At 66.5% G+C, this 113,680-nt stretch carries 106 protein-coding genes, 2 tRNA genes and 1 riboswitch (1 of these 109 cut by a window edge); of the genes, 75 read left to right on the top strand and 33 right to left on the bottom strand.

The genetic code is table 11. The annotated features are described in order from the left end of the window. The 3 genes in view from ASE75_RS12640 to ASE75_RS12630 are tightly spaced (each overlapping or abutting the next) and all read left to right on the top strand, a layout consistent with a single transcriptional unit that may run on beyond the window. Window positions 1-983, top strand: the 3' portion of a protein-coding gene (locus ASE75_RS12640; RefSeq protein WP_082463965.1) for a tryptophan halogenase family protein. Its footprint begins 535 nt before the window's first position; 983 of the gene's 1,518 nt are visible here — the last part of the coding sequence; its start codon lies beyond the left edge, outside the window; it ends in the stop codon at window positions 981-983. Next, complete coding sequence (locus ASE75_RS12635; protein ID WP_055934110.1) at window positions 980-1,864, top strand: hypothetical protein; 885 nt, start codon at window positions 980-982, stop codon at window positions 1,862-1,864. The genes ASE75_RS12640 and ASE75_RS12635 overlap by 4 nt, the downstream gene beginning before the upstream one ends. Then, window positions 1,852-3,393, top strand: a complete 1,542-nt coding sequence (locus ASE75_RS12630; RefSeq protein WP_055934108.1) for a tetratricopeptide repeat-containing sulfotransferase family protein — start codon at window positions 1,852-1,854, stop codon at window positions 3,391-3,393. The genes ASE75_RS12635 and ASE75_RS12630 overlap by 13 nt, the downstream gene beginning before the upstream one ends. Window positions 3,394-3,659: 266 nt before the next feature. Here the strand turns inward: ASE75_RS12630 and ASE75_RS12625 are convergent. Together ASE75_RS12625 and ASE75_RS12620 are read right to left on the bottom strand one after the other, a co-directional pair. Continuing rightward, window positions 3,660-3,733, bottom strand: a tRNA-Gly gene (locus ASE75_RS12625). A gap of 60 nt (window positions 3,734-3,793) precedes the next feature. Next, window positions 3,794-4,450, bottom strand: a complete 657-nt coding sequence (locus ASE75_RS12620; protein ID WP_055934519.1) for a FadR/GntR family transcriptional regulator — start codon at window positions 4,448-4,450, stop codon at window positions 3,794-3,796. A gap of 220 nt (window positions 4,451-4,670) precedes the next feature. Here ASE75_RS12620 and ASE75_RS12615 point away from each other — a divergent pair, with 220 nt between their 5' ends. Genes ASE75_RS12615 through ASE75_RS12605 form a run of 3 tightly spaced genes read left to right on the top strand, consistent with a single transcriptional unit; the run spans window position 4,671 to window position 7,758 of the window. Next, window positions 4,671-6,266 carry a sodium/sugar symporter gene (locus ASE75_RS12615; RefSeq protein ID WP_055934106.1) on the top strand — a complete coding sequence of 532 codons (1,596 nt, stop codon included), beginning with the start codon at window positions 4,671-4,673 and terminating at the stop codon, window positions 6,264-6,266. Beyond that, window positions 6,257-7,129 carry a 2-dehydro-3-deoxygalactonokinase gene (locus ASE75_RS12610; protein WP_055934104.1) on the top strand — a complete coding sequence of 291 codons (873 nt, stop codon included), beginning with the start codon at window positions 6,257-6,259 and terminating at the stop codon, window positions 7,127-7,129. Before ASE75_RS12615 ends, ASE75_RS12610 begins: the two co-directional genes overlap by 10 nt. After that, complete coding sequence (locus ASE75_RS12605) at window positions 7,126-7,758, top strand: 2-dehydro-3-deoxy-6-phosphogalactonate aldolase (protein ID WP_055934102.1); 633 nt, start codon at window positions 7,126-7,128, stop codon at window positions 7,756-7,758. The genes ASE75_RS12610 and ASE75_RS12605 overlap by 4 nt, the downstream gene beginning before the upstream one ends. A 118-nt stretch (window positions 7,759-7,876) precedes the next feature. Here ASE75_RS12605 and ASE75_RS12600 read toward each other — a convergent pair whose 3' ends face one another. Continuing rightward, window positions 7,877-8,938 carry an SDR family oxidoreductase gene (locus tag ASE75_RS12600; protein ID WP_055934100.1) on the bottom strand — a complete coding sequence of 354 codons (1,062 nt, stop codon included), beginning with the start codon at window positions 8,936-8,938 and terminating at the stop codon, window positions 7,877-7,879. Window positions 8,939-9,270: 332 nt separating this feature from the next. Here ASE75_RS12600 and ASE75_RS12595 point away from each other — a divergent pair, with 332 nt between their 5' ends. Beyond that, window positions 9,271-12,072, top strand: coding sequence for a TonB-dependent receptor (locus ASE75_RS12595; protein ID WP_055934098.1), 2,802 nt, complete (start codon window positions 9,271-9,273; stop codon window positions 12,070-12,072). Between the two features lie 39 nt (window positions 12,073-12,111). Then, a complete protein-coding gene (locus tag ASE75_RS12590; protein ID WP_055934095.1) occupies window positions 12,112-13,602 on the top strand; it encodes a CehA/McbA family metallohydrolase in 1,491 nt (496 codons plus the stop codon). 9 nt (window positions 13,603-13,611) lie between these two features. Here the strand turns inward: ASE75_RS12590 and ASE75_RS12585 are convergent, their stop codons facing one another. From ASE75_RS12585 to ASE75_RS12570, 4 genes are all read right to left on the bottom strand, one after another. Further along, the gene (locus ASE75_RS12585; protein ID WP_055934517.1) at window positions 13,612-14,754 is read right to left on the bottom strand and encodes a glycoside hydrolase family 53 protein; all 1,143 of its coding nucleotides are present in this window, start codon (window positions 14,752-14,754) and stop codon (window positions 13,612-13,614) included. Between the two features lie 14 nt (window positions 14,755-14,768). Beyond that, entirely contained in the window at window positions 14,769-17,228 is a 2,460-nt protein-coding gene (gene galA, locus ASE75_RS12580) for a beta-galactosidase GalA (RefSeq protein WP_055934094.1), read from the bottom strand. An 89-nt stretch (window positions 17,229-17,317) separates the two neighbouring features. Next, window positions 17,318-18,994 carry an MFS transporter gene (locus ASE75_RS12575; protein WP_055934093.1) on the bottom strand — a complete coding sequence of 559 codons (1,677 nt, stop codon included), beginning with the start codon at window positions 18,992-18,994 and terminating at the stop codon, window positions 17,318-17,320. A gap of 131 nt (window positions 18,995-19,125) precedes the next feature. Further along, complete coding sequence (locus ASE75_RS12570) at window positions 19,126-19,527, bottom strand: DUF2147 domain-containing protein (protein WP_055934091.1); 402 nt, start codon at window positions 19,525-19,527, stop codon at window positions 19,126-19,128. A 129-nt stretch (window positions 19,528-19,656) separates the two neighbouring features. On the opposite strand from ASE75_RS12570, the gene mtnP reads away from it, so the two are divergent. Together mtnP and ASE75_RS12560 are read left to right on the top strand one after the other, a co-directional pair. Beyond that, the gene (gene mtnP / locus ASE75_RS12565; protein ID WP_055934089.1) at window positions 19,657-20,538 is read left to right on the top strand and encodes an S-methyl-5'-thioadenosine phosphorylase; all 882 of its coding nucleotides are present in this window, start codon (window positions 19,657-19,659) and stop codon (window positions 20,536-20,538) included. A gap of 61 nt (window positions 20,539-20,599) precedes the next feature. After that, on the top strand, window positions 20,600-21,373 hold the full coding sequence (locus tag ASE75_RS12560; protein WP_055934087.1) for a metallophosphoesterase family protein: 774 nt from the start codon (window positions 20,600-20,602) through the stop codon (window positions 21,371-21,373). Window positions 21,374-21,709: 336 nt separating this feature from the next. Here the strand turns inward: ASE75_RS12560 and rpoC are convergent, their stop codons facing one another. Beyond that, entirely contained in the window at window positions 21,710-25,990 is a 4,281-nt protein-coding gene (gene rpoC, locus ASE75_RS12555) for a DNA-directed RNA polymerase subunit beta' (protein WP_055934085.1), read from the bottom strand. A 74-nt stretch (window positions 25,991-26,064) separates the two neighbouring features. After that, window positions 26,065-30,213 (bottom strand): DNA-directed RNA polymerase subunit beta, encoded by a 4,149-nt coding sequence (gene rpoB, locus ASE75_RS12550; RefSeq protein ID WP_055934083.1) that lies wholly within the window; start codon window positions 30,211-30,213, stop codon window positions 26,065-26,067. Window positions 30,214-30,522: 309 nt separating this feature from the next. Here rpoB and ASE75_RS15555 point away from each other — a divergent pair, with 309 nt between their 5' ends. Next, window positions 30,523-31,743 carry a hypothetical protein gene (locus ASE75_RS15555; protein ID WP_156340445.1) on the top strand — a complete coding sequence of 407 codons (1,221 nt, stop codon included), beginning with the start codon at window positions 30,523-30,525 and terminating at the stop codon, window positions 31,741-31,743. A 4-nt stretch (window positions 31,744-31,747) separates the two neighbouring features. Here the strand turns inward: ASE75_RS15555 and ASE75_RS12540 are convergent, their stop codons facing one another. Beyond that, on the bottom strand, window positions 31,748-32,581 hold the full coding sequence (locus ASE75_RS12540; protein WP_055934081.1) for an alpha/beta hydrolase: 834 nt from the start codon (window positions 32,579-32,581) through the stop codon (window positions 31,748-31,750). Between the two features lie 127 nt (window positions 32,582-32,708). Between ASE75_RS12540 and ASE75_RS12535 the strand changes: the two genes are divergently transcribed. The 3 genes from ASE75_RS12535 to ASE75_RS12525 are packed head-to-tail and all read left to right on the top strand — an operon-like array spanning window position 32,709 to window position 34,206. Further along, window positions 32,709-33,230, top strand: a complete 522-nt coding sequence (locus ASE75_RS12535) for a DUF2975 domain-containing protein (protein WP_055934079.1) — start codon at window positions 32,709-32,711, stop codon at window positions 33,228-33,230. Continuing rightward, the gene (locus ASE75_RS12530; RefSeq protein ID WP_055934077.1) at window positions 33,230-33,448 is read left to right on the top strand and encodes a helix-turn-helix domain-containing protein; all 219 of its coding nucleotides are present in this window, start codon (window positions 33,230-33,232) and stop codon (window positions 33,446-33,448) included. The genes ASE75_RS12535 and ASE75_RS12530 overlap by 1 nt, the downstream gene beginning before the upstream one ends. After that, window positions 33,445-34,206, top strand: a complete 762-nt coding sequence (locus tag ASE75_RS12525; protein ID WP_055934076.1) for a hypothetical protein — start codon at window positions 33,445-33,447, stop codon at window positions 34,204-34,206. The genes ASE75_RS12530 and ASE75_RS12525 overlap by 4 nt, the downstream gene beginning before the upstream one ends. Window positions 34,207-34,373: 167 nt before the next feature. On the opposite strand, the gene rplL is transcribed toward ASE75_RS12525, so the two are convergent. Both rplL and rplJ read right to left on the bottom strand, forming a co-directional pair. Then, on the bottom strand, window positions 34,374-34,748 hold the full coding sequence (rplL, locus tag ASE75_RS12520; protein ID WP_055934074.1) for a 50S ribosomal protein L7/L12: 375 nt from the start codon (window positions 34,746-34,748) through the stop codon (window positions 34,374-34,376). Window positions 34,749-34,808: 60 nt separating this feature from the next. Beyond that, on the bottom strand, window positions 34,809-35,330 hold the full coding sequence (rplJ, locus tag ASE75_RS12515; protein WP_055934072.1) for a 50S ribosomal protein L10: 522 nt from the start codon (window positions 35,328-35,330) through the stop codon (window positions 34,809-34,811). A gap of 448 nt (window positions 35,331-35,778) precedes the next feature. On the opposite strand from rplJ, the gene ASE75_RS12510 reads away from it, so the two are divergent. Beyond that, window positions 35,779-38,241: a PhoX family protein gene (locus tag ASE75_RS12510; RefSeq protein WP_055934070.1), complete on the top strand. Its 2,463-nt coding sequence runs from the start codon at window positions 35,779-35,781 to the stop codon at window positions 38,239-38,241. Between the two features lie 136 nt (window positions 38,242-38,377). On the opposite strand, the gene rplA is transcribed toward ASE75_RS12510, so the two are convergent. From rplA to ASE75_RS12485, 5 genes are all read right to left on the bottom strand, one after another. Then, the gene (gene rplA / locus ASE75_RS12505; RefSeq protein ID WP_055934067.1) at window positions 38,378-39,070 is read right to left on the bottom strand and encodes a 50S ribosomal protein L1; all 693 of its coding nucleotides are present in this window, start codon (window positions 39,068-39,070) and stop codon (window positions 38,378-38,380) included. A 4-nt stretch (window positions 39,071-39,074) separates the two neighbouring features. After that, window positions 39,075-39,506: a 50S ribosomal protein L11 gene (rplK, locus tag ASE75_RS12500; protein WP_055934065.1), complete on the bottom strand. Its 432-nt coding sequence runs from the start codon at window positions 39,504-39,506 to the stop codon at window positions 39,075-39,077. 199 nt (window positions 39,507-39,705) lie between these two features. Beyond that, the gene (gene nusG, locus ASE75_RS12495) at window positions 39,706-40,242 is read right to left on the bottom strand and encodes a transcription termination/antitermination protein NusG (RefSeq protein ID WP_055934063.1); all 537 of its coding nucleotides are present in this window, start codon (window positions 40,240-40,242) and stop codon (window positions 39,706-39,708) included. A 12-nt stretch (window positions 40,243-40,254) separates the two neighbouring features. Continuing rightward, the gene (secE, locus tag ASE75_RS12490; protein ID WP_055934061.1) at window positions 40,255-40,452 is read right to left on the bottom strand and encodes a preprotein translocase subunit SecE; all 198 of its coding nucleotides are present in this window, start codon (window positions 40,450-40,452) and stop codon (window positions 40,255-40,257) included. A 165-nt stretch (window positions 40,453-40,617) separates the two neighbouring features. Then, window positions 40,618-40,694: transfer RNA gene (locus ASE75_RS12485), tRNA-Trp, on the bottom strand. A gap of 150 nt (window positions 40,695-40,844) precedes the next feature. On the opposite strand from ASE75_RS12485, the gene ASE75_RS12480 reads away from it, so the two are divergent. The 32 genes from ASE75_RS12480 to rpsM all read left to right on the top strand — a co-directional run bounded on the left by ASE75_RS12480 (window position 40,845) and on the right by rpsM (window position 62,702). Next, window positions 40,845-41,870, top strand: a complete 1,026-nt coding sequence (locus ASE75_RS12480) for an alpha/beta fold hydrolase (protein ID WP_055934059.1) — start codon at window positions 40,845-40,847, stop codon at window positions 41,868-41,870. Between the two features lie 211 nt (window positions 41,871-42,081). After that, window positions 42,082-42,453, top strand: a complete 372-nt coding sequence (rpsL, locus tag ASE75_RS12475) for a 30S ribosomal protein S12 (protein ID WP_010164594.1) — start codon at window positions 42,082-42,084, stop codon at window positions 42,451-42,453. Between the two features lie 81 nt (window positions 42,454-42,534). After that, on the top strand, window positions 42,535-43,005 hold the full coding sequence (gene rpsG, locus ASE75_RS12470) for a 30S ribosomal protein S7 (RefSeq protein WP_055934057.1): 471 nt from the start codon (window positions 42,535-42,537) through the stop codon (window positions 43,003-43,005). Between the two features lie 98 nt (window positions 43,006-43,103). Then, window positions 43,104-45,200, top strand: a complete 2,097-nt coding sequence (gene fusA, locus ASE75_RS12465; RefSeq protein WP_055934055.1) for an elongation factor G — start codon at window positions 43,104-43,106, stop codon at window positions 45,198-45,200. 214 nt (window positions 45,201-45,414) lie between these two features. Continuing rightward, the gene (gene tuf / locus ASE75_RS12460) at window positions 45,415-46,608 is read left to right on the top strand and encodes an elongation factor Tu (RefSeq protein ID WP_055934053.1); all 1,194 of its coding nucleotides are present in this window, start codon (window positions 45,415-45,417) and stop codon (window positions 46,606-46,608) included. Between the two features lie 154 nt (window positions 46,609-46,762). Beyond that, on the top strand, window positions 46,763-47,071 hold the full coding sequence (gene rpsJ, locus ASE75_RS12455) for a 30S ribosomal protein S10 (protein WP_007406109.1): 309 nt from the start codon (window positions 46,763-46,765) through the stop codon (window positions 47,069-47,071). Window positions 47,072-47,341: 270 nt separating this feature from the next. Next, window positions 47,342-48,091, top strand: coding sequence for a 50S ribosomal protein L3 (gene rplC, locus ASE75_RS12450; protein WP_055934051.1), 750 nt, complete (start codon window positions 47,342-47,344; stop codon window positions 48,089-48,091). A 2-nt stretch (window positions 48,092-48,093) separates the two neighbouring features. Then, window positions 48,094-48,720, top strand: a complete 627-nt coding sequence (gene rplD / locus ASE75_RS12445) for a 50S ribosomal protein L4 (protein WP_055934049.1) — start codon at window positions 48,094-48,096, stop codon at window positions 48,718-48,720. Beyond that, window positions 48,713-49,027, top strand: a complete 315-nt coding sequence (locus ASE75_RS12440) for a 50S ribosomal protein L23 (RefSeq protein WP_055934048.1) — start codon at window positions 48,713-48,715, stop codon at window positions 49,025-49,027. The genes rplD and ASE75_RS12440 overlap by 8 nt, the downstream gene beginning before the upstream one ends. 4 nt (window positions 49,028-49,031) lie before the next feature. Continuing rightward, entirely contained in the window at window positions 49,032-49,871 is an 840-nt protein-coding gene (gene rplB / locus ASE75_RS12435) for a 50S ribosomal protein L2 (protein WP_055934045.1), read from the top strand. Window position 49,872: 1 nt separating this feature from the next. Next, complete coding sequence (rpsS, locus tag ASE75_RS12430) at window positions 49,873-50,148, top strand: 30S ribosomal protein S19 (RefSeq protein WP_055934042.1); 276 nt, start codon at window positions 49,873-49,875, stop codon at window positions 50,146-50,148. Then, a complete protein-coding gene (gene rplV / locus ASE75_RS12425) occupies window positions 50,148-50,525 on the top strand; it encodes a 50S ribosomal protein L22 (RefSeq protein ID WP_055934040.1) in 378 nt (125 codons plus the stop codon). Before rpsS ends, rplV begins: the two co-directional genes overlap by 1 nt. Further along, window positions 50,525-51,235 carry a 30S ribosomal protein S3 gene (rpsC, locus tag ASE75_RS12420; protein ID WP_055934038.1) on the top strand — a complete coding sequence of 237 codons (711 nt, stop codon included), beginning with the start codon at window positions 50,525-50,527 and terminating at the stop codon, window positions 51,233-51,235. The genes rplV and rpsC overlap by 1 nt, the downstream gene beginning before the upstream one ends. Before the next feature lie 5 nt (window positions 51,236-51,240). Next, window positions 51,241-51,675: a 50S ribosomal protein L16 gene (gene rplP, locus ASE75_RS12415; protein WP_055934036.1), complete on the top strand. Its 435-nt coding sequence runs from the start codon at window positions 51,241-51,243 to the stop codon at window positions 51,673-51,675. A 4-nt stretch (window positions 51,676-51,679) separates the two neighbouring features. Beyond that, entirely contained in the window at window positions 51,680-51,886 is a 207-nt protein-coding gene (rpmC, locus tag ASE75_RS12410) for a 50S ribosomal protein L29 (protein ID WP_055934033.1), read from the top strand. Window positions 51,887-51,897: 11 nt separating this feature from the next. Then, window positions 51,898-52,170, top strand: coding sequence for a 30S ribosomal protein S17 (gene rpsQ / locus ASE75_RS12405; RefSeq protein WP_055934031.1), 273 nt, complete (start codon window positions 51,898-51,900; stop codon window positions 52,168-52,170). Window positions 52,171-52,316: 146 nt separating this feature from the next. Next, window positions 52,317-52,685, top strand: a complete 369-nt coding sequence (gene rplN / locus ASE75_RS12400; RefSeq protein ID WP_055934030.1) for a 50S ribosomal protein L14 — start codon at window positions 52,317-52,319, stop codon at window positions 52,683-52,685. Beyond that, window positions 52,685-53,002 (top strand): 50S ribosomal protein L24, encoded by a 318-nt coding sequence (gene rplX / locus ASE75_RS12395; RefSeq protein ID WP_055934028.1) that lies wholly within the window; start codon window positions 52,685-52,687, stop codon window positions 53,000-53,002. The genes rplN and rplX overlap by 1 nt, the downstream gene beginning before the upstream one ends. Beyond that, on the top strand, window positions 52,995-53,597 hold the full coding sequence (gene rplE, locus ASE75_RS12390) for a 50S ribosomal protein L5 (protein WP_055934026.1): 603 nt from the start codon (window positions 52,995-52,997) through the stop codon (window positions 53,595-53,597). Before rplX ends, rplE begins: the two co-directional genes overlap by 8 nt. A gap of 65 nt (window positions 53,598-53,662) precedes the next feature. After that, entirely contained in the window at window positions 53,663-53,968 is a 306-nt protein-coding gene (gene rpsN / locus ASE75_RS12385) for a 30S ribosomal protein S14 (RefSeq protein WP_055934024.1), read from the top strand. Window positions 53,969-53,977: 9 nt separating this feature from the next. Then, window positions 53,978-54,373 (top strand): 30S ribosomal protein S8, encoded by a 396-nt coding sequence (gene rpsH, locus ASE75_RS12380; protein WP_055934022.1) that lies wholly within the window; start codon window positions 53,978-53,980, stop codon window positions 54,371-54,373. Further along, window positions 54,373-54,906, top strand: a complete 534-nt coding sequence (gene rplF, locus ASE75_RS12375; RefSeq protein WP_055934020.1) for a 50S ribosomal protein L6 — start codon at window positions 54,373-54,375, stop codon at window positions 54,904-54,906. Before rpsH ends, rplF begins: the two co-directional genes overlap by 1 nt. Continuing rightward, window positions 54,906-55,262 carry a 50S ribosomal protein L18 gene (rplR, locus tag ASE75_RS12370; RefSeq protein ID WP_055934018.1) on the top strand — a complete coding sequence of 119 codons (357 nt, stop codon included), beginning with the start codon at window positions 54,906-54,908 and terminating at the stop codon, window positions 55,260-55,262. Before rplF ends, rplR begins: the two co-directional genes overlap by 1 nt. Window positions 55,263-55,265: 3 nt before the next feature. After that, window positions 55,266-56,057, top strand: a complete 792-nt coding sequence (gene rpsE / locus ASE75_RS12365; RefSeq protein ID WP_082463961.1) for a 30S ribosomal protein S5 — start codon at window positions 55,266-55,268, stop codon at window positions 56,055-56,057. 6 nt (window positions 56,058-56,063) lie between these two features. Further along, complete coding sequence (gene rpmD, locus ASE75_RS12360; RefSeq protein WP_055934016.1) at window positions 56,064-56,240, top strand: 50S ribosomal protein L30; 177 nt, start codon at window positions 56,064-56,066, stop codon at window positions 56,238-56,240. Between the two features lie 199 nt (window positions 56,241-56,439). Continuing rightward, window positions 56,440-56,982: a 50S ribosomal protein L15 gene (gene rplO / locus ASE75_RS12355; RefSeq protein ID WP_055934015.1), complete on the top strand. Its 543-nt coding sequence runs from the start codon at window positions 56,440-56,442 to the stop codon at window positions 56,980-56,982. Between the two features lie 171 nt (window positions 56,983-57,153). Beyond that, on the top strand, window positions 57,154-58,518 hold the full coding sequence (secY, locus tag ASE75_RS12350) for a preprotein translocase subunit SecY (RefSeq protein ID WP_055934013.1): 1,365 nt from the start codon (window positions 57,154-57,156) through the stop codon (window positions 58,516-58,518). Between the two features lie 33 nt (window positions 58,519-58,551). After that, complete coding sequence (locus tag ASE75_RS12345) at window positions 58,552-59,199, top strand: adenylate kinase (RefSeq protein ID WP_055934011.1); 648 nt, start codon at window positions 58,552-58,554, stop codon at window positions 59,197-59,199. Window positions 59,200-59,476: 277 nt separating this feature from the next. Next, window positions 59,477-60,169, top strand: coding sequence for a winged helix-turn-helix domain-containing protein (locus tag ASE75_RS12340; protein ID WP_055934010.1), 693 nt, complete (start codon window positions 59,477-59,479; stop codon window positions 60,167-60,169). After that, complete coding sequence (locus ASE75_RS12335) at window positions 60,169-61,512, top strand: sensor histidine kinase (protein WP_055934008.1); 1,344 nt, start codon at window positions 60,169-60,171, stop codon at window positions 61,510-61,512. The genes ASE75_RS12340 and ASE75_RS12335 overlap by 1 nt, the downstream gene beginning before the upstream one ends. A 424-nt stretch (window positions 61,513-61,936) precedes the next feature. Beyond that, window positions 61,937-62,179, top strand: coding sequence for a hypothetical protein (locus tag ASE75_RS12330; protein ID WP_055934007.1), 243 nt, complete (start codon window positions 61,937-61,939; stop codon window positions 62,177-62,179). Window positions 62,180-62,333: 154 nt separating this feature from the next. Then, window positions 62,334-62,702, top strand: coding sequence for a 30S ribosomal protein S13 (gene rpsM / locus ASE75_RS12325; RefSeq protein ID WP_055934511.1), 369 nt, complete (start codon window positions 62,334-62,336; stop codon window positions 62,700-62,702). Between the two features lie 19 nt (window positions 62,703-62,721). Here the strand turns inward: rpsM and ASE75_RS16060 are convergent, their stop codons facing one another. Further along, window positions 62,722-62,850, bottom strand: a complete 129-nt coding sequence (locus ASE75_RS16060) for a hypothetical protein (RefSeq protein ID WP_268796051.1) — start codon at window positions 62,848-62,850, stop codon at window positions 62,722-62,724. Between ASE75_RS16060 and rpsK the strand changes: the two genes are divergently transcribed. The 15 genes from rpsK to ASE75_RS12245 all read left to right on the top strand — a co-directional run bounded on the left by rpsK (window position 62,806) and on the right by ASE75_RS12245 (window position 80,994). Next, window positions 62,806-63,174 carry a 30S ribosomal protein S11 gene (rpsK, locus tag ASE75_RS12320; RefSeq protein WP_235512772.1) on the top strand — a complete coding sequence of 123 codons (369 nt, stop codon included), beginning with the start codon at window positions 62,806-62,808 and terminating at the stop codon, window positions 63,172-63,174. The two genes, ASE75_RS16060 and rpsK, sit on opposite strands and share 45 nt — an antisense overlap. 85 nt (window positions 63,175-63,259) lie before the next feature. Continuing rightward, the gene (locus ASE75_RS12315; RefSeq protein WP_055934001.1) at window positions 63,260-64,327 is read left to right on the top strand and encodes a DNA-directed RNA polymerase subunit alpha; all 1,068 of its coding nucleotides are present in this window, start codon (window positions 63,260-63,262) and stop codon (window positions 64,325-64,327) included. A 241-nt stretch (window positions 64,328-64,568) separates the two neighbouring features. Beyond that, window positions 64,569-64,991: a 50S ribosomal protein L17 gene (gene rplQ, locus ASE75_RS12310; protein WP_055933999.1), complete on the top strand. Its 423-nt coding sequence runs from the start codon at window positions 64,569-64,571 to the stop codon at window positions 64,989-64,991. A 101-nt stretch (window positions 64,992-65,092) separates the two neighbouring features. Next, window positions 65,093-66,652: a glutamine-hydrolyzing GMP synthase gene (gene guaA, locus ASE75_RS12305; protein ID WP_055933997.1), complete on the top strand. Its 1,560-nt coding sequence runs from the start codon at window positions 65,093-65,095 to the stop codon at window positions 66,650-66,652. A 58-nt stretch (window positions 66,653-66,710) separates the two neighbouring features. Beyond that, window positions 66,711-68,756, top strand: coding sequence for a TonB-dependent receptor (locus ASE75_RS12300; RefSeq protein WP_055933995.1), 2,046 nt, complete (start codon window positions 66,711-66,713; stop codon window positions 68,754-68,756). A gap of 45 nt (window positions 68,757-68,801) precedes the next feature. Beyond that, a riboswitch (cobalamin riboswitch) is annotated at window positions 68,802-69,008 on the top strand. Window positions 69,009-69,150: 142 nt separating this feature from the next. Continuing rightward, a complete protein-coding gene (locus tag ASE75_RS12295; protein WP_327196317.1) occupies window positions 69,151-71,052 on the top strand; it encodes a TonB-dependent receptor plug domain-containing protein in 1,902 nt (633 codons plus the stop codon). After that, window positions 71,052-71,843 carry an ABC transporter substrate-binding protein gene (locus ASE75_RS12290; protein ID WP_055933993.1) on the top strand — a complete coding sequence of 264 codons (792 nt, stop codon included), beginning with the start codon at window positions 71,052-71,054 and terminating at the stop codon, window positions 71,841-71,843. Before ASE75_RS12295 ends, ASE75_RS12290 begins: the two co-directional genes overlap by 1 nt. Before the next feature lie 235 nt (window positions 71,844-72,078). Then, complete coding sequence (locus ASE75_RS12280; RefSeq protein ID WP_082463959.1) at window positions 72,079-73,164, top strand: FecCD family ABC transporter permease; 1,086 nt, start codon at window positions 72,079-72,081, stop codon at window positions 73,162-73,164. Beyond that, entirely contained in the window at window positions 73,155-73,931 is a 777-nt protein-coding gene (locus ASE75_RS12275) for an ABC transporter ATP-binding protein (RefSeq protein WP_055933990.1), read from the top strand. The genes ASE75_RS12280 and ASE75_RS12275 overlap by 10 nt, the downstream gene beginning before the upstream one ends. A 78-nt stretch (window positions 73,932-74,009) precedes the next feature. Then, window positions 74,010-75,509: a CoA-acylating methylmalonate-semialdehyde dehydrogenase gene (locus ASE75_RS12270; protein WP_055933988.1), complete on the top strand. Its 1,500-nt coding sequence runs from the start codon at window positions 74,010-74,012 to the stop codon at window positions 75,507-75,509. 5 nt (window positions 75,510-75,514) lie between these two features. Then, on the top strand, window positions 75,515-76,660 hold the full coding sequence (locus ASE75_RS12265; protein ID WP_055933986.1) for an acyl-CoA dehydrogenase family protein: 1,146 nt from the start codon (window positions 75,515-75,517) through the stop codon (window positions 76,658-76,660). 162 nt (window positions 76,661-76,822) lie between these two features. Continuing rightward, window positions 76,823-77,872 carry an enoyl-CoA hydratase/isomerase family protein gene (locus ASE75_RS12260; RefSeq protein WP_055933983.1) on the top strand — a complete coding sequence of 350 codons (1,050 nt, stop codon included), beginning with the start codon at window positions 76,823-76,825 and terminating at the stop codon, window positions 77,870-77,872. A 14-nt stretch (window positions 77,873-77,886) separates the two neighbouring features. Then, window positions 77,887-78,663, top strand: a complete 777-nt coding sequence (locus ASE75_RS12255; protein ID WP_055934505.1) for an enoyl-CoA hydratase — start codon at window positions 77,887-77,889, stop codon at window positions 78,661-78,663. A 215-nt stretch (window positions 78,664-78,878) separates the two neighbouring features. Next, the gene (mmsB, locus tag ASE75_RS12250; protein ID WP_055933981.1) at window positions 78,879-79,775 is read left to right on the top strand and encodes a 3-hydroxyisobutyrate dehydrogenase; all 897 of its coding nucleotides are present in this window, start codon (window positions 78,879-78,881) and stop codon (window positions 79,773-79,775) included. 178 nt (window positions 79,776-79,953) lie between these two features. Further along, on the top strand, window positions 79,954-80,994 hold the full coding sequence (locus tag ASE75_RS12245) for an alanine racemase (protein WP_055933979.1): 1,041 nt from the start codon (window positions 79,954-79,956) through the stop codon (window positions 80,992-80,994). A gap of 322 nt (window positions 80,995-81,316) precedes the next feature. Here the strand turns inward: ASE75_RS12245 and ASE75_RS12240 are convergent, their stop codons facing one another. The 3 genes from ASE75_RS12240 to ASE75_RS12230 all read right to left on the bottom strand — a co-directional run bounded on the left by ASE75_RS12240 (window position 81,317) and on the right by ASE75_RS12230 (window position 86,994). Then, complete coding sequence (locus ASE75_RS12240) at window positions 81,317-84,556, bottom strand: TonB-dependent receptor domain-containing protein (RefSeq protein ID WP_055933977.1); 3,240 nt, start codon at window positions 84,554-84,556, stop codon at window positions 81,317-81,319. Between the two features lie 160 nt (window positions 84,557-84,716). Continuing rightward, window positions 84,717-85,889: an acetyl-CoA C-acetyltransferase gene (locus tag ASE75_RS12235; protein ID WP_055933975.1), complete on the bottom strand. Its 1,173-nt coding sequence runs from the start codon at window positions 85,887-85,889 to the stop codon at window positions 84,717-84,719. Between the two features lie 25 nt (window positions 85,890-85,914). After that, a complete protein-coding gene (locus ASE75_RS12230) occupies window positions 85,915-86,994 on the bottom strand; it encodes an alpha/beta hydrolase (protein WP_055933973.1) in 1,080 nt (359 codons plus the stop codon). Window positions 86,995-87,008: 14 nt separating this feature from the next. Between ASE75_RS12230 and phaR the strand changes: the two genes are divergently transcribed. Together phaR and ASE75_RS12220 are read left to right on the top strand one after the other, a co-directional pair. Further along, window positions 87,009-87,605: a polyhydroxyalkanoate synthesis repressor PhaR gene (gene phaR / locus ASE75_RS12225; protein WP_055933972.1), complete on the top strand. Its 597-nt coding sequence runs from the start codon at window positions 87,009-87,011 to the stop codon at window positions 87,603-87,605. A gap of 12 nt (window positions 87,606-87,617) precedes the next feature. Further along, on the top strand, window positions 87,618-87,809 hold the full coding sequence (locus tag ASE75_RS12220; RefSeq protein WP_055933969.1) for a hypothetical protein: 192 nt from the start codon (window positions 87,618-87,620) through the stop codon (window positions 87,807-87,809). Here the strand turns inward: ASE75_RS12220 and ASE75_RS12215 are convergent. The 3 genes from ASE75_RS12215 to ASE75_RS12205 all read right to left on the bottom strand — a co-directional run bounded on the left by ASE75_RS12215 (window position 87,781) and on the right by ASE75_RS12205 (window position 92,175). Continuing rightward, window positions 87,781-89,256 (bottom strand): hypothetical protein, encoded by a 1,476-nt coding sequence (locus ASE75_RS12215; RefSeq protein ID WP_055933968.1) that lies wholly within the window; start codon window positions 89,254-89,256, stop codon window positions 87,781-87,783. The two genes, ASE75_RS12220 and ASE75_RS12215, sit on opposite strands and share 29 nt — an antisense overlap. After that, entirely contained in the window at window positions 89,256-90,458 is a 1,203-nt protein-coding gene (locus tag ASE75_RS12210) for an aspartyl protease family protein (RefSeq protein WP_055933966.1), read from the bottom strand. Before ASE75_RS12210 ends, ASE75_RS12215 begins: the two co-directional genes overlap by 1 nt. Window positions 90,459-90,612: 154 nt before the next feature. Beyond that, on the bottom strand, window positions 90,613-92,175 hold the full coding sequence (locus tag ASE75_RS12205; RefSeq protein ID WP_082463958.1) for a CpaF family protein: 1,563 nt from the start codon (window positions 92,173-92,175) through the stop codon (window positions 90,613-90,615). A gap of 102 nt (window positions 92,176-92,277) precedes the next feature. On the opposite strand from ASE75_RS12205, the gene ASE75_RS12200 reads away from it, so the two are divergent. The 7 genes from ASE75_RS12200 to ASE75_RS12165 all read left to right on the top strand — a co-directional run bounded on the left by ASE75_RS12200 (window position 92,278) and on the right by ASE75_RS12165 (window position 99,747). Further along, window positions 92,278-93,810, top strand: a complete 1,533-nt coding sequence (locus ASE75_RS12200) for a S1C family serine protease (protein ID WP_055934503.1) — start codon at window positions 92,278-92,280, stop codon at window positions 93,808-93,810. Window positions 93,811-94,135: 325 nt separating this feature from the next. Continuing rightward, on the top strand, window positions 94,136-94,690 hold the full coding sequence (locus ASE75_RS12195; protein WP_055933962.1) for a F0F1 ATP synthase subunit delta: 555 nt from the start codon (window positions 94,136-94,138) through the stop codon (window positions 94,688-94,690). Between the two features lie 34 nt (window positions 94,691-94,724). Next, window positions 94,725-96,254, top strand: a complete 1,530-nt coding sequence (gene atpA / locus ASE75_RS12190) for a F0F1 ATP synthase subunit alpha (protein ID WP_055933960.1) — start codon at window positions 94,725-94,727, stop codon at window positions 96,252-96,254. A gap of 125 nt (window positions 96,255-96,379) precedes the next feature. After that, window positions 96,380-97,258 (top strand): F0F1 ATP synthase subunit gamma, encoded by an 879-nt coding sequence (locus ASE75_RS12185; protein ID WP_055933958.1) that lies wholly within the window; start codon window positions 96,380-96,382, stop codon window positions 97,256-97,258. Continuing rightward, the gene (locus tag ASE75_RS12180) at window positions 97,255-97,836 is read left to right on the top strand and encodes a hypothetical protein (RefSeq protein ID WP_055933956.1); all 582 of its coding nucleotides are present in this window, start codon (window positions 97,255-97,257) and stop codon (window positions 97,834-97,836) included. The genes ASE75_RS12185 and ASE75_RS12180 overlap by 4 nt, the downstream gene beginning before the upstream one ends. A gap of 2 nt (window positions 97,837-97,838) precedes the next feature. Then, window positions 97,839-99,311: a F0F1 ATP synthase subunit beta gene (gene atpD, locus ASE75_RS12175; RefSeq protein ID WP_055933954.1), complete on the top strand. Its 1,473-nt coding sequence runs from the start codon at window positions 97,839-97,841 to the stop codon at window positions 99,309-99,311. A gap of 184 nt (window positions 99,312-99,495) precedes the next feature. Next, complete coding sequence (locus ASE75_RS12165) at window positions 99,496-99,747, top strand: ATP synthase F1 subunit epsilon (RefSeq protein ID WP_055933950.1); 252 nt, start codon at window positions 99,496-99,498, stop codon at window positions 99,745-99,747. Window positions 99,748-99,793: 46 nt separating this feature from the next. Here the strand turns inward: ASE75_RS12165 and ASE75_RS12160 are convergent, their stop codons facing one another. The 3 genes from ASE75_RS12160 to ASE75_RS12150 all read right to left on the bottom strand — a co-directional run bounded on the left by ASE75_RS12160 (window position 99,794) and on the right by ASE75_RS12150 (window position 105,092). After that, window positions 99,794-101,326: a hypothetical protein gene (locus ASE75_RS12160; RefSeq protein WP_055933948.1), complete on the bottom strand. Its 1,533-nt coding sequence runs from the start codon at window positions 101,324-101,326 to the stop codon at window positions 99,794-99,796. A gap of 69 nt (window positions 101,327-101,395) precedes the next feature. Further along, entirely contained in the window at window positions 101,396-103,564 is a 2,169-nt protein-coding gene (locus ASE75_RS12155) for a primosomal protein N' (protein WP_055933946.1), read from the bottom strand. 73 nt (window positions 103,565-103,637) lie between these two features. After that, window positions 103,638-105,092: a sensor domain-containing diguanylate cyclase gene (locus tag ASE75_RS12150; RefSeq protein WP_162233735.1), complete on the bottom strand. Its 1,455-nt coding sequence runs from the start codon at window positions 105,090-105,092 to the stop codon at window positions 103,638-103,640. Window positions 105,093-105,189: 97 nt separating this feature from the next. On the opposite strand from ASE75_RS12150, the gene ASE75_RS12145 reads away from it, so the two are divergent. Then, window positions 105,190-106,086: a tyrosine recombinase XerC gene (locus ASE75_RS12145; protein ID WP_055933942.1), complete on the top strand. Its 897-nt coding sequence runs from the start codon at window positions 105,190-105,192 to the stop codon at window positions 106,084-106,086. On the opposite strand, the gene ASE75_RS12140 is transcribed toward ASE75_RS12145, so the two are convergent. The 5 genes from ASE75_RS12140 to rsmI form a co-directional block, all read right to left on the bottom strand. Continuing rightward, entirely contained in the window at window positions 106,083-106,688 is a 606-nt protein-coding gene (locus tag ASE75_RS12140) for a DedA family protein (protein WP_055933940.1), read from the bottom strand. The two genes, ASE75_RS12145 and ASE75_RS12140, sit on opposite strands and share 4 nt — an antisense overlap. 247 nt (window positions 106,689-106,935) lie before the next feature. Further along, entirely contained in the window at window positions 106,936-107,886 is a 951-nt protein-coding gene (gene gshB, locus ASE75_RS12135) for a glutathione synthase (protein ID WP_055933938.1), read from the bottom strand. Window positions 107,887-107,940: 54 nt separating this feature from the next. Then, window positions 107,941-108,330 carry a YraN family protein gene (locus ASE75_RS12130; protein ID WP_055934501.1) on the bottom strand — a complete coding sequence of 130 codons (390 nt, stop codon included), beginning with the start codon at window positions 108,328-108,330 and terminating at the stop codon, window positions 107,941-107,943. A 32-nt stretch (window positions 108,331-108,362) separates the two neighbouring features. After that, entirely contained in the window at window positions 108,363-108,767 is a 405-nt protein-coding gene (locus ASE75_RS12125; protein ID WP_055933937.1) for a hypothetical protein, read from the bottom strand. Window positions 108,768-108,854: 87 nt separating this feature from the next. Continuing rightward, a complete protein-coding gene (rsmI, locus tag ASE75_RS12120; RefSeq protein WP_055933934.1) occupies window positions 108,855-109,691 on the bottom strand; it encodes a 16S rRNA (cytidine(1402)-2'-O)-methyltransferase in 837 nt (278 codons plus the stop codon). 13 nt (window positions 109,692-109,704) lie between these two features. On the opposite strand from rsmI, the gene ASE75_RS12115 reads away from it, so the two are divergent. Continuing rightward, window positions 109,705-110,895 (top strand): penicillin-binding protein activator, encoded by a 1,191-nt coding sequence (locus ASE75_RS12115; protein WP_055933932.1) that lies wholly within the window; start codon window positions 109,705-109,707, stop codon window positions 110,893-110,895. A gap of 53 nt (window positions 110,896-110,948) precedes the next feature. Here ASE75_RS12115 and hemW read toward each other — a convergent pair whose 3' ends face one another. Next, entirely contained in the window at window positions 110,949-112,100 is a 1,152-nt protein-coding gene (gene hemW / locus ASE75_RS12110; protein ID WP_055933930.1) for a radical SAM family heme chaperone HemW, read from the bottom strand. A 20-nt stretch (window positions 112,101-112,120) separates the two neighbouring features. Between hemW and ASE75_RS12105 the strand changes: the two genes are divergently transcribed. After that, entirely contained in the window at window positions 112,121-112,675 is a 555-nt protein-coding gene (locus ASE75_RS12105) for a CAP domain-containing protein (protein ID WP_235512719.1), read from the top strand. A gap of 294 nt (window positions 112,676-112,969) precedes the next feature. Next, window positions 112,970-113,455: a hypothetical protein gene (locus tag ASE75_RS15550; RefSeq protein ID WP_156340443.1), complete on the top strand. Its 486-nt coding sequence runs from the start codon at window positions 112,970-112,972 to the stop codon at window positions 113,453-113,455. Window positions 113,456-113,680: the final 225 nt, after the last annotated feature.

Below are 113,680 nucleotides of genomic sequence, written 5' to 3'. Positions count from 1 at the left end.
CCGTCGCACGCGGCGTGGTGCGGGTGACGGGGCGGGTCGCGGGCATCCGCCGCGCACCGGCGGACGGCATGGTCGAGGCGGTGCTGTGCGACGACGGGCGGGCGATCGCGGGCGACCTGTTCCTCGACTGTTCGGGGTTTCGTGGCCTGCTGATCGGCGATGCGCCGGACAATCGCTTCGTGGACTGGAGCCACTGGCTGCCGTGCGACCGCGCAGTCGCAGCACCGTGCGCGCGGCTGGGCGAGCTGGTCCCGTTTACCCGATCGACCGCCGATGTGGCGGGCTGGCGCTGGCGCATCCCGCTTCAGCATCGCACCGGCAACGGCCATGTCTATTGCTCGGCGTTTCTCGACGACACCGCGGCGGCGGACGCGCTGCTCGCTGCGATGGACGGGCCGCCGCTCGCCGATCCGCGCGTTATCCCGTTCCGCACCGGGCATCGTGACCGGGTGTGGGACGGCAATGTCGTGGCGCTGGGGCTGGCGGCCGGGTTTCTCGAACCGCTGGAATCGACCAGCATCTATCTGGCGCAAAAGGGCGCGCTGCTGCTGCTCGACCTGTTTCCCGGCCGGCAGGGGGCTGGGCCGCTGCGCGACGAATATAACCGGGTGATGCTGGACGAGTTTGCGCAGATCCGCGACTTCCTCGTGCTGCATTATTCGGCGACGACGCGCGATGACAGCGCCTTCTGGCGCGCGCGCCGGGGGATGCCGCCTCCCGACAGCCTGTCCGCGCGACTGGCGCTGTTCGAGAACCACGGCGTCCTGTGGCAGCATCAGCGTTTCTTCAACGAGGTGAGCTGGCGCGCGGTGCTGATCGGACAGGGAATCGTGCCGCGCGGCCACGACCCGCGGCTCGACGCAGTGCCCGAAGACTGGGCGCGGTCGGCGATCGCGGCGGCGCGCGCGGCGACGCGGGACTGGGTGGCGCGCTATGCCGGCCATGCCGAGACGGTGGCGGCGATCGTGGGCGCGGCGCGATGATCGGGCGGATCGCGATCGTCGGCGACGGGGTGGGCGGATGGCTGGCCGCCGCCGCGATCCTGCGCGCGTTCCAGTCGACGCGGCGGGTGAGCGTGATCGCGCACGACCGGCCGGAAACCGGCGGCATCGTGACCGATGCGGGCTTCGTGCGCTTTCTGGGGCTGCTCGGCATCGCCGATCCGCCGGGGACGCCGTACTGGGGAAACCGGGTGGCGGGGCCGGATGGCAGCACGATCGCCTTTGTCCCGGCCGGCGGCGCGCCGGGCGGTGCCTTTGCGACCCCGCCGGGAGCTGGGCCGACGCTGGCCGCCGATCATGCCGCCGCGCTGGAAGCGGCGTGGCGGCGCGACGGCCAGCCCGGCCTGCGCTGTTCGCGCGCCGTGCTGGCCGGGGTGTTGCGCGGCCATGCGCTGGCGATGGGCGCGGTGGAAGCGCGGTCTTCGGGGGACGAGATTGCCGCCGCCGACCTGATCGTCGATACGGCGGGCGCCGGCGCGGCGGCATGGGACGGGCGGCGCGTGCGCATCGGCGGGGCGGACGACACGCTCGATGCAGCGGCGCTGGCGCAAAAGGGTGTAAGCCAGTTGCTTCAGTTATTCCCGTCGGCCTGGCCCGCGCCCGCACTGGCCGGGGAATATGTCCGGCGACTGACCTCGCTGCGAGGCTGGTATGACGATGCTGCCGTGTTGCGCGCGCGGGCGGCCGGGGAAGCACCGCCCGCCGGATCGGCACGTCTGACGCGGCGGATCGCGCTGTTCGCCGCGAACGGGCGGCTGACCCATGCCGAGGACGATCCGCTGCCCGGCGCGGCGTGGCATTCGCTGCTGCTCGCCTGCGGCATCGTGCCGCCCGCCCGCCACTGGCGGACATGCGGCGCATGACCGAGGCCGAACGCTGCTGGATCGCGGGCGATATGGACGGAGCGCTGCATCATGCCACCGCGATGCTGCGCCATGCCCCTTCGGCCGATGCCTTGCTGATCCTGTCGCGCATCGCCGACGAACGGCATGGATTTGCCGATGCGCTGGCGCTGGCGCAGCGCGCGGCGGCGCTGGCCCCCGGCGACCTGCGCTGCGCGGCACAGCACGCCTATGCCGCGTTGCGCGCGGGAAACGTCGATCTGGCGCGTGACGCGGCGCGGCACGCCGGCGCGCTGCCGGGCGACGATGCCGAGGCGCTCGACCTGATCGGCGTCGTCTATCACGGCCTGAACGACTATGCCGCCAGCGCCGCGATGCTGCGCCGGGCCAGCGCCGCGCGGCCCGATGATCCCCGGCTGCTGGCCAATCTGGCGGCGGTGCTGACGTTGTGCGGCGCGATCGACGATGCACGGGCGGCGTGCCGCGCCGCGTTGCGCATTGATCCGCAATCCACCCGCGCGCTGGCGATGCTGAGCGAGATCAGCCCCGCCGCGCCGCACGACAACCTTGTCGCGCCGATCGAGGCCGCGATCGCCCGGTCGCCGTCCCCCGCCGAACATTTGGTGCTGCACCACGCGCTGGCACGCGAGCGCGAGGGGCTGGGCGATCTTGCCGGGGCGTTCGCCGCACTGCACCGGGGCAAGGACCGGTTGCTGGCGCGGCTGCCACGCCCGCTGCACGACGATCGGGCGATGTTCGACGCCCTTGCCCGTCTGCCCGCGCCGACGCAGCGCGGGGCGGGGGGCGACCGGGCGATCTTCATCGTCGGCATGCCGCGATCGGGGACCACGGTGGTCGAACGCATCCTGTCGAACTGCGCGGGCGTGTTCGGCATGGGCGAGAGCCAGGCGATGCCCGCGCTGCTGCGCCGCGTGACGGGCAGCGGCGCGTCGCAACTGGTCGACGCCGCCGCGCTGGAACATCACTGGGCACGATTGCCGATGGCGGCGATCGGTACGGAATATCTGCGGCAGGCCGCCGCGCTGGCCCCCGCTGCGGTGCGCCATGTCGACAAGCTGCCGCTCAATTTCCTGCTGGTCGATGCCATCCTCGCCGCGCTGCCCGCCGCGCGCATCCTGTGGGTCCACCGCGACCCGATCGACACGGTAGCGGGCAATTACCGGCAGATGTTCGAATATCAGTCGGGCAGCTACGACTATACGCTGACGCTGGCCGATACCGCGCGTTTCGTGGCGGCGGCGGAGCGGATGCGCGCGCGGTCGATCGCGCGCCATCCCGCGTCGATCCATGCCGTCGATCTGGACGCGATCGTCGATCATCCGGAAGCGACGGCACGCGCGCTGCTCGACTTCTGCGGACTGCCGTGGCGTGACGGGGTAACCGCGATCGACCGTAACCCCACTCCGGCGGGATCGGCCAGCGCGGCACAGGTGCGCGTGCCGATCCACGGCGGGCACCGCGCGCGCGCGGCGCGCTACCGCCCGTTCCTCGCGGACGCCATCGCGATCCTCGACCGCGCACGCGATTAGGTGGTTGGTCCCGGCCTCGGCCCGGATCTGCGGTAGCCAGACGGACCGTTGTGGAAGAATTTGCCAATCCGCGCAGGAACGACCCGCGACGGTAATGCCAGCCCGCGCCGCATCGCCACAGATAGGACATCGACGCCACATCCACGTACCGTCCGATCGCCGGCGCGGACCTTATGCGGGCGGATGATACTGTCGTTTGGCCAGCTTGGTGCGCAAGGTTTGACCGGACGCCGGAATGGCGGATTTGTGTGGGTTCAGCGCAAATGTGGAGCGGGTGAAGGGAATCGAACCCTCGTCGTAAGCTTGGGAAGCTTCTGCTCTACCATTGAGCTACACCCGCGTTCGGCATGCCCACTGCCACGTTCCGGGCGGGGTCGTCAACGTCGATCGTGCGGGCGTGTCAGGTGCCCGGTGGCATCAGCGTCAGGACGTCGCCGATGATGCGGCGCATCGCGGCATGGGCGGCGACGGGGTTGCCGTCGCGGATGGCGTCGGCGACGGCGGCGTGGGCGTCGACATTGGCCGAGCGTCCCTCGATCCGGTTGGTGAACAGGATCGAGGTGCGCAGCGCCGTTTCGACCACGCTGCGCAACTGCGCGTAGAACGGGTTGCGCGAGGCGAGCAGGATCGCGACGTGGAAGGCGATGTCGGCGTCGAGCACGTCGTCGTCGCCCCGGTCGGCCGCGCGCATCGCCGCGAGGCCGGCGTCGATGCCGACCAGATCGGCGGGGTCGTGATAGCGCGCGGCGAGCGCCGCCGCCTCCGGCTCGATCGCGACGCGCAGTTCGTTGAAATGGCGCAGGAGATCGACCGAGAACTTGCGTTCGAGCAGCCAGCGCAGCACGTCGGGGTCGATCAGGTTCCAGTCGCGCGCCGGCCGGACGATGGTGCCCTGACGCGGCCGGGCGCTGACCAGCCCCTTGGCGGTCAGCATCTTCACCGCTTCGCGCGTCACCGACCGGCTGACGCCATAGGTGAGGGCCAGGTCCGCCTCCGTCGGGAAGGGATGCGTGTCGTACCGGCCGATGACGATCGCCCGGCCCAGCGATTCGAGCATGCCCTGTGTCAGGTTGCGCCCGGTTTCGGAGCGGCGGAGCACGATGTCGGCGGTGTTGCCGGGCGCGTCGGCGTCGCTCTCGTTTTCGGCCATGGTCGTGTCGATCATGCATCGCTTGTGACGTACTGACTAGCCGCTGTCATCAGGCTATGGCATCAGGCGGAAATTATCGGATAATAACGTGGCGCGACACCGATGGTGCGCGGAGGGGAAACCAGGTATGACCTTGTCGACGATCGATATCGTGGTGGTGGTGGCGTACGCCATCGGCATCTTTGCGCTGGCGCAATGGGTCAGTCGCGACAAGGGCGGCGAGAGCAAGGACAGCTCGGATTACTTCCTCGCGTCCAAATCGCTGCCGTGGTGGGCGATTGGCGCGTCGCTGATCGCGGCCAACATATCGGCCGAACAGATCGTCGGCATGGCGGGGTCGGGGTATCAGATCGGTCTGGCGATCGCGTCATATGAGTGGATGGCGGCGCTGACGCTGCTGATCGTCGGCAAATATTTCCTGCCGATCTTCCTGCGCAACGAGATCTACACGATGCCGCAGTTCCTCCAGGAGCGCTACGGCCCGTCGATCCGCACGCTGATGGCAGTGTTCTGGCTCGCGCTCTACGTCTTCGTGAACCTGACCTCGATCATCTGGCTGGGGTCGATCGCGGTCGCCAAGGTGGCGGGCGTCAACCAGGACGTGGCGCTGGTCGCGCTTGGCCTGTTCGCGCTGCTGTACCAGATCAAGGGCGGGCTGAAGGCCGTCGCGCTGACCGACATCGTTCAGGTCACGTTGCTGGTGCTGGGCGGCCTGACGATTTCGTACCTGACGCTGAGCGAGATCGGCGGCGATGGCGGCGTGCTGGGCGGCTTTGCCGAGCTGACGCGGCGCGCGCCCGAAAAGTTTGACATGATCCTGACCCGTGACAATCCGTTCTACAAGGATCTGCCGGGCCTGTCGGTGCTGATCGGTGGCATGTGGATCGCGAACCTCAGCTATTGGGGGTTCAACCAGTATATCATCCAGCGCGCGCTGGCGGCCAAGTCGCTGCCGGAGGCGCAGAAGGGCATCGTGTTCGCGGCGTTCCTGAAGCTGCTGATGCCGCTGGTGATCGTCGTGCCCGGCATCGCCGCGGTGGTGCTCGCACCCGATCTGGCCAAGCCGGACGAGGCGTATCCGACGATGATGCGCCTGCTGCCGCCGGGTCTGCTGGGGCTGGTGTTCGCGGCGCTGATCGCGGCGATCGTCGCGTCGACCGCGTCCAAGATCAATTCGATCGCGACGATCTTCACGCTGGATCTGTATGCGAAGCGCAAAGGCATCCGCACCGCCGCCGAGGACCGTGACGGCGACCGCCTGCACGAGCGCAAGCTGGTGAGCGTCGGGCGGATCGCGGCCAGCGTCGCGATTGTGATCGCTATCCTTGCCGCCCGGCCGCTGCTGGGCGGGGCGGACCAGGCGTTCCAGTTCATCCAGGAGTTTTCCGGCTTCTTCACGCCGGGCATCACGGTCATCTTCCTGCTGGGCCTGTTCTGGAAGCGGGCGACGGAAGCCGGCGCGATCGGGGCGGCGGTGGCGTCGGTCGTGCTGTCCTACCTGTTCCGGGTCGTGGCGCCGGAAATCCCGTTCATGGACCGGATGGGGATCGTGTTCCTGCTCAGCCTTGGGCTGGCGATCGTGCTGTCGCTGCTGGTCAAGGGCCGCGGGGACGCCAACCGCATCAAGATGGACGGGGTGCGGTTCGAGACGTCGAACGGCTTCAACATCGCCGGTATCGGCGTGATCCTGATCCTGATCGCGCTGTACGCCACATGGTGGTGAGTCCGTTCATTGCAGTCGACTGGGGCACGACCAACCGGCGGGCTTACCGGATCGAGGACGGGCGGATCGCGGCGGTCGAGCGCAGTCCGCTGGGCGTGTCGGCGATGGCGGCGGGGGACTATCCAGCCGAGATTGCGGGCCTGCGCGATCGGCTGGGCGACCTGCCGGTGCTGATGGCCGGCATGGTCGGATCGACGATCGGCTGGACGGTCGCGCCCTATGTCGTGGTGCCGGCCGGGATCGCCGATATCGCCGCCGGGCTGACGTGGATCGACGACCGGACCGCGATCGTGCCAGGCCTGTCGTTCGTTGACGGGTCGCGCGGTGACGTCATGCGCGGCGAAGAGGTGCAGTTGCTGGGGGCAGCGCTGGCGGGACGGGTGCCGGCCGACGCGCTGCTGTGTCAGCCGGGCACGCATTGCAAATGGGTGGAGCTGGCTGGCGGGCGGATCGCACGGTTTACGACGGCGATGACGGGCGAGTTGTTCGCGCTGGTCCGCGCGCACGGCGTGCTGGCACCGCAGCTTGGTGCAGCCGTCGCGGCTGGCGATGCGTTCGTGGAGGGGGTGCGCGAGGGTGCGCGGCGCGACCTGACCGCCAGCCTGTTCGGGATCCGCGCGTCGAGCGTGCTGGGCCTGCGCGACGATGCCGATGCCGCCTCCTACGCCAGCGGGGTCGTGATCGGCAGCGACTTTGCCGCGCGGCTTGAGGGCGGTGCCCGCGATGTCCATCTGGTCGCCGATGGCGATCTCGCCACGCTCTATGCCACCGCGATCGAAACGCTGGGTGGCCGGGCGATCGTCACCGCCAGCGAGGACGCGTTCGTCGCCGGCATCACGCATATCCGGGAGTTGTCCGCATGACCCACCGCGAAACCTTCGACGCGGCGTTCGCCCGCTGCCCGCTTGTCGCCATCCTGCGCGGCGTGAAGCCGGACGAGGTCGTGGCGATCGGCGAGGCGCTGGTCGACGCCGGCTTCACGATCATCGAAGTGCCGATGAACTCGCCGCAGCCGCTCGACAGTATCGCCCGGCTCGCCAAGGCGCTGGCCGGCCGCGCGGTCATCGGGGCCGGCACGGTGCTGCGTGTCGAGGACGTCGACGCGGTCGGCGCGGCGGGCGGCACGCTCATCATTTCGCCCAATGCGAACACGGCGGTGATCGCGGCGGCGGCGGCACGGGGCTATGTCGCGATGCCGGGTATCGCCACCCCGACCGAGGCGTTCGCCGCGCTGGAGGCCGGGGCGGCGGCGCTGAAGCTGTTCCCCGCCGAGGCCGCCAGCCCGGTCGTCTTGAAGGCGATGCGCGCGGTGTTGCCGAAGGATACGCGCGTGTTGCCGGTCGGTGGCGTGAACGTCGACGGCATGGGGCCGTGGCTGGCGGTCGGCGCGGCCGGGTTCGGACTTGGCTCCGCGCTGTATGCGCCGGGGATGACAGCGGCGGACGTGGGCGCGCGGGCGAAGGCGTTCGTGGCGGCGCTGGCGGCCGGGTGAGGGTGGTGCTTGTCCGTTCCCCGGCGAAGGCCGGGATCCAGCTGGGGTGGCCGAAGTGATTATCCGCCAGCGTTAACCCAACTGGACCCCGGCCTTCGCCGGGGAACGCAGAGGCCGCTTACGGAATCAGCCGGTCCGCCCGCAATTGCGCGAACAGGTCGAAGAACGCGTCGTCGGTCGGCTGATAGGCGGTGAAGCCCATCCGGCGGCTTTTCGACATGTCGGTCACGACCTCGATCGGCCGACCCAGGTCGGCATCGGTGTGCCAGGGCGAGGCAAGGCGCGACAGGTCCGGTTCGACCAGATCATGCTTCTCCGCAAGCTCTCGCCAGACATCGGCGTCGTCCGCCATCTGCTCCTCCAGCGGCCGGACCACGCCGTCGAACGGTTCGGCCTCGATCCCGAACCATTCGGCAATCCGCCCCCACATCCAGCTCCAGCGGAAGACGTCGCCGTTCACCACGTTGAACGCCTCGTCGCGTGCCGCCGGTGTGGTCGCCGCCCACAGCAGGTGCCGGGCCAGTTGCCGCGCGTCGGTCATGTCGGTCAGCCCGTTCCACTGCGCCGCCGATCCGGGGAAGCGGAAAGGCCGTTCGGTCTCGCGGCACAGCGTGGCATAGGCGGCCAGCGTGGTGCCCATGTTCATCGCGTTGCCGACCGCCTTGCCGATGACGGTGTGCGGCCGGTGGACGCTCCAGCCGAAGCCGTCGCGCGCGGCGGCGGCAAACACTTCGTCCTCCTGCGCGTAATAGAAGTTCTCGACGTCGAGGCGGGGCTGCTCCTCGCGGAACGGCGTCTGGGGCAGGGTGCCTTTGCCATACGCCTCGAACGGCCCGAGATAATGCTTCAGGCCGGTCACCAGCGCGACATGGGTCGTGCTGCCCCCGGGGCGCAGGCCATCGAGCAGATTGCGGACCATGGCCGCATTGACGCGGATATTCTCGGCCTCGGTATCCTGTCGCAGCCATGTGGTGATGAAGACGGCGTCGGGGCGCAGCCCCGAAAGGGCGGCGGCGGTGCCGGCGACATCCTGCAGATCGGCGACGACCGGCGTGACGCCCGCCTGATCGACCGGCCTGCGCGCCAGACCATGGACGGTCCAGCCCTGCTCGACGAGCAACCCCGCTGTCGCGCTGCCGACGATGCCGCTTGCGCCCACTACCAATGCCGTTGCGGCCATGCCTGATCCTTTGTCGTCGTTCCCGGCCCTTAGCTAGGTACCGACAGGCGGCTGCACCAGTGGCGGGGCCGCTGGCGACGTCGATGGGCCGATCCTGCTCGGCGCTGTGATTCCGTCGGCATTGGATCGGTATTGGTCTTGAAAACGGTGGATGGCGGTCGGACTCGCATTCGCCGGACATGAACTTACGGAAAAATATCAATCACGATCAGCATGTTGACGGTATAACATATTAATGAAGCCAAATTGACTTAAAACTGACCAAGACCACTCCTACCCGGCGGGCTTCGATGCATCGATCAGACGCACGGGACGATCCAAAGGGGGCAAATATGGCATATCAATCGGACAGGCGTATCCTGTTGTCGGGCGCGATCGCGGTCGCGGTGACGGTAACCGCAACGTCGGCAGCGGCGCAGAGCGTCGGGTCGCAGACGAATGGCGCGACGCAGGCGCAGGCCGAACCAATCACCGATCCCGCGCAGACCGCCAGCGAATCGCTGACCGAGGATATCGTCGTCAACGGCCGGCGTCAGCGCACCGCGCTGAACGAGGAGCGCGACGCAATCGCCACCATCGACATCGTCACCACCGGCGACGTCGCGATCAATTCGCAGACCGGTGTCGCCGATCTGGCCAAGGCGTTGCCGGGCATCTCGGTCAGCCGCGACCAGGGCCGCAACCAGAGCGCGACCGGCGAGGCGCAGTTCGTCTCGATCCGCGGCTTCGACACCAGCTACAACGCCTACACGCTGGACGGCCTGCGCCTGCCGCAGGTGGCGGGCAGTTCGCGGGCGATTTCGCTGAACCTGTTCTCGCCCTTCGCGATCGGCGGGATCGCGGCGGACAAGACGCCGGGTGCCGCTAAGGATTCGGATTCGATCGCGGGCATCGTCGACCTGCGCACCCCGACCGCGTTCGATTTCAGCGCCGACTTCACGCGGGGGCGTGTGCTCGGTCAGCTGGCCGGGCTGGCGCTCGACCGTGACCAGAAGGCGTTTGGCGGTGCGATCGGCATCGACATGGCACGGCGGTTCGGGTCGGATCGCCAGTTCGGCGTGTACGTTGGCGCCTATTACGAGGAGCGTGCCAACGCCGCTGAATCAACCGCGGTCCAGAATGATTACCGGACGACCAACTTCAACGTCGGCACCGCACGCGCCAACGGCAACGCGCTGTCGGCGGACGGCGTCCAGTGGAACTTCTACAACAACGAGATCAAGCGGTACGGCGTGACCGGCTCGCTCGATTTCCGCAGCGATCCCGTGGAAGTGTTCGCACGCGTCAATTACGCGACGTATCTGAACACCAACACGATGAACCAGACGGCGCTTCGCAACGAGCTGACGCGCGGTCAGGTCAACACGAACCCGGTTCGTACGCTCAGCACCGGCGGCACGACCCAGGCCTATAACGCAGCCGGCGTGTTCACGCCGCTTGGCATCAACCCGGCCAGCTATTTCCGGACCGAGGATGTCGAGCAGGAGCTGTTCTCGGCGCAGGTCGGCGGCAAGGCGCACTGGAACGATTTCACCGCCTCGCTGGAGGGGGCCTATGCCGATGGCCGGTTCGACCAGCCACGCCGGATCGAGGCGGCGTTCCGCGGCGTCGCCTATAATGGCGGCACCAACAACACCGGCGCATCCAGCGAAGGGGTGATCGTCGACCTGTCGAACCCCAAGTCGCCGCGTCCCGTGCTGTCGACGGGCGCGACCGCCTATGTCTCGTCGCTCGACCGGCCGACGCAGCTCTATGTCCAGCAGGGATACGACTATCTGTCGGAAACTAAGAAGACCGTCCGGGGCAGTGTCGGCTGGAAAGGCGAGGGCGTTCTGGCCGATGCGACGGTCGGGGGGCTGTACGAGGATTCGGACCGCAAGGGCCGGACGCTGGCACCCGACGTCACGCGCTATCGCTTCCTGACGCCGTTGCAGGCGGGCAGCGTGCAGGGACCGACGATCAACCAGTATCTCGGCTACGTCCTGAAGGACTTCCTCGACTATTATCCGGCGCGCGGGATCAAGGTGCTGGAGCGCAGCCAGCTGAACGCACAGGTCAGCCAGTATGTGAACGTGGGCGCGGTGTCGCCGACGGTCATCAATCAGGGGCTGCTGCAGGGGACCGAGAAGCGCAAGGCGGCGTATGCCACCGCGACGCTGCGGTTCGGCGCGCTGGAGGTGATGCCGGGCATCCGGTATGAGGACAACAGTTTCCGCGCGCAGTATTTCGTCGCCAACGCAACCGGCACCGGTGGCAATTTCGTGACCGCCGGACGCGACTACGACCATGTCGATCCCAGCCTGCTGGCGGCGTGGAAGCCGGACGACCGGTTCGTCGTGCGTGGCGCGGTACGGTCTAGCTATGCGCGTCCGGCGTTCGACCAGATCGCCGGTCCGACCCGCATCAGCGAGCCGGCCAGCGACGGGTCGGTCATCATCACCCAGCCCAATCCGAACCTGAAGCCGGTCGAGGCCTGGAGCTATGACGCCGGCCTCGAATATTATGCCGGCGTCGGTCGGTATCTGCAGGTCGCGCTGTACTACAAGGATCTGAAGAACATCGTCGTGCCGACCGGCACCCGCAGCGTCAGCACCACCACCGGCAGCGTCACGACCCTGCAACCGGCCAATGGTCGCAGCGGCAATGCCAAGGGCGTCGAAGTGTCGGGCCGCTTCACGCTCGGCGATCTGGTCGGCGGCGGCATGCTGGGCAATTTTGGGGTCGGCGGCAACGTCACCTATCAGAACACCAGCGCCACCTATCAGATCTCGGCCACCGACATCCGTACCAGCAGCCTGCCGCAGGCACCGGACCTGATCTACAATGCGGAGGTCTTCTATGCGAGCGGCGGTGTGCGGGGTACTGTCTGGTACAACCACACCGGGCGCATCCTCGCCGCCGTGCAGGACAGCCAGCCGGATATCTATGTCCAGCCGATCAGCGAGCTGAACCTTGGCCTGGCGTTCCAGGTGACCGACAATCTGGAAGTCGGGTTCTCCGCGCGCAACGTCCTCGACCAGCACACCTACTGGGCGACGGTCGGCAAGGAAAAGACCTATATCTCCAACGATCGCAACGGCGGCTACATGAAGACCGGACGCGTCTTCCAGTTCAGCCTGACGATGAAAATGTAACGGGGAAAATGTAACGAAGAAGATTACGGGGAGCGGGGCATGGCGCGGTGGGCAATGTTGATCTGGCTGCTACTGGCGGGTGTGCCCGCCGTGGCGGCCGATCGTCCGGCGGATGTGGTGCTGAACGGCATCGTCCGCGGCACCGACCGCGCCACGACCCGCGACCTGGACTTTGCGGTGCCCGCGGGCACCGCGCTGGTCCGGGTGGATTTCCAGTATGAAGGACGCAAGCGCGGCGTGACGATCACGCTGGGTGTCGCCGATCCGCAGCGGTTTCGCGGATGGGGCGGGGGCACCAAATACGCCTTCGCGATCGGCGAGGCATTCGCCACGCCCTCGTTCCTGCCCGGCCCGATTCCGGCCGGGCGCTGGCGGCTGATGATGACCGTGCCGGCCATTCGCGATGGCGACGCCGCCGCGTGGTCGGCACGCATCTGGTTTTCGAAGGCGTCGAACCTGGATGAGGTGGCGTTCGCGCCGGCCCCGATCCGCGCCGGTCCCGGCTGGTATCGCGGCGATTTGCACAGCCACAGCGGCCAGAGCGACGCGCGCTGTCGCAGCTATGCCGGGCGCGAGGCGGGATGCCCGCCCTTCTACACGTTTCAGGAGGCGGCGGCCCACGGTCTCGATTTCGTGGCGCTGACCGACCATAATGTGACGTCGCACTTCGTCGACATGGGCTATCTGCAACCGCATTTCGACACGCTGCTGCTGGTGCCGGGGCGCGAGTTGACCACGCGTGACGGCCACGCCAATCTGCTCGGCTATATGGGCGCGGTCGAAACCGACATCGGCCGGCCGGGGGCGGAGACGGTGAACGCCCTGCTGGCCGGCGCGCATGCGACCGGCGGATTCCTGACGATCAACCACCCGTCGCGGCCGACCGGCGAGGATTGCTTGGGGTGCGGCTGGGCGCCGCGCGACACCGACTATGCGAATGTCGACGCGATCGAGGTGGTCAATGGCGGCAGCACGATCGAGACGCCGGGCGACCGTGAGGCGGCGGTCGTGAAGCAGGTGCGCTATTGGGAGGGGCTGTTGCAGCGCGGCTATCGGCTGGTCGGGGTGGCGGGATCGGACAATCACGATGCGATCCAGTATCGCGGGAACTCGCCGATCGGCGCACAGGCGGCGATCGGCAGCCTGGCGACCGTGATCCGCGCCGACGATCTGTCGCAAGGGTCGATCCTGCGCGGATTGAAGTCGGGTCGGGTGTTCGTCGATCTCGACGAGGGGCGCGGCCGGATCCTCGATCTGACCGCGACGCGCGGGGGGCGCCGGGCCGTGATGGGTGGCGTCCTGCCGCGCGGGGGCGGAGCGATTGCGGCGGTCGCCCATGTCGAGGGGGTCGCCGGTGGCCGCGTGTCGCTGGTGGTCGACGGACGCGTGCTGGCCGACGTGCCGGTCGCGGGCGACCGGGCGGACGTGCCGCTGGCGTTGCCCAAAGGCGCGAAACAGTGGTTTCGCGTCGATGTCCGCCGCCCCGACGGACGATTCTGGCTGATCGGAAACCCGATCTATGTCCGTTGACCGGGCGCGTCAGCGCGCCGGTTTGCGCGGGGTGTAGCGTCGGGACAGGAAATCGAACGCCGGCAGCGCCTCATGCTGCTTCAAGGCGAACCACGCGGCGTTTTCCCAGTTGGATCCGGTGCCCCAGCGCGTCTTGCAGCGGGTCGAGACCCACGCCGGTTCCCAATACACCACGCCGATGCCGCCCGCATCGACCACCGTCTGCGTCAGGTCGACGAGATAGTCGCGCTGACCCTCCGGCGTGGCCGGATAGCCCGGCAGCAGCGAATCCGCGCCCAGCAGGTCGGGGGCCGCATCCTCGCCGACCGGGCTGAAGGGATAGGCGGTTTCGACCACCATCACGTCGGCCTTGTAGCGTGCCTTGGCCAGCGCGATCGTCTCGCCAAGCTGGGCCACGGTGCGGGTCGACCATTTGCGGTAATAGCTGATTCCGATCACGTCGAAATCGCGCACGCCTGCCTTCGCCGCCGCGTCGAACCACGGCGCGACATGCTCAGGCTGGGCGATGTGCAGCATGACGCGCGGGTTGATCGACGCGGTCCGCCCGACCGCGCGCACCGCGCGGATACCGGCGTTCAGCAGCGTCGCATTGCGCACCCAGTCGATCGACCGGTCCTTCACCCCGCCCATGACCTCGGGGTTGGTCTCGTTGCCGACCTGCACCATCTCCGGCATCAGCCCGGCCTTGTCGAGGCCGGTCAGCACGTCGCGGGTATAGTCGTGCAGCGCACGCGCCTGCGCCGCCGTGTCGAGCTTTGCCCACGCGGCCGGAGCGATCTGTTTCTCGCCATCAGCCCAGTCGTCGGAATAATGGAAGTCGAGCAGCACCTGCATCCCCGCCGCCTTTGCCCGGCGGATGGTCTTCGTGACGTCGGCGAGGTTGCTGTATCGCGTCCAGGTCGGGTTGTTCCAGAGGCGCACACGGACGATGTTGCCGCCCTTCGCGTGCATCAGCGTGAACGGATCGACCGGCGTGCCGCCGCTGCGATAGACCGCGCCGCAATCCTCCATCTCGTTGACGTAGGACAGGTCGGCCCCGAGATAGAGGCCACCCACAGGTTTAGCCGCCAGCGGCCCGGCGAGTGCCGGACTGGCCGCGAATATCGCGAGTGGCAGGGCGAACGTCAGGGCGAGCGCGCGGCGGGCGGGCATGGTCGATCCTTTGGTCATCGCGGCAGGCTCATCAGCCGCAGGGTGTCGCCGGCCAAGCCCGTCGCGGTGACGCCGGCCAGGACCGGGCCGGGACGGTCGCCGATACGCAGGATCGCCTGCGCCAGCCCGTGAAACGCACGGCGTTCGCTGGCCACGTCCGCCTCAAGGCTGGTCGGGTTGCCGTTGCCGACGCCAATGATCGCCGCGTCGCCGCTTGCCGAAAAGCGCAGCAGGTCGGCGGCATCGGGCACCGGGCGACCGCGCGCGTCGACCACCTCGGCGCGCAGCATCACTACCTCACCCGGCTTCGGGTTGCGGCGGTCGGCGGTCAGGCGGACGGCGGCGGCGTGGCCGGCGGTTTCGCGCGCCGCCTGCGCCACGCGGCGTCCGCCGTTATACCCGCGCGCCTCGATCCGGCCGGGGGCATAGGGCACGCTCCACGCCAGATGGCCGTTGCGCGGCATGGCCTTGCGCCCGAGCGACCGGCCGTTCAGCAGCAGCTCGACCGTCTCGCAATTGCCGTGGACCCAGACTTCTATCGGCTGGCCCTCGCGTCCCGGCCAATTCCAGTGCGGCAACAGGTGGACCAGCGGTTCGTCGGGCCGCCACCACGCGCGGTAGTAATAATAATTGTCCTTGGGGAAGCCGCAGGTGTCGAGGACGCCGAAATAGCTCGATATGCTGGGAAACTGCGCATAGGGCGTCGGCTCGCCGCGATAGTCGAACCCGGTCCAGATGAACCCGCCGGCGATATAGGGCCGGGTCGCGGCGATGCTCCACCAGCTTTCGGCCGTCGACGCCCACCACGGATGTTCGGTGTCGTAGGCCCGCACGACATGCGCGGCCGCGTCGTTGGCATAGGCCCCGCGCGTCGCGACCGTGCTGCCGGTTTCGGAGCCATAGACGGGCACTTGCGGGTTGGCCGCGTGAAACGCGTCGATCTTGTCGGTGCGGTAGTTGAAGCCGACCGCATCGACCACCTGCGCCGCGCCCCTGTCCCAGCTGTTGTCGAACGCGAAGGTCGTCGGGCGGGTCGGGTCGAGCCGGCGGACATGGCCCTGCATCGCCGCCGTCACCCGCGCGCCGCGCGCCGTTCCCTGCTGCGGTTCCTCGTTGCCCAGCGACCACGCGATGACGGAGGGGTGATTGCGGTCGCGGCGCAGGATGCGGTCAAGCTGGTCCATCGCCTCGTCGTCGCTGCTGTTCAGCCGCGCCTCGACGATCATCAGCATGCCCTTGGCATCGCACAGGTCGAGCAGCGCGGTGGCGGGCGGGTTGTGCGCGCTGCGCCAGGCGTTCGATCCCATCGCCTGCAACTGCTCCACGCGCCAGCCGTGCAGCGCGTCGGGGATCGCGGTGCCGACACCGGCATGATCCTGATGGTTGCAGGTGCCGAGCAATTTGACCGGCTGCCCGTTCAGCAGGAACCCGCGCGTCGCATCGAACGCGACGGTGCGGATACCGAAGCTGGTTCTGTGGTGATCCACCGTCCGGCCGCCGACGACGATGTCGGCATGGAGCGTGTAAAGGTCGGGTGTCGCCACCGACCAGAGCCGGGGGGCGGCAAGCTGCGTGCTCTGCGCCAGCGTCCGCTGCTCGCCGCCGGCCAGGGTGAAGGGCGTGTCGGGCAGCGTCGCGCGCCGCGCGCCGTCCAGCCCTGCGATCCACTGACGGATCGTGCCGGTGACCGTCGCGTCGCTGCTGTTGACGACGTCGGTATCGACGGAGAGCGTCGCGCCGGCGGCCGTGACCGCGCTGCGAACTACGCTGCCCCATTGCGGGATGTGGACGGCGTCGGCGCGGACGAGGTCGACATGGCGGTAAATCCCCGCACCCTCGTAGAACCAGCCCTCACCCAAAGTCGCATCGACGCGGACCGCCAGCATGTTGCCGCCGCCGTCATAGTCGAGGAAATCGTCGATTCCGACGCGGAACGGCGCATAGCCGCTCTCGTTCCGGCCGACGATATGTCCGTTCACGAACACGATGCAGTCGCGAAAGACCCCGTCGAACTCCAGCCACAGGCGACGCCCCCTGTCGGCGGCGGTGACCGCGATCGGGCAGCGATACCAGCCGATGCTGTTGGCCGGATGCGCGCGGCCGATCGCCTTGAACCCGTGTGCCGCGACCGCGTCCTCGCTGTCCTTCGGCGCTGGCGTTGCCGGGGGTGCGAAGGGCAGGGCGACCGCCCAGTCGTGTGGCACCTGCACCGGTGCCCATCCGGAATCGTCGAACGCGGTCATGGCGGCGTCGGCTGTCGCCGCGCCCGCCTTGGCAAAGGTCCGCTGATTGCGGCCGAAGCCGAAGTCACGCTCCAGATCGGCGGCATGGCCCAGATGAAAACGCCAGTTGCGCAGGCGTTCGCGAAGCCGGGGGGAGGGGGCGGCGGCTTGCGCGATGGCCGGCAGACCCGTCGTCGCCGTCGCCAGTACGCCACCACCCACCGCGATCGCGCCACGGCGCGTGATCGTCATACTCAAGGTCACTCTCCTGTTTTATTTGTCCGATAAAACAGAGTGAAGCCGGACGCGAGGAGAAATGGACGCCTCGTTACCCTCCACGATCAATGCAGCGACCGCCTGAACGTCTCGGGCAGCAGCACCAGGCCGACCAGCGCGGTCACCGCACAGGCGACGATCGGATACCACAGCCCGTAATAGATATCCCCCGTCGCCGCGACCATGGCGAACGCAATGGTCGGCAGGAAGCCGCCGAACCAGCCATTGCCGATATGATAGGGCAGCGACATCGACGTATAGCGGATCCGCGTCGGAAACAGCTCGACCAGCAGCGCCGCGATCGGCCCGTAGACCATCGTCACATACAGCACGAGGATGACGAGGATCAGCACGACGACGGGCTTGTTGATCTGCGCCGGATCGGCCTTGTCCGGATAGCCGACGGCGGTCAGCGCGGTCTTTACATCAGCGCCGAACGTCCTGATCGCCGCCGCCCGGTCCGCGCCGGTGACGGTGGCCGGGTTTACGACCGGAATCGTCATGCCGCCGATGCGGACCTGCGCCAGTGTGCCGACGGGCGCGGCGACGTTGGTATAGGCGATACCCGCCTTCGCCAGATACGCCTTGGCGATGTCGCACGACGTGCTGTCGAACCTGTTCTTGCCGACGGGGTCGAACTGCACCGAACATTCCGCCGGGTTCGCCACGACGGTGACGGGCGACGCCGCCTGTGCCGCGTACAGGGCCGGGTTCGCCGCCTTGGACAGCGCATGGAACAGCGGCATATAGGTCAGCGCCGCCAGCGCGCAGCCGGTCAGGATGATCCATTTGCGCCCGATCCGGTCGGACAGCCAGCCGAACAGGATGAACGCCGGCGTCGCGATCAGCAGGGCGATGGCGATCAGCACGTTGGTGGTCGCGCCATCGACGCGCAGGTTCTTTTCCAGGAAGAACAGCGCGTAGAACTGGCTGGTGTAGAACACCACGCCTTGCCCGACGACCGCGCCGAACAGCGCGATCAGCACGATCTTCAGGTTGCTCCACTGGCCGAACGCCTCGGTCAGCGGGGCTTTGGAAGTCTTGCCCTCCTCCTTCATCTTCTGGAAGACCGGGCTTTCGTTCAACTGCATGCGGATCCACAGCGACACCGCCAGCAGCACGATCGACACGATGAACGGGATGCGCCAGCCCCAGGCGGCGAACGCGGCTTCGCCGACCAGCGACCGGACACCGATGACGATCAGCAGCGCGGCGAACAGTCCCAGCGAGGCCGTCGTCTGGATGAAGCTGGTGAACAGGCCCCGCTTCCGGTCCGGCGCGTGTTCGGCCACATAGGTCGCCGCCCCGCCATATTCGCCGCCCAGCGCCAGCCCCTGCAACAGCCGGAGCAGCACCAGCATGATCGGCGCGGCGACCCCGGCGGTCGCATAGCTTGGCAGCAGGCCGACGCAGAAGGTCGACAGGCCCATGATCGCCATGGTGACGAGGAAGGTGTTCTTGCGCCCGACCAGATCGCCGATCCGCCCGAACACCAGCGCCCCGAACGGCCGCACCGCAAAGCCGGCCGCGAAGGCCGCCAGCGCGAAGATGAACCCGGTCGTCTCGTTCACGCCCGAGAAAAACTGTGCGGTGATGATCGTCGCCAGCAGGCCGTACAGGTAGAAATCATACCATTCGAACACGGCGCCCAGCGACGACGCGATGACGATCAGCGGAGAGTTCTGCCCGACATGCCCGCCCGTCGGCACGGCAGCCACCGATCCCGTGTCTCGCTGATCCATCGTGCTTCTCCCACCCGCGATCCATCGTCGATCGTCATTCGGGGCGGACGATGGCCGATCCGGTCGCGCTTACCAAGTCGCAATTGTCGGACCAGAGGAGATGATACGACGGCTGTCGGGCGCGACCAGGCCTATTTCACGCGCTTCCACGTCTGCGACTGGCACCCCAGGCTGCCAAACAGGCACCCTTCGCCACGCAGCGTGCGGGCATCAATACGCGTGATGGTGCCGGACAGCGTCTTGTCGATATCGGGGATATAGACCTCGCCGCGCCACTCGCCCGGTGCCTCCTCGACGAAGTCGCGGAACATCTCGGTGCCGATCAATCGTTCGCCGCTGCCGCGTTCGGCATCCGCCTTGGCCTTCTCGCTGGCCCAGATCACCCGTCCGCACATGACGTCGTCGCCGCACCGCTTGAAGGTGACGTGGACGCTGTTCGACGGATTGGCCCACACGCCGGCCGGCGCACCGGCAGTGGCGGGAGCCGCGATGGCGGCGGCGATCAAGGCAAGGACAAGGGTTTGCGCGCGCATCGTCGGTCTCCAGTATCGTTCGGTCGGCCGATGGGCCGCCCCGGTTGAACGCGGCATGAAGCACGGGGTTGCGGCGGTCGCGGCTTGGCGTCAGGGCGGAGGCCAGTGACATCGGGGGAGCAGGTGACGATGACGGCATGGCGGATCGGGATCATCGGTGGATCGGGGCTGTACGCGATCGACGCGCTGGAGGATGCGCGCTGGACCACGATCGAGAGCCCGTGGGGAGCGCCGTCCGATGCGGTGCTGTGCGGGCGGATCGGCGCGGTCGAGCTGGTGTTCCTGCCGCGTCACGGACGCGGTCATGGGATCGCGCCGGGCGACATCAATGCGCGTGCCAACATCGACGTGCTGAAGCGCGCGGGGTGCACCGATGTCCTCGCCTTGTCGTCGATCGGGTCGTTGCAGGAAGAATTGCCGCCGGGCCATTTCGTCGTGGTCGACCAGTTCATCGACCGCACGGTGGCGCGGCCGTCGACGTTTTTCAGTGACGGGCTGGTCGCGCATGTGTCGATGGCCGACCCGGTCTGTCCGCGGCTGTCCGCGCTGGCCGCCGCCGCCGTCACCGCCGCGGGCGGGCCGGTGGTGATGGGGGCGACGTATCTGGCGATGGAGGGGCCGCAATTCTCCACCCGCGCCGAAAGCCGGCTCTACCGGCAATGGGGCTGCGACGTGATCGGCATGACCGCGATGCCCGAGGCAAAGCTCGCGCGGGAGGCGGAGCTGCCCTATGCGCTGGTCGGCATGGTCACCGATTATGACTGCTGGCGCGACGAGGCGGCGTTCGTCGAGGTCGACGCGGTCATCCGCCAGATGCGGCGCAATGCCGGTATCGCCCGCGCAACCATCGCCGCCTTTGCCGCCGCGTTGCCCGCGGAGCGCGCGGCCTCGCCGATCGACACGGTTCTCGACCATGCGCTGCTGACCGATCCGGCCGCCGTGCCGGTTGCGGCGCTCGCGCGGCTGGACGCCATCGTCGGCCGCCGCCTGAACCGGAAAAATGCCCGTTGAACGATGAGGATGACACCGTTCGCCGGTTGCCGCGTTAAGGGGGCCGAGGGGTATCACGCACATGAAACTGTTTCACGTCAGCGACGTCCATTTCGGGGCCGAGGATCCGGAGGCTATCGCCTGGTTCGACGCCTGCGTCGCCGACGAACGACCCGACGCGGTCATCATGACCGGCGATCTGACGATGCGCGCGCGCACCCGCGAGTTCGAGGCCGGCGGCGCGTGGCTGCGCGGGCTTGGCGTGCCGATCTCGCTGGAGGTCGGCAATCACGACCTGCCCTATTACTGGGATCCGCTGCGCCGTCTGATCCGTCCCTACAAGCGCTATGCAGCGGTCGAGAAGCTGATCGAGCGACAACTCGACCTGCCCGGCCTGTCGATCATCCCGCTGAAGACGACCGCGCGCGCGCAGTTGCGCTTCAACTGGTCCAAGGGGCGGGTCAGCGACGATGCGCTCGACTGCGCGCTGGCGATGATCGCGACGGTGCCGAAGGGCAATCTGATCTTCGTCGCCGCGCATCATCCGCTGGTCGAAGTGGGCACGCATGCGACCGGCAAGACGCACAAGGGGCAGGAGGCGCTGGTCGCACTGACCGCCGCCGGCGCACATGCCGTGCTGTCGGGCCATGTCCACGACCCGTTCGACGTGACGCTGATGCGCGGCGGGCGGCCGATCCGCGTCATCGGCGCGGGCACGCTGTCGACCCGGACCCGCGAAACACCGCCCGCCTTCAACGAGATCCGCGTCGATGGTGACCGGTTCGAAACGATCGTGCGGACCTTGTCGGCAGAACCGCCGCGCTCGGTCACGCCTGCGGTCGAGCGGATCATCTGACGGAGAAGGGGCGTGTTCGGTGTGGCGCCGAGACATGCCGCCGCGTTCTGAAATACCAAGGGCATCGGGTCGGGTGGCGCTATCCGTGTAGGGGCGTCGCTTTGCCCCGATCCGTCATTGCGAGCGCAGCGAAGCAATCCAGGGTCGCGGGCAAGACGCCCTGGATTGCTTCGCTGCGCTCGCAATGACGGGAGGGTTGTAGGCACATATCGCGCGACAACCTTCGGTGGGATCTCTGCCGCGTAACCACATCCCCGACCAGACGTACCCCCCAAACGAAAACCGCCGCCCGGTTGCCCGGACGGCGGCTTCTCGTCGGTCAGTCTGATCGAGCGATCAGTCGTTCAGATACTCGCCCGCATCGGCGTCCGTGCCGGTGCCCGAGGTGACGACCTCGGCCAGCGGATCCGGACCGGTGTTGCTCGCCTCCTTGGCCGACCGCGCGGCTTCCGCCTTGCGTTCCTCGGCGGCGCTGGCCGGTGCGACCAGTGCCACTTCGGCCAGACGACGCTGCTGCGCGCGCAGCGCCACGTCGCGGCTGGTCGCCGCCACGCGCAGGCGGCTCATGCCCGCACCCGTACCGGCTGGGATCAGGCGGCCGACGATCACGTTCTCCTTCAGGCCCATCAGGTTGTCCTGCTTGCCCTGAACCGCCGCCTCGGTGAGGACGCGGGTGGTTTCCTGGAACGATGCCGCCGAGATGAAGCTGCGGGTCTGCAACGACGCCTTGGTGATGCCGAGCAGGATGGGCTTGCCCTGTGCCGGGGTCTGCTTCTTGTCGAGCTTCTCGTTGATCGCGTCCATTTCCTCGCGATCGACCTGCTCGCCGGCCAGCAGCGTGGTGTCGCCGCCGTCGGTGATCTCGACCTTCTGCAGCATCTGACGAACGATCGTTTCGATGTGCTTGTCGTTGATCTTCACGCCCTGGAGTCGATAGACGCCCTGGATTTCCGACACGAGATATTCGGCCAGCGGCTCGATGCCGAGGACTTCAAGGATGTCGTGCGGATCGGGGCTGCCGCCGATCAGGTTGTCGCCACGCTTGACGTAGTCGCCTTCCTGAACGTCGATCACCTTCGACTTCGGCACCAGATACTCGACGACGTCGCCGCCATCCTCGGGCTGGATGCCGATCTTGCGCTTTGCCTTGTAATCCTTGCCGAACACGACCCGGCCCGAAATCTTCGCGATGATCGCGTTTTCCTTCGGCTTGCGGGCCTCGAACAGCTCGGCGACGCGCGGCAGACCACCGGTGATGTCGCGGGTCTTGGCGCTCTCACGCGAAACACGCGCGATCACGTCACCGCCCGATACCTGGGCGCCATCCTCGACCGAGAGCGTTGCCCCCAGCGCCAGCATGTAACGACCGGCCTCGCCCGAATTGTCGTCGAGCAGGGTCAGGCGCGGACGCAGATCCTCCTTCGACTTCGTCGCGGCGCGATATTCGGTGACGACCCGCTGGGCGATACCGGTGGCTTCGTCGGTGACTTCCGTCATCGTCTTGCCTTCGATCAGGTCGACATACTTCACCGTCCCCGGGTTTTCCGTGATCACCGGCATGGTGAACGGATCCCATTCGGCCATCCGGTCGCCCTTCGACACGATGTGACCATCGTCGAACAGGACATACGACCCGTAGGGCAGGCGGTTCACCGCCAGTTCGCGACCGTCCATGTCGAGGATCGCGATCTCGCCCGAACGGCTGAGCACCACGCGACGACCACGCTGGTCGACGATGATACGCAGGTCGCGAAACTCGATCGTGCCGTCGACCGGAGCCTCCAGGTTCGACTGCTCGTTCAGCTGGGCCGCACCACCGATGTGGAAGGTACGCATGGTCAGCTGCGTACCCGGCTCACCGATCGACTGCGCGGCGATGACGCCGACCGCCTCACCGATGTTTACCGGCGTACCACGCGCCAGATCGCGACCGTAGCACTTGCCGCAGACGCCGATCTTCGATTCGCAGACCAGCGGGCTGCGGATCTTGACCGACTGCGTCCCCAGACCCTCGATCGTGACGATCATCGGCTCGTCGAGCAACGTGCCGAGCGGGATGATGACATCACCCGTCTTCACGTCGACGATGTCCTCGGCCGTGGTGCGGCCCAGGATACGTTCGCCCAGCGACGCGATGGTCTGGCCGTTCTCGACGATGGCCTTCATTTCCAGCGCGCGTTCGGTGCCGCAATCCTCCTCGATGATGACGCAATCCTGCGACACATCGACCAGACGACGGGTCAGATAGCCCGAGTTCGCCGTCTTCAACGCCGTATCCGCGAGGCCCTTGCGCGCGCCGTGGGTGGAGTTGAAGTACTCAAGGACGGTCAGGCCCTCCTTGAAGTTCGAGATGATCGGCGTTTCGATGATCTCTCCCGACGGCTTGGCCATCAGGCCGCGCATGCCGGCAAGCTGCTTGATCTGCGCCTGCGAGCCACGCGCACCGGAGTGCGCCATCATGTAGATCGAGTTGATGTCCTTCTCGCGGCCCGTTTCCGGGTCGGTCTTCACCGCCTTGATCTCGTCCATCATGGCGTTCGCCACCTGGTCGCCGCAACGGCTCCAGGCGTCGATCACCTTGTTGTACTTCTCCTGCTGCGTGATCAGACCGTCCTGATACTGCTGCTCAAAGTCCTTCACGAGGCCCTTGGTCTCATCGACCAGCGCGACCTTGGCGTCCGGGATGATCATGTCGTCCTTGCCGAACGAGATGCCCGCCTTGAACGCGTGACGGAAGCCCAGTGCCATGATCGCGTCGGCGAACAGCACGGTCTCCTTCTGGCCGGTGTGGCGATACACCTCGTCGATGACGTCGCCGACATCCTTCTTGGTCAGCAGGCGGTTGACGGTGTCGAACGGCACCTTGTGGCTGTGCGGCAGGCATTCGCCCAGCAGCATGCGGCCCGGCGTCGTCTCGTACCGCTTCATGTACTGCTTGCCGGTCTCGTCCGTCTGCGGAACGCGGCTGATGACCTTGGTGTGCAGCGTGACGGCCTTCGCCTCCAGCGCCTGATGCACTTCGGCCATGTCGCCCAGCAGCATGCCCTGGCCCGGCTCGTTTTCCTTGAGCATCGACAGGTAATACAGGCCCAGCACCATGTCCTGCGACGGCACGATGATCGGCTTGCCGTTGGCGGGCGACAGGATGTTGTTCGTCGACATCATCAGAACGCGCGCTTCCAGCTGCGCCTCAAGCGACAGCGGAACGTGCACGGCCATCTGATCGCCATCAAAATCGGCGTTGAACGCGGAGCAGACCAGCGGATGCAGCTGAATCGCCTTGCCCTCGATCAGCACCGGCTCGAATGCCTGGATGCCCAGACGGTGAAGCGTCGGCGCGCGGTTCAGCATGACCGGATGCTCGCGGATCACCTCGTCCAGGATATCCCAGACTTCCTTGCGCTCCTTCTCGACCCACTTCTTCGCCTGCTTCAGCGTCATGCTGAGACCCTTGGCGTCGAGGCGCGCGTAGATGAACGGCTTGAACAGTTCGAGCGCCATCTTCTTTGGCAAGCCGCACTGGTGCAGCTTCAGTTCCGGACCGGTAACGATGACCGAACGACCCGAATAGTCGACGCGCTTGCCGAGCAGATTCTGGCGGAAGCGGCCCTGCTTGCCCTTGAGCATGTCGGACAGCGACTTCAGCGGACGCTTGTTGGCGCCGGTGATCGTGCGACCGCGGCGACCGTTGTCGAACAGCGCGTCGACGGCCTCCTGCAGCATGCGCTTTTCGTTGCGGACGATGATGTCCGGCGCGCGCAGCTCCATCAGCCGCTTCAGGCGGTTGTTGCGGTTGATGACGCGGCGATACAGGTCGTTCAGATCCGATGTCGCGAAGCGGCCGCCGTCCAGCGGCACCAGCGGGCGCAGTTCGGGCGGGATGACCGGCACGACCTCAAGGATCATCCACTCAGGCCGGTTGCCCGAATCGATGAAGCTTTCGACGACCTTCAGCCGCTTGATGATCTTCTTGGGCTTCAGTTCCGACTTGGTGACCGCCAGTTCCTCGAGCAGCGTGGTACGCTCGCCCTCAAGATCCAGCGACTCCAGCATGATGCGGACTGCCTCTGCACCGATGCCGGCCGAGAACGCGTCCTCGCCATACTGGTCCTGCGCTTCGAGGAGTTCGTCCTCGGTCATCAGCTGGTACTTTTCGAGCGGGGTCAGGCCCGGCTCGATGACGATATACGCCTCGAAGTACAGGACACGCTCAAGCTGCTTCAGCTGCATGTCGAGCAGCAGGCCGATGCGCGACGGCAGCGACTTCAGGAACCAGATGTGCGCGACCGGCGCGGCCAGCTCGATATGGCCCATCCGCTCACGGCGGACCTTCGATACGGTGACCTCGACGCCGCATTTCTCGCAGACGATGCCCTTGTACTTCATCCGCTTGTACTTGCCGCACAGGCACTCATAATCCTTGATCGGACCGAAAATGCGCGCGCAGAACAGGCCGTCACGCTCGGGCTTGAACGTGCGATAGTTGATGGTCTCGGGCTTCTTGATCTCGCCGAACGACCACGACCGGATACGGTCCGGGGACGCGATGCCGATCTGGATCTGGTCGAAGGTTTCCGGCTTGGCGACCGGATTGGCGAAGGGGGTCATCTCGTTCATATTTCAATTCCCTCTAGGGGCAAATCTCTGGGCGAGCAGGGAAGGGACGCCGCCCGAAGGCGACGTCCGCATCCTCACTCCGCCGCGATCGCGATGCCGTCCGCGTCGACTTCGTTGCTCTTCAGCTCGACGTTCAGGCCCAGCGAGCGCATTTCCTTGACGAGCACGTTGAAGCTCTCCGGAATACCCGCCTCGAACGTGTCGTCGCCCTTGACGATCGCCTCGTAGACCTTGGTGCGGCCGACCACGTCGTCCGACTTCACCGTCAGCATTTCCTGCAACGTGTACGCCGCGCCGTAGGCCTGGAGCGCCCAGACCTCCATCTCTCCGAAACGCTGTCCGCCGAACTGGGCCTTGCCGCCCAGCGGCTGCTGCGTGACCAGCGAGTATGGCCCGATCGACCGGGCGTGGATCTTGTCGTCCACAAGGTGATGCAGCTTGAGCATGTAGATGATGCCCACCGTCACCTTGCGGTCGAACTTGTCGCCGGTACGTCCGTCGAACAGGTCCGACTGACCCGACGGGTCGAGACCGGCCAGCTCCAGCATGTCGGTGACATCGCTCTCTCGCGCACCGTCGAACACGGGCGTTCCCATCGGGATGCCGGTCTTCAGGTTTTCCGCCAGCTCGATGATCTGCTCGGCGTCACGCGCCTCGATGTCCGCGGCATAGTGATCGCCATAGACTTCAAGCAGCCGTGCCTTGACCGCGTCGGGCATCGCACCCGCCTTGGCATCCGGGTTGGCTTCGCGCCAATCGTCCAGCGCGACCTTGAGCTGCATGCCAAGTGAACGCGCCGCCCAGCCGAGATGCGTCTCGAAGATCTGACCGACGTTCATGCGCGACGGCACGCCCAGCGGGTTCAGCACGAGATCGACCGGCGTCCCGTCGGCGAGGAACGGCATGTCCTCCGCCGGCAGGATGCGGCTGATGACGCCCTTGTTGCCGTGACGGCCGGCCATCTTGTCGCCCGGCTGCAGCTTGCGCTTCACCGCAACGAACACCTTGACCATCTTCAGCACGCCCGGCGGCAGCTCGTCGCCACGCTCCAGCTTGTCGCGACGGTCGTGGAACTTGTCGGTAATCAGCTTGGCGGCATCGTCATACTGCTGCTTCACGGCCTCAAGATCCGACTGGACCTTGTCGTCGGCGACCGCGAACTTCCACCATTCGTGACGATCGACCTGCTCCAGCAGATCCATGTCGATCACGACGCCCTTCTTCACGCCCTTCGGCGCGGCCGTCGCGGTCTGGTCGAGCAGCATCTCGCGCAGGCGGCTCCACGTCGCCCGGTTGAGGATCGTGCGCTCGTCGTCCGAGTCCTTCTTCAGGCGCTCGATCTCCTCGCGCTCGATCGCCATCGCACGCTCGTCCTTGTCGATGCCGTGACGATTGAAGACGCGGACGTCGACGATCGTGCCGGCAACGCCCGGCGGCAGGCGCAGCGAGGTGTCACGCACGTCCGATGCCTTTTCACCGAAGATGGCGCGGAGCAGCTTCTCCTCCGGCGTCATCGGGCTTTCGCCCTTCGGCGTGATCTTGCCGACGAGGATATCGCCCGGCTCGACCTCGGCCCCGACATACACGATGCCCGCCTCGTCGAGGTTGCGCAGGGCTTCCTCACCGACGTTCGGGATGTCGCGGGTGATGTCCTCCGGCCCCAGCTTGGTGTCGCGGGCCATCACCTCGAACTCGTCGATGTGGATCGACGTGAACACGTCGTCCTTCACGATCCGCTCGCTGATGAGGATCGAATCCTCATAATTGTAGCCGTTCCAGGGCATGAACGCGACGAGCGCGTTGCGGCCCAGCGCCAGCTCGCCGAACTCGGTCGAGGGACCGTCGGCAATGACGTCGCCGACCTGAACCACGTCGCCCACCTTCACCAGCGGACGCTGGTTGATGCAGGTCGACTGGTTCGACCGCTGGAACTTCATCAGCGTGTAAATGTCGACGCCCGACTTGCCGGCGTCGACCTCACCGGTCGCACGGACGACGATACGCGCCGCGTCGACCTGATCGACGATGCCCGCACGCTTGGCCGAAATGGCAGCACCCGAATCGCGCGCAACCGTCTCTTCCATGCCGGTGCCGACGAACGGCGCCTCGGCCTGGACCAGCGGCACGGCCTGACGCTGCATGTTCGAGCCCATCAGCGCGCGGTTGGCGTCATCGTTTTCCAGGAACGGAATGAGCGATGCGGCAACCGAAACGAGCTGCTTGGGGCTGACGTCCATCAGCGTGATGTTGTCGGGCAGCGCCATCAGGAACTCGCCCGCCTGACGCGACGACACCAGCTCCTCGGAGAAGCCGTTGCTCTCGTCCAGTTCGGCGGATGCCTGCGCGATCGTGTGCTTTGCCTCCTCCATCGCCGACAGATAGACGACGTCGTTGGTGACCTTGTGGTCGACGACCTTGCGGTACGGTGTCTCGATGAAACCGTATTTGTTGACCCGGCTGAACGAGGCCAGCGAGTTGATGAGACCGATGTTCGGGCCTTCCGGCGTCTCGATCGGGCAGATGCGGCCATAATGCGTCGGGTGAACGTCGCGGACCTCGAAGCCCGCGCGCTCACGCGTCAGACCACCCGGCCCAAGAGCCGACACGCGACGCTTGTGGGTGACTTCCGACAGTGGGTTGGTCTGGTCCATGAACTGCGACAGCTGCGACGAGCCGAAGAATTCGCGGACCGCGGCAACCGCCGGCTTCGCGTTGATGAGATCGTTCGGCATCACCGTCGATACGTCGACCGACGACATGCGCTCCTTCACGGCGCGCTCCATGCGGAGCAGGCCGACGCGGTACTGGTTTTCCAGCAGCTCGCCGACCGAGCGGACACGACGGTTACCAAGGTTGTCGATATCGTCGATATCGCCCTTGCCGTCCTTCAGGTCGACCAGCGTCTTCACCACCGCGAGGATATCCTCGGTGCGCAGCGTCGTCACCGTATCCTCGGCATCCAGGTCGAGACGCATGTTCAGCTTCACGCGACCCACGGCCGACAGGTCGTAGCGGTCGGGATCGAAGAACAGGCCCGAGAACAGCGCCTCGGCGGTCTCCAGCGTCGGCGGCTCGCCGGGGCGCATGACGCGATAGATGTCGGACAGCGCCTGCTCGCGTTCCTCGGCCTTGTCGGCCTTCAGCGTGTTGCGGATCCACGGGCCCGTCGAAACATGGTCGATGTCGAGCAGTTCGAGCTTCTCGATACCGGCCTTGTCCAGCAGTTCCAGATTCTCGCCGGTGATTTCGTCACCCGCCTCGACGTAGATCTCGCCGGTCTGCTCGTTGATGAGGTCGTAGGCGCTGTAGCGGCCGAAAATTTCCTCGGTCGGGATCAGCAGGTCGGTCAGGCCGTCCTTCGCTGCCTTGTTGGCGGCGCGCGGGGAGATCTTCTGACCGGCGGCGAAGATCACTTCGCCCGACTTGGCATCGACGATGTCGAACATCGGCTTCTGCTGACGCCAGTTCTCCGGCGCGAACGGGATGACCCAGCCGCCCTGACCACGCATGTAGGTGACGTGGTTGTAGAAGTGATTGAGGATGTCCTCGGAGTTCATGCCGAGCGCATAGAGCAGTGCCGTCACCGGCAGCTTGCGCTTGCGGTCGATACGGACGTTGACGATGTCCTTGGCGTCGAACTCGAAGTCCAGCCATGAACCACGATACGGAATCACGCGCGCGGCGAACAGGTACTTGCCCGATGCGTGGGTCTTGCCGCGATCATGGTCGAACAGCACGCCCGGTGAACGATGCATCTGGCTGACGATGACGCGCTCGGTGCCGTTGATGAAGAAGGTGCCGTTCTCCGTCATCAGGGGCATGTCGCCCATGTAGACGTCCTGCTCCTTGATATCGATGACCGACTTGGCTTCCGTGTCGGGATCGACCTCGAACGCGGTCAGGCGCAGGGTGACGCGCATCGGCGCGGCATAGGTGATGCCCCGCTGACGGCATTCCTCGACGTCGAACTTCGGCGGCTCAAGGACGTAATCGTCGAAATCGAGATAGGCGGTGCCGGCGAAATCCTGGATCGGAAACACGCTGCGCAGTGTCTTTTCCAGACCCGAGACGTGGCCGATCGACTTGTCCGAGCGCAGGAACTGTTCATAGCTCTCGCGCTGCACCTCGATCAGGTTCGGCATCTGCACGACTTCGTGGATGTTGCCGAATACCTTGCGGATGCGGCGCTTTGCCGTGCCGCCTTCGATCGCCCTGGTAGCCATGAACTTTTTGCCCTCGTATCAAGTGTAGGCGTCAGCCGTGATATCGTGTCCGGAAACCTCCGGATCGGGACGCAACGCGACGCCGAAAGGCCGCACGTACCAATGGGTTACGGCGGCTTCGGCGTCGATGAAACCATGGCGATCTATTCGTCTGGATGCGCTGCGCGAAGGCACGTCCTGTCCCGAAAGCCGTGGTGATGCGCCGGATATAGGCGTGGCGGGCAGGGGTGTCAAACCGTGCGCACTCGGCTAGGGGGCGGTGTCGGGTCCGGGTCGAACGACCGGGCCATCTGCGTAAGGACCAGTATCATGACATCCGCCGGGCGGCGCATCGTGCTCAGCGCCGCCGCCATTTTCGGGTTTGCCGCGTGCCCCCTCGCTGCCGCCATCGCGCAGGACGGCGCCCGTCTGCCGGGTCTCGACAATTTCCAGCTGGAATCGCCGCGCCCCGCGCCGCTGCCAACACCCACCCCGACCCCGCGCGCCATCCCGATCCCGGACGCACCGCGGATCGTGTTCCCGACGCCTGCGGCCAGCCCGACCCCGCGCGCGGCGCGTCCGTCCACCCGCCCCGCCGAACAGTCGCCCGACGCGGCTACGCCGACACCAGCCACCCGCCGCGACCGGGCGGCGGCGGCGGCCACGGTATCCGACGCGCCGGTCCCGGTCGCGACGCCGGCACCGGCCCCTGTCCCGTCGGTCGTCGCTACCCCGCAGGCCGCCACGCTGGCTCCGGTACAGGTGCCGACACCGCAGCCGACCGCCGCGGCTTCGGCTCCGGCTTCTGGCGAGGACGCGGCGTGGTCGATCTGGCCCTGGCTACTCGGCGGCCTCGGCGTTGTGATTGTGGCAGCGGTGATGCTGCGCCGTCGCCGGCCGGTGTCCGTGGTCAAGCCCGTGGTGAAAGATGCACCCAGGGCCGCACCGTCGCCGCGTGATGGCGAAACTCCGGCTGCCCCGGTCCCTGCCAAACCCGCCCCCGCCCGCACGCCAGCACCGCCGCCAGTCGCGGTGGCATCGGCCGCCCCGCGCGCGCGGCTTGCGTTGACGCTGCGCCCGCTCCGGGCCGGGCTGAACATGCTGAGCGCCGTCGTCGATTGCGAGGTGACGATCACCAACACCGGCACGGTCACGGCTGAGGACATCCGCCTCGACGTCCGGCTGCTGCCCGCCGGTGCGGGGCAGGATGCCGATCTGGCCGCCATCTACGCGCAGGCCCCGGTGCGCCCGGCGGTGCCCGTCTTCACGCTCGAACCGGGCGAAACGCGGCAGGTCAAGGCGCTGGCAGCCCTGGCACGCGCGGCGATCGTGCCGATGACGGCCGGCGGGCGGCCGATGTTCGTGCCGATCGTCGCGCTGGTCGCCCGCTACCGCGCCAGCACGGCCACCACCGGCCAGACGTCGCAGGCGTTCGCGGTCGGGATCGAGCGGGTGGATTCGCCCAAGCTCGCGCCCCTGTGGCTCGACCAGCCGGCGCGCATGCACAATGAAGTCGCCGCCCGCCCCCATGCGGCGGTGCTGGAAAGCTGAGCCTTCAGCGGAACGGATAGACCTTCACGGTATCGGGCAGGGCCGGGCCGACCGCCGGTGGTGTCCGCAGGCGGGCAACGATCGATTCGATGACCGGCATCAGCACCGTCGCCTCGGGCGTGTGCGACTGGCCGGTCAGGACGTAGGACGCCCCCGGCTTGCCAGCCTTGACCGCCGCGTTGTGCAATTCGTTGCCGAACTGCGCTGGCACCGTGTCGTCGGCAGTGCCGTGGATCAGGTAATACGGTTCGTCCAGCGCGCGCACCGCCACCGCGTTTTCGTACCGGTCGCTGATGAAGGCCCGCGCGATCCGGGGTGCCATCGCCCGCAACCGGGTGAAGGTGCCGATGGTCACCAGCGCATCCAGCGTCTGCCGCGTCGACAGGCCGAACGCAACGCCACCGCCAAGGCTGTGCCCGATGACGATCACCTTGCGCCCGCCCGCCAGCGCCCTGGCGCGTGCGTAGAAGGCGTCGGCATCGGCGGCCAGACCCTTTTCGTCGGGGCGGCCGGGATTGGCGCTGTAACCGCGATATTCCGCCGCGACGATGCCATAGCCCTTGGCCACCAGCGGCGCGAACCAGTCGACGCTGCGCGCGGCGCTGCCCGCATTGCCGTGGAAGATCAGCAGGACCGGCGCATCCCCCTTCGGCGGCACCTCCACCCCCTTGAGCAACAGGCCGTCCACCGTCGAGACCTGGTCGATCGTCGCGGTGGCGGGCAGGCCGGCGGTTGTCAGCGGCGCGGAGGGCGGCTGATAGATCCGGTCGTGGATCGACTGTCCGGTGGCCGGCGTGACGGCCATCAATGCGAAGGCGGCGAGGGGATAGAAGCGCATCGGCGATGGCTAACACACCCGTCGCGTGTCGCAACTACACAATCCGCGCATCGAATAACAATAAACGGTTTGCCGTAAAACAATGCGGCGCGTATCGAGGGGCGATACAGCGCGGAGCAGACTCGCCATGCCGAAAGACCGTATCATCTCCTTTTTCCGCATGGTTCTGCGGATCGTTGGAATTGCGAACCTGAGTTTCGCCCTGTTCTATCTGGTGATCCTCATCGGCAGCGTTCCCTTTGCCGGACTGCTCGAACGCCAGCTCATCGCCAAATACGGCGTGACGATGGACGTCGGGACGGTCGTCGCCGGCATGCGCGGCCTGTTCGTCATTGGCATCGGGGCGGCCATCGCGATCCACGGCATCGTGCGCAATTTGCAGACGATCGTCGCCACGCTGGTCGAAGGGGATCCCTTCGTCGCGCAGAACGCCCGACGGTTGCAGGCGATCGGCTGGGCGTTGCTGGCGCTCCAACTGCTCGACCTCGTGTTCGGCGGACTCACATGGCTGTTCGTGTCGCTGCGCGTCGATGTGATCGACTGGATGCCGTCCTTCACCGGGTGGCTGGCGGTGTTGATCGCGTTCGTGCTGGCGCGGGTGTTCGCGCGCGGCACGGCGATGCGCGACGAGCTGGAGGCGACGGTCTGATGCCCGTCACCGTCCGGCTCGACGACCTGCTCCACGCGCGGCGCATGACGCTGACCGAATTATCGCAGGCCGTCGACATCACCATCGCCAACCTGTCGATCCTGAAGACCGGCAAGGCCAAGGCGATGCGCTTTTCGACATTGGAGGCGATCTGCCGCGTGCTGGAATGCCAGCCCGGCGATCTGCTGGTGTTTGAGCAAGAGGGGGACGAGCAATGACATTCTGGAACGCATTCAAGGCCACTTACAGCGGTGGCACCGCTTTTCTTGTCGCCTGTCCGCTGCTGGCGATGGTTCCCGTCGTGTTCGAGCTGTTGCAGCATGTCGTCGAGGTGAAGATCGGCATGTACGACAGCATCGCCGCTGCAAAGGCGGTGGAGCATCACCCGCTGCGAATGGCGTTCGGCATGGTGAAGATCGCCGCGCTGACGGTGCCGATCTACTGGGTCACGCGGTTCCTGCCGCATCGTGACGCGCGGTTCGCCGCGACCCTGGATCCGCTGGCGGTCCGGTTGTTCGCCGGGGTGTTGGTGTTCGACCTGATGATGGCCGCGCTGCAATTGTTCGTGGTGCCGCAGACGGGGGCCGCGCTGGCAATCGGGTTCGTCGTCGGACAGGGGATCGGCTGTCTCGTCGCAGCCTGGGGAGCGGCGGCCTCGCTCGGAAACCGGGCAATCGGGCCGCGTGCCTCGATCGCGCTGATGGCCCGGCATGTGCCGTGGACGTTCGCGTTCTCACTGGCGGTGATGCTGCCGCTGATGATCCCGCATTATGCGCTTGGCGCGCTGGCACTGGTCGGGCCGAAGCCGTTGATGTGGCCGGTGCTGGTGGTCGATTCGCTGCTGGTCGGATGGCTGACCGCCGTTCTCGCGGCCGGTTCCTATTATGTGGCGGCGCGGGCGGCCGGGAAGGCGGGCGTTGACCTGATGCCCGACCGGGTGGGGACCGCGTCGGTACTGGCGACGGGCGGGGCGTGATTGGTCCTGCCTGACGGTGGAACGAAAAAGGGCGACCCCGTTGCCGGGGCCGCCCTTTTTTTGCTGAACCGACATGGGCAAAGCCCATGCCGTCGGTCGGCCCCTTCGGGCCGCCGGCCGTCCTCGCGGTGGCTGGGGCGGCTCGCCGCTCCAGCCACCGCTGCGGATTACTTCAGTTCGACCGTGGCGCCGGCTGCTTCCAGCTGGGCCTTGATCTTGTTGGCTTCGTCCTTGCTCACGCCTTCCTTGACCGCCTTCGGGGCGCCCTCGACGAGTGCCTTGGCTTCGGTCAGGCCGAGCGCGGTGATCGCACGGACTTCCTTGATGACGTTGATCTTCTTGCCACCGTCGCCGGTCAGGATCACGTCGAACTCGGTCTGCTCTTCAGCGGCCGGAGCGGCTGCGCCGCCGCCTGCTGCCGGTGCGGCGACTGCTGCTGCAGCCGAAACGCCCCACTTCTCTTCCAGCATCTTCGACAGCTCAGCGGCTTCGAGGACGGTCAGTTCGCTCAGGCTCTCAACGAGCGCGTTCAGGTCGGCCATGTGTAGTCTCCATCTCGGGGGCGGACCCCCATCGTTTCAGTCGGTAAAAGGGCCCGAAGATCAGGCTGCTTCCTTGTCCTTCTCGGCGTAGGCCGAAAGCACACGCGCAAGCTGCGCAGCCGGAGCCTGCGTGATCGTTGCGAGCTTCGTGGCAGGTGCCACGAGCAGGCCGACGATCTTGGCACGCAGTTCATCCAGCGACGGCAGCGTCGCAAGCGCCTTCACGCCTTCGACGTCGAGGGCCGTCGCGCCCATCGCTCCACCCACGATTTCGAACTTGTCGTTCGTCTTCGCGAAGTCGACCGCAACCTTGGCTGCGGCGACCGGGTCGATCGAGGTGGCGAGGCCGACAGGGCCGGTCAGCATGTCGCTGATCGAACCATAGTCGGTCCCGTCGAGCGCGATCCTGGCAAGCTTGTTCTTCGAGACCTTGTAGGTCGCGCCGGCGTCGCGCATCTTGTTCCGCAGCACAGTGGACTGTGCGACGGTCAGGCCGAGGTTGCGGGTGACGACCACCACGCCGACTTCGGCAAAATTGCGGTTCAACTCGGCGACGGCCGCGGTCTTTTGATCACGATCCATGCCATTCTCCACGTTTCGGGGCCGGGCTGTCGTAACAGCGGCGACCCGTTTCAAAACCGGCCGCCAGCGCGAAGGAAACCCCTCGTGCCCGTGACCGGGTAAGTCCAGCGATGGGGGTTGGGAAACCGTCGATAGCCTCGACAGCAGACCGGCGAGCCACGCGTGCCTTGCCGGAAAATCCGTATCCCCGTCTCGGCGGGAGATTAAGCACCGGCAGATCCGGTACACCCACTGTCTTGGACGGACCCGACGTCGCGCGAACGCTCCATCGGGGTTGGACGGGCGCTTAGCGGTCCGTGTACCGCAAGTCAATCGCGCTTCGCCCCTGCGCTGCGCTGTCATCGAACCGTCCTTAAAACGACCCGGCGGTGTCTTTGTCCCGCAACCTGTTTGCCGCTTTCGATGGGCAGGAGGGGCAGGACGGCTTCGGCCCACCGGGGGACTCTTTATGACCGATACGATTTCGACCTATTGCGATGGTGACATCGACACCAACCGTTCGACGACACCGCACCTGAACGACCTGATCCACAGCCGCTATTCGCGCCGTCAGACGTTGCGCGGCGGCATGTCGGCGATGGCGGCGGCGGTGTTCGGCGGCATGATGCTGACGGGCTGCGACGATGATGGCGATGCGGCGGCCAACGTCACGGTCACCGCCGGCACCGTCGGGGACACGACCGCCGGCAAGACGGTCACGCTGGTCGGCAATGTCGTCGGCCTGGCCAATATGGTCGCCTGGACGCAGGTCAGCGGGCCGACCGTCGCGCTGACCAATGCCGACACCGCGCTGGCCAGTTTCGTCGCACCGGGCGTCGCCACCGGCACCGTGCTGACGTTCCAGTTCACCGCGACCGCCGGCAGCACGACGGCGTCGGCGACCACGACCGTCACCGTCGGTTCGGCCGTGCTCGGCTTCACCGCCGTGGCCAAGAGCCTTGCCGACGTGGTGACCGTGCCGACCGGCTATGCCGTGACGGTGCTGTATCGCCTTGGCGATCCGATCGCGAGCGGTGTCCCGGCCTATGCCAACAACGGCACCGACACCAACTTCGCGCAGCGCGCGGGCGATCATCATGACGGCATGAGCTATTTCGGCTTGGCGTCGGGCGGAAACACGCCCGATCCGTCGAACAGCAGCCGTGGCCTGCTGGTCCTGAACCATGAAAACGTCAGCGAGCAGTATCTCCACGTCAACGGCGTGACCTTCACCGGCGGCCTGCGTCCCGAGGGCGAGGTCATCAAGGAGATCGAGTGCCACGGTGTCTCCGTGATCGAAGTGACCCGGACGAACGGCGCGTGGGGCTATGTCCAGTCGTCGGCGCTGAACCGTCGCATCACCCCGAACACGCCGATGATCTTCAGCGGTCCGGTGCGCGGCGATGCCAGCCTGCGGACGAAATATTCGCCCGACGGCACCACCGGGCGCGGCACGATCAACAATTGCGCCAACGGGACGATGCCGTGGCACACCTATCTGACCAACGAGGAGAACTGGGCTGGCTATTTCCGTCGTGACACCGGCGACGTCGCGGCCCGTGCCGCCGCCGGCCTGACGCGGCAGAATACGTCGCTGGCACGCTATGGCATCGGCCAGGGCCGGGCGGGCAATTACAACTGGACGCGGGTGGTGCCCGCCGACGCGACGTCGACGATCTACGCCCGGTGGAACGCCACCGTCGTCCCGGGCACGCCCGCCAATGGCACCGGCGACTTCCGTAACGAACCGTTCCAGCTCGGCTGGGTGGTCGAGATCGACCCGTTCAACCCCGCCTCCACCCCGCGCAAGCGCACGGCGCTCGGCCGCATGAACCATGAGGGTTGCGAAGCCGGACGCATGGTGCCGGGCGTCAAGCCCGCCTTCTACATGGGCGACGACGCGCAGAACGAATATATCTACAAGTTCGTGTCGAACGTCGCGTGGAGCGCCAGCGACGCCAATGCGTCCGATCGTCTGGCGATCGGCGACAAGTATCTGGATGCGGGCACGCTGTATGTGGCGAAGCTGGCCGCCGATGGCAGCGGACAGTGGCTGCCGCTGGTGTTCGGTCAGGGACCGCTGACGGCGGCCAACGGCTTCGCCAGCCAGGCGGACGTGCTCATCAACGCACGGCTCGCAGCCGATGCGCTGGCGGCGACGCCGATGGACCGGCCGGAGTGGACCGCGGTGAACCCGGCGACCGGCGAGATGTACTGCACGCTGACCAACAATTCGTCGCGCAGCGCCGCCCGGGTCGATCCAGCCAACCCGCGCGCCTACACCGATCCCAAGGTCGACGGGCGCGGCCCCAGCACCGGCAACGTCAACGGCCACATCATCCGCTTCCGTGAAGCGGGCAACACGACCGAGGCGACGAGCTTCACCTGGGACATCTACGCCTTTGGTGCGGGCAGCGATCTCGACGCGGCGACCATCAACCTGTCGGGGCTGGACGCGACCAACGACTTCTCATCACCGGACGGCCTGTGGTTCGGCACCGCCGGCAATGCGACCGGGCAGGGGACGCCGCTGATGTGGATCCAGACCGATGACGGGTCGTACACCGACGTCACCAACTGCATGATGCTCGCGGCGATTCCCGGCAGCGTCGGTGATGGCGGCACGCGGTCGGTCACCAGCACGCTGAACGGCGTCACCAGCACCGTGACGACGCGGATCGGCAAGACGCCGGGCACGACGTTGCGCCGGTTCCTGGTCGGGCCGAAACAGTGCGAGATCACCGGCATCCACTCGACGCCGGACGGCAAGTCGGTGTTCGTCAACATCCAGCATCCCGGTGAGGGCGGCGACACCACCGCGATCAGCAGCAACTGGCCGGCCAACCAGTCGGGCGCGGCGGCGACCGGTTCGCGCCCGCGCTCCTCGACGATCGTCATCACCCGCACCGATGGCGGTATCGTCGGGCTGTGATACGACGGATCCGCGATGGCCATCGTCCATCGCGGATCAGCCCCGCGAAGTCGCTGCACTCTGCGTGGAGATTGGCGGGCACAAAAAAAGGGCCGGGATCGCTCCCGGCCCTTTTTCTATGCGATGATCGTAACGCTTACGCGCCAACGACCTCGGTCGTGTCGACGCGGATGCCAGCGCCCATCGTCGACGATACGGCGATCTTGCGGACATACTTGCCCTTGGCACCGGTCGGCTTGGCCTTGACGACCGCATCGACCAGCGCGTCGAAGTTTGCGCGCAGGTCTTCCGCCGGGAACGACGCCTTGCCGATACCCGAATGGATGATACCGGCCTTCTCGACGCGGTACTCGACCTGACCGCCCTTGGCGGCTTCGACGGCGGCGGCGACGTTCATCGTCACGGTGCCGAGCTTCGGGTTCGGCATCAGGCCCTTGGGACCCAGGACCTTACCGAGACGACCGACAATGCCCATCATGTCCGGGGTCGCGATGCAGCGATCGAAATCGATTGTGCCACCCTGGATGGCTTCCATCAGGTCTTCCGCACCGACGACGTCGGCACCGGCGGCCAGCGCCTCCTCAGCCTTCGCACCGCGCGCGAACACGCCGACGCGAACGGTCTTGCCGGTGCCCTTGGGCAGGGTCACCACGCCACGGACCATCTGGTCGGCGTGACGCGGATCGACGCCCAGGTTCAGCGCGACTTCGATCGTCTCGTCAAACTTGGAGGTCGCACCCGAACGGGCCATCGCGATGGCTTCGTCGATGGCGTGCAGCTTCTGGCTGTCGACGACGTTCGCCTTCTGCTTCTTGGTCAGCTTTGCCATGATATCAGCCCTCCACCACTTCGAGGCCCATTGCGCGGGCGCTGCCTTCGATGATCTTGGTCGCGGCCTCGATATCGTTGGCGTTCAGATCCTTCATCTTCAGCGTCGCGATGTCGGCAAGCGCGGAACGCTTGATCTTCGCGGCGACGACCTTGCCCGGCTCCTTGGAACCCGACTTCAGGCCGGCGGCCTTCTTGATGAGGAAGCTGGCGGGGGGCGTCTTGGTTTCGAACGAGAACGAGCGATCCGCATAGACCGTGATGATGGTCGGGATCGGCATGTCCTTTTCGAGTTCCGTCGTCGACGCGTTGAACGCCTTGCAGAACTCCATGATGTTCACGCCGCGCTGACCCAGCGCAGGCCCGATCGGCGGAGCCGGCTTTGCATTGCCGGCTGGCACCTGCAGCTTGATGTACCCTGTAATCTTCTTTGCCATGTCACTCTCTCAGTTTAGCGGTCCAAACGATCCGAAGACCTCCCGCGGCATTCCCTCGATATTCGCATCGTTGCCGGTGCGTCAGGTCGCGAGGGGCGACCGTGAAACTTGAAACTTGCGGCTGACACGGGAGTAAATCCCGTGTCGTCGGCCCTCGATGGATCGAGGTCGGCCGGCGCTCGCAAATAAGGCTTCGGCCTTATTTGCTCCGCTCGACCTGTTCGAAGTCCAGTTCGACCGGGGTGGCGCGACCGAAGATCGACACCGACACCTTGACCTTGGACTTGTCGAAATCGAGTTCCTCGACCACGCCGTTGAACGTCGCGAACGGGCCGTCCAGCACCTTGACCGCATCGCCGATCTCGTAGTCGACCTTGACCTTCTGCTTGGGCGCAGCGGCGGCCTCCTCCTTCGAATTCAGCATCCGCGTGGCTTCCGCCTCGCTGATCGCCTGGGGCTTGCCCATCGAACCTAGGAAGCCGGTCACCTTCGGCGTGTTCTTTACCAGGTGATACACGTCGTCGTTCATGTTCAGCTTGGCGAGCACATAGCCGGGCATGAACTTGCGCTCGACCGCGATCTTCTTGCCGCGACGGGCTTCGGTGATCGTCTCGGTCGGAACCTCGATCTGCTCGACCAGCTGTTCGAGACCCAGGCGGGTCGCGTCGGCCATGATCGAATCGCGAACCTTGCCCTCGAAACCCGAATAGGCATGAATGATGTACCAGCGCGCCATTGCCGACCTGTCTTACTGCGCGAGGGACAGCAACGCCTTGACGATCGCCTCGAACATCGAGTCGACTGCCAAGAAGAACACGGCGAGGATGGTCGTCATGATGACGACCATGACACCCGTCATCACCGTCTCGCGACGGGTCGGCCAGACGACCTTCTTGGTCTCGGTCTGGACCTGCCGGATGAACTCGATGGGAGACGTCTTCGCCACGTGCTGCTGATCCCGCTAAATGGGGTTTCGCCGAAACCGGGGGCAGGGCTTCGCTGGCCGCTTCCTTCGTCAGAAGCGGCGCTGGCCCGTCCTCGCTATCGGATGGCCGGCGCAGATAGCCGGGGCTTGCCGGAAACGCAAGGGCCGAGCGGCCGGTTCGACAAGTGGCAGGAGTGCTCGGATTCGAACCGAGGGCCTTCGGTTTTGGAGACCGACGCTCTAACCAACTGAGCTACACTCCTGTGCGGTCGCGGCCTTTAACGGTAACCGCGCGGCGGCACAAGCACCCGCACCGGTTTTTGCGCCCTTTTCGACTGTGGCCGGGCATTTCGGCCGCCGGCAGGGATGACGATGCGGCGATGACGCGGTAAGTGCCGGTCGGGGAGTGCATCATGACCAAGATTGTATCGCGCCGGCTGCTGCTGTCGCTCGTGCCGGTTGCCGGCCTGCTGGCGGCGGCCGATCCGGCGCCGCATGTGCCCGATTTCGGCGCAAATCTCGAACGGTTCGCCTATCCGTGGCCAGTGCAGGTTATGACCGTCGATATCGTCGGGCAGCCGGCGCACATGGCCTTCATGGATGTCGCCGCGCCACGTCCCAACGGGCAGTCGGTGGTCCTGCTGCACGGCAAGAATTTTTGCGGTGCCACATGGGAGGGGACGGTCCGCGCGCTGTCGTCGGCCGGCTACCGCGTGCTGATCCCCGACCAGATCGGGTTCTGCAAGTCGTCGAAGCCGCGTGCCGCCCAGTACAGCCTGCCGATGCTGGCATCGCTGACCCGGCGGCTGATGCAGTCGCGCGGGATCGGCCGTGCGCATGTCGTGGGGCATTCGATGGGCGGCATGCTGGCGATGCGGTTTGCGATCCTGTTCCCCGACGCGGTCGACCGGCTGGTGCTGGTCAATCCGCTGGGCCTGAAGGATCGGGCCGAGGAGGGGGTGCCCCCGACCGATATCGACGCGCTGTGGGCGGGCGAGAAGAAGACGAACTACGCGTCGATCAAGGCATATCAGCAGGCGAACTATTATCATGGCACCTGGAAGCCGGCCTATGACCGCTGGGTATGGATGCTGGCGGGCATGTATCAGGGCAGCGGTCGCGACTCGGTCGCCTTGGCCCAGGCCAAGACCAGCGAGATGATTTACGCACAGCCCGTCGCGCGCGAACTGTACCGGATCAAGGCTCCGACGACCCTGCTCATCGGGCCGCTCGACCAGACGGCGTTCGGGCGTGCGCAGGCCCCTGTGGCGATCCGGCGGACGCTGCAGCCAATCCCGGCGATCGCGCCACAGGCCGCGCGGCAATTTCCGGATGCCACGGTCGTCCGGCTGGAAGGGCTTGGACATTCGCCACAGGTCGAGGATCCGCAGCGGTTCGAAACGGCGTTGCTGGCCGCGCTCAACCGTAACCGCCGATAACCCCGGCGGACGCAGGCTGCCCGTTGACGTCCGCCGGGTTCCGCCGTATAGGCGCGCCCTGTTCGGTGGGTTTCGTGCCCGTCGTGCTGCTTGAACATTGCTGGATGCATTCCAGGACCCGAGGCCCGCGTTCGCGGTTCCGACGGTCCTTTTTGTATTCTCAGGCGCCTCAGGCTCCAGCAAAGTAACCATTTGAAAGGTGAAGGCTTCAATGCCGACGATCAACCAGCTGGTCCGCAAGGGCCGCGATCCGCAGAAGGCCAAGTCCAAGGTCCCTGCGATGGAAGCCAACCCGCAGAAGCGCGGCGTTTGCACCCGCGTCTACACGACGACCCCGAAGAAGCCGAACTCGGCACTGCGCAAGGTGGCCAAGGTTCGCCTGACCAACCAGCGCGAAGTCATTTCGTACATCCCGGGCGAGGGCCACAATCTTCAGGAGCATTCGGTTGTCCTGATCCGTGGCGGCCGTGTCCGCGATCTTCCCGGTGTGCGCTATCACGTCCTGCGCGGCGTGCTCGACACACAGGGCGTCAAGGATCGTCGCCAGTCGCGTTCCAAGTACGGCGCAAAGCGTCCGAAGTAAGCCGGTCGGCTCCGGGTCGGTCCAGCGATCGACCACGGAGCTTCTCGACCACCAAGGCTGAAGTTTAGAAGGAAACAAGAAATGGCACGTCGTCGTCGCCCAGAAAAGCGTATCATCCTCCCCGATCCCAAGTTCGGTGATGAGGTTCTGTCGAAGTTCATGAACAGCGTCATGCTGGACGGCAAGAAGTCCGTCGCCGAGCTGATCGTGTACGGTGCCTTCGAAACCGTCGAGCAGCGCGCGAAGCGGGATCCGCTCGGCGTGTTCCACGAGGCGCTGACCAACGTGAAGCCGGGCATCGAGGTCCGTTCGCGTCGTGTCGGTGGTGCGACCTATCAGGTCCCCGTCGAGGTGCGTCCCGAGCGTGCGCAGGCACTGGCCATTCGCTGGCTGATCGGCGCTGCCCGCTCGCGCAGCGAAAACACGATGGCCGCCCGTCTGTCGGGCGAGCTGATGGATGCCGCCAATAACCGTGGCAACGCGGTCAAGAAGCGGGAAGACACGCACCGGATGGCCGAAGCCAACCGTGCGTTCAGCCACTACCGCTGGTAACCGCATAGCCGGTGGGTTTCCACCGGCCACGAAAACGCCTATATCGTGGGGAGCAGGCGTAATGTCTGGCTCCCCACATTGCTAAGGAAGCACCGATCATGGCCCGCAGCCATCCGCTCGAAAAGTATCGCAATATCGGTATCATGGCGCACATCGACGCCGGCAAGACGACGACGACCGAGCGTATCCTTTACTATACCGGCAAGTCCTACAAGATCGGCGAAGTGCATGAAGGCACCGCGACGATGGACTGGATGGAGCAGGAGCAGGAGCGCGGGATCACGATCACGTCGGCCGCGACGACGTGCAAGTGGCGGGCCGAAGAGGGCAAGGGCCCCGAGCATCTCATCAACATCATCGACACGCCGGGCCACGTCGACTTCACGATCGAAGTCGAGCGTTCGCTGCGCGTTCTCGATGGTGCGGTTGCGTGCTTCGACGGTGTTGCCGGCGTTGAGCCGCAGTCGGAGACCGTGTGGCGTCAGGCCGACAAGTACGGCGTGCCGCGCATGTGCTTCATCAACAAGCTGGATCGCACCGGCGCCGATTTCTACTTCTGTGTCGACTCGATCATCGAGCGTCTGGGCGCGCGTCCGGCCGTCCTGTATCTGCCGATCGGCATCGAGGGCGGCTTCAAGGGGCTGGTCGATCTGGTCGAGAACCGCGCGATCATCTGGCTCGAAGAGAGCCTGGGCGCGAAGTTCGAATATCAGGACATTCCGGCCGACATGGCCGAGAAGGCCGCGAAGTATCGCAGCGACCTGATCGAAATGGCCGTCGAGCAGGACGACGACCTGATGGAGGCCTATCTGGAGGGCAACGAGCCGAGCACGGCCGACCTTAAGAAGCTGATCCGCAAGGGTACGCTGAGCATGGCGTTCGTGCCGATCGTCTGCGGCTCCGCGTTCAAGAACAAGGGCGTTCAGCCGCTGCTCGACGCGGTCGTCGATTATCTGCCCAGCCCGCTGGACGTTCCGGCGATTCAGGGTCTGAAGCTCGACGGCGTGACGCCGGACGAGCGGCAGTCGTCGGACGACGTGCCGTTCTCGGCGCTGGCGTTCAAGATCATGAACGATCCGTTCGTCGGCACGCTGACCTTCGCGCGCATCTACTCGGGCAAGCTGGAGACCGCATCGCAGGTCACCAACTCGGTCAAGGACAAGAAGGAAAAGGTCGGTCGCATGCTGCTGATGCATGCGAACAGCCGTGAGGACATCCAGGAGGCCTTCGCCGGCGACATCGTCGCGCTGGCGGGTCTGAAGGACACCACGACGGGCGACACGCTCTGCGCGATGAACGCACCGATCATCCTTGAGCGGATGGAGTTCCCCGAGCCTGTGATCGAGCTGTCGGTGGAGCCGAAGACCAAGGCCGACCAGGAGAAGATGGGCGTCGCGCTCAATCGTCTCGCCCGCGAGGATCCCTCGTTCCGCGTGTCGTCGGACCCCGAGTCGGGTCAGACGATCATCAAGGGCATGGGTGAGCTTCACCTCGAAATCCTGGTCGACCGCATGAAGCGCGAGTTCAAGGTCGAGGCCAATGTCGGCGCACCGCAGGTTGCATATCGCGAGTATCTGAAGAAGCCGGTCGACATCGACTACACGCACAAGAAGCAGTCGGGCGGCACCGGCCAGTTCGGTCGCGTCAAGGTGAAGCTGACGCCGGGCGAGCGCGGGTCGGGCATCCTGTTCAAGGACGAGATCAAGGGCGGCAACATTCCGAAGGAATATCTGCCCGCGATCGAGAAGGGCTTCCGCGAAACCGCAGCCAGCGGTTCGCTGGTCGGCTTCCCGATCATCGATTTCGAGATCGTGCTGTATGACGGCGCGTATCACGACGTCGACTCGTCGGCGCTGGCGTTCGAAATCTGTGCCCGTGGCGCGATGCGCGAAGCGGCCCAGAAGTCGGGCATCACCCTGCTCGAGCCGGTCATGAAGGTCGAAGTCGTTACCCCGGAGGATTATCTGGGTGACGTGATCGGCGACATGAACAGCCGTCGTGGCCAGATCCAGGGCACCGACAGCCGCGGCAACGCGCAGACGGTCGAGGCGATGGTGCCGCTGGCGAACATGTTCGGCTATGTGAACTCGCTGCGTTCGTTCACGCAGGGCCGCGCGCAATACTCGATGCAGTTCTCGCACTATGACGAAGTGCCGCAGAACGTCGCCGACGAGGTGAAGGCGAAGTTGGCCTAAGCCAGAGGCGCACGGGGCCAGAGCAATCTGGCTCCGAGACGCCGAAAGGCCGGCCGACCTCGGGCTTGCCCGAGGTTCGACGACACGGAATTCACTTCCGTGTCGGCTCCTTGATCAAGGCAGGGGCTGGCGTCACGCTTCAACAGCCGCTATGGGGCCGCGTTCGCGCGGTTCCCGGGGTGGCACCGGAATACGAATCAGAAGGTAGGAAATAATGGCCAAGGCAAAATTTGAGCGGAACAAGCCGCATCTCAACATCGGCACCATCGGTCACGTCGATCATGGCAAGACGTCGCTGACCGCCGCGATCACCAAGGTGCTGGCAGAGACGACCGGCGGTACCGCTGTCGACTTCGCCAACATCGACAAGGCTCCCGAGGAGCGCGAGCGCGGCATCACCATCTCGACCGCGCACGTCGAGTATGAGACGACCGCCCGTCACTACGCACACGTCGATTGCCCGGGTCACGCCGATTATGTGAAGAACATGATCACCGGCGCAGCCCAGATGGACGGCGCGATCCTCGTCGTTTCGGCGACCGACGGCCCGATGCCGCAGACCCGCGAGCACATCCTGCTCGCACGCCAGGTTGGTGTTCCGGCCATGGTCGTGTTCATGAACAAGGTCGATCTGGTCGACGACGCCGAGATCCTCGAGCTGGTCGAAATGGAAATCCGCGAGCTGCTCAGCTCGTACGACTTCCCGGGCGACGACATCCCCGTCATCCAGGGTTCGGCGACCGCCGCGCTGAATGGCACGAAGGACGAGATCGGCAAGGAAGCTGTCATCAAGCTGATGAACGCCGTTGACGAATACATCCCGCAGCCCGAGCGTCCGCTCGACAAGCCGTTCATGATGCCGATCGAGGACGTGTTCTCGATCTCGGGTCGCGGCACGGTCGTCACCGGCCGCGTCGAGACCGGCATCGTCAAGGTTGGCGAGGAAGTCGAGATCGTCGGTATTCACCCGACCGTCCGCAAGACGACCGTCACCGGCGTGGAAATGTTCCGCAAGCTGCTCGACCAGGGCCAGGCAGGCGACAACGTCGGCGCGCTGATCCGTGGTGTTGCACGCGACGACGTGGAGCGTGGCCAGGTTCTCTGCAAGCCGGGCACGATCAAGCCGCACACCGACTTCCAGTCGGAAGTGTACGTCCTGTCGAAGGAAGAGGGTGGCCGTCACACGCCGTTCTTCGCCAACTATCGTCCGCAGTTCTACTTCCGCACCACGGACGTGACCGGCACCGTCGAGCTGCCTGAGGGCACCGAGATGGTCATGCCCGGCGACAACGTCGCACTCGGCATCAAGCTGATCGCGCCGATCGCCATGGACGTCGGCCAGCGCTTCACGATCCGCGAAGGCGGTCGTACCGTCGGCGCAGGGGTTGTCAGCGGCATCTCCAAGTAATATAGCGATCTCCTCCGGCCGGTTCCTTATCGGGAATCGGCCGGTTGCTATTTACGGGAAAGGTCGGCGCTCCAGCGGTGGAGGCCATTTCCTTTTTCGGTTTTAAACCAAGAGTCGTCGTGCAGACGGCCCGCTCTTTCGCATTGGTAGGGACATGGACAGCAACATCCGCATTCGCCTGAAGGCGTTCGATCATCGCGTGCTCGACCAGGCGACCGGCGACATCGCCGACACCGCCCGTCGCACCGGCGCACTTATCCGTGGCCCAATCCCTTTGCCCACCCGCATCGAGAAGTTCACCGTGAACCGCGGCCCGCACATCGACAAGAAGTCGCGTGAGCAGTTCGAGGTGCGCACCTACAAGCGTATGCTGGACATCGTTCAGCCGACGCCGCAGACGGTCGACGCTTTGATGAAGCTCGACCTTGCAGCAGGGGTGGACGTCGAGATCAAGCTGGCGTAAGGGCCTGCTTCCCGCGGTTGACTCGGACCCAATCTGAGTCCCGCGGGATTTGGCGTTTTCGGCTAACGAGGCGCCCGCGATATCGGCAACGACGTCGCGATACTCGGGATACCGCCGGGCAATCCTTCGGGATGGTGCCTGGGACAGCGTCCCCCGTCACGTCCGGCTTGCCGGGCACCAGCCCGGGACGGGGCTCGCTTCAGATTGCAGGGCTGGATACGCCCGTGGGGAATACCCTCCACGGGCCTCTGTCGAGGAAGGGACAAGATCATGCGCACTGGCGTGATCGCGAAGAAAATGGGCATGACCCGCCTGTTCAAGGAAGACGGACGGCATGTGCCGGTCACCGTGCTTTCCCTTGAAGGGACGCAGGTTGTTGCTCATCGCGAAATGGATCGTGACGGATACGTCGCACTGCAGCTTGGTGCTGGTAGCGCCAAGACCAAGAACGTTGCAAAGCCGCAGCGTGGCCACTTCGGCAAGGCCGAAGTCGAGCCCAAGGCGATCCTCGCCGAATTCCGCGTGGCCGAAGACGGCCTGCTGGACGTCGGTGCAGAGATCTCGGCCGATCACTTCGTCGTTGGCCAGCTGGTCGACGTACAGGGTCGAACCCAGGGCAAGGGCTTCGCCGGCGGCATGAAGCGCTGGAACTTCGGCGGTCTGCGTGCGACCCACGGCGTCTCGGTTTCGCACCGTTCGCTGGGTTCGACCGGTCAGCGCCAGGATCCGGGCAAGGTCTTCAAGAACAAGAAGATGGCCGGCCACATGGGTGACAAGTATCGCACCCAGCAGCAGCTCGAAATCGTCCAGACGGACGTCGAGCGCGGTCTCCTGTTCGTGAAGGGCTCCGTGCCCGGCTCGAAGGGCGGCTGGCTCCTGGTCAAGGACTCGGTCAAGGTCCCGCGTCACGCCGACGCACCGTATCCCGGCAGCCTGAAGGCCGCCGCAAACAGCAACACCGCTGCCGACACGCCTGCTGAAAACGCAGCCGAGACGGCAACCGACGGCCAGGAGGGCTGAGCGTGAAGGTCAAGGTTCAATCCTTCGCCGGGACCGAAGCGGCGGATATCGAGCTCAACGACGAGGTCTTCGGCCTCGATCCGCGCGCCGACATCCTGCACCGCGTCGTTACCTGGCAGCTCGAAAAGCGTCGCGCCACTGCGCGCGGTACGCGTGAGCGTGCAGACGTCGCCCGTACCGGCAAGAAGTTCGGTCGCCAGAAGGGCGGCGGTACCGCGCGTCACGGCGATCGTCGCGCACCGGTGTTCATCGGTGGTGGTAAGGCACACGGCGCCCGCGTTCGTGACTTCAACCCGTCGCTGAACAAGAAGGTTCGCGCGCTGGGTCTGAAGATGGCGCTCAGCAGCCATGCCAAGGCCGGCTCGCTGTTCGTGATGGACAGCCTGGTCGTCGACGGTGGCAAGACCAAGACCCTCATCGCCGACATGGCGAAGATGGGCTTTGGCAGCCGCGCGCTGGTGATCGACGGCGACATGGTCGAGACGAGCTTCGCGTTCGCCGCGGGCAACCTGTACGGCGTGAACGTCCTGCCGGCCGCCGGTGCCAACGTCTACGACATCCTGAAGCATGACACGCTGGTGCTGACGCGCGCAGCGGTCGAGAAGCTGGAGGCGCGCTTCAATGGCTAAGGTTCAGAAGGGTGCGATCGACAATCGTCATTACGACGTGATTGTCGCGCCCCACATCACCGAGAAGGCGACGTTGCTCAGCGAGCACAACGCCGTGGTGTTCCGCGTGGCGTCCGACGCCACGAAGCCCGAGATCAAGGCGGCCGTCGAGGCGCTGTTTGACGTCAACGTCACCGGCGTCAACACGATCGTCCAGAAGGGCAAGACCAAGAAGTGGAAGGGTGCTCCGTACCAGCGCTCCGACATGAAGAAGGCGATCGTGACGCTCAAGGATGGTCAGACCATCGACGTGACGACGGGGATCTGAGGCGATGGCACTCAAGCATTACAATCCGACGAGCCCGGCGCGCCGTGGTCTCATTCTTGTCGATCGTTCGGCGCTCTGGAAGGGTGGCCCCGTCAAGGCGCTGACCGAAGGCAAGCGCAAGACCGGCGGTCGCAACAACAAGGGCCATGTGACGTCGCGCGGCATCGCCGGCGGTCACAAGCAGCGTTACCGCTATATCGACTTCAAGCGTCGCAAGTGGGACGTCGAGGGCATCGTGGAGCGGATCGAATATGATCCCAACCGCACCGCCTTCATCGCGCTGATCAAGTATCCGGATGAGGAAGTCGCCTACATCCTGGCGCCGCAGCGTCTTGCCGTCGGTGACAAGGTCATCGCCGCCAAGAAGACCGACGTGAAGCCGGGCAACGCGATGGAACTGGGCCAGATGCCGGTTGGCACGATCGTCCACAACGTCGAGATGAAGCCGATGAAGGGTGGCCAGATCGCCCGTTCGGCCGGCACCTATGTGCAGGTCGTCGGTCGTGATCGCGGCATGGTGATCGTCCGCCTGAACTCGGGCGAGCAGCGCTACATTCGCGGCGAGTGCATGGCCACGGTCGGTGCGGTGTCCAACCCGGACAACCAGAACCAGAACCTGGGCAAGGCCGGTCGCAGCCGTTGGCTGGGCATCCGTCCGCTGACGCGCGGTGTCGCCAAGAACCCGGTCGACCATCCGCACGGCGGTGGTGAAGGCCGGACCTCGGGTGGCCGTCATCCGGTTACGCCGTGGGGCAAGCCGACGAAGGGTGCGCGCACGCGTCATAACAAGTCGACCGACAAGATGATCATCCGGTCGCGTCATTCGACGAAGAGGAAGGGCTAACATGGCTCGTTCAGTCTGGAAGGGTCCGTTTGTGGACCTTCATCTGCTCAAGAAGGCAGAAACCGCTCAGGACGCCGGTGGGCGTGCGCCGATCAAGACCTGGTCGCGCCGTTCGACGATCCTTCCGTCGTTCGTCGGTCTGACGTTCAACGTCTATAACGGCCGCAAGTTCGTTCCCGTCTCGGTCAACGAAGACATGGTCGGCATGAAGCTGGGTGAATTTGCGCCGACGCGCTACTTCCCCGGCCATGCCGCGGACAAGAAGGGCAAGCGCTGATGTCCAAGCAGGCAGCACCCCGCAAGGTTGCGGATAACGAGGCCCTGTCGGTCGGTACGCAGATCCGTGGTTCGGCCCAGAAGCTGGGCCTGGTCGCGGCACTGATCCGCGGCAAGAAGGTCGGCGATGCGATGAACATCCTCGCCTTCTCGACCAAGGGCATGGCGATCGACGCGCGCAAGGTTCTGGCTTCGGCCATCGCCAACGCGGAGAACAACCACAATCTCGACGTCGACTCGCTGGTCGTCGCCGAGGCGTCTGTCGGCAAGTCGATCACGATGAAGCGCTTCGCGACCCGTGGTCGCGGCAAGTCGACGCGCATCCTGAAGCCGTTCTCGCGGCTGCGGATCGTCGTTCGCGAGCAGGAAGAAGCATAATGGGTCAGAAGAGCAACCCCATCGGTCTGCGTCTGCAGATCAACCGTACCTGGGACAGCCGCTGGTTCGCGGAAGGCGCCGACTATGGTCGTCTCCTTCTTGAGGATCTGAAGATCCGCACCTTCATCATGAAGACGCTGCCGCAGGCCGCGATTTCGAAGGTGGTGATCGACCGTCCGGCCAAGCTGTGCCGGATCTCGATCTTCGCGGCCCGCCCCGGTGTCATCATCGGCAAGAAGGGCACGGACATCGAGAAGCTTCGCAAGACGATCGGCGCGATGACCGCGTCGGATGTCTCGCTGAACATCGTCGAGATCCGCAAGCCCGAGGTCGACGCCAAGCTCGTCGCACAGGGCATCGCCGACCAGTTGGAGCGCCGCATCGCGTTCCGCCGCGCCATGAAGCGTGCGGTCCAGTCGGCGCTGCGTCTGGGTGCAGAGGGTATCCGCGTTTCGTGCGGTGGTCGTCTTGGTGGTGCGGAAATCGCGCGTACCGAGGGCTATCGCGAGGGCCGGGTTCCGCTGCACACGCTGCGCGCGAACATCGACTATGCCGAAGCCACGGCGCACACGTCCTATGGCGTCTGCGGTGTGAAGGTCTGGGTCTTCAAGGGCGAGATTCTCGGCCATGACCCGATGGCGCAGGATCGGCTGATGATGGAGGCTCAGACCTCCGGCGTGCGCCCCGCGCGCGATGATCGCAGGAACTAAGAGCCATGCTGCAACCTAAGAAGACGAAGTTCCGCAAGGCCTTCAAGGGCCGCATCCATGGCGACGCCAAGGGTGGCACCTCGCTCAACTTCGGGTCGTTCGGCCTGAAGGCGATGGAGCCGGATCGGATCACCGCACGCCAGATCGAGGCGGCCCGCCGCGCGATCACGCGTCACATCAAGCGCCAGGGGCGTTTGTGGATCCGCATCTTCCCGGACGTGCCCGTTTCGTCGAAGCCTGCCGAAGTCCGCATGGGCAAGGGCAAGGGTTCGCCGGAGTTCTGGGCGGCACGGGTCAAGCCGGGCCGTATCCTGTTCGAGCTGGACGGGGTCGAGGGCAAGATTGCCGCAGAGGCATTCGAGCGGGCGGCGATGAAGCTGCCGATCAAGGTAAAGGTCGTTGCCCGTCTGGGTGACACCTCGCATCTGGGAGGCGAGTAACATCATGGCTCGTATCGAGAATCTGAACGACAAGAGCGACGACCAGCTGGTCGAGTCGCTTGGCGAGCTGAAGCGCGAGCAGTTCAACCTGCGCTTCCAGTCCGCGACGAACCAGCTGGAAAAGCCCAGCCGCGTTCGTGAAGTCCGTCGCGACATCGCGCGGATCAAGACCCTGCAGACGCAGCGCACCAGCGCCGCGGCTGCCAAGTAAGGAAGAACGACATGCCGAAGCGCGTGCTGACCGGGGTGATCGTCTCGGACAAGACCGACAAGACGGTGGTTGTGAACGTGGAGCGCAAGGTTCGCCACGCGCTTTACGGCAAGATCATCCGCCGGTCGAAGAAGTATCATGCTCATGACGAGAGCAACGAGTTCAAGCAGGGCGAGACGGTGCGGATCGAAGAGACCGCGCCGATCTCGAAGCTGAAGACCTGGAAGGTGATCGAGCGGGTCAACACCCACGCGACGCCGGAGCGGGCTTCGGCCGAGGGCTGAGCGAGCGACCATGTACCCGGGCTTGCGTTCGGGTACGGGAACGGCTAGGTGGCCGCTCCCCCCGGTGCGGTAATCCCGCGCCGGGGTGATTTTTTGAGGCGGGGTTCGGTCGGAATCGACCCCAGAGAGAGAAGGGATACGGATCCATGATCCAGATGCAGTCCAATCTCGAGGTCGCTGACAACAGCGGCGCGAAGCGGGTGCAGTGCATCAAGGTGCTTGGGGGTTCCAAGCGTCGTGTTGCAGGCGTTGGCGACATCATTGTCGTCAGCATCAAGGAAGCGCAGCCGCGCGGCCGCGTGAAGAAGGGTGACGTGCACCGCGCCGTCATCGTCCGCACGGCCAAGGACATTCACCGCGCCGACGGGTCGACCATCCGGTTCGATTCGAACGCAGCGGTCCTGGTCAACAAGAACGAGGAGCCGATCGGCACCCGTATCTTCGGCCCAGTGGTTCGCGAACTGCGTGGCAAGAAGCACATGAAGATCATCAGCCTTGCGCCGGAGGTGCTGTAATGGCGTCTGCACGTATCAAGAAGGGTGACAAGGTCATCGTCCTGTCCGGCAAGGACAAGGGCAAGACCGGTGAAATCACCCGGTCGATCCCGAAGGACGGCAAGGTCGTCGTTTCGGGCGTCAACATCGCCACGCGCCACACCAAGCCGACCCAGGGCGATCCCCAGGGTGGTCTGGTCCGCAGCGAAGCGCCGATGCACATCTCGAAGGTCGCGCATGTGACCGCCGACGGCAAGCCGACCCGCGTCCGGTTCGAGACCAAGGACGGCAAGAAGGTCCGCGTGGCCGTCAAGACCGGGGAGACGATCAATGGTTGATCAGAACACGGGTACGGATCTCTACACGCCGCGCATGCGGAAGATGTACGACGAGACGATCGTCAAGGCGATGACCGAGAAGTTCGGCTACAAGAACGCCATGGAAGTTCCGCGCATCGACAAGATCGTGCTGAACATGGGTGTTGGCGAGGCCACCCAGGACAAGAAGCGTGTCGATCAGGCCGCGTCTGAAATGGAGCTGATCGCCGGCCAGAAGCCCGTCGTCACCAAGGCGAAGAAGTCGATCGCGCAGTTCAAGCTGCGCGAGGGTATGCCGATCGGCGTGAAGGTCACCCTTCGCCGTGAGCGTATGTACGAGTTTCTCGACCGCTTCATCACGATCGCGCTGCCGCGCGTTCGCGATTTCCGTGGCCTGAACCCGAAGTCCTTCGACGGTCGTGGCAACTATGCCTGCGGCATCAAGGAGCAGATCGTGTTCCCAGAAATCAGCTATGACCGGGTCGACAAGATCCGCGGCATGGATGTGATCGTGACGACGACGGCGCGTACCGACGATGAGGGGCGCGAGCTTCTCCGTCTGTTCGGCTTCCCGTTCCCGATCGAAGAGGCTGCCGAGGAAAAGAAGGCAGCCTGACCTGACAACCGCCGCTCCGGTTTCGTGCCGGGGCGGCGCTTTCTAGAAAGAAAGAACTTAAGTCGATGGCGAAACTGAGTTCAATTAACAAGAACGAGCGCCGCAAGGCGATGGTCAAGCAGTACGCACCCAAGTATGCGAAGCTGAAGGCCATGGCAGCGGACACCACGCTCGACGAAGGCGAGCGTCTGATCGCCCGCCTGAAGATGGCGGAGCTGCCGCGCAACGCGAACCCGACCCGCATCCGCAACCGGTGCGAGCTGACCGGGCGCCCGCGCGCCTATTACCGCAAGTTCCGGCTTTGCCGTATCCAGCTGCGCGATCTGGCCAACAAGGGCCTCATCCCCGGCGTTACGAAGTCGAGCTGGTAAGGACAGAACATGGCAGTGACCGATCCACTGGGTGATCTACTCACCCGCATCCGTAACGGCCAGCGCGCAAAGAAGGACTCTGTCCTGACGCCCGCGTCGAAGTTGCGCGTTCGCGTGCTCGACGTATTGCAGCGCGAAGGCTATATCCGTGGCTACAGCGAAGAGCAGATGGGGCCAGCGGCCGGCATCCGTATCGAGCTGAAGTATTTCGAGGGCCAGCCGGCGATCAAGCATGTCGCGCGCGTCTCGAAGCCCGGCCGTCGTGTCTATTCCGGCTCGCAGGATCTCCCGCGCGTCATGAACGGCCTCGGCATCACGATCGTCTCGACGCCGCGTGGCGTTCTGTCCGACGCCGAAGCGCGCGAACAGAATGTCGGTGGCGAAGTGCTGGCGGAGGTATTCTGATGAGCCGCATTGGTAAGAAGGCGATTACGGTTCCGGCCGGCGTCACCGCAAGCATCGCCGATGGCGTCATCAGCGTGAAGGGGCCGAAGGGCACCCTGACCATGCCGCTGCGCGAAGAGATCAGCTACACGGTCGAAGACGGCGGCATTTCGGTGCAGCCGGCCAACGACACCAAGCGCGCACGCGCGTTCTGGGGCATGCAGCGGACCATGGTGCAGAACCTGGTCACCGGCGTGACCGATGGCTTCACCAAGAAGCTCATCATCACCGGTGTCGGCTATCGTGCCGCGGCGCAGGGTCGCAATCTGAAGCTGCAGCTCGGTTACAGCCATGACGTCAACGTCGACGTGCCCGAGGGCATCGAGGTGAAGACGCCTGACACGACCACGGTCGAGATCAGCGGTTCCGACAAGCAGAAGGTCGGCCAGCTGGCCGCCGAGATCCGTCGCTGGCGCAAGCCCGAGCCGTACAAGGGCAAGGGCATCAAGTACGACGGCGAGTTCATCTTCCGCAAGGAAGGGAAGAAGAAGTAATGACCAAGGGTCTCTCTCTTTTCGAAAAGCGGCGTCGCCGCAATCGTACCGCCCTCCGTGCCCGTGCCGGCGCGCGTCCGCGCCTGTCGGTGCATCGTTCGGGCAAGCACATCTATGCCCAGGTGATCGACGACGAGGCGGGCGCCACGCTCGCATCGGCATCGACCCTGGAAAAGGGTGTGCGCGACACGTCGGGGGCGAACATCGCCGCGGCGACCGAAGTCGGCAAGCGCGTTGCGGAAGCAGCGAAGGCCGCCGGCGTCACCCAGGTCGTGTTCGACCGTGGTGGCTTCCTGTACCACGGCCGCGTCAAGGCGCTGGCCGAAGCGGCACGCGAAGCCGGATTGGAGTTCTAAGACATGGCTGACGAGAACAACACCTCGCCCGACGCCGGCGCGGCCCCCGAGGCTTCGGCACCCCAGAGCGCATCCCAGGGTGGCGGCTATCAGGGTGGTGGTCGTGGCGGCAGCGGCGGTGGTCGCGGTGGCCCCGGTGGCGGTGGTCGTGGCGGTCCCGGTGGCAATCGTGGCGGTGGCCCCGGCGGCAACCGTGGCGGTCGTGACGGCGGTCGTGGCGGTCGCGACGGCAATCGTCGTGGTCCTCCGGGTGCCGATGACGGCGGCGAAGAGCTGATCGAGAAGCTGGTGCACATCAACCGCGTCTCCAAGACGGTCAAGGGCGGCAAGCGCTTCGGCTTTGCGGCACTTGTCGTCGTCGGTGACGGCAAGGGTCGTGCGGGCTTCGGACATGGCAAGGCGCGCGAAGTGCCGGAAGCCATTTCCAAGGCGACGGCGGCTGCCAAGAAGAAGATGGTTCGCGTTCCCCTGAAGGACGGTCGCACGCTGCATCACGACGGTAACGGTCACTTCGGTGCCGGTCGCGTGACGCTGCGGTCCGCTCCGCAAGGGACCGGGATCATCGCCGGTGGTCCGATGCGCGCCGTGTTCGAATCGCTGGGTGTCGCCGACGTGGTGACCAAGTCGATCGGCACGTCGAACCCGTACAACATGATCCGCGCCACGTTCGAGGCCCTTGGCGACCAGACGTCGCCCAAGGCCGTCGCACAGCGTCGCGGCAAGAAGATCGCCGACCTGCTCGGCCACGGTGGGTCGAAGGCCCCCGAGGCTGAAGCAGCCGCGATCACGGAGTAAGTCGAGATGGCTACCATCAAAGTCACGCAGACCGGTTCGCCGATCCGCCGCAAGGGCGACCAGCGCGCAACGCTGATCGGCCTTGGCCTCAACAAGATGCACAAGACCCGCGAGCTGGAAGACAGCCCGGAAGTCCGTGGCATGATCCGCAAGGTTCAGCACATGGTCTCGGTCGAAGGCTGATTGCCGATACGCCCGTCGTCGCTGATGCGATGGCGGGCAGGAACAGGGCCGGCACCGGTCGTCCGCGGATTTTGGTCCGGTGCGGCGAACCGGGGCTGGCCTTTTTCCGTTCCTGGCTGTAATGGCCCGCGCTTCACCCGGTCGACCGGACCGGTGATTCCTTTTTTCCGCGCGAACATAGCGAAAGCGAGTGCTACCCATGAAACTCAACGAACTCCGCGACAATGCAGGTGCCCGCAAGTCCAAGATGCGCGTCGGACGCGGCATCGGTTCGGGCAAGGGCAAGACCGCCGGCCGTGGCCAGAAGGGCCAGAAGAGCCGTGAGGGCGTGTCCATCGCCGGCTTCGAGGGCGGTCAGATGCCGCTGCACATGCGTCTGCCGAAGCGTGGCTTCAACAACATCTTCGCGAAGGATTTCGCGGAAGTGAACCTGGGCGCGATCCAGCGCGCGGTCGACGCCGGCAAGATCGAAGCCAATGCGACGCTCGATCACGACGCGCTGAAGGCCGCCGGTCTGGCGCGCGGCGGCAAGGACGGCGTGCGTCTGCTGGCCAAGGGCGAGCTGACCACGGTACTGTCGTTCACCGTCGACGGCGCGTCGAAGGGTGCGATCGAGGCGGTCGAGAAGATCGGCGGCAAGGTCGACGTCATCCACTTCGTGCCGGCAGCCGAGAAGGCCGCCGCCAAGAAGGGCGTCAAGTACCGCGAGCGCCAGGCGCACAAGGCGTCGTTCAAGGCATGATGCGTCCCTCCGTCGTGCGGCGTTCGTCAGGGCGCGCACGGCGGTTGGCGGCGGTCTGATTGCGCGGCAAAGCCCGCGCGGCATTAGACAAGCTCCGATGCATGACTATATGGACGGCGGGACGGGTAACAACGCGTCCCGCCGTTCTTTGTTTCCAGGACACCCAAACGCATGGCATCCGCAGCCGACAAGATGGCGCAAGGCATCAGCCTGTCGAAATTCGCGCAGGCGACCGACCTCAAGAAGCGCCTTTGGTTCACGATCGGCGCACTGATCGTCTTCCGCCTGCTTTCCTACGTTCCGCTGCCGGGTGTCGACCCGACCGCGCTCGGCATTCTCAGCCAGCAGACGCAGGGCGGCGTTCTCGACTTCTTCAACACGTTTTCCGGCGGTTCGTTGAGCCGCATGTCGCTGATCGCGCTCGGCGTCATGCCCTATATCACCGCGTCGATCGTGGTGCAGCTCGCGACCTCGCTCAGCCCGCAGCTCGCCGCCATTAAGAAGGATGGCGAATCGGGCCGCAAGCGCCTGAATCAGTATACCCGCTACGGCACGGTCGGCCTGACCGCGATCCAGGGCTATTTCATCGCCGTCGGCCTTGAGACGCTCGGCGCGACGCAGGGCATCCAGGCGGTGATCGAACCGGGCATGACGTTCCGCATCGCGGCCGTCATCTCGCTGATCGGCGGCACGATGTTCCTGATGTGGCTGGGCGAGCAGATCACCAGCCGTGGCATCGGCAACGGCGTGTCGCTCATCATCATGGCCGGCATCGTCGCGCATCTGCCGACGACGCTGGTCAACCTGCTGGAAGGCGGTCGTTCGGGTTCGGTCGGTCCGGGTCGGCTGATCGGCATCGTCGTCGCGGTCGTCGTGCTGATCCTGTTCATCTGCTTCATGGAGCGGGCGCAGCGCCGGATCCTGATCCAGTACCCCAAGCGGCAGACGCAACGGGGCATGCAGGCCGATCGCAGCCACCTGCCGCTGAAGATCAACACCGCCGGTGTCATCCCGCCGATCTTCGCGTCGTCGCTGCTGCTGATGCCGCTGACGATCAGCCAGTTCGCCGGTCAGCGCGTCGCGGGTGAGAGCCAGTGGGGCGACTTCATCATCAGCCTCAACCAGTATCTCCAGCACGGCAGCCCGGTGTACATGGCGCTGTATGGCCTTGGCATCATCTTCTTCTCGTTCTTCTACACCGCTGTCGTCTTCAACCCTGAGGAAACCGCGGAAAACCTGAAGCGGCATGGCGGGTTCATCCCCGGCATCCGTCCGGGCAAGAACACCGAAAACTATTTCGATTACGTCCTGACGCGGATCACCGTGATCGGTGCGGGCTATCTGACGATCATCTGCCTGCTGCCAGAATATCTGGTGTCGGCGTTGCAGATCCCGTTCTACCTCGGCGGCACCAGCCTGCTGATCGTCGTCAACGTGACGATGGACACGGTGACGCAGATCCAGAGCCACCTGCTGGCGCATCAATATGGCGACCTCATCAAGAAGTCGAAACTGAAGGGTGGCCGGCTCCGTTGAGCCGGTTTACCGACGAATAAGGGGAGCGACGCCGTGAATATCATCCTTCTGGGGCCGCCGGGGGCGGGCAAGGGAACCCAGGCCGCGCGCCTGACCGCGACGCGGGGCATGGTCCAGCTGTCGACCGGCGACATGCTGCGCGCGGCCGTTAAGGCGGGTACGCCGGTCGGGTTGCAGGCCAAGGCGGTGATGGAGTCGGGCGGTCTTGTGTCGGACGATATCGTCTCCGCGTTGATCGGCGAGCGGCTCGATCAGCCGGATACGCAGGGCGGGGTGATCTTCGACGGTTATCCCCGCACGGCCGCGCAGGCGGAGGCACTGGACGGGCTGCTGGCCGATCGCGGCCGCACGCTGGACCATGTGATCGAACTGAACGTCGACGAGGCCGCGCTGATCGAGCGTATCGTCGGCCGCTACACCTGCGGCAATTGCGGCGAGGGCTATCACGAGCGGTTCAAGCGGCCGAAGGTCGACGGTGTCTGCGACGTCTGCGGCTCGACCGAGTTCAAGCGCCGGCCCGACGACAATGAAGCGACCGTACGGACGCGGATGGCCGAATATCGCGCCAAGACCGCACCGATCCTGCCGATCTATGAAGCGCGCGGGCTGGTGCAGCGGGTCGACGGGATGGCGGACATCGACGTTGTCAGCGCGGCGGTGACGGCGATCCTCGACGCCTGACGCATTGCGCCTGTGAGCCATTACGGATGGGCCGGTCGTTCACGGGAACGGCCGGCCCGTTTTGTATAGTTCGCACGAAAATGACAAAATCGTCATGGCCGTGTCACCGCGTCGGGCGGTCGTCGCCGGTATCAGGGGCGCATGGTCGCTGCGGTTCCGCCGACGACCGCGAGATCGGCACCCGACACTCCCGGGGGTGCCGTAAGGCCGGCGGGGAGTATGCTTTCCGCCGGCCTTCCCCTACAGATGGTCCGGGCACAGTGCCAGGAGCCTATCCGTGACCCGCAAGATCCTGATCGTCGAAGATGACAGCTCTACCGCCGCCTATCTCGCCAAGGGATTGTCGGAGGCCGGCTATGCGGTCCAGGCGTGCGGCGACGGACGTGACGGGCTGTTCCTTGCCAGCGAAGGCATTTTCGATCTCATCATCGCCGACCGGATGCTGCCCGGCCTTGATGGCCTGTCGATGGTCAACGCGATCCGTGCCGCGGGCATCGCCACGCCGACGTTGATCCTGTCGGCGCTGGGTGCGGTCGACGACCGGGTCGACGGGCTGAAGGCCGGAGCCGACGATTACCTCTGCAAGCCGTTTTCCTTTGCCGAACTGTCCGCGCGGATCGAGGCGCTGGTGCGCCGGTCCGATCGCAGCGCCGCCGAACCGCAGAAGACGCGGCTGGCGGTCGGCGATCTGGAGATCGACCTGCTCGCCCGGTCGGTGGTCCGCGCCGGCCGGACGATCCCGCTGGGCGCGCGCGAGTTCAACCTGCTCGAATATCTCGCGCGCCATGCCGGACAGGTCGTGACCCGGACGATGATGCTGGAGAAGATCTGGAATTATCACTTCGACCCCGGATCGAACGTGGTCGACGTGCATATCGGCCGGCTGCGCCGCAAGCTGGAGGACGGGTTCGCCACGCCGATCCTGCATACCGTGCGCGGGGCCGGATACCGGCTCGCGCCCGAGGGGTGATGCGGCTTTCGGTCACCGCGCGCATCGCCCTCCTGTCGTTCGTGCTGGCGCTGCTGTCCAACCTCGCGCTGGTCGCCGTGGTCTGGAAGCAGACGCATGACGACACGATCGACGCAATGCGACGCGAGACGATCGAACAGTCCGACGCCCTGCGCGCGGTGTGGCGTACCGGCGGGCTGCCGGCGTTGCAGGCCGCGGTCGCCAACGCCCGCGCGCCGGGTGACGTGTCGCTGGTGGTCGGGATCGTCGACGAACGCGGGCGGCGGCTGGGCGGCTATGTGCCCCGCGAACTCGACGTACCGCTGGTGTCGACCAGTTTCCGCATCGCAACGATCGGCGACAAAGATAACTGGGCCGGGCGCGAGGCCGGTTTCGCGCTGCACCCGATTGGCCGCCACTGGCTCATCAACGGCCGCATGATCGACCTGGTCGAGGAGGAGCAGCGCGCGATCGAGCGGGCGCTGGCGATCGCCATCGTCCTGTCGCTGGCACTGGGCGTGGTCGGCGGGCTGGTCATCGCGCGCTATGTCGGCCGCCGGCTGGACGCGATCGCCCGCGTGATCGAGACGGTGGGGCAGGGTGACATGACCTCGCGCGTCGGCATGATGGCCGACGGGGCCGATGCGTTCGACCGGCTGGCCGCGCGGCTGAACGCGACGCTCGACAAGGTCGAACGGCTGATGATCGAGCTGCGCGTCGTTACCGACAGCCTGGCGCATGATCTGCGCTCGCCGCTCGCGCGCCTGCGGACCAAGACCGAACAGGCGGTGCTGATCGCCGACCCGGTCGCGCGCGAGACGGCCTTGAGCGGGCTGCTGACCGAAACCGACCTCGTCATGCGGATGCTGACGATGGTGATCGAGATCAGCCGGTCCGAATCGACCTCGCGCGACCGCTTCACCCGCGTCGCCCCGGCCGAACTGATCGAGGAAATCGCCGACCTGTATCAGCCGGTTGCCGAGGACGCGGGGTTCAGCTTCGTCGTGGCGATCGACGCGCGGCCGGCGCCGATGCCGCTGCACCGCGAACTGATGAGTCAGGCGGTCGCCAACCTGCTCGATAACGCGCTGCGCCATGCGGCGGGGGGCCGCGCGCTGACGCTGCGGCTGGAGCAGGCCGGGGGCGAGGTGACAATCCAGGTCGAGGATCGCGGGCCGGGCATCGCGGAGGGCGATCGCGCGACGGCGCTGAAACGCTTCGGCCGGCTGGACAACGCGCGCACGACGCCGGGCGCGGGGCTTGGCATGGCGTTGATCGAGGCGGTCGCGCGGTTGCACGGCGGGCGGTTCGAGTTGGCCGACAACGCGCCGGGGCTGGTGGCGCGGATGGTGTTGCCGGGGTGAGGGGCTTCGCGACGTGATCTAGAACATACTGCGCCTTCACACAGCTCCCCGGCGAAGGCCGGGGTCCAGTAGGGAAGGCGCTTGTGCCAACACAAACGCCCGGGCCTGCGGTCGTTCGGCAACTGTCGACGGGGAGCCAGTCCTAAGTCCACCCCATCCAGGTTTCATGACTGGATGCGCGCGACGATCGTGAACGGGTTTGGGATCATGCCAGCGCAGAAACAAGCCTGATGCCGACATGAACCACCAAGGCTCCAGTCGCAGCGCCCTTGGCAAAGGTGAGCATCAGTTTCGTCCACGTCATCGTCCACCTCCAAACACGCACTTCGGCCGTAAATACACCGGTCTCAAGCAGACGGCTACGGCTGTCATACGTCCCATCCCCACTGGCCTTTCCCCGTCGGACCCGCCACAAGCCCGCCCCATGGACACCCTATCCGCTTTCGGCCTGTTCGCGGTCGCCTTCACCCTTGTGTGCTACATGATGGAGGCGCGGTCGCATTGGTGGACGCTGGGGTTCGCGGTGGGCTGCGTGATGGGATCGGTCTATGGTTTCGCGCAAGGGGCCTGGCCGTTCGGGCTGGTCGAGGCGATCTGGACCGTCGTCGCGCTGAACCGTTGGTGGGGGCAGCGGCGCGGTGAGGGGCGGGCGGAACCGATCGCTTGACAGGACGTTTGCCCGCGCCTAATCGACCCATTCCCGAAACACCGGTTGCCGGCGGCGCGTCTGCGCGCACGCCGTTTTCCTACGTTTCGGATCATCGCGTAGAGATGGGGCATGTGCGGCCATGCCGTGCCCCGTGGAGCAGGAGAACAAGTTCATGGCACGTATCGCGGGTGTCAACATCCCGACCAACAAGCGCGTCGTCATCGCGCTCACCTATATCCACGGCATCGGTTCGACCAAGGCCAAGGAAATCGTCACCAAGCTCGGCATCGAGGACACGCGCCGTGTCCAGGACCTGACCGACGCCGAAGTTCTTCAGATCCGCGAGACGATCGACGCCGACCACACGGTCGAGGGTGATCTGCGTCGCACGGTGTCGATGAACATCAAGCGCCTGATGGATCTGGCCTGCTATCGCGGCCTTCGTCATCGCAAGGGCCTTCCGGTCCGCGGCCAGCGCACGCACACCAATGCGCGCACCCGCAAGGGCAAGGCCAAGCCGATCGCCGGCAAGAAGAAGTAAGTCGGCCTGAGCGGACGATTTACTCCGCCGGCAGGCCGGTCGCGCAACGCGCGATCGCCCCGGCTTTTTCCAAGGATTTCCAATGGCACGTGAACCGCAGCGCATTCGTCGGCGCGAACGCAAGAACATCACCTCGGGCGTCGCGCATGTGAACGCCAGCTTCAACAACACCATGATCACGATCACCGATGCGCAGGGAAACACGATTTCCTGGTCGTCGGCCGGCGCGATGGGCTTCAAGGGCTCGCGCAAGTCGACCCCGTATGCGGCCCAGGTCGCAGCGGAAGACGCCGGCAAGAAGGCCGCCGAGCACGGCGTCCGCACGATCGAGGTCGAGGTCAAGGGTCCGGGTTCGGGCCGTGAATCGGCGCTTCGCGCGCTGCAGGCCGTCGGGTTTCAGATCACGTCGATCCGCGACGTGACCTCGATCCCGCACAACGGCGTACGCCCGTCCAAGCGTCGCCGCGTCTGATCTACCGCCCGCGCGCCATCGGTGTTCGCGGGCCGTTCCTTCGTGGTCGGCGCGTGTGCGCCGTCACGTAACCTAGGGGAAGCAAGTGTCTGTCAATGCAAAGAACTGGCAGGAACTGAAGAAGCCCAACGGCCTCGAAAAGAAGTCGGGCGGCGATGGCAAGCGCAAGGCGACGTTCGTCGCCGAGCCGCTGGAGCGTGGTTTCGGCCTGACGCTCGGCAACGCGCTGCGTCGCGTGCTGCTGTCCTCGCTTCAGGGCGCGGCCGTGACCTCGATCAAGATCGAGAACGTGCTGCACGAGTTTTCGTCGCTGGTCGGCGTTCGCGAGGATGTCACCGACATCGTCCTGAACGTGAAGCAGATCGCGCTGCAGATGCAGGGCGAGGGGCCAAAGCGGCTCCAGCTGTCGGCAACGGGTCCGGGTCCGGTGACGGCGGGCGACATCGCGGTGTCGGGCGACATCGAGGTGATGAACCCGACGCTGGTGCTGTGCCACCTCGACGAAGGCGCGACGCTCAACATGGAGCTGACCGCCGACACGGGGAAGGGCTACATGCCCGCCACCGCCAACCGTCCGATCGACGCACCGATCGGTCTGATCCCGGTCGACGCGCTGTACTCGCCCGTCCGCCAGGTGTCATACAAGGTCGAGAACACCCGCGTTGGGCAGGAACTCGATTACGACAAGCTGACGCTGACGATCGAGACCGATGGGACGGTCACCCCGGAAGACGCGGTCAGCTATGCCGGTCGCATCCTCCAGGACCAGCTGGCGCTGTTCGTGCACTTCGACGATTCGTCGATCACGCGGCAATCGGCACCGGTCGGCCAGGCTGCTCCGGCGGCATCGGGCGAACCGGCTGGTGATACCCAGCAGATCAACCGTTACCTTCTCAAGAAGGTCGACGAGCTTGAACTGTCGGTGCGTTCGGCGAACTGCCTGAAGAACGACAACATCATCTACATCGGTGATCTGGTCGGCAAGACCGAGGCTGAAATGCTGCGTACGCCCAATTTCGGACGCAAATCCTTGAACGAGATCAAGGAAGTGCTGTCGACGATGGGTCTGCGCCTCGGCATGGAAATCCCCGGCTGGCCGCCCGAGAACATCGAAGAGATGGCCAAGAAGCTTGAGCAGGAAATCATGGGCTAAGCCGCACCGGGGTAGCAAGCTACCCCGGAGACGGTGCAAGCCCGGCCGGCGGGTCGGCAACGACCCGACCGACGAAACAGGCTTTGCCTGTTTCGGCTTCCGGCCGAAGGATACCCCCCCCTTGCGGGTGTAACCTTTGTAACCTTCCAGTCTCGAACCCCAGGGCAAAGGGCGGTGGCCCCAAACACCGCCTGCTACGGAGTACCTCATACGGCTCCATAACGAACGACAAGGAATTACCATGCGTCATCGCGTCGGCGGCCGTAAGCTTCAGCGTACCTCGGCCCATCGCCTCGCCCTGTTCCGCAACATGAGCGCAGCGCTCATCAAGCACGAGCAGATCACGACCACCGTCGCCAAGGCGAAGGAACTGCGTCCGTACATCGAAAAGCTCATCACGCTGGCGAAGAAGGGTGGCCTGTCCAACCGTCGTCTGGCCCATGCGCGGCTGATGGACGATGCACAGCTGACCAAGCTGTTCGACGTTCTGGCTGCGCGCTACGAGAGTCGCAACGGCGGCTACACCCGCGTCATCAAGGCCGGCATCCGCATGTCGGACGCCTCGCCGATGGCGATCATCGAATTCGTCGGTCGCGACGTCTCGGCCAAGGGCCAGGATTCGGGTCCGGTGATCTCGGACGAAGAGTATGACGACGCCGCGTAAGGCTGGCTTCGTTTGAAACAAGGAAACGGCCGCTCCAGCGATGGGGCGGCCGTTTTCGTTTTGGGTTTCCTCGCCCGCGTCATCTGCTATCGGACCAGCCCATGACCATTCCCGTACAAGACAGCATCCTCATCATCGACTTTGGCAGTCAGGTGACCCAGCTCATCGCGCGCCGGGTCCGCGAAGCCGGCGTCTATTCGGAGGTCGCGCCGTTCCAGTCGGCGCAGGCCGCGTTCGAGCGGATGCAGCCGAAGGGCGTGATCCTGTCGGGCGGCCCGGCATCGGTGTGCGACGAGGGCACGCCGCGGATCCCGCAGGGGGTGCTGGACAGCGGCCTGCCGATCCTGGGCATCTGCTACGGCCAGCAGGCGCTGACGCTCCAGCTTGGTGGCGCGGTGGAGAAGGGCAACAGCGGCGAGTTCGGCCAAGCCTATATCGAGATTTCGAACGATTGCCCGCTGTTCGACGGACTGTGGGCACCCGGCGAGCGGCATCAGGTGTGGATGAGCCACGGCGACAAGGTGACCGCGCTGGCCGCCGGCTTCCGCAGCGTCGCGGCCAGCCCCGGCGCGCCCTATGCGGTGATCGCCGACGACGCGCGCCGCATCTACGCGATGCAGTTCCACCCCGAGGTCGTGCACACCCCCGATGGCGGCAAGCTGATCGCCAACTTCGTGCGCAAGGTCTGCGGGTTGACCGGCGACTGGACGATGGCCGAGTTCCGCGCGGCCAAGGTCGCCGATATCCGTGCGCAGGTGGGGTCGGGCAAGGTCATCTGCGGCCTGTCGGGCGGGGTCGATTCCTCGGTCGCGGCGGTGCTGATCCACGAGGCGATCGGCGACCAGCTGACCTGTGTGTTCGTCGACCACGGGTTGCTGCGCGCGGGCGAGGCCGAGCAGGTCGTCACGCTATTCCGCGATCACTACAACATCCCGCTGGTCCATGTGGATGCCGAGGAGCAGTTCCTGTCGGGGCTGGCCGGCGTCACCGACCCCGAGGCCAAGCGCAAGTTCATCGGCAAGACCTTCATCGAGGTGTTCGATGCCGAGGCGAAGAAGATCGGCGGGGCCGAGTTCCTGGCGCAGGGGACGCTGTACCCCGACGTGATCGAAAGCGTCAGTTTCACCGGCGGGCCGTCGGTGACGATCAAGAGCCACCACAATGTCGGTGGCCTGCCCGAACGCATGAACATGAAGCTCGTCGAGCCGCTGCGTGAGCTGTTCAAGGACGAGGTCCGCGCGCTGGGTCGCGAACTGGGCCTGACCGATGCGTTCGTCGGGCGGCACCCGTTCCCCGGACCCGGCCTTGCGATCCGCATTCCGGGCGAGGTCACCAAGGAGCGGTGCGATATCCTGCGCAAGGCGGATGCGATCTATCTGGAGGAGATCCGCACGGCCGGTCTGTACGACACCATCTGGCAGGCGTTCGCGGTGCTGTTGCCGGTGCGGACGGTCGGCGTGATGGGCGACGGGCGGACCTACGACTTCGTCTTGGCGCTCCGCGCGGTGACGTCCACGGACGGCATGACGGCGGAGGCGTTCAAGTTCCCCGGCGACTTCCTGCCGCGCGTCGCGACCCGGATCGTCAACGAGGTGAAGGGCATCAACCGCGTGACCTACGACTACACCTCCAAGCCGCCCGGCACGATCGAGTGGGAGTGAGTTGCGGGCGTTTGATGTGAGGGTTTGCAGCCGGCCGCGTTTTCACCTTGCGGTTGTCATGGCACTGGCCAGCATCCCGGAGGGTGCCTTTGCACAGTCCATCGACGATCCGCAGGCGGAGATCGTCGTGACCGGCCGGGGCCTGGCCGATGCGCCGGGTGATCGGGTGTACGACATCGTCACCATCGACCGCGACCGGATTGTCGCGAGCGCCAGCAACCGGCTGGAAAGCGTGCTGGCCGATGTGGCCGGGTTGCAGCAGTTTCGCCGGGCGGATTCGCGGTCGGCCAATGCCAGCAATCAGGGCGTTACGCTGCGCGGACTAGGCGGCAATGCGTCGAGCCGCGCGCTGCTGATCCTCGACGGCGTGCCGCAAGCGGACCCGTTCGGCGGTTGGATCGCGTTTCCGGCCTATGCGACCGGGCGGATCGGGCGGGTGCGGGTCACGCGCGGCGGCGGCAGCGGCTATGGCGGGCCGGGCGCGCTGGCCGGCACGATTGAACTGGACAGTGCGACCCCCGACCAGCTGACCCCGCTTCAGGCGGCGCTGGCCTATGGCAGCCGCGATTCGCTTGATGCGCAGGGGTCGGCGGCGCTGGTGCGGGGCGGTGGCTTCATGACCGTGTCGGGGGCCTATGCGCGCGGCGACGGCTTCGTGCCGATCGTTGCGACAAGCCGGGGACCGGCGGACCGGCCCGCCCGCTATGAACAGGCATCGGGCGCGGTGCGAACGGTGATCGACCTTGGCGGCGCGACCGAATTGCAGGCCAACGTCACGGCCTTCACCGACACGCGCGAGCGCGGGCTGGCGTTCACCACCAACAGCAGCAAGGGCGGCGATGCGAGCGTCCGGCTGGTCGGGCGCGGCCGCTGGGGCTGGTCGGCGCTGGGTTATCTGCAGGCGCGCGCGTTCACCAGCAGCGCGGCGAGCGTCAACGCGACCCGCAGCCTCGCGACGCAGACGCTGGACCAGTACAGCACGCCCTCGACCGGCCTCGGCGGGCGGATCGAGGTCGCGCCGCCGATCGGTGGCGGGGTCGAGGTGCGGTTGGGCGCGGACATCCGCGCGCTCGATGGGCGGACGCAGGAACGCTACACCTATGTCGCCGCACAGCCGACGCGGTTGCGCGAGGCGGGCGGCGCGTCGCGAACGATCGGCGGCTTCGTCGATGCGAGCGTCGAGCTGGGGACGGTGACGCTGACCGCCGGCGGGCGGCTGGATGCGTGGCGGATCACCGGCGGGCGGCTGGTCGAGCGGACGATCGCGACCGGCGCGGCGCTGACCGACAGCGTATTTGCCGACCGGTCGGGGACCGAGGCGACCGGGCGGGCCGGGGTGGCGTGGCGACCGGGTACGCCGGTGAGTCTGCGCGCGGCGGCCTATCGCGGGTGGCGGTTGCCGACGCTGAACGAATTGTACCGGCCGTTCCGGGTCGGGGTGGACGCGACTGCCGCCAATGCCGCGCTGTCGCCCGAACGGCTGACCGGGGTCGAGGGCGGGGTGGACCTGCGTCCGGTGAAGGGCATGACGCTGTCGCTGACGGGCTATTACAACCGCCTGACCGACGCGATCGCCAACGTGACCGCCGGGCGCGGGGCGGGAACGTTCGCGGGCGTCGGCTTCGTCGCGGCGGGTGGGATCTATCGCATCCGCCAGAATCTCGACGCGGTCGAGGCGAAGGGGCTGGAGCTGGATGCGGCCTATACGGTCGGTATCGTGACCGCGCGCGCGTCATGGGCGCATACCGATTCGCGGGTCGTGGCGTCGGGCGTGGCGGCGGTGCTAGACGGCTTGCGTCCGGCCCAGACGCCGGAGAATCAGGTGTCGGCGACGCTTGGGTTCGCGCGCGACGGTGCGGCGTTCTCGGCCACCGTGCGTCATGTCGGGCGGCAGTTCGAGGATGACCAGAACAGCCGCACGCTCGCCCCCGCCACCACGCTGGACGCCTATGCGGCGGTGCCGGTCGCGGGCGGGTTTGCCGTTGAGCTGCGCGGCGAGAATGTCACCGACGCGCGGATCGAGGCTGGGGTGTCCGGCGCGAACATCGTCGAGCGCGCCAGCCCGCGAACGCTGTGGGTGGGCTTACGCTATGCGATGCGGTGAGCGGGGCATCCCGATGCCGCGTTGACCCGTGCATCCCCCGCGACTAAGGGCGTCCGCGTGAAAGGTTCCCGGCGACGGGATGAAAAGGGAAGTTCGGTGCGCGTGTGGGGAAACCCCGGCAAGCCCGACGCTGCCCCCGCAACTGTGACCGGATAGCGGCCACCCCGATATGCCACTGGCCGCAAGGTTGGGAAGGCGGGGCGGATGCGACGACCCGGGAGCCAGGAGACCTGCCCGTCACGGTCGATTCCACTGCGCGGGCGGGGTGCACCGGGCGGACTGGGACAGGTGTGTGCGGGCAGGTGCCCAAACAGGCATGATCCCCGGTAGCGAGCGACGCCATCCTTTGGCCGCTCGCATGGTGTGGGCGGCTCGTCCATGCCGGGAATACCCAGTGACCAAGTTCATTCTTCTCCTGTCCGCCGCCGTGCTCGCGGCCCCCGCCCATGCCCAGTCCCTCGATGTGCAGGTCGTGCCGGACCAGTCGATCAACGACGAGGACCCCATCGTCGTCACCGCGACGCGCGCAGCCCAGCCGCTGAGCGAAGTCGGGCAGGCGGTGACGATCATCGACCGCGCCGAGATCGAGCGCCGCCAGACCGTCATCCTGTCCGACCTGCTCGCCACCACGCCCGGCGTCACCGTGACCCGCAACGGCGGCGTCGGCGGCTTTACCGGCGTGCGCCTGCGCGGGGCGGAGGCCGAGCAGACCCTGGTCGTGATCGACGGTGTGCGCGTCAACGATCCGTCGTCGCCGGGTGGCGGCTTCGACTTCGCCAATCTGCTGTCCAGTTCGGTCGAGCGGGTCGAGATCCTGCGCGGCGCGAACTCGGTGCCATGGGGCAGCCAGGCGATCGGCGGCGTCGTCAACATCATCACCGCCGCCCCGACCGACGGCGTGCAGGCGCGCGGCAATGCCGAATATGGCTACCGTGACAGCGTGTTCGCCAATGCCGGCATTTCGGGCGCGAAGGGCGGCCTGTCGGGATCGCTGACCGGCGGCTATTTGCGCACCGACGGCATTTCGCAGGCAGCGGTCGGCAGCGAGCGCGACGGGTATCGCCAGTACGGCGCGAACGGCCGGGTCGGGCTGGAAATCACGCCGGGTATCGGCATCGACCTGCGCGGCTATTGGGCCGACAGCCGGGTCGATCTGGACGGGTTTCCCGCGCCGAATTTCAGCTTTGCCGACACGCCGGAATATTCCACCACCAATGAGCTGTACGGCTATGCCGGCATCCACGCGAACCTGATGGACGGGCGGTTCAACAACCGCGTCGCCTTCACCATCGCCGATATCAATCGCGACAATTACGACCCGACCTTCGGTGCCGAGCCGTCGTTCATCGGTCGCGGCCGCAGCGAGCGGTACGAATATCAGGGCGATTTCAAGCTGGCCGAGCGCGCGCGCCTGGTCGGCGGCGTCGAGCATGAAACCAGCCGGTACGACGATGGCTTCGACCGGTTCTCGGTCGGCATCACCAGCGTGTACGGTCAGGCGATCGTCAAGCCGGTAGACCAGCTGACGCTGACCGGCGGTGTCCGCAACGACGACCATGACACGTTCGGCAATCACACGACGTTCGGTGGCGACGCGGTGCTGGCGCTGGGCACGGGCACCACGCTGCGCGCGAGCTATAACGAGGGGTTCAAGGCACCGACCCTATACCAGCTGAAGAGCGCGTACGGGAACGACGACCTCGATCCCGAACAGTCGCGGACCTATGACCTGGGGGTCGAGCAGGCGTTCCTGAACGGCCGGGTCCGGGTCGGGGGCACGTATTTCAACCGCATCACGCGCAACCAGATCGTGTTCCGGTCGTGCGTCGCCGCCGAGTGCACCGCGCAGCCGTTCGGCCTGTACGACAATCTGCAACGCACGACCGGCGAGGGGTTCGAGCTGATGCTGGCGCTGCGCCCGGTCGAGGCGCTGACGGTCAGCGGCAATTACAGCTATGTCGACACCGAGAACCGGACGCCGGGCAGCAATTTTGGCAAGATTCTCGCGCGGCGTCCGCGCCAGACGGTCCATGCGAACGTCGATTACCGGTTGCCGTTCGGCGCGTCGGTCGGTGCGACCGTGTCGGTGGTCGGCGACAGCTTCGACAACGCCGCCAACACGGTGCGGCTGGACGGCTATGCGCTGGCCGGGGTGCGCGCTGAACTGCCGATCGGCGAGCGGCTGGCGGTGTATGGCCGCGTCGACAACCTGTTCGACGCGACCTACCGCACGGTGGCGGGCTACGGCACCTATGGCCGCGCGGCCTATGGCGGCGTCCGGTTGCGCCTGAACTGATGAAACGCATCCTCCCGCTGCTGCTTCTGGCTGGCTGTTCACAGCCGTTCGCCAGCCGTGGCGGCGGGGGGATCGTGTCGACCAATCCGTGCGCGGATGCGATGCTGGTGCGGATGGTGTCGCCGGACCGGATCGCGGCGATCAGCCACTATTCGCAGGAGGCTGGGGCGACTTCGATCCCGCTCGCGGTCGCGCGCCGGTATCGCGCGACCGCCGGCACCGCCGAGGAGGTGATCGCGCTGAAGCCCGACCTGGTGCTGGCCAGCAGCTTCACCCAAGGCGCGACGCGCGAGGCGTTCGCCGCCGCCGGCCTGCACACCGTCTATCTCGATTCCCCCGTGACGGTGGCGGCGAGCAAGGCGCAGGTGACGCAGGTCGCCGAAGCGGTCGGCGCGCCGGCACGGGGGCGGGCGATCAACGCGGCGATCGACCGGGCGGTCGCGGATGCGCCGCCGGCGGGTCGGCCAGCCGCCCTGCTCTACATCGCCGGCGATCTGGTCAACGGCGGCGGCACGTTGCTCGACGCGCTGATGACCCGCGCCGGGTTCGCCAATGCCGCGGCGACCTATGGGCTGGCCTATACGGGCACGTTGCCCGCCGAACTGCTGGTGGCGCGGCCGCCCGACGTGGTGATCGCGCCGCCGGGGACCAGTCGTGGTGCGGCGCTGCGGCGGGCGATGCTGCCGGGGGCGCGGTTCGCGACGTTCGATCGCAGGCTGGTGAATTGCGGTGGGCCGACGATCGTCCCGGCGATGGCCCGGCTGCGCGCGATCCGGGCAGGGGTGTCGTGATGCGTGTGGTGGTACTGCGCACCACCCCGGCGAAGGCCGGGGTGCACGAAGGGTATCGGCAGGCATCCGAAACCGGCACGCGCGCGGGGTCATTCCAACATCGTGCGTCCAACCGCATTGTGCTTGTCCCGGCTGCTGCCGCGCTGTTCATGGGCTTGCTGATGGCGGGCAAGGTCTCGCCGATACCAACCCCGGTTTCCCCGGCGGAGGCCGGGGTCCAAATGGGGAGGCGCTGATGATCGGTCGCGACCGCAGACGCAACTGGACCCCGGCCTCCGCCGGGGAACAGACTGCCGCCGTGTTGCGGGCTGACATCGCGGGGGGTGGCGCAGTCGCCGTCAGGCCACAACGCGACCACCGCGCGGCGAAACTCAGCGTACTCACCCTGCTTGTCCTCGCCCTGTTCGCCGCCTCGCTGATGGCGGGCAAGATATGGGTGCCGCCGTCCGCGTGGTTTTCCGCCGATCCGCGCTGGTGGATCATCCTGCAACTGCGGATCCCGCGCGCGGTGCTGGGCCTCGTGCTCGGCGCGTCGCTGGGCGTGTCGGGGGCGGTGTTGCAGGGGTATCTGCGCAACCCGCTGGCCGATCCGGCGGTGCTGGGCGTGTCGTCCAGCGCCGCGCTGGGGGCGGTGGCGGCGATCCTGCTCGGGTCGGCCAGCGGCATGGGCGTCTTCGCCGCGGCGATGATCGGTGCCGGCGGGGCGATCGCGTTGCTCGCCGCGCTGACGTGGCGGTCGCACAGCGCGGTGACGTTCGTGCTGGCGGGCACGGTGCTGGCCAGCTTCGCCGGTGCGATGACCGCATTCCTGATTTCGACCGCGCCCAACCCTTACGCGGTGGCCGAGGTCATCGACTGGATGATGGGGGCACTGACCGATCGCGGCTGGGCGGATGTGACCCGCGCGGTGCCGGCGATGATCGTCGGCGGCGCGTTGCTGCTGGCGACCGGGCCGTCGCTCGACGCGCTGGCGCTGGGGCAGGCTGCGGCGCGCTCGCTGGGCGTGCGGATGGGGCGCTTACGCGCGCTGGTGATCCTTGGCACCGGGCTGGTCGTTGGCGCAGGGGTCGCGGCGACGGGCGTGATCGGTTTTGTCGGGCTGGTCGTGCCGCACCTGCTGCGCCCCGTCTTCGGTCATCGTCCAGGCGCGCTGCTGGTGCCGAGCGCGCTGGGCGGCGCGGCGTTGTTGCTGGCCGCCGACAGCCTCGTGCGGCTCGCCCCCGGCGCGGGCGAGGTCCGGCTTGGGGTGGCGATGGCGCTGATCGGCGCGCCGTTCTTCCTGGCCCTGCTGCTGCGTGAACGGGGGCGGGCGTGGATCTGACGATTGACGGTCTTGGCGTCGTGCTGTCGCGGCGGCCGGTGCTGGCGGACGTGTCGGCGCGGCTTCGCGCCGGCCGGGTGACGGCGATCCTGGGGCCGAACGGCGCTGGCAAGTCGACGCTGGTGAAGGCGGCGGCGGCGCTGGTGCCGCTGGCGGGTGGTCGGGTGCGGATCGGCGGGCACGACGTGCACGCGATGCCCCCGCGCGAGCGGGCGCGGACGATCGGCTATCTGCCGCAGGACGCCGCCGTCCACTGGAACATGCCCGCCCATGACGTCGTCGCGCTGGGGCGGCAGCCGCATCGCAACCCCCACGCTGCGTTGTCACCGGCCGATCACGCGGCGATCGGGGCGGCGCTGGCCGCGACGGAAGTGGCGCACTTGGCGCAACGGCCGGTCGGTGAACTGTCCGGCGGGGAGCGGGGGCGGGTGCTGCTGGCCCGCGTGCTGGCGGGGGAGCCGGCGTGGCTGCTGGCCGACGAGCCGCTCGCCGCGCTGGACCCCGCGCATCAGATCGACCTGCTCGACCGGCTGCGCGGCGTGGCGCGGGGCGGGGCGGGCGTGGTGCTGGTCATGCACGATTTGGTGCAGGCACAGCGTGCCGCCGACGACGCGCTGCTGCTGGAGGCGGGGCGCGTCGTCGCCTTCGGTCCGGCGGCCGATGTGCTGACCGCCGCCAATCTGGCGCGCGTCTTTGGCGTGCGCGTAGCCGAGCTGGTCGATGACGGCCGCCGCCTGCTCGTACCGGTCGGTCGCGCCAGACGCTGACAGCCGTGATCGCTTGTGGCACAAGCAACATAATTACAACGACGAGTCGGGCGCTGGAGCCTGGCCGCAGGAGAGCACATGCGAGTCATCGACCATTTTATCGCCGGTCGCGCCGGGTCCGAATCCGCGCGTCACGGCGACGTCTTCGATCCCAATAGCGGCGAGGTCCAGGCGCGCGTGGTGTTGGGCACCGCCGCCGATCTCGACATGGCGGTCGCCGCCGCACAGGCCGCGCAGCCCGGCTGGGCCGCGACCAACCCGCAGCGCCGCGCCCGCGTCATGTTCCGCTTCAAGGAGCTGGTCGAGGCGAACATGGACGACCTCGCCCGGATGCTGTCGTCCGAACACGGCAAGGTGATCGCCGATTCGAAGGGCGACATCCAGCGCGGGCTTGAGGTGATCGAGTTCGCCTGCGGCATCCCGCACATCCTGAAGGGCGAATATACGCAAGGAGCCGGTCCCGGCATCGACGTGTATTCGATGCGGCAGCCGCTGGGCATCGGTGCCGGCATCACGCCGTTCAACTTCCCGGGCATGATCCCGATGTGGATGTTCGGGGTGGCCATCGCCTGCGGCAATGCCTTCATCCTGAAGCCGTCGGAGCGCGATCCGTCGGTGCCGGTGCGCCTCGCCGAACTGATGCTGGAGGCCGGCGCGCCCGAGGGGATTTTGCAGGTCGTGCACGGCGACAAGGAAATGGTCGACGCGATCCTCGACCATCCCGGCATCGCCGCGGTCAGCTTCGTCGGGTCGAGCGACATCGCGCACTATGTTTACCGGCGCGGTGTCGATGCGGGCAAACGCGTGCAGGCGATGGGCGGGGCCAAGAACCACGGCATCGTCATGCCCGACGCGGACCTCGACCAGGTCGTCGCCGACCTGTCCGGCGCGGCCTTCGGATCGGCGGGCGAGCGCTGCATGGCCCTGCCGGTGGTGGTGCCGGTCGGCGAGAAGACGGCGGATGCCTTGCGTGAGAAACTGATCCCTGCAATCGCCGCGCTGCGGGTCGGCGTGTCGACCGATGCCGAGGCGCATTACGGCCCGGTCGTTACGCCCACGCACAAGGCGAAGGTCGAGCAGTGGATCCAGACCGGCGTCGACGAGGGCGCGGAACTGGTCGTCGACGGACGTGGCTTCAGCCTTCAGGGGCATGAAAAGGGCTTCTTCATCGGGCCCAGCCTGTTCGACCGGGTGACGCCGGACATGACCGCGTACAGGGAGGAAATCTTCGGCCCCGTCCTTCAGATCGTCCGCGCCGCCGATTTCGAGGAGGCGGTCCGCCTGCCGAGCGCGCACCAATATGGCAACGGCGTCGCGATCTTCACCCGCAACGGCCACGCGGCCCGCGAGTTCGCCGCGCGGGTCGAGGTCGGCATGGTCGGCATCAATGTGCCGATCCCCGTACCGGTGGCGTATCACAGCTTCGGCGGCTGGAAACGCAGCGCGTTCGGCGACACCAACCAGCACGGGATGGAGGGCGTGAAGTTCTGGACGCGGGTCAAGACGATCACCCAGCGCTGGCCCGATGGCGGGGTGGGAGACGCCGCCAACGCCTTCGTCATCCCGACGATGGGTTGAGCGCCATGACCGATCAGTTCGACCTCACCGACGACCAGCGCGAGATCCAGGATCTGGCGCGGCGTTTTACCGCCGACCGGATCACGCCGCACGCCGCGGAGTGGGACGAGAAGCACATCTTCCCGCGCGACACGATCCGCGCGGCGGCCGATCTTGGCTTTGCGGCGATCTATGTGTCCGAGGACTCGGGCGGCATCGCGCTCGGCCGGCTGGAGGCGGCGCTCATCATGGAGGCGATGGCGTATGGCTGTCCGTCGACCTCGGCGTTCATTTCGATCCACAACATGGCCGCGTGGATGATCGACCGGTTCGGCGGCACGGATGTGAAGGCGAAATACCTGCCCGATCTCGTCACGATGGACCGGCTGGCGAGTTACTGCCTGACCGAGCCGGGATCGGGGTCGGACGCCGCCGCGCTGAAGACCCGTGCGGTCAGGGACGGCGACGACTGGATCGTCACCGGCTCCAAACAGTTCATCAGCGGCGCGGGCGAGAACGAGGTGTACGTCACCATGGTCCGCACCGGCGAGGATGGCCCCAAGGGCATTTCCTGTCTGGTGATCGAGAAGGACATGCCCGGCGTGTCGTTCGGCGCGAACGAGCGCAAGCTCGGCTGGCATTCGCAACCGACGCGGCAGGTGACGTTCGATGGCGTCCGCGTCCCCGCCGCCAACATGATCGGGGCGGAAGGCGAGGGCTTTCGCATTGCGATGATGGGGCTGGACGGCGGACGGCTGAACATCGGCGCGTGTTCGCTGGGCGGCGCGCAACGCTGTCTGGACGAGGCGATCCGCTACACCCGCGACCGCCAGCAGTTCGGCAAACCCATCGCCGATTTCCAGAACACGCAATTCATGCTGGCCGACATGGCGACCGAGCTGGAGGCTGCGCGTGCGCTGCTCTATGTCGCTGCCGCCAAGGTCACCGCGAAAGCGCCCGACAAGACCCGGTTCGCGGCGATGGCCAAGCGGCTGGCGACCGACACCGGATCCAGCGTCGCCGACCGCGCGTTGCAGCTGCACGGTGGATACGGGTATCTGATGGACTATCCGATCGAGCGGTTCTGGCGTGATTTGCGGGTGCACTCCATTCTGGAGGGGACCAATCAGGTCATGCGGATGATCGTCGGCCGGGATCTGACGCGGGGGTGACGGGAGCTTGCCCCGGCCCATCTCTGTTCCCCGGCGGAGGCCGGGGTCCAGTGGGGTGAACATCCCGGGTAAATAACAATCGCTTACCCAACTGGACCCCGGCCTCCGCCGGGGATCGTGGTGAGTTCTAAAAAGTTTGGTTTCGACCGGACAGGAGACATCATGAACGACGAAGCCAAAGTCCTGATTGAAACCGACGGCCCGGTCGGCCGCATCCGCCTCAACCGGCCGAAGGCGCTGAACGCGCTGACCCACGCGATGTGCGATACCATCCTGACCGCGCTGGAGGACTGGCGGGCCGACCTGTCGGTCGAGGCGATCCTCCTCGACCATGCCGAGGGTCGCGGCTTCTGTGCGGGTGGCGACATCCGCATGCTGGCGGAAAGCGGCGCGGGCGACGGCGTTGCCGCACGCGCGTTCTTCCACGCCGAATACCGGATGAACCACCGCCTGTTCACCTATGCCAAGCCGATCGTCGCGGTGATGGACGGGATCACGATGGGCGGCGGCGTTGGCCTCGCGCTGCCGGCGAAATACCGGATCGCGACGGAAAACACGAAGTTCGCGATGCCCGAAACCGGGATCGGCCTGTTCCCCGATGTCGGCGCGGGCTGGTATCTGTCGCGCCTGCCCGGGCGGATGGGCCAGTATCTGGCGCTGACCGGGCACCGGCTCGACGGGGCCGAGGCGTGTGCGCTCGGTCTTGCCACCCATTACCTGCCCGCCGACCGGCTCGACGCCGCGAAGCAGGGAATAATCGACCGGCCGCAGGCGATTGCCGAAACGCTCGACGCGCTGACGATCACGCCGCCCGATGCCGCGATCATGGCGCAGTGCGAGACGATCGACCGGCTCTTTGCGTCCGACGAGCTGGAGGATATCCTGGCCGCGCTGGCCGAGGACGGCGGTGAGTGGGCCGAACAGACGCTGACGACGCTGAACACCAAGTCGCCACAGGCGATGAAGGTGTCGTTGCGGCTGCTGCACGAGGGCGCGACGATGATGACCTTTGCCGACGAGATGGCGCGTGAATATGCGGTCGCGTCTCATGTCGTGCAGCGTCACGATTTTCTGGAAGGCGTCCGCGCGGTGATCGTCGACAAGGATCACGCCCCGCGCTGGAACCCGGCGACGCCCGAGGACGTGAGCGATCATGCGATCGACCTGATCTTTGCGCCGCCGGCCGCGGCCGATGTGTGGACCCCCAATTGATGTCAGGACCGACGATGCCGGATTACGAGACGATACTGGTCGAACAGCGCGACGCGGTGACGCTCATCACGCTCAACCGGCCGCAGGCACTGAACGCGCTGAACGCGCAGGTGCTGGCCGACCTGATCGCCGCGCTGGCCACCTATGACGCGGACGCGACGCAGGGGTGCGCGGTGCTGACCGGCAGCGCGAAGGCGTTTGCGGCGGGTGCGGACATCAAGGAAATGGCCGGCATGGATTTCGCCGCGATGTACGGCTCCAACCACTTTGCCGGGTACGAGACGATTACCCGGACCCGGAAACCCGTGATCGCGGCGGTTGCGGGCTATGCGCTGGGCGGTGGATGCGAGCTGGCGATGATGTGCGACTTCATTCTTGCGGCCGACACCGCGAAGTTCGGCCAGCCCGAGGTGAAGCTGGGCGTCACCCCCGGCATGGGTGGGTCGCAGCGGCTGACTCACGCGGTCGGCAAGGCCAAGGCGATGGAAATGGTCCTGACCGGCCGGATGATGGACGCCGAGGAGGCGGAACGCGCCGGCCTCGTCAGCCGGGTCGTGCCGGCGGCGGACCTGATCGACGACGCGCTGAAGACCGCCGCGATAATCGCCGGCATGGCGCCGCTGGCGGTCAAGGCGAACAAGGAAATGGTCGACGCGGCGTTCGAGACGACGCTGGCGCAAGGGGTGCAGTTCGAGCGCCGCCTGTTCAACGGCCTGTTCGGTACGGCCGACCAGAAGGAAGGCATGGCCGCGTTCGTCGAGAAGCGGCCGGGGAACTGGACGGGGCGGTAAGCAACTTGCCGAGCAACCGGGCCTCGTTTGCAGCTCTCGTTTTAATCGTGCTGCATTTGGCAATGTGGTGGCGTCTCGATGCGTGTGATGTCCAGTATGATGCAGGCGATCTAAGTTGGTGGATGGTCGCGTTTTGGATTTTACCAACTTTTGCGATACTTACCTTAACCATATCAATGCTGCGCAAAGCATTCCTACGCTCAAGGAAAAACTAGATGGCACGCATCGCATTCATCGGTCTTGGCAACATGGGCGGCGGGATGGCCGCGAATCTCGCGAAACACGGGCATGACGTGCGCGCGTTCGACCTCTCGGCTGACGCGCTCGCCGCCGCCGAAAAGGCCGGGTGCCTGCCCGTCGCCTCCGCGCGCGACGCGGCCGAGGGGGCGGAGGCGATCGTCACGATGCTGCCCGCCGGCACCCATGTCGAAAGCGTCTATGCCGACGTGTTCGCGGCGGCGGCCCCGGCGGCGGTGATGATCGACTGTTCGACAATCGACGTCGCCACCGCGCGCCGGGTGGCCGAGGCGGCCGCCGCCAGGGGGCTGGTCGCGGTCGACGCACCGGTGTCGGGAGGAATCGCGGCGGCGCAGGCGGGCACGCTCACCTTCATGGTCGGTGGATCGGCCGAGGCGTTCGGACGCGCGGAACCGGTGCTGGCGGCGATGGGCAAGGCGGTGATCCACGCCGGCGCGAACGGCGCGGGGCAGGCGGCCAAGGTCTGCAACAACATGCTGCTCGGCGCGACGATGATCGCGACGTGCGAGGCGTTCGTGCTGGCGCAGCGGCTGGGGCTGGACCCGCAGACCTTCTACGACATCGCCAGCGTCAGTTCGGGACAGAGCTGGTCGATGACGTCCTACGCGCCGCTGCCCGGCGTCGGCCCGGACAGCCCGGCCGACCGCGACTATCAGGGCGGATTCGCCGCCGCGCTGATGCTGAAGGATCTGCGCCTCGCCATGGCCGCCGCCGCCGATACCGGCGCGGACACGCCGATGGGCGCGCGCGCGGCCGAACGGTACGAGGCATTCGCGGCGGCGGGGCAGGGCGGGCTGGACTTTTCGGCGATCATCCGCACGCTGGCCCCCAGGGAGCCGGGTTCGCCGGAATAAGGCTGTCCTATCGGTTCGGGGTTTGCCAGTGTCCGTTGCAGGCCGGGTGCTGACCCGGCCCGAACCCCTGACGTCGCCCTTGCCCAGCCCTCCGACAGATCCGTCACGAACCTCAACTTCGTCAACTTCGGTCATCCCCGTCTGTCCCGCCGACGCCTTTTCCGGTAGCGGAGCCAACGTGACTGCTCCCTTACGCCTTCGGCTCGATGCCGCCGCCCTGGTCGCCAACTGGCGCACGCTCGATCGTCTCAGCGGTGCGGCGGCTTGCGGCGCGGCGGTCAAGGCCGATGGCTATGGCCTTGGCGCGGCCCAGGTCGTCCAGCGGTTGGCGGCAGCGGGTGCGCGCGATTTCTTCGTATCCAACTGGGCGGAGGCGGTGGCGCTGGCTCCGCTCGGCGTGACGGTGTCCGTGCTGCACGGTGTCCGCGACGAGGACAGGGGCGTTGCGCTGACCGGGATCGCGCGCCCGGTGCTGAACACCGACGCGCAGGTCGCGCGCTGGCGTGAAGCGGGCGGCGGGCTGTGCGACGTGATGGTCGATACCGGCATGAACCGGCTGGGCGTCTCAGCGGCGGCGGTAACCGGAGGGCTGCTCGACGGGTTGAGAATCGAGACGCTGATGAGCCACCTGGCCTGCGCCGACGAGGACAGCGCGATGAACGACCGTCAGCGTGTCGCCCTCGCCGGTCTGGCCGGGCGGACGAGCGCGCGGCGCCTCAGCCTCGCCAACTCGGCCGGAGTTGCGCTGGGCTGCGGCTATGCGTTCGACCTCGTCCGCCCCGGCCTCGCGCTGTACGGTGGCGTGCCCCGGCCGGACATGGCGGCGATCCTGCGGCAGGTGGTGACCCCGCAGGCACAGGTCCTGCAACGCCGCCGCGTCTCCACCGGCGCGACGGTCGGCTACAACGCGACGTGGACCGCGACGCACGACACGGAGGTCGCGATCCTCAACATCGGCTACGCGGATGGCTATGCGCGCGGATTTTCCGACCGGGGATGCGCCCGCGTGGCAGACGGTACCGCCCTGCCGGTCATCGGCCGCGTGTCGATGGACCTGATCGCTATCGACGTCAGCGCCGCGCCCGGCGTGCTGGAGGGCGACTGGATCGGCCTGGATTTCGCACTGCCGGCCGCCTCGGCGGCGTGCGGGTTGTCGCAGTACGAACTGCTGACGCGGCTCGGCCCGCGCTATGATCGGGAATGGGTCAGCGGAGCGTGAAACGGCAAAGCTGGCGCGTCGCCAGCCACTGAACGCCGCGCTCCACCGGCAGGTCGGCGTGACGCAGGCGCGGATCAGGTGAACCATCGGCCCGCGTGTTGGTAAACAGGATCGCGTCGTCACCGGCGGGGTGATCCGCGGGCCGTGGACCGGAAACGCGGTTTCACCACCGGTAAACCCAGCCTGAAGATGGATCAGGACCGTCTGGCCGCGCCGGTTGCGGTTCCGGCGACCGTGTCGGCTGTCCGTATGGGCGCAAGCTGCAAAAAAAGGGCCGGTGGAAATCCACCGGCCCCAAAAGGCTTCGGACTGATCGTGGCGATCAGAACTTGGCGGTCATGCCCGCATAGAAACGACGACCGATATTGTCGAAGATCGCGCTGCCGGCACCGATGCCGGTCGTGCCGAGCGGCGGCAGACGATCGGTCAGGTTGTCGACGCCAACGTAGAAGTTGGAACGATCGCCGATGTCGATGCCGACCTTCATGCCGATGTACAGGACATCCGGATAGAAGGGGACGCTGAAATCGTCGAGGTTCTGCGGCGCGCGATCCTGGAACGCGATGCGGTTCTCGATCGCACCGACGGCCTGCTTCGAGAGGTAGCGGAAGTTGGTGTCCAGCGTGAAGTCACCAAAGTCCGCACCCAGGTTAAGCGACACCTGATCCTTGGGCGATCCCAGCTCGTCGACGACGGTGTCGGCGAAGGCCGGCTGCAGCGGATTGAGGAAGCTGCTGCTTTCCAGGATGTGGGTGTAGATCGCGTTTGCGGCCAGACGGACGTCACCAACGGTTCGAACGTAGTTGATGCTCGCGTCGATACCGCGACGCTTCAGGCTGGCGAAGTTCAACGACGACTGCAGCAGGCTGCCCTCGATGATGCGGAAGGCCTGTTCACCGTTCGGGCCGGTACCTCCAGCACCGACGCGCTGGAACTGCGAGCAGAACTGGTTGTCCTGGATCGAGGGCGAATCGTAGCAGTTGTTGATGATGCCCTGCGCGCTGACAGCCGTGATGACGTCGTCGACCTTGATGTTGTAATAATCGACCGACACCGTCAGCCCGGGCACGAACCGTGGCGTCAAAACCGCGCCGTACGTGTAGGAATCCGACGTTTCCACCGACAGATTTGGATTGCCGCCCGTCAGGATTTCGAGCGATTCGGCGTATTGGTAGTTATACGACGTCGGAATGCCGGCGGCGGCACAGTTGGCCGGACGGAACTGGGTACCACGCCCCAGATTGTCCGACGAGCACGGGTCGCTGATCGTGGCAAAGTTCTGGCCAGCGGCCGAGAACGATTCCGACAGATTCGGTGCGCGAACGGCGCGACCATAGTTGGCACGGAACCGGACACCCTCGACCGGCGAATACACGCCGTTCAGATTGTAGGTGTACACGGTACCGGCCGAACCCTTGTAATCCGACACACGACCGGCGGCCGACAGTGTCAGTTCGTTGATGAGGAAGATATCCTTCAGCAACGGAACACGAAGCTCGCCAAACGCCTCCTTCACCTCGAACGACGGCGGCGAGAAGGTCGCGAGCGCGTTGTAGAAGGTGTAGCCCGCCTCGACGAAGGGGTCGGCCTGGAAGAAATTCGTCTCGCGACGATATTCCGCACCGACCGAGAAACCGATCGCGCCACCCGGCAGCTTCAGGAAGCTGGACGTGTCACCGGCGATCGAGCCGAGGATGTCGAGCTGCGTGATCTTGCCCTCGGACGTGGTGTTGCGCAGCACATAGTTGCGCGACGCATCCGAGATGCTGCCGACACCGAACGGGTTCAGTGGCTGGCAGTTGGTGATGTCGCTGGCAAGATTTGCGGCATTGCCACCAAGATCGGTGTCGAACGCAAAGCGGCTGGCGTCGAGCTGCGCACCGCAGACGATCTGGCCATTTGGTGCACGGACTGCATCAAGTGCAAGGCTGAGACGCTGGACGTCGACGTTGCCGAGGACACGGGTCTTTTCCTTGAACTCGCCATAGTTCGCCGAGATTTCGTAGTTCAGCGAGCTGGACAGGTCGCCACGGAAACCACCGACGAAGCGATAGGTCTCACGCCGGGCATCCTCGCGACGCGAACCCAAATCGGTCAGGTTCTTGCGCAGGGTGAAGCGATACGCGCCGCTGTTGATCTGCGCCCGCAGGGTTGCTGCCTGTGCGGCTGTAATTGCCGCGCCGCTCGTCGGGTTCAGGCCAGCGTCGACGGCCTGAAGCGCCTGCGCGGTCAAGGTTGCACGCGACGATGCGTCGAGGAAGGGGTTGTCGAGGCGAGGACGCTCGTACAGTGCGTCGATGGTCCCCCCGGTGAAGAACGCCGGACCGGAGCCGCCAAGGCTGACGGTATCGACACGGACGTACTTCGCCTCGAAGAACGGGACGAACGCATCCGAAATGTCGAAATGGCCCATCAGATTTGCCGCGTAGCGGTCGATCTGCGGCAGGAGCTGGACCAGAACGCCCTCGCGGCGGGTATTGCCGTTGCCGCCCAGGAACGAACCCGATGGCGTTGCCGATGGTGCGGCCGCACTGCCGGCAGCGATACCGACGCGGGTGCCGTTCTGCTGAACGAGACCGCCGCCCTGCTGGAACAGGTAGTTGCAGGTATAGGCACGGCCGAGCGGGTCACGACCGCAGCGAGCAGCCGAGTTGGCACCCGCCGGAGCGCCGGCGAACGACACCAGGCCGCCGTCGGAGAAGGTGCCGACGCGGATGTCGCGGAAGAAGCTGGCGTCGGGTACGCCGTCGAAGTTCAGGTTGCCGCCAAGGCCAACGCCGGTCGGGTCAATGTTGGTGGTGATGAAACCGTCGGTCTGGCGGTATTCCTTGCGGCCCGACGCGAACAGATCCTCGGTCCGGGCATATTCCAGGTTGAAGGCGATGTTGCCACGGCCTTCGGCAAAGTTCTTGCCGCCGGTCAGGCTGACGAAATAGGTGCCTGCGTCCTTCTCGTCGCTGACGCCGCCCTGCGCGCGGATCTGAAGGCCCTCGTAATTGCTCTTGAGGCGGAAATTGACGACGCCGGCCAGTGCGTCCGAGCCGTACACGGCCGAGTTGCCGCCGGTGACGATATCGACGGCTTCGATCAGGTCGGTCGGGATCGTGTTGATGTCGACCGAAACGGCGTTGCTGAGAATGTCGGAGCCGACATGACGACGGCCGTTGACCAGCACCAGCGTACGCTGTGGGCCAAGTCCGCGCAGATCGAGGAGGTTGAGACCACCGGTGCCGAGGAAGCGGGTCGAGTTCGACTGGCTGAACGTGCTCTGCAACTGCGGCAGATCGTTCAGCACGTCACCGATCGACGTACGCGCCGTCTGGGTCAGTTCCGCCGCGGAAATCGTCGAGATCGGCACGGCCGATTCTGCGTTCGGTGCGCGGATACGCGATCCGGTAATCAGAATTTCTTCGCCGGCGGGTTCGGTCGTATCCTGCGTCGGTGCGGCATCCGGCACGACGGCTGCGGACTGCGGCGTGTTGTCCTGAGCGTAAGCAATGCCCGGAAGAAAAGCGAATGCGCCAACCAGCGCGGTCGCTTCCAGAAAGCGAGTGGTCTTCATGTTTTTTTGGCCCCGTTCTATGCTGAACGGGGCCATTCAACGCGGTGACGCCTCAGTGCGCAAGGTTGTGTTCATCTTTCATGCTGCGACTGCTGCGTTTTACATTGAAACGTGACAAAACCGTCACACTTCCGTCACAGGTAGCGTTAACGGCCCCTTTTCACCGCTCCAGACACATGGCGATTCCCATGCCGCCACCGATGCACAGGGTGGCGAGGCCCTTTTTCGCGTCGCGCTTCTGCATTTCGTAGATGAGCGTGGTCAGGACGCGGGCACCGCTGGCACCGATCGGGTGGCCGATGGCGATCGCGCCGCCGTTGACGTTCACCTTCTCGGCATCCCAGCCCATGTCCTTGCCGACAGACAGGGCCTGCGCGGCAAAGGCTTCGTTCGCCTCGATGAGGTCGAGATCGGCGACGGTCCAGCCGGCCTTTTCGAGTGCCTTTTTCGAGGCCGGCACCGGGCCGATGCCCATGATCGACGGGTCGACGCCAGCCGATGCCCAGCTCTTGATGGTGGCGAGGATCGGCGAACCGCGGCGCTCGGCCTCCTCGCGGCTCATGAGGACGAGGGCGGCGGCACCATCGTTCAGGCCGCTGGCGTTGGCGGCGGTGACGCTGCCGTCCTTCTTGAAGGCGGGGCGCAGGCCGGCGACGCTTTCGATGGTTGCACCAGCGCGGATATATTCGTCATCCGACACGATGGTGTCGCCCTTGCGGCCCTTGATCGTGACGGGCGCGATCTCGTCCTTGAACCGGCCCGACGACCGCGCGGCCTCTGCACGGTTCTGCGAACGGACGGCGAAGGCATCCTGATCGCCGCGGGTGATCTGGTACTGCTCGGCGAGGTTTTCGGCCGTCATGCCCATGTGATAGCCGTTGAAGACGTCGGTCAGGCCGTCCTTGACCATCGTGTCGATGAGACCGAGGTCGCCCATCTTCTGGCCTGCGCGCAGCGACTGGGCGTGGGCGCTGAGCGACATGGATTCCTGGCCGCCCGCGACGACGATCGTCGCGTCACCGGTGGCGATCGCCTGGGCCGCAAGAGCGACGGCGCGCAGGCCCGATCCACAGACCTGGTTGACGCCCCATGCGGGGACTTCCTTGGGCACACCGGCGTTCATCGACGCCTGGCGCGCGGGGTTCTGCCCCTGCGCGGCGGTCAGCACCTGACCGAGAATGACTTCCGATACGTCCTCCTTGGCGACGCCGGCCTGTTCCAGCGCGGCCTCGATGGCGATGCGGCCCAGTTCATGCGCGGGGGTGGCGGCGAAGGCACCGAGGAAGCTGCCAACGGGGGTACGTTTGGCGGCGGTGATGACGATGTCGGTCATGGTAGGATCCTCTCGCGGTTTCGGTCTATCTAGGGGGCGACAGCGTCTCGATCCAGTGTGCAAGCGGCATCCACAGCTGGTCATGGGCCTTGCCGCCGACAATCATGCCGACATGGCCGATCGACAGGTCGTGGCGGGCATCGAGCGTGGGCGTCGTGGCGGCCGGAACGATCCGGTCGGTGCGCGACGCGAAGGCGATCGACGGGCAGGAGAGCGCGGCCGGATCAATCGGGATGCCGCCGACCGTCCAGCCCGCGCCACCAGGATCGTCCTGACCGACGAACCGCTCGAACAACTGGCGGCCGGCGGCGTAGGGCAGGGGTGCGCCACTGTTGGCCCAGTCCTCCAGCCGGACGAAGGCGTGGGCCTCCGGGCTGCCGGGCGTCATCGCGGCGAAGGCGGCATATTTGGCGATCGTCCGGGCCGGGTCGAGCTGCCAGAAGCCGGCTTGCAGCACCTCGACCGGCACGACGCCGATCGCCGCGCAGGCGGGTGCGGCGCTGGTCCACAGACGGGCGATGTCGGCACGGGCCTGCGCGCCATAGCCGGTGAAGTGCCAGGGCGCGGCGATGGTCGCCACGCCGCCCACCGGCATGGCCGAGGCCGCCGCCAGCGCGATGGTGCCGCCAAGACAATAGCCCACGAGAACCGGCGGCGCTGACAGGCGGCGCAGCATCGGCAGCAGCAGGCGTTCGACATGGCCGCCGATGTCGATGTCGCGATCCGCTTCGCCAGGCATGCCCCAGTCGACGAGCAGCGTGCGATGGCCGCGCGCCGCCATCCACCGCAACAGCGAACGGTCGGGCGCTAGATCGAGGATCGTCGGCGGATTGATGAGCGAGGGGACGAAGACGATGGGCGCGCCGGTACCGTGCCCGGTTGAATAGTCGCGCAGGCGGGCACGGCCACGCTGGTGGCGCGCGCGCGGCAGGGCCACGGCTTTCAGGCGTTTCGCGGTCTGATAGGCGTGCAGTCCGGCCAGTGCGGCGGCGGTGCGATCCGGTGCGCCGGCGGTTTCGCGGGCCAGCATGTCGAGGAACAGCGGCAGCGGCCGGGGTCCATGTTGCGGCGCGTCATCAAAGCCTGTAGCTACCGCATCAAACATGTCAGGGGGCCTCGATGAAGAAGCAGTACGCGGGTGACGGTGTCGTCATCATCAAGAAGTACGCGAATCGTCGGCTCTATAACACCGAAACATCGTCCTACATCACGCTGGAGCATCTGGCGGCGATGACGCGCGAGGGCCGCGACTTCAAGGTGGTCGACGCCAAGTCGGACGAGGATATCACCCACAATGTCCTGACCCAGATCATCATGGAGGAGGAAAGCCGGGGCCAGACGATGTTGCCGGTCAGCTTCCTGCGTCAGCTGATCGCGATGTACGGCGATTCGATGCAGGCGATGGTGCCGGGTTATCTGGAAGCGTCGATGGACAGCTTCCGCCGCAATCACGACCAGTTCAAGACCGCGGTCGAGGGCGCGTTTTCGACCGGACCGTTCGCGGGCACGCCGTTCGCCGACCTCGCCAAGCGCAACATGGCGATGTTCGAGGCGGCGGCGCAGGCGTTCAAGCCGGGTGCGCCGGGCATGCCCGGGGCCGTGCCGTTCGAGGCCGCGACCGCGACCGCGACAGGGGCCAGCAAGGACGATGAGATCGCCGCGCTGAAGGCGCAGTTGGCCGGGCTGAACGAGAAGATCGACAAGCTGAACCGCTGACGGCTTGTTTGCGTGCCGGAGGTGACGGGACTGTGGGTCGTGGCGGCCATGCTGCTGGCCGTCGCGGTCGGCGCGGGGCTGGGGGATTGGCGGCGTCGGCGACGGCGGGATCCGGACCGGGTGGGCTGGGTCGACTGGCCGACGGTGCAGATGCTGGCGCTGATAGGGCTGGCGATCACGGTCGCGCTGGCGGTGAAGTCCTGAACGGTCGATCGTTGCGCAGATAGACGAGGCTGTTCCAGCTGGCGCGCGGGGTTGAAAAGACCGGGCGATAGTCGCGGGCGAGCGCGGCCCTGACCGCAGTGATGCTGGCCGGGTTCCAGATCGACAGCCGCCGGTCCGACGTGACGATGACCGGCGGACGGGTGGCCAGGATCCGGCGGACCTCGGCTGCCTCGTCGATGCCGGTCGCACCCTGTTCGGTCGCATAGGCCAGCAGGTTGGGAAAGGCATAGGGCGTCGGCAGGCAGGTTCGCGCGAGCAGATAGGTGACCGTGTCGCCGATGAAGACATAGGGGCAGCGATTGCCGGTGTTGGCCGCGACGACGTGGGCCAGCGCGCGTGCGCTATCGCGGTCGCTGCGCGCGAACCCGCGCTCCACGACGAACAAGGTGAGGCCAAGGCCCAGCGTGGCGACCAGCGCGCGGTTCGACCGGCCGAGCATCGGCGCGGCCATGATCGCCAGCGGCGCGACGAGCGGCAGCGCATAGTGATCGAAGAAGGTGCCGATCGCCAGGAAGCCCAGCACCGCCGCCGCCAGCCAGCCGAAGCCGAGGCGCTGGACCGCGCCCGCATCCCCCCGGGCACGCCGCCGCCAGGTGAAGGCGGCGCAGATGCCCAGCGGGGAGAGCTGTGCGACGATGCCGAGCAGCCGCATCGCGATCTGATCCGCCGGATAGCCGGCGCGCAGGGCGATCGAGGTGAAGTTGGCGAACCAGAAGGCATCGAGCGCGGCATGGCCCTGTGCCGCGTACCAGCCGATCGCGGCCAGCGTCGGCAGCAGGCCGGCCAGCGCGAGCAGGACCGCGCCGCCGAGGATGACGGGCAGCGGGCGGCGGGCGCGATGCAGATACCAGAGATGCGCCAGGCCGAAGAACGCGCCCTCGACCGCCGGGGTGTATTTCATCTGGATCGCGATGCCGGCGAGCAGGCAGGCGGCAAGGCCGTTGGCGACGATCGCCCCGCCGCCTCGTGCCAGCCGCGGCAGGCGCAGCGTGAGCAGGGCGGCCCCGGCCATCAGCAGGTTGTAGAAGACGGGAGACTGGCCGCCGCGCCCGCCGAGCAGCGACAGGCCGATCAGGTAGATCGCCCCGGCCGCCAGCGCGCCGCGCGGTCGCGCGCCGACCAGCAACGCGGCGCGGTGGACCAGCCACGCGGTGGCGACGGCGGCGACGGTGGCGGCAAGCTGATAGGCGAGGATGCCGTCACCGGGCAGCAGGCGAAGCGCAGCGAACAGCAGGAACAGGCCGATCGGCTTGCGATCCCAGATGTCGATATAGGGCACCGCGCCGTGCAGCATCCGGTCACCGACCAGCAGATAATATTGCTCGTCGACATGAATGACCGGATTGCCGAAATCCCAGATCCGCAGGGCGAACGCGAACGCCAGCAGGTACAATGCGGGCCGGAGACGGGATGCCGCAGCCGGCATCAGTAGAATCGCTTCAGTGTCAATTGTCGGGTCGTCCCGTCGCACAGCGTAAGCGTCACGACACGGCCCGGTTTCCCAGCGGACCAGGCCGCGAGCGGACTGGTGGCGTAGTCGGCGGTGACCGGCATCCCGTCGATCGCGCAGATGGTGTCGCCGTCCTTCCAACCGGTGGCCGCCGCCGGTCCGCCGCGCATGACGTGCAGGACGCGCAACCGGTCGGGCAGGATGCCGAGCAGCAGGCCGCTGGTTGATCGCAGCGGCGGCGTGTCGGCGGTGGGGCCGGGGCGCAGGATCATCCGCCCGGCGGTGGGATCGAGCAGGACGCGGTAATGCTGGAGCAGACCCGACCCGATCCGGCCGGCGGTGCCGATGGATTGCGAAAAGCCGTCGGCGGCCTCGATCCGCACCTCGACCTGACGGGCGACCAGCGTGCCGAGGCCGATCGTCGGAACGATGGCCAGACGGCTTGTCTGTTCGCCGGCGAGGCCGAAGGCGATCGTGGTCGTGACGGGCAGGCCGGCGGGCGCGTGCGCGTTCCACGCGCGGTCGGTGACGCTGACCGATGCGCCGTCGCCGGTGTCGACTACCATCGGTCGGACCCGGTGGCCGCCAAGCGTGATCGCGCTTTCATAGACGTTGCGCGCGGCCGAGACGGCGAGCGGCGCGATCGCCCCGCGATACGGCATCCGGCCCGATCGCAGCAGGCGGAAGCGACGGGCGGCATAGTCGATGTCGAGCGCATAGGGTGCCAGCACGTCGCGCCCCAGCAGCAGGTCGACCGCACGCGCGCTGCCGGTCGCGGTCGCCGGCAGGGTGGTGACTGTCAGCCCGCCGCCGGTGCGGGTCAGGCCGCCCAGCGACAGGGTCGCGGTCGGTAACCAGCCGATCGCGACCGACCCGCCGATCGCGGTGGCGGTGCCGCCGGACTGGACCTTTGCCGGGTCGGCGGCGGCACGCGACAGCACCGAAAAGCTGACGCCGGTGTCGAGGATCGCGGTCAGGTCACGACCATCGACGGCCATCGTGAAGCGGATCTGGTTGCCCGGCGTCAGGTCGAAGGGAACCCAGCGGGTTTCCGTATCCGGCGACAGCGTGGCCGTGCCGGGCGCGCGGTCGGTCGGCGATATCACGGCCGCCGCCGGGTCGCGCTGCGCCGCGCCGGTGGTCGTCAGGATCAGGGCGAGCGGGAGAAGGCGGCGCATGGCGCGCGTTGCCTAGCCGAGCGGTGGGCCGGCGTCATGTGTTGAAATGGGGTGGGGCACGCGCATCATGGGACGGTAGGGCGCGTGATGCCGCCGTTGCCGCTCGCCAATGCCGTCATCCAGGCGTTCGCCTGGATGACGGGGGAGGCGCGCCTTAGAGGCAGGCCTCAAGATAGGCCTGGTCGAAGCCGAACTGCTTGGCCTTTTCCAGCGTGTAGGGGCGCAGGCCCATCGAGCGATATTCGCCGATGATCTTCCCGTCGGCGCTTTCGTCGAGATATTCGAACTTGAACAGCTCCTGCGTCACGATCACGGGGCCTTCCATGCCGATGACCTCGGTGATGTTGGTCACGCGGCGCGAGCCGTCGCGCAGGCGCTTCACCTGGATGATGAGTTCGACCGAATCGGCGATCTGGCGGCTGATGGCCTCCTTCGGTACCTTGATGTCCGACATCATCACCATGTTCTCCATACGCGCCAGCGCCTCGCGCGGGGAGTTGGCGTGGAGGGTGCACATCGACCCGTCGTGCCCGGTGTTCATGGCCGCCAGCATGTCGAAACATTCGGCACCACGGATTTCGCCCAGGATGATCCGGTCCGGGCGCATACGCAGCGCGTTCTTGACGAGGTCGCGGATGCTGATCTCGCCCTGACCCTCCAGATTGGCGGGGCGGGTTTCCAGCGGCAGCCAGTGCGGCTGTTGCAGGCGGAGTTCGGCCGCATCCTCGATCGTCAGCACGCGCTCGCCCGGGTCGATCAGTTTCGACAGGGCGTTGAGCATCGTCGTCTTGCCCGAACCCGTGCCGCCCGAGATGACGACGTTGAAGCGGCAGGCCCCGGCGATCTTCAGCGCGGTCGCCATCTTGGTCGACATCGACCCGCCGCCGGCCATCATGTCCAGCGTGATCGGCTTGGCCGAAAACTTGCGGATCGAGATCGCGGTGCCGCGCAACGAAAGCGGCGGTACGATGACGTTGACGCGGGATCCGTCCTTCAGGCGGGCATCGGCCAGCGGCGTGGTCTGGTCGACGCGGCGGCCGACCGAGTTGCAGATGCGCTGCGCGATCTGGAACAGGTGCTCCTCGTCGCGAAACTGGATCTGCGCCAGTTCCAGCTTGCCCTTGCGTTCGACAAAGGTCTGGTCGGGGCCGTTGACCATGATGTCGGTGATGTTCGGATCGGCGAGCAGCTCCTCCAGCGGCCCGAGGCCCAGCAGTTCGTCGACCAGCACCTTTTCCAGCGCGAACTGTTCGCGGCGGTTGAGGGTCAGCTTCAGCTCGGCGAGCACTTCGCCGATGATCGGGCGGAACTCCTCGGCCAGCTCGTCCTTGCCCAAGGTTGCCGCGGCTTCGGGATCGACGCGTTCCAGCAGGCGCGGCAGCACCTGTTCCTTGATCTTGTGAATCGACGCCTCGAACCCCTCGCCGCGACTGTTGCCGGCCTCGCCGCTGGACGCCTGGCGGTCGGCCAGACGCTGCATCGCGTCGATCGCCATGCCGGGCATGGTGCCGATGCCGACGCCCTCGGCCTCGCCGATGCCCGCACCGGGCAGGGGCACGAGATCGAGCGGCGGGAACTGCTCGCCGCCCTGCGGTTCCGTGCGCGCGACCGGCGCGCCGCCCCGCATCGGCCGCGCGACGCCGAACGCGGGTCGCCCCGACTGGCTCCCCGACGATGCATTGCCACTGGTTCCGTCTCGTCGTCCGAACGCACTCATGCCGCGCTGTCCCTTTGTACCCTGGCGGTTGGCGTAGGGGCGAAGGCTTGAGATTTGCCTAACCCGCTTTCAACCGTGGGATGGGGGCGGTAGATGGCGGGTATGATCGTTTTCCGTCTGCTGTCGCCGGTCCTGCTGGTCCTGATGCTCGCCATGCCGTCGGCCGCACGGGCCGACGATATTTCCGCCACCGCGCGCGGCGTGGTGCGGGTCGTGACGATCGCGATGGACGGGGAGCAGGTCGTCGGGTTCGGACATGGCAGCGGCTTTGCGGTCGCGCCCAACCGCATCGTCACCAACGCGCATGTCGTCGAGCTGGCGACGCAATATCCCGACAATGTCGTCATCGGCGTCGTGCCGTCGGAGGGTGCGAAATCCTATCAGGGGCGGGTCGTGGCCTATGACGCCAAACGCGATCTGGCGCTGATCGAGTTCACCGGCGGCCGCCTGCCGCCGGCGGCGCTGTACACCGGGCCGGTGACCGAGGGCGACCGGGTCGTGGCGCTCGGCTATCCGGGCAATGTCGACCTGGCGACGGCGCAGTCGGCGGCCGACTATATCCGGCCGACCTCGCCGGTGCGGTCCGAGGGCGGTTTTTCCGCGCGCCGGTCGCTGAGCGGTGTCGATGTGCTGCTGCACACGGCGGGGATCGCGCGCGGCAATTCGGGCGGGCCGCTGCTGGACGGCTGTGGCCGGGTGATCGGCGTCAACTCGGCGATCACGCGCGGCGAGGAGGGCGATTCGTCGTTCGGGTTTGCGATCGCCGACAACGAACTGGCGGCGTTTCTGGGCGCGGCGGGCCAGCCCTATGCCTCGGTCGGCATCCCCTGCACCTCGATCGAGGACCGGTTGCGGCAGGACAGCGATGCCGATGCGCGCGCCGCCACGGATGCGGCCGTGGCCCTGCGCGAGGCGGCGGCGGCGCGGGCGATGGCGGCGGAAACCGAGCGGGCGAAGGCGCGCGAGGCGGCCGAGCGGGAGCGGGAGAACTTCATGGCGCTGGCCGGGCTGCTGCTGGTCGGCGGGGCGCTGGCGATCGGCGCGGCGGGCCTGTTCGAATCGCGCGGGCAGCGGCGCACCGCGATCTGGTGCCTGACCGGTGGCGGGATCACGGTGGCGGCGGCGGTGCTGGTATTCGTGTTCCGGCCGTCGGGCGAGCCGATGCTGGCGACCGGAACGGCGGCGACAGCCGGGGGAGCGACCGCCGCGCCGGTCGTTGCCGATCAGGCGCTGGGATCGCTGGTGTGCAGGCTGGTGCCCGAACGCAGCCGGGTGACGATCTCGTCGACCGCCGACGTGCCGATGACGTGGGGGCAGGGCGGCTGCATGAACGGGCGGACGCAATATGTCGCGGCGAACGGGCGGTGGGAAAAGATCCTGGTGCCCGAGGAGGAGCAGACCGTATCGGTCCTTGGTTTCGATCCGGCGACGCGGACCTACACCAACACCCGCTACCTGATGTCGGCGGCGGCGATGGAGGCGGCGCGGGCGGCGCGGGGCGAGGCACCGGTGAAGTCCTGCACCGCCGATCCGATCGCCACGGCCAGGGTGGCGGAACGGGTGGCGGCGATCCGTGCGACCCTGCCGCCGCTGCCCAACGAAAAGCTGGTCTATCGGTGCGGCGTGGGCGGGTGAGCGCGGGCGAAAGGTGTCAAAGGTTACACCGGCAGCACCCCCTCCGACTTCTCGTCCCGTCCTAAAACCCGGCGTCAACCCGTTGTCATGTCGACAATATGAGAAGAACGCGGTTCGCCGATCCTGTTTTCGCGTGACGACGCCAACCTGTACCCTTCCTGTACGAACCGTCATCTGCCCGTCACGCCGGGTTGCACAATCGGTGGCCCGATGCTAACCGGCCCGCAACCCGTGGAGGGCGCGTTTTTCGCGCCTTTCTTCCCCGTGGGGCGAGCAGTTCTGCTCCAGGGGGCCAACCTGTTCTGCGACGAGGAAACAACAGTCCGTGGAGACATCCGGCGGTATCCAGGCAAGTCTAGGCGGTCGTTATGCGACCGCCCTGTTCGAGCTTGCGCGCGACGCCCACGCGATCGAGGCGGTCGAGGCGAGCCTTGCCACCTTGCGCGAGACGCTGGCCGGGTCGGATGATTTCCGCGCGCTGGTGAACAGCCCGCTCATCAGCCGGACGGATTCGGCCCGCGCCATCGCCGCCGTCGCCGAGACGATGGGGCTGGACGCCACCACCCGCAACTTCCTGGGCGTGCTGGCCGAAAACCGCCGCCTGCGCGACCTGCCCAAGATCATCGCCGCGTTCCGCACGCTGGCGGCGCGCCATCGCGGCGAGGCGACGGCCGAGGTCGTGTCCGCGCATCCGCTGAACGACGAGCAGGTCGTCGAGCTGAAGCATCGGCTGCGCCAGCGCGTCGGTCGCGAGGTTTCGGTCGACCTATCGGTCGATTCCGCATTGCTGGGGGGGCTGGTCGTTCGGATCGGCTCGCAGATGATCGATTCGTCGATCCGCACCCGTTTGAATTCGCTCGCGCACGTAATGAAAGGCTGACGGCGAAACGCCGTCAGTGGGAAAGGCTGAAGTCATGGATATTCGCGCCGCAGAAATCTCCCGGGTCATCAAGGACCAGATTGCCAATTTCGGCACCGAAGCGCAGGTTTCGGAAACCGGACAGGTTCTGAGCGTCGGTGACGGCATCGCCCGCATCCACGGGCTGGACAATGTCCAGGCCGGCGAGATGGTCGAGTTCTCCAACGGCGTGCAGGGCATGGCCCTGAACCTGGAGGCCGACAATGTCGGTGTCGTGATCTTCGGGTCGGACAGCGAGATCAAGGAAGGCGACGTCGTCAAGCGGACCGGCACCATCGTTGACGTCCCCGTCGGCAAGGGCCTGCTGGGTCGCGTCGTGGACGGTCTGGGCAACCCGATCGACGGCAAGGGGCCGATCGTCAGCGATCAGCGCAGCCGCGTCGAGGTCAAGGCACCGGGCATCATCCCGCGCCAGTCGGTCAGCGAGCCGATGCAGACCGGCCTGAAGGCGATCGACGCGCTCGTCCCCGTCGGCCGTGGTCAGCGCGAACTCATCATCGGCGATCGCCAGACCGGCAAGTCGGCGGTCGCGATCGACACCTTCATCAACCAGAAGGTCGCCAACCAGGGCACCGACGAATCGAAGAAGCTGTACTGCGTCTATGTCGCGGTCGGTCAGAAGCGGTCGACCGTCGCGCAGCTGGTCAAGACGCTTGAAGAAAACGGCGCGATGGAATATTCCATTGTCGTCGCCGCGACCGCATCCGAGCCGGCACCGCTGCAGTTCCTTGCGCCCTATACCGGTACCGCGATGGGTGAGTATTTCCGCGACAACGGCATGCACGCGCTGATCGTGTTCGACGATCTGTCGAAGCAGGCGGTCGCATATCGCCAGATGTCGCTGCTGCTGCGCCGTCCGCCGGGCCGTGAGGCGTATCCGGGTGACGTGTTCTACCTGCACAGCCGCCTGCTGGAGCGTGCGGCCAAGATGTCGGACGCGAATGGCGGCGGATCGCTGACCGCGCTGCCGATCATCGAGACGCAGGCTGGCGACGTGTCGGCGTACATTCCGACCAACGTGATTTCGATCACCGACGGTCAGATCTTCCTCGAAACCGACCTGTTCTTCGCTGGGATCCGCCCGGCGATCAACGTCGGCCTGTCGGTCAGCCGCGTCGGTTCCGCCGCGCAGACCAAGGCGATGAAGAAGGTGTCCGGCTCGATCAAGCTGGAGCTGGCGCAGTATCGCGAGATGGCGGCGTTCGCGCAGTTCGGCTCCGACCTGGACGCGTCGACGCAGAAGCTGCTCAACCGCGGCGCGCGCCTGACCGAGCTGCTGAAGCAGGGCCAGTTCCAGCCGATGCCGTTCGAGGAGCAGACCGTGTCGATCTTCGCCGGCACGCAGGGGTTTATCGACGCGGTGCCGGTCAAGGACGTGGTGCGGTACGAGCAGGCGATGCTGGCCGATATCCGCGCCAACCATCCGCACATCCTGACCGACATCCGCGACAAGCGCGAGATGACGAAGGATACGACCGACGCGCTGAAGTCCGCGCTGACGGCGTTCGGCAAGGCGTTCGCGTAACCACGCTGCGAAAGCAACGACACACACGCGTCACCCCGGCGAAGGCCGGGGTCCAGTGCCGGAAGCGGCGCGGTTTGAGGCTCTGGATCCTGGCGTTCGCCGGGATGACGGCAAAGGGAAGTTAGATGGCGTCACTCAAGGCCCTCAAGATCCGCATCGGCTCGGTGAAGTCGACGCAGAAGATCACCAAGGCGATGAAGATGGTCGCCGCCGCGAAACTGCGCCGCGCGCAGGAGGCGGCGATGGCTGGTCGCCCCTATGCCGAGCGGCTGGAGCGGGTGATGGCGAGCCTCGCCAGCCGTGTCGGCGTGACCGAAGGGTCGTCGCGGCTGCTGGCCGGAACCGGCAGGGATCAGGTCCACCTGATCGTCGTGGCGACGTCGGAGCGCGGCCTTGCGGGTGCGTTCAACACCAATATCGTCCGCGCCGCGCGCAAGAAGGCCGAGGAGCTTGAGGCCGCCGGCAAGACGGTGAAGTTCTACCTCGCGGGCAAGAAGGGGCGCGTGCTGAAGCGCTTCTATCCCAACGCGATCGTCGGTGACCGCGACCTGTCGACCGTCAAGAACGTGGCATTCGCCGACGCGCGCGGGATCGCCGACGACCTGATCGCGCGCTACGAGGCGGGCGAGTTCGATATCGCGCACCTGTTCTACGCCAAGTTCCAGTCGGCGCTGGTGCAGATCCCGACCGGCATGCAGATCATTCCCGTCGCGATTCCGGTCGACAAGGTCGCCACCAGCGGCGCGGATGCGGTCGTCGAATATGAGCCGGACGAGGAGGCGATCCTCGCCGACCTGTTGCCGCGCAACGTCGCGATCCAGATCTTCCGCGCGATGCTGGAAAATGCGGCGTCCGAGCAGGGCAGCCGGATGAACGCCATGGACAATGCGACGCGCAACGCGGGCGACATGATCCAGCGGCTGTCGATCCAGTATAACCGCACGCGTCAGGCCGCGATCACGACCGAGCTGGTCGAGATCATTTCGGGTGCCGAAGCGCTTTGAAGCCGGTTTTCGCCCTGGTCGCGACGGGCCTGTTGCTCGCCGGATGCGGTGAGCAGCCGGAAACCGTGCACGAGCGCGAGGCGAAGGTTGCGGCGACCGCCAAGGCGCTGTCGGGCTGGGACCGGGCGTTCGGCGTGCCGTCCTCGGCGATCGGTGCCGCCAACCAGTTCGGATTCGGCGTCGGCGCCTACGGGCCGGCGAAGGGCGGGTTCGCCGCGACCGGCCGACCGATCATGATGTCGAACAGCGGCGCGGCCGACCCCAGCATCGCGATCTTCACGATCGAGGGCGCGAAGCCGGATCTGGCCGACCATATCGTGTTCGCGCTGAAGATCACCGATCCGATCGACGTCGAAACCGCGCGTCAGCGGTTCGCGCAGACGATCGGCGACTTCATGGGCAAGTTCGAGATCAAGGACGGCGGGGCGGTCGGCAACGCGATCCTCGCCAACGAGAGTTTGCAGGGCAAGGTGTCCGGCGTGACCGCCACGGTCGCCAACACCCCGACCCGCATCGACGTGACATTCACCCGTCCGGGGGTTACCAGCCCGGACACCAGCAAGACCCGAGGACAGTGACGATGGCAACCGCCGCAGATACCCTCGCCCCCCAGGCGACCACCAACAATGTCGGCCGCATTTCGCAGGTGATCGGTGCCGTCGTCGACGTGCATTTCCCCGAAACGCTGCCGGCCATCCTGTCCGCGCTGGAAACCAGCAACAACGGCAACCGGCTGGTGCTGGAAGTCGCGCAGCATCTGGGCGAGAACACCGTCCGCACGATCGCGATGGACGCGACCGAGGGGCTGACCCGCGGTCAGACCGTGACCGATACGGGCTCGCAGATCCGCGTGCCGGTCGGCCCCAAGACGCTGGGCCGCATCCTGAACGTGATCGGCGAGCCGATCGACGAGCGTGGTCCGGTGGGCGCGGAGACGACCGCACCGATCCACGCATCCGCGCCGCTGTTCGTCGACCAGTCGACCGAGAGCGCGATCCTGGTCACGGGCATCAAGGTCATCGATCTGCTCGCCCCCTATGCGAAGGGCGGCAAGATCGGCCTGTTCGGCGGTGCCGGCGTCGGCAAGACCGTGCTGATCCAAGAGCTGATTAACAACATCGCCAAGGGGCATGGCGGCACGTCGGTGTTCGCGGGCGTGGGCGAGCGGACGCGTGAGGGTAACGACCTGTATCACGAGTTCCTCGACGCGGGCGTCATCGCCAAGGATGCCGACGGCAATCCGCAGTCGGAAGGCTCCAAGGTCGCGCTGGTGTTCGGCCAGATGAACGAGCCGCCGGGCGCCCGCGCCCGCGTCGCGCTGTCGGGTCTGACGATCGCCGAATATTTCCGCGACGTCGAGGGCCAGGACGTGCTGTTCTTCGTCGACAATATCTTCCGCTTCACGCAGGCGGGTGCCGAAGTGTCGGCCCTGCTCGGTCGTATTCCGTCGGCGGTGGGCTATCAGCCGACGCTGTCGACCGACATGGGCGCATTGCAGGAGCGCATTACCTCGACCAACAAGGGGTCGATCACCTCGGTCCAGGCCGTGTACGTGCCCGCCGACGATCTGACCGATCCGGCGCCGGCGACGTCGTTCGCCCACTTGGACGCGACGACCGTTCTCAACCGCGCGATTTCGGAACTGGGCATCTATCCGGCGGTCGATCCGCTGGACTCGACCAGCCGCGTCCTGGAGCCGCGCATCGTCGGGCAGGAGCATTACGACACGGCGCGCGCCGTCCAGTCGCTGCTCCAGCGGTATAAGTCGCTGCAGGACATCATCGCGATTCTCGGCATGGATGAGCTGTCCGAGGAGGACAAGCTGACCGTGACCCGTGCGCGGAAAATCCAGAAGTTCCTGAGCCAGCCGTTCCACGTCGCCGAGGTCTTCACCGGCATCAGCGGCAAGTTCGTCCAGGTCGAGGACACCATTCGGTCGTTCAAGGCGGTTGTCGATGGCGAATACGACCACCTGCCCGAGAGCGCATTCTACATGGTTGGTGGCATCGACGAGGTGATCGCCAAGGCCGAGAAGATGGCGCAGGACGCGTAATGGACACACGGCCCCGCGATAGGCCGGTCAACGATATCTGTCCGTGGTCGGGTAAACCGGTGACGGAGGATGCCTTGACTGAGTATCGTGGGGTGGTGGTCGGCTTCTGCAACGCCGGTTGCCGCGACAAGTTCGAGGCGGCGACTTCCGCGTTCGATCGTGCGATTGAGATGAGATCCTGACAATGCTGCATTTCGAACTCGTGACCCCTGAAAAGCTCATCCGCAGCGAGGACGTGTATATGGTCGTCGTTCCCGGCACCGAGGGCGACTTCGGCGTGCTGGAGGGGCACGCGCCGTTCATGTCGACGATGCGCGACGGGGCGTTGACGATCCATCGTACCGAAAAGGGCGAGCCGGAGACGATCGCGATCCGTGGCGGGTTCGCCGAAGTCACGGGCAAGGGTCTGACCGTGCTGGCGGAGAGCGCCGGCTGAACGCGCGGCCGGTTGCGTCTGCAACCGGCCGCTTCGTCTTTTGCTGTCAGTCGTCGTCCTTTTCGCTGTCGATCGTCTTTTTGGACAAGTCCGCAAGCGCTGCGGCAGCGCCATCCCGGTTGAGCACGTCGAGCGTTGCGCGAACCCGTTCAGCGTTCTTCCCGCCATGAGGATTATATGCGACCGGCGTCATCGCTGCGCGTGCCTCCGGAACCTTGCCGTCGCGCAGGTAGATGCGGGCGGCGAGCAGGCGTAGTGTCAGGTCGAACGGTGCCAGCGCCGACGCATATAGCAGGCCGGACTCGGCACTTTTCGGTGCCGTTTCGCCGCTTGCAGCGAAGCTTTTGTAGTACAGCATCAACGGGGCCGGATCCTCGTTATCGAACTTGTTCCCGGCGATGTAGTAGCGGCGGATCGCCTGCCATCTCTTCCTGTCGGTCGCCTTTTCGGCTTCTGCGGCGGCCTGCAATGCCATACCCTTGTAAAGCGTGGCATGCGTTGACTTGGGATTGGCGGCCAGCGCCCTGTCCGCGGCGGCGGCGGCCTGCGCGTAATTCTTTACGTCATATTCCGCCTCGGCCAAGGTGTTCTGTGCGGCCGGGTCGGCGGGATAGGATTGAGCAGCGCGACGGGTCTGCACGACGACCTGCTGGGCCGCCTTGTCATCGACGCCAGCATTGGAACGTATACGCATCGGCATGGTTGCTGCCTCGCCGGCGCTGACCGCACGGACGGTGACCGGGGCGATCGTCAACTGATCCCCGGGAATCGTGATCGACGGAAAGGTCGGGCGCTTGACGTAGGACGTGAGTTTGATGTCGAGGGCGTTCAGGTTGCCGAAAACCTTGGTGGCGTCCTCGATAGATTTCCCGTCGTTGATTGCCGTTATGTATTCGGCAAGCTGCTTTCGACGGGTCGGATCGAAGGTGAGATAGTCCGTCAGCAGCCACCCGCGGCTGTACAGCACATATGTCTCGGCATCCGACAGCTTGCCGGGATCGGGCTTGAGGAGCTTTTGCATCGGCATGGTGTTCATGGCCGCAACGCCATAGGTGCGGTACAGCGGCGGCGCACCGAAGGTCACGCTGCCGTCATCGCCGAACTTGGCAGTGGCGTGAAATTCGGCAAAACCCTCGACGAACCATTTTGGGAAAATGGCGCTGGGCCAATCGTTGAACATGAAATGATGGGCATATTCATGCAGCAGAACGGCCTGCGCGCTGATGCCCGTCGATCCGCCATTGATCCGTCTTGGAACATAGGCCGTCGATCCGCTGGCACGGGGAATGTAGAAGCCCGCAACATTGCCGCCACCCGAATGCAGCCGCTGAACGTCGTCGATATCGTCGAGCACATAGACGGTGACACGCGCAGCAGGGCCACGCCGGCTGTCGGGGACGCCTCGCAACATCCGCACGGCCTTGTCGAACTTTTCGAGGCGGGTCGTGAAATCCTTCACATGCTCCGCCGTATCGTCGGAATAGACGACGAAGTGTTGTGAACTGGCCTCGTGCCATTCGGCACGGGCACCGCTGGCGACAAGGAGGCTCGTTGTCGCCAGCACCAGTTTCAAAAGCATATAATGTCGTCCCCACGATCCCGCGTGTCGCGATTCTATGGGGCTTGCTTTTGGTCTACAAGCGAGGATTCACAGGAAGTTGTAGGGATCGACATCGACCGCGACGCGGACCTTGGGCGACCATTGCAGCGCGCCCAGCCAGTCGCGGATGACGTCCTGCACGTCGAGCGCGCGGCGGGCGTGGACGAGGAGGCGGTAGCGATGGCGGCCGCGCAGCATGGCGAGCGGGGCGGGGGCGGGGCCGTAGACGTGCATGCCATCGACCTCGGGCGCGGCGCGGGCGATCCGGGTGGCGGTATCCTGCGCGGCGGCCTGATCCTCCGACGACACGATGATCGCGGCGTAGCGGCCGAAGGGGGGCGCGCCGGCGTCGCGACGCGCCTCGGTCTCGGCGTCGTAGAAGGCGTCGGCGTCGCCGGTTATCAGCGCCTGCATGACCTGCGCCTTGGGACTGGTCGTCTGGATATAGACATGGCCGGGCTTTGCGCCGCGACCGGCGCGGCCCGAAACCTGGCGGATCTGCTGGAACGTGCGTTCGGCTGCGCGCAGATCGCCACCATCGAGGCCGAGGTCGGCGTCGACCACCCCGACCAGCGTCAGGTTGGGGAAGTGATAGCCCTTGGTCACCAGCTGCGTGCCGACGACGATGTCGATGTCGTGTGCCTCCATCCGCGCGACGAATTCCGCCGCGCGCGCCGGGGACCAGATCGTGTCGGAGGTGACGATGGCGGTCTTGGCGTCGGGGAACAGCGCGGTGACCTCATCGGCGATGCGTTCGACGCCGGGGCCGCAGGCAACCAGCGTGTCCTCCTCGTGACATTCGGGGCAGACGCGCAGGGTCGGCATCTGGTGGCCGCAATGATGGCAGGCGAGGCGGTGGCTGAGGCGGTGCTCGACCATCCAGGCGGTGCAGTTGGGACACTGAAACCGGTGGCCGCAGGTGCGGCAGAGCGTCAGCGGGGCATAGCCGCGCCGGTTGAGGAACAGCAAAGACTGTTCGCGCCTGGCCAGCGTCTCGGCCATCGCCTTAACCAGTTTGGGCGCGAGCCAGCGACCACGCTCGGGCGGTTCGTGGATCAGGTCGATCGCCTCGATCGTCGGCATTTCCGCCACGCCGTAGCGGCCGGGCAGCTTCAGTTCGGCATAGCGGCCGGTGACGACCTGCTGTCGCGTCTCGATCGCGGGGGTGGCGGATGCGAGGATGACCGGGCATCCCTCGAACTTGCCGCGCATCACCGCGACGTCGCGCGCGTGGTAATGGACGCCGTCCTCCTGCTTGAAGCTGGTCTCGTGCGCCTCGTCGACGACGATCAGGCCGAGATTGGCGTAGGGCAGGTACAGGGCCGAGCGCGCACCGACGGTGACCAGCGCCTGCCCGGTGGCGATCGCCCGCCACGCGCGGCGGCGCTGGGTCGAGCGCAGGCCGCTGTGCCATACGACGGGTTCGCAGCCGAAGCGATCGTGGAAGCGTTTCAGGAACGGTTCGGTCAGCGCGATCTCTGGCAGCAGGACCAGCGTCTGGCGGCCGTCGCGGATGGCCTGGGCCACCGCCTCGAAATACACCTCGGTCTTGCCGGAGCCGGTGACGCCGTCGAGCAGGGTCGGCTTGAAACTGGCACCGGCGACGTCGGCGACCAGCGTGTCGGCGACCGCGCGCTGGTCGGACGACAGCAGCGGCTGGCCGTGGGTCGGGTCGGGCAGCGGAAACGGGCTGTCGACGTCGACGCTGACGCCTTCGAGCGCGCCGGCCTTCACCAGTCCGCGGATCACCGCGTCGGACACGTCGGCGACCTGCGCCAGTTCGCGGATCAGGCCCTGGCGGTCGCCGATCCGGTCCAGCGCCTGTTCGCGCTGCGGGGTCAGGCGGGGGGGGATGGTGCCGGTCGCGCGGTATTCGGTCGCGGTGCGCGCACCCTCCAGCGCCGACGTGCTGGCCAGCGTCATGCGCAGGACGGCGGCAGGCGCGGCGAGGTAATAGGCGGCGGTCCATTCGACCAGCCGCCGCAACGGTGCGGGCAGCGGCGGCACGTCGGCGACGGCCAGCAACGGGCGCAGGCGGTTGTCGCCGACCTCGGCATCGGAGGGCATGCGCGCCTCCTCCCACACCACGCCCAGCAGCTGGCGGGGGCCGAGCGGCGCGACGACGACCGACCCCGGCTCGACGGCCATGCCGTGCGGCACGCGGTAGTCGAGGGGGCCGAGGGCGGCGTTGAGGATCAGGACACGGGCACGCGACATCGCACCGGCATATGGCGACGCGGGCGGCGATCGACCAGCCCGCAACGACGCGGGACGGATCGTCGCATCAGGATCAGGCCACGGGGCGTCCTGCGATCCGCCGGTCCCCGATCCGCTGCTTCTTGGCCGCGTACAGCGCGCGGTCGGTGGCGCCGACGAAATCGGCGGCGGTGGCGAAGTGATCGGCGAACAGGACCGCGCCGACCGACCCGGCCGTCGCGATGGTCAGGCCGTCGAGCGTGACGGGCACCTGCAACTCCGTCCTCAACCGCGTGGTCAGCAGGTCAAGGTCGGCGAGCAATTGCGGATCGTCGATCAAAATCGCAAACTCATCGCCACCAATCCGCGCGGCGAAGCTGCCGCGAAGCCACGGATTTCCAAGGCGGTTGCCGACCGTACACAGCACGGTGTCGCCGGCGAGATGGCCGAAGGTATCGTTCACCGCCTTGAACCCGTCCATGTCGATCAGGACGAGGGCGAGCGGCGTGGCGTTGGCACGGGCGCTCGCGATCGCGGCGTCGATCGTGCGGTTGAAGGCGGCGCGGTTGCCGATCCCGGTCAGCTCGTCGGTGTCGGCGGCGTGGCGCAACGCCTGCTGCATGGCATGTTCGTCGGTGACGTCGCGCGAAACGCCGGTGATGGCGATGGCGCGGCCGTCGCGATACTCGATTTCCGCCGTCGACCGCAGTCGCCGACGGCGCCCCTTCGCGGTGATGATTTCGGTTTCCAGCGCATAGGGCGTGCCCGTGGCGAGCGTGTCGGCCAGCTTTTCGCGCATAAGGACCTGATCCGTCGGCGAATAGAAGCCATAGGCGCGGCGGGCCTCGATCGACCCGTCGGGTTCGAGGTCGTGGATACGGTACTGCCCGTCCGACCATTCCAGGATCTGGCCGGCAAAGGCGACGCGCCATGACCCGATCATCGCCATGCGTTCGGCCTGGTGGAAGATGCGGTCCTTGCGGCGCAGTTCGATCGCCTGCTGCTCGTTTTCGCGCGCAACCGCCATCGCCTGACAGGCGGTGGCCCGCGCGGCGATGAGCGCGTCGACGAGCGAGGCGAGGCCCGACAACATGGTCCGGTGCGCTTCGGAAAAACGCCGTGGCACCCGGTCCAGCACGCACAGGGTGCCGATGGCGTGGCTGACACCGTGGGCGTCGATGCCGTGGATCGCGGTCCCGGCATAGAAGGCGATCGGCGAACCGTCGGCGAAACAGGCAGAGCCGATGCGCGTGTCGACGGATCCGTCCTCGATCACCAGCACGCCGGGTTCGGCGATGGTCTGGTTGCAGATGGCGTCGCTGCGCCGCATTTCGCAGTGCGCGGTGCCATGGGCCGCCTTGATCCAGTATCGGTCGCGGGTGATGAGCGAGATCAGCGCCACCGGGCAGCCGAGCATCGTCGCGGTCAGCTGCGCGATGGTGTCGAACTGCGATTCCACAGGCGTGTCGAGCAGATCGAGCGCGTCGAGCACCGCGACACGCAGCGCGTCGTCGCGTTCCCGTCGGCGGCCGGAAGGAGCATCGAACATCATGGGGTGGAGCTAGGCCGCAAGGTTTAACATTCTGCCTACGTTGGCGGGTCGCCGGTGGTGGTCGTGGCCGTGACAAGGGGGTAGGGTGACGGCCATGACACCGACCGATCCGGCCAAAGGCCCAGCCGCCGGTTTTGCCGCCCATCTGCTACGGGATCGTCGGCGATCCGTCCACACCGTGCGCGCCTACCAGGCGACGGCCGAACGCCTGCTGGCGTTTCTGGCACGGCACCGGGGAGTTGATGCGCCGTCACTGGCGGAGGTGACGTCGGGGGATTTGCGTGCCTATCTGGCGGTCCGGCGGGGCGAGGGGCTGGGCAATGCGTCGGCGGCGCGGGAATTGTCGGCGGTGCGGGCTTTCCTCGCCTGGGCGACCGGTGAAGCAGGCGTGCCCCGGCTGCGTGGTCCCAAGGTGAAGCGGGGATTGCCGCGGCCGGTGTCGCCCGACGAGGCGATGGCGCTGGCGGCGGCGGTGGCGGAGGATGCGGCGGTGCCGTGGGCGGGCGCACGCGACTGGGCGATCCTGCTGCTGCTGTACGGGGCGGGCCTGCGCATCGGCGAGGCGATGGCGCTGACGGGCGCGGTGCTGCCGCTGGGCGAGACGCTGCGCGTGACGGGCAAGCGCGACAAGACCCGGCTGGTGCCGCTGCTGCCGCAGGTGCGCGGCGCGATCGATGCCTATGTCGCGGAGACGCCGTGGAGCATCGGGCCGGACACGCCGCTGTTCCTGGGGGTGCGGGGCGGGGCGCTGTCGCCGGCGATCGTGCGGCGGGCGGTGCAGGCGGCGCGCGGGCGGCTGGGCCTGTCGGAGCGGGCGACGCCGCATGCGCTGCGGCACAGTTTCGCCACGCACCTGCTGGGACGCGGGGCCGACCTGCGCGCGCTGCAATTGCTGCTGGGGCATGCCAGCCTCAGCTCGACGCAGGTCTATACCGGGGTGGATGCAGCGTATCTGATGGACGTGTACCGCGCGGCGCATCCACGCGCCTAACGACGTGCGCGGGGCTTCCAGGTGGCGACGCGCCAGGCATAGGCGGCGGCGATGAGGACGAAGGTCGCGATGGCGACCGGGCCGACATAGCGATCAATCTGCTGGAACCGGGTGTCCAGGAACAGGCCGGCGGCGGCGAGGATCGTGTTCCAGATCGCCGAACCGGCAAAGGTCCACAGCAGGAACTTCCAGCGCGGCATGCAGGCCATGCCGGCGGGCAGCGAGATGATCGTGCGAAAGGTCGGCATGAAGCGGAACACGAAGATCACCCAGCCGCCGCGCTTGCGGAAGAAGTTGCGCAGCTTCTGTACATCCTCCCACTCCAGCGTCAGCCAGCGGCCCCAGCGGTCGATGAACGGCTTGAGGCCCTCATAGCCAAAATGCCGGCCCAGCGCGTACCAGAAATAATTGCCGACGGTGGTCCCGAGCGTGCCGGCGGCGATGAGCAGCCACAGGTTCATGTGACCGCGCGCGACCGCCATGCCGCCAAGGCCCATTATGACCTCCGACGGGATCGGCGGCACGACGTTTTCGAGCGCCATCAGCAGGAAGATGCCGAAATAGCCGCCCCAGGCGATCAGGTCGATGATGAACTTGGTCATGGGGGCGGGCGCTCTGGGTGGTGGTTTCGGGGGGTAGAATGTTTGGGGCGGCGGTTCGGGTGCGGGGGCGTCCCCAGCCGTTCGTCCTGCGTGGTCGTCGAGCGTGTCGGAGCGGCGTATCGAGGGACGGGTTCCGCGTCCCGACCTGTCCTTCGATACGGGCCTTTCGATACGGGCCTTCGACGGGCTCAGTCCCTGCTCGGGACGAAGGGGCGGGAGGCGGGGCGGCGTGCGGCCCGCGACCGCATCACCCCCGCACCTTCCCCTCGATTGCGTCCCAGATCATGCCGGCCACGTCCGTCCCGTCGAAGCGTTCGATCGCGACGATACCGGTGGGGGAGGTGACGTTGATTTCGGTCAGCCACTTGCCGCCGATGACGTCGATCCCGACGAACAGCAGGCCGCGACGTTTCAGCTCCGGCCCCAGTTCGGCGCAGATCGCGCGTTCGGTGTCGGTGAGGTCGGTCTTCACGGCAGAGCCGCCGACCGCGAGATTCGAGCGGATCTCGCCCTCGCCCGGCAGGCGGTTGATCGCGCCGGCAACCTCGCCGTCGACCAGGACGATGCGCTTGTCGCCCTTGGCCACGTCGGGGAGGAACGCCTGCAGCATGTGCGGTTCGCGCCAGGTCATGTTGAAGACCTCGATCAGCGCGGACAGGTTCGCGCCGTCGGCCCCGACCTTGAAGATCGCCTTGCCGCCATTGCCGTGCAGCGGCTTGACGACGATCTCGCCGTGCTCGGCCAGGAAGGCGCGGGCGGCATCGAGGCTGCGCGTCACCAGCGTCGGCGGCATGTGGTGCGCGTAGTCGAGGACGAAGACCTTCTCCGGCGCGTTGCGGACCTGCGCCGGGTCGTTGACGACCAGGGTCTTGTCGGCAATCCGCTCCAGCAGGTGGGTGGCGGTGATATAGCCCAGGTCGAAAGGCGGATCCTGCCGCATCAGTACGACATCGGCCTCGTCGCCGAGGTCGAGATCGACCGGGTCGCCGAAGGTGAAATGGTTGCCCGGTTCGCGCCGGACCGTGACCGGGTGCGCGCGGGCCCACAGGCGGCCGTTCGACCAGTTCAGATCTTCGGGACCATAATGGAACAGGCGGTGGCCGCGGGCTTGCGCCGAGAGCATCAGCGCGAAGGTCGAATCGCCGGCAATGTTGATGGAGTCGATCGGGTCCATCTGGACGGCGACGGTCAGGGTCATGCGGCTGGTCCTATCGGTTGCTGGCACGCGAGGTAGGGGCGCTGGCGGCGATTGTCACGGCTGCCACGCATTCTCGATGTGGCGGGGGCGGGTGCCGGGGGCCATCAGGATGACGTCGACGCGGATGTCGTCGCCGGGACCGGCATAGCGCGGCATCAGCACCTCCGCCGCCGCGGCGACGCGCGCGAGGCGGCGTTCGTCGATCGCGAAGTCCAGGTCGGCGGCGGTCGCGCGGGTCTTGACCTCGACAAAGGCGATCAGGCTGCCGCGCCGGGCGACGATGTCGACCTCGCCCGCCCTGGTGCGCACGCGGCGGTCGAGGATCTGCCAGCCCTTCAGTCGCAGCCACCAGCCGGCGAGCCGCTCGCCACGCCGGCCGGCGGCTTCGGCGGCGGCGCGGTTTCGGGGGGCGGACGGGCGGCGTGGCAGGACGGGATCGGGCATGGCGGCCATGGTGACCTACCAGGGTCGATGCCTCAAGGGGCGGGTGATGCCGTATCGTCTGCGTCGGTCCACAGCCACGCCACCGCATCGCTTTCCTGGTCGAAGGTCCGGTGCTTGTCGCTGACGGTAAAGCGTTTCGCCTGCAATTTGTGCAGGGTGCCCGACACGAGCAGGGCGATCTTGCGCGACGGTGAGTCGGGGCGGATCATCCTGCCCAGTTCGGAAACGGCGTTTTGCGGCAGGATGTATTTCCGGCTCATGTCCACGATCGTCCGGAACTCGCCGGGCGTGGCGCCGGCGACGATCATGCCGCGGATCGTCGTTGCGACATCGGTCGTGAATCGTTCGACCAGCGGCAGGTCCCAGTTACCCGTAAGATTGATGCGCAGGAAGTTGCGCGCGGGATCGGTTTCGAAACTGTAGGATCCGTCCACCATCCTTGTTTCCCTGGAAAACGAGGCTTCTTCGCCGAACGCTATCACCATCGGGATTAAAAAATGGTGCTGATCCACGTTAAAGCCGGGTCAGCCCGATTTCAGCGCCATCGCCCGCGCGTACAGGGTTTTGCGGTCCAGGCCGAACGCCCTGGCGACTTCGCCGGCGGCTTTCGAGACGGGAAGGCGGGTGAGGGCCTCGGCGAGGGCCTCGTCGGCATCCTCGATCCGCGCGGGTTCGGGGTCGCCGGGGGGGGCGACGACGATGGCGATCTCGCCGCGCGGGCCGCCATCGGCGTAGCGTGCGGCGAGCGATGACAGCGTGCCGGTGACGGCCTCCTCGAATTTCTTGCTGATCTCGCGGGTCACCGCCGCCTCGCGGTCGCCAAGGCCCGCCGCCAGCGCGGTCAGGCAGGCGGAGAGGCGCGGGCCGGATTCGTAGAGGACCAACGTGGCGCGGATGCCGGCGATTTCGGTGATGGCGTCGGCGCGCGCTTTTTCTTTTGACGGCAGGAAACCGCAGAACAGGAACCGGTCGGTCGGCAGGCCGGCGAGCGTCAGCGCGGCGACGGCGGCGCAGGGGCCAGGGATGGTCACCACCAGATGGCCGGCGGCGCGGGCGTCGCGGACCAGCTTGTAGCCCGGGTCGGAGATCAGCGGCGTGCCGGCGTCGGACACGAGCGCGACCGATTCCGTTGCCATGCGGGCGATCAGGCCGGGGCGAACGCCCTCGCCGTTGTGATCGTGATAGGGCTGCATCGGGCGCTTCACGCCGATGTGGCGCAGCAGGCCGGCGGTGACGCGGCTGTCCTCGACCGCGACGACATCGGCGCGCGACAGGATGTCGGCGGCACGGGGAGACAGATCGCCGAGATTGCCGATTGGCGTCGCGACGATGTACAGACCGGGTTCTAGTGGGGCGTTCATCAGGAGCAGGGTAATGGCAGAGGCCATGACGATTTCCAAACGGGCATATGGGCGCATGATCGCGATCGGCGGCGTGCTGGCGTTGTCCGCCTGCCAGACGATCGTTCCGCGCGGGCCGGTCGAGCGACCGGACCAGCGCCCCACCACGCGCCCGCAGCGCCCCGCACAGCCGCAGGTCGAGACCAATGTGACCGGTGACACCACGCGCAACCGGGTCGCGCTGCTGGTGCCCCTGTCGGGCAGCAATGCGGGTGTCGGCCAGTCGATCGCGAATGCGACGATGCTGGCCCTGCTGGACACGCGGACCGAAAAGGTGCGGATCACCAATTACGACACCGCCGGCGGCGCGGCGGCGGCGGCGAGCCGCGCGATCGCGGAAGGGGCGCAGCTGATCCTGGGGCCGTTGCTGGCCGAGGATGTGCGCGCGGTCGCGCCGATCGCGCGGGCGGCGGGCGTGCCGGTGGTCAGTTTTTCCAACGACGCGGGCGTCGCGGGCAACGGCACTTACCTGATGGGCTATGCGCCGGCGCAGTCGATCGCGCGGGTGGTCGATTATGCCAAGGGGCGCGGGATCACGACCTTTGCCGGGCTGGTGCCGAACGGCCTGTATGGCGAACGGGCGTCGACCGCCTTCCTGCGCGCGGTCGAGAGCAGCGGCGGACAGGTCGTGTCGCTGCAGACCTATGGCCGGACACCGGGCGGGATCACGACGGCGGTCACGCGGCTGGCTGCGAAGGCTCCGTACGGCGCGGTGCTGGTGGCCGATGGCGGCAACACCGCCGCCGCCGCCGCGCCGCAGGTCCGGCGGGTCAGCGGGCCGACGACGCGGCTGCTGGGCACCGAATTGTGGAATTCGGAAAGCAGCATCGCCGCCAAGCCGTCGCTGAACGGGGCGTGGTTCGCGAGCGTGTCCAACACGTTGTACCGGCAATATGCGACCAAATATCGCGCGCGGTTCGGCAGCGGGCCGTACCGGCTGTCGAGCCTTGGCTATGACTCGGTGCTGCTGACGGTGCGGATCGCGCGCGACTGGAAGGTCGGCAGCGCGTTCCCCGAAGGGCGGTTGCGCGACGCGGGCGGGTTCGCCGGAATCGACGGGGCGTTCCGCTTCGGGCGCGACGGGGTCGCTGAGCGGGCGCTGGAGGTGCAGGAGATCAAGGGCGGCACGACGGTGACGGTGTCGCCGGCGCCGACCGGGTTCTGAGGGGGCGCTCCAAAATTGACGTCATCCCAGCGTTCGCTGGGATGACGGTTCCATCAACTGTCGGTGACGACGATCGGCAGGATCGCGTCGAGCAGCAGCGCGCCCGCTTCGGTGACGCGTAGCCGGTCGCCGTCCAAGGCCATGAAGCCCTGCGTTTCGAGTTTGGCGACGGCGGCGAAATCGACCGGTGCGGTGCCGCCATTCAACGCGGCGATGCGGAGCAGGTGAACGCCTTCGCGCAGGCGCAGGCCCATCAGCAACGCCTCTGTCGCGCGGGTGTGGGGGGACAGGGCCTCCTCCGTCACGATGCCGTGGGCGTTGCGGGCGATGCCGGAAAGAAAGTTTTCGGGCTTCTTGTGGCGGACGGTCGCGTGGGCGAGGCGGCGGCCGTGCGCGCCGGGGCCGATGCCGGCATAATCGCCGTAGCGCCAATAGGTCAGGTTGTGGCGGCTTTCCGCGCCGACCTTCGCGTGGTTGGAGGTTTCGTAAGCCGGCAGGCCGGCGGCGGCGGTGGTCGCGCGGGTCAGTTCGAACAGGTCGGCGGCGGTGTCGCCGTCCGGGATGGTCAGGCGACCGGCGGCGGCTTCGGTCGCGAAGCGCGTGCCGGGTTCGATGGTCAGTTGGTAGAGCGAGAGATGTTCGGTGCCGAACGACAGCGCGCGGGCGAGTTCGGCATGCCAGTCGGCGAGCCGCTGACCGGGCAGCGCGTAGATCAGGTCGAAGCTGACGCGGGCGAAATGCTCTTGCGCGGTGGCGAGCGCGGCCAGCGCCTCTGTGGTGCTGTGCGCGCGGTCGAGGAAGCGCAGCGCGGCATCGTCGAGCGACTGGATCCCGAGCGAGACGCGGTTGACGCCGGCCGCCGCCAGGTCGGCGAAGCGCGCGGCCTCCACGGACGAGGGGTTGGCCTCCAGCGTGATCTCGATATCGGATGCGAAGCCCCAGGTGCGCTCGGCGGCGTCGAGCAGCGCGGCGACCGTCGCGGGCGGCATCAGCGAGGGCGTGCCGCCGCCGAAGAAGATCGAGCCGAGCTTGCGGTCGGGCAGTACGCTGGCTTCATGCGCGAGGTCGGCGAGGAGGGCGGTGCGCCACGCGTCCTGGTCCACGGACTCGCGGACATGGCTGTTGAAGTCGCAATAGGGGCATTTCGACACGCAGAACGGCCAGTGGATGTAGAGCGCCAGCGGCTGCGGTTGATCGGGGGTCATGGGCGCGCGATATGGTGGACATGAGGACGATTGGGAAGCTGATGTTGGTCTGCGCGCTGCTCGGCGGGTGCGCGCGGGGGCCGGAGCAGGTGGTCGAGCCGCGGCCATCGGCGGCGCCGGCGTCGCGCGGGGCCGGGTTGCTGCGGGGCGCGATGATGGCGGCGCACAACCGCGCGCGGGCCGCGGTCGGCTTACCGCCGCTGGTGTGGGACGAACGGCTGGCGGCGAGAGCGAAAGCCTATGCCGACACGATGGCGCGGACGGGGCGGTTCGAGCATGCCGACCAGCCGATGGGACCGGGGCGGCAGGGCGAAAACCTGTTCGAGGGCACGCGCGGGGCGTATGCCTATGACGAGATGATCGGATATTGGGTCGCCGAGAAGCGCGATTTCGTCAACGGCGTGACGCCGATGTTCAGCCGCACCGGGCGGTGGGAGGATGTGGCGCACTATACCCAGATCGTGTGGCGCGGGACGACGGCGGTCGGATGTGCGACGGCGGCCGGGGGCGGGCGCGAGTATCTGGTGTGCCGGTATTCGCCACCGGGCAATGTGGTGGGGCAGCGGGCCTTTTAGCCCATTTGGTACAATTGACTTGACATTTCCATGCTTTTTCGGCATCCATCGCTGATGTTGGGAACCGGGGCTAGGTCATGAGGACCGAGTTGGTAGACCTGATGGCCATCGGAAAGCGTTTCCCGCGACTGGCTTTCGATTTCGCAGAAAATCGTCGATCATTGGACAATACTGGTTAGAAAAAAATAAGTTACGTCTGTAAATAGGATTATCTGTGGGCTAGCGACGCTTGAAAAGTTCAAGGAAATCTTGTTTTTGGGTTGCCAGCAGAACAAGCCATCAAGGAATCCTGGTATGAAAACGTCGTTTGCGGCCGCCATTGCCAGTGCCTCTTTGTTAGCGAATCAGGCGGTTGTTGCTCAGTCGGTAGCGACAGCCCCGAGTATTCCCGTCCCAAAAAAATGCACCTTGTCTCAACCCGCTCGCGTTGTAGCTTCGCTTCGCGATATGCCAGATGTCGCAAGTGAATTCCGTCGTATCAAGCTAGATATTGCTGACATCGGAGAAAAATATATTCCTTTCGACCTCCAAGATGAACTGTCACGAGGGCTGCCCCACCGGCAATTCGTACGCGCCTATGTGTTCAAGAACAGGACGATAGTTTGGTATCTCCGCGGAGGTTTCGTCACGAATTTTCACGTTGCAGAGTTGAGAGAGCAAGTCGGACTAAAAAAGGGGGATCCCAATGTTTTGCGACTCACCGGCAGGCACCTTTCCGGACCGCCGTGTGCAGCAACCGAAGCCGTTTTGGCGGGAGTAGATGGCCAACAGGGCTGGTAGGAAAATTAAGTTAATTCGTTGCAATAAAACGATATAGTATGAACCCTGTCGCGACACCCTCCCCGGCGCAGGCCGTGGAGGGTGTCGGTGGGGGAGTTTAGACGGCTTTCGCGGACGCTTTGTCTTAGGGTCAGGACCCATTGATCTGAGCGGCTCGATCTGATTCGGGCTCCGTGAGGAGACCGAGGATGAGCGACCTGTACTGGCTGACCGACGAGCAGATGG

This window comes from Sphingomonas sp. Leaf17 (assembly GCF_001421505.1).
In the GTDB taxonomy this organism is placed as follows: Bacteria; Pseudomonadota; Alphaproteobacteria; order Sphingomonadales; family Sphingomonadaceae; genus Sphingomonas.
This window is presented reverse-complemented; position numbering and strand designations above follow the sequence as displayed.

Excerpts from the sequence above, each read along its gene's own strand:
- ASE75_RS12160 (WP_055933948.1), bottom strand. The coding sequence starts at position 101,326 with ATGCTTTTGAAACTGGTGCTGGCGACAACGAGCCTCCTTGTCGCCAGC.
- rplX (WP_055934028.1), top strand. The coding sequence starts at position 52,685 with ATGGCGTCTGCACGTATCAAGAAGGGTGACAAGGTCATCGTCCTGTCC.
- rplV (WP_055934040.1), top strand. The coding sequence starts at position 50,148 with ATGTCCAAGCAGGCAGCACCCCGCAAGGTTGCGGATAACGAGGCCCTG.
- ASE75_RS12630 (WP_055934108.1), top strand. The coding sequence starts at position 1,852 with ATGCGGCGCATGACCGAGGCCGAACGCTGCTGGATCGCGGGCGATATG.
- mmsB (WP_055933981.1), top strand. The coding sequence starts at position 78,879 with ATGGCACGCATCGCATTCATCGGTCTTGGCAACATGGGCGGCGGGATG.
- ASE75_RS12605 (WP_055934102.1), top strand. The coding sequence starts at position 7,126 with ATGACCCACCGCGAAACCTTCGACGCGGCGTTCGCCCGCTGCCCGCTT.
- rpmD (WP_055934016.1), top strand. The coding sequence starts at position 56,064 with ATGGCTACCATCAAAGTCACGCAGACCGGTTCGCCGATCCGCCGCAAG.
- rplQ (WP_055933999.1), top strand. The coding sequence starts at position 64,569 with ATGCGTCATCGCGTCGGCGGCCGTAAGCTTCAGCGTACCTCGGCCCAT.
- ASE75_RS12105 (WP_235512719.1), top strand. The coding sequence starts at position 112,121 with ATGAGGACGATTGGGAAGCTGATGTTGGTCTGCGCGCTGCTCGGCGGG.
- ASE75_RS12525 (WP_055934076.1), top strand. The coding sequence starts at position 33,445 with ATGACATTCTGGAACGCATTCAAGGCCACTTACAGCGGTGGCACCGCT.
- rpsL (WP_010164594.1), top strand. The coding sequence starts at position 42,082 with ATGCCGACGATCAACCAGCTGGTCCGCAAGGGCCGCGATCCGCAGAAG.
- rpoB (WP_055934083.1), bottom strand. The coding sequence starts at position 30,213 with ATGGCTACCAGGGCGATCGAAGGCGGCACGGCAAAGCGCCGCATCCGC.
- tuf (WP_055934053.1), top strand. The coding sequence starts at position 45,415 with ATGGCCAAGGCAAAATTTGAGCGGAACAAGCCGCATCTCAACATCGGC.
- rplB (WP_055934045.1), top strand. The coding sequence starts at position 49,032 with ATGGCACTCAAGCATTACAATCCGACGAGCCCGGCGCGCCGTGGTCTC.
- rplN (WP_055934030.1), top strand. The coding sequence starts at position 52,317 with ATGATCCAGATGCAGTCCAATCTCGAGGTCGCTGACAACAGCGGCGCG.
- rsmI (WP_055933934.1), bottom strand. The coding sequence starts at position 109,691 with ATGAACGCCCCACTAGAACCCGGTCTGTACATCGTCGCGACGCCAATC.
- ASE75_RS12590 (WP_055934095.1), top strand. The coding sequence starts at position 12,112 with ATGGCGCGGTGGGCAATGTTGATCTGGCTGCTACTGGCGGGTGTGCCC.
- ASE75_RS12140 (WP_055933940.1), bottom strand. The coding sequence starts at position 106,688 with ATGACCAAGTTCATCATCGACCTGATCGCCTGGGGCGGCTATTTCGGC.
- ASE75_RS12280 (WP_082463959.1), top strand. The coding sequence starts at position 72,079 with ATGATCGGTCGCGACCGCAGACGCAACTGGACCCCGGCCTCCGCCGGG.
- ASE75_RS12115 (WP_055933932.1), top strand. The coding sequence starts at position 109,705 with ATGGCAGAGGCCATGACGATTTCCAAACGGGCATATGGGCGCATGATC.
- ASE75_RS12255 (WP_055934505.1), top strand. The coding sequence starts at position 77,887 with ATGCCGGATTACGAGACGATACTGGTCGAACAGCGCGACGCGGTGACG.
- ASE75_RS12300 (WP_055933995.1), top strand. The coding sequence starts at position 66,711 with ATGGCACTGGCCAGCATCCCGGAGGGTGCCTTTGCACAGTCCATCGAC.
- rplE (WP_055934026.1), top strand. The coding sequence starts at position 52,995 with ATGGTTGATCAGAACACGGGTACGGATCTCTACACGCCGCGCATGCGG.
- ASE75_RS12540 (WP_055934081.1), bottom strand. The coding sequence starts at position 32,581 with ATGCGCTTCTATCCCCTCGCCGCCTTCGCATTGATGGCCGTCACGCCG.
- ASE75_RS12165 (WP_055933950.1), top strand. The coding sequence starts at position 99,496 with ATGCTGCATTTCGAACTCGTGACCCCTGAAAAGCTCATCCGCAGCGAG.
- ASE75_RS12615 (WP_055934106.1), top strand. The coding sequence starts at position 4,671 with ATGACCTTGTCGACGATCGATATCGTGGTGGTGGTGGCGTACGCCATC.
- ASE75_RS12635 (WP_055934110.1), top strand. The coding sequence starts at position 980 with ATGATCGGGCGGATCGCGATCGTCGGCGACGGGGTGGGCGGATGGCTG.
- ASE75_RS15550 (WP_156340443.1), top strand. The coding sequence starts at position 112,970 with ATGAAAACGTCGTTTGCGGCCGCCATTGCCAGTGCCTCTTTGTTAGCG.
- fusA (WP_055934055.1), top strand. The coding sequence starts at position 43,104 with ATGGCCCGCAGCCATCCGCTCGAAAAGTATCGCAATATCGGTATCATG.
- ASE75_RS12600 (WP_055934100.1), bottom strand. The coding sequence starts at position 8,938 with ATGGCCGCAACGGCATTGGTAGTGGGCGCAAGCGGCATCGTCGGCAGC.
- phaR (WP_055933972.1), top strand. The coding sequence starts at position 87,009 with ATGAAGAAGCAGTACGCGGGTGACGGTGTCGTCATCATCAAGAAGTAC.
- rplL (WP_055934074.1), bottom strand. The coding sequence starts at position 34,748 with ATGGCCGACCTGAACGCGCTCGTTGAGAGCCTGAGCGAACTGACCGTC.
- ASE75_RS12530 (WP_055934077.1), top strand. The coding sequence starts at position 33,230 with ATGCCCGTCACCGTCCGGCTCGACGACCTGCTCCACGCGCGGCGCATG.
- ASE75_RS12155 (WP_055933946.1), bottom strand. The coding sequence starts at position 103,564 with ATGTCGCGTGCCCGTGTCCTGATCCTCAACGCCGCCCTCGGCCCCCTC.
- guaA (WP_055933997.1), top strand. The coding sequence starts at position 65,093 with ATGACCATTCCCGTACAAGACAGCATCCTCATCATCGACTTTGGCAGT.
- ASE75_RS12335 (WP_055934008.1), top strand. The coding sequence starts at position 60,169 with ATGCGGCTTTCGGTCACCGCGCGCATCGCCCTCCTGTCGTTCGTGCTG.
- ASE75_RS12125 (WP_055933937.1), bottom strand. The coding sequence starts at position 108,767 with ATGGTGGACGGATCCTACAGTTTCGAAACCGATCCCGCGCGCAACTTC.
- rplA (WP_055934067.1), bottom strand. The coding sequence starts at position 39,070 with ATGGCAAAGCTGACCAAGAAGCAGAAGGCGAACGTCGTCGACAGCCAG.
- ASE75_RS15555 (WP_156340445.1), top strand. The coding sequence starts at position 30,523 with ATGACATCCGCCGGGCGGCGCATCGTGCTCAGCGCCGCCGCCATTTTC.
- rpsQ (WP_055934031.1), top strand. The coding sequence starts at position 51,898 with ATGCCGAAGCGCGTGCTGACCGGGGTGATCGTCTCGGACAAGACCGAC.
- rplJ (WP_055934072.1), bottom strand. The coding sequence starts at position 35,330 with ATGGATCGTGATCAAAAGACCGCGGCCGTCGCCGAGTTGAACCGCAAT.
- rplF (WP_055934020.1), top strand. The coding sequence starts at position 54,373 with ATGAGCCGCATTGGTAAGAAGGCGATTACGGTTCCGGCCGGCGTCACC.
- ASE75_RS12610 (WP_055934104.1), top strand. The coding sequence starts at position 6,257 with ATGGTGGTGAGTCCGTTCATTGCAGTCGACTGGGGCACGACCAACCGG.
- ASE75_RS12535 (WP_055934079.1), top strand. The coding sequence starts at position 32,709 with ATGCCGAAAGACCGTATCATCTCCTTTTTCCGCATGGTTCTGCGGATC.
- ASE75_RS12330 (WP_055934007.1), top strand. The coding sequence starts at position 61,937 with ATGGACACCCTATCCGCTTTCGGCCTGTTCGCGGTCGCCTTCACCCTT.
- ASE75_RS12230 (WP_055933973.1), bottom strand. The coding sequence starts at position 86,994 with ATGTTTGATGCGGTAGCTACAGGCTTTGATGACGCGCCGCAACATGGA.
- ASE75_RS12575 (WP_055934093.1), bottom strand. The coding sequence starts at position 18,994 with ATGGATCAGCGAGACACGGGATCGGTGGCTGCCGTGCCGACGGGCGGG.
- rpsC (WP_055934038.1), top strand. The coding sequence starts at position 50,525 with ATGGGTCAGAAGAGCAACCCCATCGGTCTGCGTCTGCAGATCAACCGT.
- rpsH (WP_055934022.1), top strand. The coding sequence starts at position 53,978 with ATGGCAGTGACCGATCCACTGGGTGATCTACTCACCCGCATCCGTAAC.
- ASE75_RS12595 (WP_055934098.1), top strand. The coding sequence starts at position 9,271 with ATGGCATATCAATCGGACAGGCGTATCCTGTTGTCGGGCGCGATCGCG.
- ASE75_RS12210 (WP_055933966.1), bottom strand. The coding sequence starts at position 90,458 with ATGCGCCGCCTTCTCCCGCTCGCCCTGATCCTGACGACCACCGGCGCG.
- ASE75_RS12145 (WP_055933942.1), top strand. The coding sequence starts at position 105,190 with ATGACACCGACCGATCCGGCCAAAGGCCCAGCCGCCGGTTTTGCCGCC.
- rpsS (WP_055934042.1), top strand. The coding sequence starts at position 49,873 with ATGGCTCGTTCAGTCTGGAAGGGTCCGTTTGTGGACCTTCATCTGCTC.
- nusG (WP_055934063.1), bottom strand. The coding sequence starts at position 40,242 with ATGGCGCGCTGGTACATCATTCATGCCTATTCGGGTTTCGAGGGCAAG.
- ASE75_RS12570 (WP_055934091.1), bottom strand. The coding sequence starts at position 19,527 with ATGCGCGCGCAAACCCTTGTCCTTGCCTTGATCGCCGCCGCCATCGCG.
- ASE75_RS12440 (WP_055934048.1), top strand. The coding sequence starts at position 48,713 with ATGGCTAAGGTTCAGAAGGGTGCGATCGACAATCGTCATTACGACGTG.
- rplR (WP_055934018.1), top strand. The coding sequence starts at position 54,906 with ATGACCAAGGGTCTCTCTCTTTTCGAAAAGCGGCGTCGCCGCAATCGT.
- galA (WP_055934094.1), bottom strand. The coding sequence starts at position 17,228 with ATGACGATCACGCGCCGTGGCGCGATCGCGGTGGGTGGTGGCGTACTG.
- rpoC (WP_055934085.1), bottom strand. The coding sequence starts at position 25,990 with ATGAACGAGATGACCCCCTTCGCCAATCCGGTCGCCAAGCCGGAAACC.
- gshB (WP_055933938.1), bottom strand. The coding sequence starts at position 107,886 with ATGACCCTGACCGTCGCCGTCCAGATGGACCCGATCGACTCCATCAAC.
- rpsJ (WP_007406109.1), top strand. The coding sequence starts at position 46,763 with ATGGACAGCAACATCCGCATTCGCCTGAAGGCGTTCGATCATCGCGTG.
- rplK (WP_055934065.1), bottom strand. The coding sequence starts at position 39,506 with ATGGCAAAGAAGATTACAGGGTACATCAAGCTGCAGGTGCCAGCCGGC.
- ASE75_RS12200 (WP_055934503.1), top strand. The coding sequence starts at position 92,278 with ATGATCGTTTTCCGTCTGCTGTCGCCGGTCCTGCTGGTCCTGATGCTC.
- ASE75_RS12480 (WP_055934059.1), top strand. The coding sequence starts at position 40,845 with ATGACCAAGATTGTATCGCGCCGGCTGCTGCTGTCGCTCGTGCCGGTT.
- ASE75_RS12205 (WP_082463958.1), bottom strand. The coding sequence starts at position 92,175 with ATGAGTGCGTTCGGACGACGAGACGGAACCAGTGGCAATGCATCGTCG.
- ASE75_RS12130 (WP_055934501.1), bottom strand. The coding sequence starts at position 108,330 with ATGCCCGATCCCGTCCTGCCACGCCGCCCGTCCGCCCCCCGAAACCGC.
- atpD (WP_055933954.1), top strand. The coding sequence starts at position 97,839 with ATGGCAACCGCCGCAGATACCCTCGCCCCCCAGGCGACCACCAACAAT.
- ASE75_RS12510 (WP_055934070.1), top strand. The coding sequence starts at position 35,779 with ATGACCGATACGATTTCGACCTATTGCGATGGTGACATCGACACCAAC.
- ASE75_RS12185 (WP_055933958.1), top strand. The coding sequence starts at position 96,380 with ATGGCGTCACTCAAGGCCCTCAAGATCCGCATCGGCTCGGTGAAGTCG.
- ASE75_RS12585 (WP_055934517.1), bottom strand. The coding sequence starts at position 14,754 with ATGCCCGCCCGCCGCGCGCTCGCCCTGACGTTCGCCCTGCCACTCGCG.
- mtnP (WP_055934089.1), top strand. The coding sequence starts at position 19,657 with ATGACGGCATGGCGGATCGGGATCATCGGTGGATCGGGGCTGTACGCG.
- ASE75_RS12270 (WP_055933988.1), top strand. The coding sequence starts at position 74,010 with ATGCGAGTCATCGACCATTTTATCGCCGGTCGCGCCGGGTCCGAATCC.
- rpsE (WP_082463961.1), top strand. The coding sequence starts at position 55,266 with ATGGCTGACGAGAACAACACCTCGCCCGACGCCGGCGCGGCCCCCGAG.
- ASE75_RS12290 (WP_055933993.1), top strand. The coding sequence starts at position 71,052 with ATGAAACGCATCCTCCCGCTGCTGCTTCTGGCTGGCTGTTCACAGCCG.
- ASE75_RS12150 (WP_162233735.1), bottom strand. The coding sequence starts at position 105,092 with ATGTTCGATGCTCCTTCCGGCCGCCGACGGGAACGCGACGACGCGCTG.
- ASE75_RS12240 (WP_055933977.1), bottom strand. The coding sequence starts at position 84,556 with ATGAAGACCACTCGCTTTCTGGAAGCGACCGCGCTGGTTGGCGCATTC.
- ASE75_RS12260 (WP_055933983.1), top strand. The coding sequence starts at position 76,823 with ATGAACGACGAAGCCAAAGTCCTGATTGAAACCGACGGCCCGGTCGGC.
- ASE75_RS12620 (WP_055934519.1), bottom strand. The coding sequence starts at position 4,450 with ATGCTCGAATCGCTGGGCCGGGCGATCGTCATCGGCCGGTACGACACG.
- rplC (WP_055934051.1), top strand. The coding sequence starts at position 47,342 with ATGCGCACTGGCGTGATCGCGAAGAAAATGGGCATGACCCGCCTGTTC.
- rpsM (WP_055934511.1), top strand. The coding sequence starts at position 62,334 with ATGGCACGTATCGCGGGTGTCAACATCCCGACCAACAAGCGCGTCGTC.
- rpmC (WP_055934033.1), top strand. The coding sequence starts at position 51,680 with ATGGCTCGTATCGAGAATCTGAACGACAAGAGCGACGACCAGCTGGTC.
- ASE75_RS12235 (WP_055933975.1), bottom strand. The coding sequence starts at position 85,889 with ATGACCGACATCGTCATCACCGCCGCCAAACGTACCCCCGTTGGCAGC.
- rplP (WP_055934036.1), top strand. The coding sequence starts at position 51,241 with ATGCTGCAACCTAAGAAGACGAAGTTCCGCAAGGCCTTCAAGGGCCGC.
- secY (WP_055934013.1), top strand. The coding sequence starts at position 57,154 with ATGGCATCCGCAGCCGACAAGATGGCGCAAGGCATCAGCCTGTCGAAA.
- rpsG (WP_055934057.1), top strand. The coding sequence starts at position 42,535 with ATGGCACGTCGTCGTCGCCCAGAAAAGCGTATCATCCTCCCCGATCCC.
- rpsN (WP_055934024.1), top strand. The coding sequence starts at position 53,663 with ATGGCGAAACTGAGTTCAATTAACAAGAACGAGCGCCGCAAGGCGATG.
- ASE75_RS12215 (WP_055933968.1), bottom strand. The coding sequence starts at position 89,256 with ATGCCGGCTGCGGCATCCCGTCTCCGGCCCGCATTGTACCTGCTGGCG.
- atpA (WP_055933960.1), top strand. The coding sequence starts at position 94,725 with ATGGATATTCGCGCCGCAGAAATCTCCCGGGTCATCAAGGACCAGATT.
- ASE75_RS12265 (WP_055933986.1), top strand. The coding sequence starts at position 75,515 with ATGACCGATCAGTTCGACCTCACCGACGACCAGCGCGAGATCCAGGAT.
- ASE75_RS16060 (WP_268796051.1), bottom strand. The coding sequence starts at position 62,850 with ATGCGCGACGCCCGAGGTGATGTTCTTGCGTTCGCGCCGACGAATGCG.
- ASE75_RS12560 (WP_055934087.1), top strand. The coding sequence starts at position 20,600 with ATGAAACTGTTTCACGTCAGCGACGTCCATTTCGGGGCCGAGGATCCG.
- rplO (WP_055934015.1), top strand. The coding sequence starts at position 56,440 with ATGAAACTCAACGAACTCCGCGACAATGCAGGTGCCCGCAAGTCCAAG.
- hemW (WP_055933930.1), bottom strand. The coding sequence starts at position 112,100 with ATGACCCCCGATCAACCGCAGCCGCTGGCGCTCTACATCCACTGGCCG.